We start from the raw sequence: 115,343 nt of genomic DNA on the forward strand, positions 1-115,343 counted from the left end.
ATCTTCACCACCGGGTCGCTGACCAACCGGTCGAGATTCCGCTGCATCTTCACCACCGGGTCGCTGACCAACCGGTCGAGATTCCGCTGCATCTTCACCACCGGGTCGCTGACCAACCGGTCGAGATTCCGCTGCATCTTCGCAGCGGCGCTGAGCAGGTGGGTGTGACTGGACGTGGACCCGCGCGGTCGTAGAACCGGCCGCGAAGTCGGCTGCAGGTCAGAGGACGAGAGCCGCGCAAGTGCGGCACTGTACGGGATGTTCTCCGCGCGCGAGAGAAGACGAGCCTTCCTCTTCAACGCATTGTTGCCGCGCTTAGCCATGATGTGCCCCATTCTCGGCAAGCCCTACGCACCCGCCGGATACTGGCAGACGCCATGGCGAGTTTGAGCGTGGGCCCCGAGGGCCTTGACCGTATGAGCCGTTGGCAGCGTAGGTGCCACAGCAGCGGATCGGCGTACACGACTAACCGTAACCCGAACGGTACCCGATTCAGACACATATCGGAAGGGTCTCGGCCGAAATTTTACTCCGGTAATTCCAGCACTTTCCTTCTCCCGTCCCGTCTGCCGTCGGCCCGCAATCCTGTGAAGCGGGTGTGGTTCAGGGCGTCAAGATGGAGCGCGCCACTTACTAACGACCTTGACGCCCTGGGCCGCGTCTGCTCGGCTTGCCCGGGTCGATGGCAGGTGGGATGTGAGCACCCACCCTGACTACTACGAAACGGGCGGACGCCGGCGGGTGAGGGCTCATCCCGGAGTCTGAGCGCCCCCGCCGGAGGCATCGCCCTGACTCTGGCTGTGGGGTGCCACCTCATGCCCTTGGCCCACCCATCGCGGGCGCGCGCGGCGCGGCCGGGCCGGAGCAGGCCGAAGGCAGGAGCGTGGGCGCACGCCGTAGCTGGAAAGCGCGCCCCGCAGAACGGTAGCGGAGCCGGGAGCCTTTATGAGGTCGGGAATCTTGTAACAAGCCGCATGGTCAATGGCCGAGAAAGCGGCCTTGTGCGCAGGCATCGCGGCTGTTCCGATGAGGGTTCGGACGTCGCTGCTGGGGGCGGAATATGGGCGAACTGCGGGTGTCGGCGTGGAAACGCCACGGCAAGGAGCGGCTCTACGTGAACCGGCCGGACGGCGCCGCCGTGGCATGGTTCGACCAGAAGACGGGACACCTCGAAGTTCTACCGAACGGCTCCCGTGACGAGATCCTGGAAGCCTTGACTCCCTATCTCACCCGCTGCGCTGTCTCCCCCACTCCACCCCTCTCCGCTCAGGGGCCGACAGTCGCGCAGACCTCCTCTCTTCCCTCCGCCTACGACTTGGCGCTCAACGAGCCGGGCGCCAGCCTGCGGGCCAAGTTGGCGGAGCTTTCTCCCGGCCTCTTCGGCCGTTCGCTGGCATGGCTGCTCAGACGACGTACCGAGGCTGACTCATGGCGATCCGGACTGGTCGGTGAGCGTGTCGTCGGTCGCGAACTCGCCCGGCTGGACCGGCACGGTTGGCGCACACTGCACTCCATACCGCTCTCGCCGAAGAACGACATCGACCACCTGCTCATCGGACCCGGCGGAGTCTTCACGATCAACACGAAGAATTACCCGGGCATGGATGTCTGGGTCGGAGACGACTCGGTGACGATCAACCGTGGCCCCGGACGGCCGCACGTCCGCAAGAGTCGCGCCGAGGCGGTCCGCGCCAGAGACGTACTGCAACGTGGCTGCGGTTTCCCTGTCGCGGTGAAACCCCTGCTCGTCTTCGTCAAACCCGCCCGTCTCGACGTGGTCCCCACGCTGCACGACGTGCGCGCTCTAGGCGAACGGCAGCTCGCTTCCTACGCCCCGCTGGCTGGCGTACTGCTACCCAAACAAGTCGACGCTGTGTATGCGGTGGCCCGCGATCGACGCAACTGGGGCCGAAGCTGAACGCGACCGGGGCCACCAGGACAGGTACGTTGCCCGCACGACCCTCTCCGCTGTCGCCTCTCAGGATCGCTTCGCCGGCTCGCCTGGTCGTTCGGGGTCCACCCGAAGGTCGCGCAGCGCATTCTGCGGCACTCGCAGATGAACGTGACGATGGAGGTCTACGCCGAGGCCGGTGAGGGAGAGGTGCGCGACGCGGTACGGCAGCTCTCGGAGGCCATGGGCAAAGGCTGATCGAGGCGGTTGCTGTACTTCGCTGCTGTACGGCATGAAAAAGGCCCCTGGGGATTGATCCCTAGGGGCCTTTGACCTGGTGTGCACTCGGCAGGATTCGAACCTGCAACCTTCTGATCCGTAGTCAGATGCTCTATCCGTTGAGCTACGAGTGCGAGCGCTTCGCGGGGTTTTGGGCCGGTCGGCGTTGCGGGAACAACATTACATGAGGTGTGGCGGGAGGTGAAATCCATAACCGGGAGGCGGGGTGACCTGCGGGAATGGGGTGGGGCCGGGGGGTGGAACGGAAGGAGCCCCGCCGTCGGTGGAGGACGGGCGGGGCTCCGGGGTGGTGGCGGAGGCGGAGGGATTTGAACCCTCGATGGACGGTAAAGCCCAAACCGCATTAGCAGTGCGGCGCCATAGACCGGACTAGGCGACGCCTCCTGGTACGTGCCCGGGTGAGCGGGCGCGTGTGCAGATGATGACACAGCCGTGCGGGCCGCGACCAATCGCAGACTACGGTACAAGGCCGCCGGTGGGCAGGGCAAAGGGGTAGTGCGGGGACGCGCCCACGAAGGAGTGGGTTGCGGGGGCGGGCGGGCCCGCGCGGGTAGGGAGGGGCGCATGCGAAACCCCCGAGCCACCGCACCCCGTACGACGCGGAACCGCGCCCCGAAGGGCACCCGCGCGCCCCAGGGCACCCGTACCGTCCTCGCGTTCCTCACCCTGGCCGCGCCCCTCGCCGCGCCCCTCGTGGCCGCCGGCGGCGCCGCGGCCGTCGGCGTCCCGCGGCCCACCCCCGTCGAGCGGCTGATGGAGAGCCGCCTGACCGTGACGTACGCGGCGGCGCCAGACGCCCAGCCGCGGACGTACACCCTCGACTGCGGCCCCGCCGGGGCGAAGGAGGAGACCGACCCGGCGTGTGAGCATCTCGTGGAGATCGGGGGACCGGAGCGTGCGGTGCCCGCGGGGCAGATGTGCTCGATGATCTACGGGGGACCGCAGACGGCCCATGTGACGGGCGTGTGGCGGGGCCGGACGGTCGACGAGGAGTACAGCAGGACGAACGGCTGCGAGGTGTCGCGCTGGCAGCGGATGGTGCCCGCGCTCCCGGCCGCGAACGGCGCGAACGGCCTGAACGGCGCGAATACCGCGAGCGACGCGGTGAACAGCGCCGACGCGAGCGCCGGAGGTACGCGGACGGACACGACCGTACGTTCGTGACGTACGCCACACCCGCGCGCCCCCGGCCGAACGCGGCGCCCGAACACCCCGCTCCCAAGGGGCACATGGACATCCGGGGCCGCGCGAGGGGGCCCGACCCGTACACTCGGTCTAGTGACATGTCCCGGGGGTGGCGGCAAGATGGGCCGCCCGTGACAAGCCGCCCGCCCGTGAGAGCTGGCAGCACAAGAGCGGAAACGAAAGCGCAAGCAAGAGCGGACATCAGCGCGGGAAAACGGCGGCGCAGGACAGTGCGGCACGTGCGGTAACAGGGAGGACGCGTCTCGTGAGCAGCAGGCCATCCAGAGGCGCTGCTCGCCTCGCCTCGATACTCGATGCCCTGCCCGACGCGCTGCTGCTGGTCGACGTCAACGGCACGGTGGTCAACGCCAACGCGATAGCGATCGAGACGTTCGAGTCGCCGGGTACGGCGCTGGTGGGGCGGGGCCTGCTCGACCTGCTGCCCTCCTTCGACTCCAAGCGGATTCCCGGCTCGATGCGCAGCCCGCGCGAGGCCGCGGAGGACACCCGCACGAAGCCCACCCGGATGGTGGCGCGGCGCACCGACGGCACGGAGTTCCCGGTCGAGGTCACCAGCGCCAATCTGGAGGACCCGCGCACCCCGTACGCCGACTTCGGTGAGCCCCAGCCCCCCCACTACACCGGCGACGAACTGCTGATGCTGGTGGTCCGCGACCTCACCGGCACGCTCGACACCGAGGCCGAACTGGCCCGCCAGCAGCGCCAGACGGAGATGATCCTGCGCGCGGCGGCCGAGGGCGTGGTCGGTGTGGACACCGCGGGCAAGGTCGTCCTCGTCAACCCGTCGGCCGCGCAGATCCTCGGCCACCGGGCGACCGACCTGGGCGGCAAGGAGCTGCACCCGCTGGTGCACCACTCGCGCAGGGACGGTTCTCCGCTGCCGTACGAGGAGACCCCGCTGGCCGACACGCTGCGCTCCGGGCGCAAGCACCGCGTCCGCGGCCAGGTGCTGTGGCGCAAGGACGGCCGCGCGGTGCCGGTGGACCTGACGACGGCGCCGGTACGGGACGGCGACCAGCTCGTCGGCGCGGTGATGACGTTCACCGACCGTACGGCGTACGACGCGCTCGCCGCCCGCGCACTGCAACTCGGCGCGCTGCTCGACACCTCGCTGCGCGGGCCGCTGGCCGAACTGCGCGGCGAGCTGACGGGCCTGGCCGCCGACCCGGCCGGGCAGCTCTGGCCCGAGGCCAACCAGATCCTGCACCACCTGTCCGCCGGCTACTCCCGCATCACCACCCTCATCGACAACGTGCTGGCCTTCCAGCGGCTCGACCGCGGCGAGGACAAGCTGCGGCGCGAGACGGTCGGGCTCGACAAGGTGGTGGCCGCGGCCGTGGAGGGCGCGGTCGAGCTGATCGGGCCGGGACGCGCGCAGTACGCGGTGCACGCGCCGCCGATCGAGGCGTCCCTGGACGCCGAGCGGATGGCGCAGGCCCTCGCCCACCTCGTCGCCGACGTCGCGGGCGTCGACTCGGCGGGCAACGCCATCGCGTACGCCGGTGACTCGACGATCGTGGTCGCGGCGGCCCAGCGCGGCGACGTCATAAGGATCGACGTCCGCGGCCCGCACGCGGGCGGCGACCCCGTCCATCTCCCGCTCGCCCGCGGCATCGTGGAACGCCACGGCGGCGTGCTCCAGACCCACGAGGTGCCCGGCGGCAGCGCGTACGTCCTGGAGGTCCCGGTCGGCCGCGCCCGTCAGAAGAACGGCTCGGCCGCCGCTTCCGACGCCTCGGGTACGGGTACGGAATCGGCCACGGGTGGCCGTACGGACGGCGGTACGGAATCAGGTACGGGTACGGATACGGGCTCGGGTATGGGCTCGGGTACGTCGGGGTCGGGCGACGCGTCGGAGCAGCCGCGTGAGTCCGAGACCACCGTGATGCCCTTGCCGACCGAGCCGATGCGCGGGACCACCGGGCAGGGGTCGAACGCGGCGCCGGGCGCGGGCAATGGCACCGGGCCGGACTCCGGGAGCGGCGTACGGCGGGCACCGCACCAGCGGCAGTCGCCGCAGGACAGCGGGGCGGCGGTCGCGCCCTGGTCGATCCCGGCCGCGCCCGACCAGGACTCCGCCCCGACCGGGCGGCGCCGCGCGCTGCGTCGGCCCGGCGACGAGTCGGACGGCGGGAGCGCGGGCGGCAACGGCGGCGCGGGGCGTGAGATCGCGCCCGCCGACGGGGCGCAGCCCACCGGCCGCAGGGCGCGGCGGGCCAGGACCGACGACCAGGAGCAGGAACGAGGCGGGGGCGCGGCGGGTCAACCCGCCCTCCCGCAGGGGCAGTCCGCGCTTCCGCAGGCGCAGGCGGGGCTACCGCAGAGCCCGCTCCCCCAGACCCACCTTCCGCAGCCGCAGATTCCGCAGGCCCAGGTCCCGCACGCCCTGCCGCCCGTCCAGCCGCCCGTCCAGCCTCCTGTTCAGCCGAGCCCCGGCCAGGACCCGCGCGGGCTTCCCGCTCCCGAGGCGGGCACCGGCCGTCGCGCGCGCCGCGCCATCGAGACCGCCGCGCCGGACAGCGGCGCCGCCGTCGTACCGCAGCAGCAGGGCCACGTGCCCGAGCCGCCGCGGCAGCCGCAGCCGCAGACCTGGCCGAGCCCCGGCCAGAGCGCGGGTCAGGCGGCGGACGAGGAGCCGGAAGGACCCGTACCGCCACGGTCGTGGCCCGCGCCGTCGCAGCAGCCGCCGCAGCCGCAGCCGACCGCGTGGCCCGCGGCGCCGCAGAATCCGCAGCCGTCGACCTCGCTGCCGTCGCAGCAGCAGGCGCCGTCCTCGCAGCCGCCGTCGCCCGGCCAGGGTCAGCCGCCGCAGGCTCCGGCCGCGTCGGCGGCCGGACCGGGTACGGCGGGACCGTCCCCGCAGCGCGGCGGCCCGGCGCCGCAGCAGGACCCGTCCCAGAGCAGCCACGGCCGTGCCATAAGCGTGCGTACGCTCGGGCAGGGCATGCCGTTCGGGCAGCAGGCGGGCGATCCGCAGACCCAGACGCAGGCGGTGCAGGCCCAGTCGGGGCTGCCCGCGCAGGTGACGGCGAGCGGTTCCGGCCGCCGCCGCAGGCTGAACCCGCCGCAGCAGCCGCAGCCCGTACAACCGGGTCAGCCCGTACAACCGGGTCAGCCCGAGCAGAACGGCCAGCCCGTCCAGAACGGCCGGCCCGAGCAGCAGCAACAGCACGGTCCCGGCGGCGAGACGCAGGCCCGTCAGCACCCGCAGGCCGACCCGGACAGCGGTCAACTCCCCATCCGCCGCCCCGAACCCCAGCCGCAGCGCGGCGCGGGCCGGTCCGCGATCCCCGGCCAGGCCCCGGCGCCGGACGACGACGACCGCGAGACGGCGCTGCTGCGGCCGGTCCCGGCGGCCGATCCCGTTCCGAAGTCCCAGCCGCCGGTGCCGCGTGAGGCGGGCGGCCGGGCGTACGCCATAGGCGCGCCCGCGGAGGGCGCCGCCGAGGGTCCCGAACCGCTGGACGGCCCCAATGGCGCGGTCGACGTCACCGACATCGCCGACGACCGCATGGAGGAGTCCTTCGACGAGCCGCGCCGCCTGCTGGTGTGGCCCGAGCCGGACACCTCCACCCGCCAGGCCCTGACCGACCGCGGCTACCGGCCGGTGATCGTGCGCTCCCGCGAGGAGGTCGACGCGCAGATCGCCGAGCCGCCCGCCGCGCTCTTCGTGGACCCGCTCACCGGGCCCATCACGCGTACGGCCCTCCAGTCGCTACGGCAGGCCGCCGCGGCGGCCGACGTGCCCGTCCTGGTCACGGCCGGTCTCGGGCAGGCCACCCGCGAGGCCGCGTACGGCGCCGACCCGGCCGTACTCCTCAAGGCGCTCGCCCCGCGCGACAGCGAGCAGCACCCCCCGCGGGTTCTGCTCGTGGAGAGCCACGAGCCGATCGCCCAGGCGTTCGCGGCCACGCTCGAACGGCGCGGCATGCAGGTCTCGCACGCCGATTCCGAGACCGACGCCATGTCCAAGGCCGCCCAGATGCATCCCAACCTGGTCGTCATGGACCTCATGCTCATCCGGCGCCGCCGCCAGGGCATCGTCGACTGGCTGCGCGGTAACGCCCGCCTCAACAACACCCCCCTGGTCGTCTACACCTCCGCCGACATCGATCCCGCCGAGCTCCCCCGCCTCGCCTCCGGCGAGACCGTCCTCTTCCTCGCCGAGCGCTCCACCAGCCCGGACGTCCAGGCCCGCATCGTCGACTTGCTCGCCAAAATCGGAGCCTGACCCCTCCGGGGAGGTCCCCCGTCTTTGGGGGCGCGGCCCCAGCGCGGTTCCCTCGCCCGGGCGGCGAGCCGGTCCTTCAAGGGGTGCGGGATCGTGTCTAATCTGCGCCCGCCGCCGCCGCGCGCGGGCGGCGCGCTCAGCCACGGCGCTCCCGCCCCTCACCACCCGCCCCAGCGGGGCAGATCGGCTGTTCCCGGACCACCGGCCGGTGGTGGGTTGCCCGCGCAGTTCCCCGCGCCCCTGACGGGGCGCACCGTCTTTCGTCCGGGCGGTGGGCCGGTCTTTTCAGGGGCGCGGGACTGTGTTCAATCTGCGGCCGCCGCCGCGCGGGCGCGCTCAACCACGACGCTCCCGCCCCTAACGGCCCGCACCGCCTCTTGTCCGGGGGCCAGGCACGGGCTTTTAGGGGCGCGAGGAACTGCGCGCTCAGCCACGACGTGGGCGCACGTCACCACCGGCCCCAGCAGGGCAGCCCGGCGGCGGCTGGCCGCGCCCCCAACGGGCCGCACCGCCTCTCGGCCGGGGGCCAGGCACGGGCTTTTAGGGGCGCGGGGAACTGCGCGCTCAGCCACGACGTGGGCGCGCGTCACCACCGGCCCCAGCGGGGCAGCCCGGTGGCGGCTGGCCGCGCCCCCAACGGGCCGCACGGTCTCTCGTCCAGACGGCGAGCCGATCCTTCAAGGGGCGCGGGGAACTGCGCGCTCAACCACGACGTGCGCGCACGTCACCACCCGCCCCGGCAGGGCAGACGCGGCGTGGGTCAGGGAAGGTGTTCGGGAGGGCCGGGCCGGAGGCCAGGCTGGCGGATCATGGCGGTGATCTCGGCGGCGGCGACGGCGGCACGGCCGGGCCGCTTGAGGAGGCGTTCGGCGAAGGGCCAGCCGACCACGCCGAGAGAGATCTCCTCGGAACCGCCGAGGCCACGGTGACGGCCGGGGCCACCCGGGGCACCGGAACCCTCGTCCCAGCCACCCGGGGCACCGGAACCCTCGTCGAAGCCACCCGGGGCACCGGAACCCTCGGGGTCGGCCTCGACGCACGTGATGGTCAGGGCGCCGCCGCGACCGTAGCGGGCGTGGCCGACCGCGTCCCAGGGGATGTGGCGGGCGCGGGAGGACGGGAGGCCGCGGACGCGCAGGCCGACGCTGTCCGCGGTGATCTGCCAGGTCATGAGGCACCAGCCGCCGTAGAACCAGGTGAGGGCCACGAAGGAGAACCAGAGCACGCGCGACCAGGGCCAGTCGCCGACGGCGGCGGACGTCACCGCTCCGGCTCCGGTCACGAGCATGACCGCACCGACGCAGCGCGCGACAGGCCCCGCGTGCCAGCGCACCGGCCCGGCGGCGGCCACCACGGTGCCGAGGGCCCGCTGGACGTCGATCTCGGCGGCCTGACGGTGTCCGGCCTCGCGTCGCCCGGCCGTCGAGCCCGCGTCGCCGTGGTCGACGGCCGGCCCGCCGCGTATCGGGGACAGGGACACCTCGACGGACGGCTTCGCGGCAGGGCCGCTCTCGGCGGACGTCAGGACGAGGGCGCCGTCCTCGCTGAGCGCGCCGTAGAGGATGACGTCGTGTACGCCGGAACGGGCGTGCGGAAACGGCTCGTAGTGCAACACGGCCTCGAGCCCGAGGCCATCGGCGCCGTATATCTCGGTGAAACCGTCCGCCCTCGTCCGGGCGCGCGCCCGGAGGACCGGTACGGGGCCGCGCCGGAGGGCGACCACGCGGCGGCGGGCGAGCTGCCCCGAGAGCGCCGAGGCGATGCCGAGCCCTACGAGGGCCATGCCGCCGGCCTGGCGGAGGAAGTGGGACAGGTCGTCGGGGTACGGCTCGCCCGCCAGCCGTACCCAGTCGCCGTGGAGCAGTACGGTCACGGTGCCGACGTCCCGGTAGTCGCCGTCCACGTCGAAGCGGTGACGGGAGCCGTCCGGCATGCGCACCGTGAGCAGGTAATCGTCCGGGTTGTAGGCGACGACGGGAACGTCCCGGGCCACGGCCACCCGCGCGGTACGGTCATCGGACCGGTCCTGTACGACGACGGTCACGATCAGGGCGGCGCCCACCGCGCACATGAGCAGCCCGGCGACCCGCCGGAACAGGCCCCGCTGCCCCGGCTCGATGCCGTCCGGCATGGGAGCGGACGCGGTGACGCCCCCGGCGGCCTCCGCGATGAGGGCGCGCTGGCGGCTGCGGGCCCGCAGCCGTTGCGCCACGACCAGCCAGCCCCAGCACAGCGCGGCGACGACCACCGCGGCCGCGACCTTCTCGCCGGCCCCGCCCTCCCACTGGCCGGGCCGGGCCAGGTAGAGCAGGAGCAGCGGGGCGGTCAGGACGGCCAGTTCCGGCAGGAAGAACAGGCACACGAGGTGGGGCAGGAAGAGCATCGTGCCGGTCTTGTCCACCCATTCCTCGCCGCAGGGCGCCTGCGGAGTGCAGGTGGGGTCGGGACTCATCAGGACCGCGGCGAACACGGCGACCAGCAGGACCACGGCGGGCAGCGTCGGCCGCACCCACGCCGCCCTGGGCCCGGCCGCCCGCCACCCGCGGGCGTCGGCGGCGAGCCACGGGCGCGCGGCGCCCCCGGCGTACGACGTGCCATCGGACCCGCCATCGGACCCGCCGCCGGGCACACCGCCGGGCACACCGCCGCGCACACCGGCGGACCCGCCGTCAGGCGCACCCTCGGACCTGCCGTCGCTGATCATCGGTGCGTCATGGGAGTACCCGTGTCCGTCCTGGCCGAGGGCGCGTCGAAAGCGGCGTCCGCCGAGCCGACCAGGCTCTTCCCGCCGCACCAGCAGATCGTTTTACCTGATCATTGCGCAACCGGGAAAGTTTGCGAAGCGGCACGGCCCGCCGTGGCGACAGGCGTACGAAGGACGGTCACTTCGTAGGAGCCGCCCGTCGCCAAGCGGTCGCACTCCGGGGGCTCACCACCCCCCGGCCGGAACACCGTCAGAGCTGCGTGACGTCCAACTCGCCCTCGGCGAACGCCTTGCGGATGACCTTCTTGTCGAATTTGCCGACGCTCGTCTTCGGCACCGCCGGAACGATCGCCCAGCGCTCGGGGATCTGCCAGCGCGCGACGCGCCCGGCGAGGAAGTCGTGCAGGGCGGCGTAGTCGGCGGTGGCGCCCTCGCGCAGGACGACGGTGGCGAGCGGGCGCTCGCCCCAGCGCTCGTCGGGGACGGCGACGACGGCGGCCTCGGCGACGTCCGGGTGGGCCATGAGGTGGTTCTCCAGGTCGACGGAGGAGATCCACTCACCACCGGACTTGATGACGTCCTTGGACCGGTCGGTGAGGGTGAGGAAACCGTCGTCCGAGATGACGCCGACGTCACCGGTGCGCAGCCACCCGTCGGGGCTGAACTTGTCCTCGGGCCGCACCGGTTCCTCGCCGACGCCGCCGTAGTACGCGGCGGCGATCCAGGGCCCGCGCACCTCCAGCTCACCGGCGGACTCGCCGTCCCACGGCTGGACGGAGCCGTCCGGGCCGATGAGCCGGGCCTCGACGGAGGCGGGGAAGCGGCCCTGGGTGATCCGGTAGGCCCACTCCTCCTCGGGGGTGACCCCGGCGGGCGGCTGCGCGACCGTGCCGAGCGGCGACGTCTCCGTCATGCCCCACGCGTGGCACAGGCGTACGCCGAGCTGCTCGTCGAACGCCTTCATCAGGGCGGGCGGGCAGGCCGAGCCGCCGATGGTGACCTGCTTGAGCGAGGTGATGTCGCGCGGCTTGGCGGTCAGCTCGGCGAGCAGCCCCTGCCAGATGGTGGGGACGGCGGCGGCGTGCGTGGGGCGCTCGCTCTCGATCATCTCGGCCAGCGGGCCGGGCTGGAGGAAACGGTCCGGCATCAGCAGGTTGATGCCGGACATGAAGGCGGCGTGCGGCAGCCCCCACGCGTTGACGTGGAACATCGGCACCACGGGCAGCGACGTGTCGTGCGAGCTGAGCCCCATCGACTCGGTGGAGTTGACCTGCATCGAGTGCAGGTAGATCGACCGGTGCGAGAAGACGACGCCCTTGGGGTCGCCGGTGGTGCCGGAGGTGTAGCACATGGCCGCGGCGCTGCGTTCGTCCAGCTCGGGCCAGGCGTACGTGGTCGGCCGCCCGTCCAGCAGCTCCTCGTAGTCGTGCACGGAGGGACGTACGCCGTCCAGCACCGAGCGGTCGCCGGGGCCGACCACGACGACGTGCTCGACCGAGTCGAGCCGCGGCAGCAGGGGCGCGAGCAGCGGGAGCAGCGAGCCGTTGACGAGGATCACGCGGTCGGCGGCGTGGTTGATGATCCAGGTGAGCTGCTCGACGGGCAGCCGGAGGTTCAGGGTGTGCAGGATCGAGCCCATGGCGGGGATCGCGAAGTACGCCTCAAGGTGCTCGGCGTTGTTCCACATGAGGGTCCCGACCCGGTCGCCCTCGGCGACCCCGAGCCCGTCACGCAGCGCGTTGGCGAGCCGGACGGCGCGCAGACCGACCTCGCGGAAGGAGCGGCGCTGCGGCTCACCCTCCCCGGTCCAGGTCGTGACCTGCGATTTTCCGTGGACCAGCGTCCCATGGACCAGGATGCGGGTGACGGTCAGCGGTACGTCCTGCATCGTGCTCAGCACAGGGGGCCTCCGGCGGCTACGCGAGGGTAATGTCCTCGCGATTCTGCGTGCATACCGATCGGTACGTCACTACCCCGCGCGGTATTGCCGCCGGTTCGTTCCGGGCGGCGCGGCGGTCGGGGGGACCGGGGCGCGGCCCGCCGGACGGCGTGGCACGTGTCGTGGGGATGTGTGCGGCGCCCGCCCCAGGGCCCGGGCAGGCCCTAGGCGACGCACAGCTCCAGCTCCGGATCGTCGCGCAGCTTGCCGAGGGCGCGGGAGACCGCGCTCTTCACCGTGCCGACCGAGACGCCCAGCGCCTCCGCCGTCTGCACCTCGCTCATGTCCTCGTAGTACCGCAGGACGACCATCGCCCGCTGGCGCGGCGGCAGCCGTGCGACCGCGCGCAGCAGCGCGTCCCGCTGGGCCTGCTGCTCGGTGATGTCGGGGGCGCCGGTCGCGGCGGGCTCCGGCACCTCGTCGGTGCTGAACTCGTCGACCTTGCGCTTGCGCCACTGCGAGGTGCGCGTGTTGACGAGCGTACGGCGGACGTATCCGTCGACGGCCCGGTGGTCGTCGATCCGGTCCCAGGCGAGATAGGTCTTGGTCAGGGCGGTCTGGAGCAGGTCCTCGGCGTCGGAAGGGTTGGGGGTCAGGGAGCGCGCGGTGCGCAGCAGCGTCGGGCCCTTGGTCCGGACGTAGGCCGTGAACTGCGTCGTATTGGCGCTGGTGCACACAGGCGTGGTCATGGCTTCACGTTAGGAGCCGACATGCCCGTGGCGGATCGGCCGCAGGTGCCGAAGCGGGATCACTCTCAGGTCGTAGGACGGGGGTTGTCCCCACCCCCCGAGGGGGGAGCCGGGGGTCGGGGTCCCGCAGGGGTTCCTCCGGAGAAGGGCGCGGTCCAGGGGGCGGACACGGTCCCTGAGCGGGCCCGTGGCCGCCGTCCGGGCGCTGCCCTGGTGGTCGTACGGGCGGACCGCCGCTTTACGTGTGCGGGCTGCCGCCGTACGCGGGGGCCGTCGCCGTACGCGGGGGGGCATCGCCGCCACGGGCCGCGCCGGGGTCGGCCCTGACGTCCGCCCCGGGGCGGTCCCGGTGTCATCCCCAGGGTCAGCCCCGTACGACCTCGGCGTCAGCCCGTGGTCGTACATCAGCGCGGTCCGAGCGTCCGGGAAGCTCGGACCGGCCTCGGACCGGTGCTCAGGAGTGGGCGCTCAGCAGGGGGCGCTCACGACTGGGGCGCTCAGGAGGTGGGCGCTCAGGAGCGGGCGCTCAGAGCTTGGCGACCGGCGCGTCGATCAGGTCGCGGTCGATCGACAGCTTGTGACCGCCGTGCGTCTCGGTGACGGCGCCCGTGTACTGGTGGATGCGGCTGTGCGAGGCCCAGGCGGAGGGGCGCAGGACCGGTTCGGCGGTGAGGGTGGGGGCGACGCCCCAGCGGGCGTACCAAATGGCGCCCGGGAGGTCGGACGTACCCGCCCTGCGGGCCTTCTCCATGTGCGCGATGCCGGAGTCGGCGCTGCTGTAGAAGCCGGGCACATAACCGCGCGCCCGCACCTGGCGGTCCCAGGCGCGTACGAAGGACAGCGTCGCGTTCGCGCAGCTCGCCTTCCTGAGGTCGTACGCCTCCATGTCGAGGTAGAGCGCGCTGCCGCGCTTCATGCCGAGCGCGCCCGCGGCCTTCGCCGCGTCCGCGCCCTCGCTCGTGCCCTGGGCCGTCGCCCGCTGGGGGTCGATGCGGAACGGGTTCTTGTTAGACCCTCTCACGCAGGGGCTCTGCGAACCGACGTAGATCGGCAGCAGGCTCCAGCCCGCCGCGGTGGTCTGCTGTACCCAGTTGTTCGTCAGATTGCGCTGCGTCTTGCAGGCGCGGGCCCGGCCGCCGAAGTAGATGCCGACGGCGCGGTACGGGGAGGAGGCGCGCCAGGCGCGCATCGTGGCGAGGTCGGGGGCCTGGCAGGTGTCGAAGCCGCGGCCCTTGAAGACGCGCGGGGCGACGGCGGCGTCCTCGGGGAAGGTGGCGGCGTCGTCGGACGCGTCGTCGGTGCCGGGGAATCCGGTCTCGTCGGGGGCCTGGGCGTCGTCGGGAGCCTGGGCGCCGTCCGGAACCTGGCCGTCGTCCGAGGCTTGGCCGTCATCCGAGGCTTGGCCGTCGTCCGACGCCTGGGCTTCGGCGGCCGCGGCTTGGGCTTCGGCGTCCGCGATCCAGCCGGCGGGGTCCGTCCTGTTGTCGACGGGGTCGATGTGCCCGTCGGCCGCCGCTGCCCCCGCGCTCGCGGGGCCCGCGCTGGCCGCCGGGACATCGCTGTCGGCGACGGCCGACACGGCGGGAAACAGCAGACCGGTCAGCGTCAGCGCGGCGGCGAGGACGTAACGAGTGCGGCGCGTACGGCGCACGCGGTGCGCGTAACGGATAAACCTACTTGTTTCGGTCATTCGCCGAGTCAACGTGGCGGGCGGCCCGCACGGGCGGAGACACGCCGCCGGGTCGGGCCGTACGGGCCCCGAACCGCTCGGGCGGCGGGCACTGCCGCCGCGTCGGCTCCGCCGGGCCTGGCGCCGGACCCGAGGTCGGGGCCGTCCCTCCCCCCTCCCGGACCTGCTGACCCGCTACCGCGCTCGGCTGCGCGTGCGCGCTTCCCGGCACTCGGATACGCCGACGACACGCGGGCCTGATACGCAAATTACCGTAGTACGTGGGTTATTTGCATGATGGCGTCGGATTGCTACGGTCACCCCGTCGCTATTTGCACCCACGCGAGCGGGGCCGCTTCGGCGTCGACCGCGTGGCCCAGTAGGGAGGACCTTCTCGTGCTCCGTGCTCGTATCGCCGCCGCGGGCGCCGCCGTGGCGCTGGCCGCCGCAGGGCTTGTCGCAGGCACCGCCCCGTCCGCTCAGGCGTCGACCCCGCCCACCCCGTACATGTGCCCCTACTTCCTCAACGACGGCGCGCACGGTCTGTACGTGTGGACGTACGGGCAGGGCTGGCTGGTGTGCAGCTACAGCCCGCACGCCGAGCTGTCCTGTCGGTACAACGCGTTCAGCGGCGACGCCTGGTTCAACGCGCCGAATCCCGACTACTGCCCGACGCGCGCGATTCCGACGGCCTGACACGATTCCGGCGGCTGCCGACGGCCTGGGCCGGTCGGCCGCCGCCCTTCCCTCCGGGGGTCCGGGACCCCGATCCCACCGGGCCCCCGGACCTTCGGACCGTCGGACCTTCGGGCCTTCGGAACCCCGCGCCCGCCTCAGGCCCCGTCCGCCGACAGGATCAGGCCCGAGGTGGGGACGCCGGTGCCGGCCGTGACGAGGGTGTGGCCGACGGAGGCGACCTGGTTGACGCTGCTGCCGCGCACCTGGCGGACGGCTTCCGCGATGCCGTTCATGCCGTGCAGATACGCTTCCCCGAGCTGGCCGCCGTGGGTGTTGACCGGGAGGCGGCCGTCGATCTCCAGGCCGCCGTCCGCGGCGAAGTCCGCCGCCTCGCCGGGCCCGCAGAAGCCGAACTCCTCCAACTGCATAAGCACGAACGGCGTGAAGTGGTCGTAGAGCACCGCCACGTCGACGGCGGCCGGACCGAGGCCGCTCGTGCGCCACAACTGCCGTGCCACCACGCCCATTTCGGGCAGCCGGGCGAGGTCGTCGGCGTCCCGGTAATAGCTGGTCATCTGCTCCTGCGCGCGCCCCGCGCCCTGCGCGGCGGCCGTGACGACGGCGGGTGCGTGCCGCAGGTCGCGGGCGCGTTCCGCGGAGGTGACGACGATCGCCTGGCCGCCGTCGGTCTCCTGGCAGCAGTCGAGCAGCCGCAGCGGCTCGACGATCCAGCGCGAGGCGGCGTGGTCGGCGAGGGTGATCGGGCGGCCGTGGAAGTACGCGGCCGGGTTGTTCGCCGCGTGCCTGCGGTCGGCGACCGCGACATGGCCGAAAACCGACGGTTCCAGTCCGTAGACGGACAAATATCGGTTTGCCGACATTGCCACCCACGAGGCGGGGGTGAGCAGACCGGGGGGCAGGTTGACGCCGAGCGCCGCCCCTTCCGCCGACGGCTCGCGCCCGAGGACGCCGGAGCCGAAGCGGCGGCCGGAGCGTTCGTTGAAGGCCCGGTAGCAGACCACCACCTCCGCGATCCCGGTCGCCACCGCCATCGCGGCCTGCTGCACCGTCGCGCACGCCGCGCCGCCGCCGTAGTGCACGCGCGAGAAGAAGGACAGCTCGCCGATTCCGGCCGCCTGCGCCACCGTGATCTCGGGGCTGGTGTCCATCGTGAACGTCACCATGCCGTCGACGTCCCCGGGCGTCAGCCCCGCGTCGTCCAGCGCCGCCCGCACCGCCTCGACGGCCAGCTTCAACTCGCTGCGCCCGGAGTCCTTCGAGAACTCCGTCGCCCCGATCCCGACGACGGCCGCCCGCCCGCCGAGCGCGTCCCGCCGCCGAACACTCATGACGCCTCCGGGAGTTGCGGGATCTGCACGGTGACCGTGCCGGTGACGTGCCGGCCGAGCGCGTTCACGCCCACCACCTCGACGGTCGCCGTCCGGTCCGCGAGCGCCGTGACCGTACCCGTCAACTCCATCGTGTCTCCGGGGTAGTTGGGCGCGCCGAGCCGGATGCGTACCGCCGTCGTCACCGCGTCAGGGCCGAAGTGCGCGGCCACGTAACCGCCGACCAGGCCGTTGGTGGTGAGGATGTTCATGAAGATGTCGGGTGAGCCTTTGGCGCGGGCGAGTTCGGGGTCGTGGTGCACGTCCTGGAAGTCGCGCGTGGCCAGCGCCCCGGCGACGACGAGGGTGCGGGTGACGTCGATACGGCGGGGCGGGAGGGTGTCGCCGACGGCGGTCATGCGGGGGCCTCCGCTTCAGGGGTGGTGACCGTACTGTCGGGTTCCGTGTCGGCAGGTCCCGCGTCGAGGGGTCCCGTACCGGCGGGTTCCGTGTCGGCGGGTCCCGTATCGGCGGGTTCCGTGTCGACGGGGCGGAAGGCCGGCACGGTGAGGTTGTCGTCCGCGTCCAGGAAGTCGAGCAGGACGGGCGCGCCGATCCGGACCTTGTCGTACGGGACGCCGATGACGTTCCCCAACAGCCTTACGCCCTCGGCCAGTTCGACGAGCGCGACCGCGTACGGCGGATCGAAGGCCGGGAACGGCGGGTGGTGCATCACCACGTACGAGAAGACGGTGCCGGTGCCGGAGGCGGGGACGGTGTCCCAGTCGGGGGAGCCGCAGGCGTTGCAGCCGGGGAGCCACGGCAGGCGCAGGGTGCCGCAGGCGGTACAGCGCTGGATGAGGAGTCGGCGGTCCTCGCGGATGGCCTGCCAGTAAGCGGCGTTGTCGCGGTTGACGACCGGGCGGGGGCGGGTCGCGGACTTCGTACGTGCGGGGGCGGGAGCCGGGTCCCGCGCCGAAGTTGCCTGCACGGGTGCGTACTTGAGGATGCGGAAGCGGTGGGTGCCCGCGAGGACGCCGTCGGCGCGGACCTCGGTGCGGGTGGTGACGAAGTAACCGGCCCCGAGCTTGGTGGACTTGCGCGGCGAGACGGATTCGACGACCGCGTCGAAGGTGACCCGCTGACCCGGCCGCAGCGGCGCCACGTACTCCTGCTCGCAGTCGGTCGCCACGACGGCCGCGTAACCGGCCTCGTCCAGGCGTCCGAGGAGGTCGTCGTAGCCGGGGGTGCGTCCTTCGTGGCCGGACAGGCCGCCCATCGTCCACACCTGGAGCATGGTGGCGGGCGCGGTGCCGTCGGGGGGTACGGGGTGGCCGAGGGCTTCGCACCAGTGGCGGATCATCGGGGCGTTGACGGGGTCCTTGCCGATGCCGCCCGTGGCGGCCGGGGTGCCTTCGTAGCGGCGCAACTCGGCATGGAGCGGGTCGCTTTCTGCCGTTCCGTCCGATCCGTCCATGGCGGCGCCGCCCTCCCTCAAAAATCTGACTGTCCGTCAGATTCGGACGGAAGGGCGGCTGTTGTCAATGGGCGTGCGGGGGTGGCGGGTTCAGGCCGGGGGCTCTTCCGTGCCGGGATCGGGGGCGGGCCCGGAGGCGGGCGCGGAATCGGGGTCGGATCCGGGTCCGGGGGCAGCGGCGGGGGCGGACTCTTGTGCGGGCTTTCCGCCCGGCGCGCGACCTCCCTCACTCTCGGCCAGAAGTTTTCCACAGGCTGTGGACGAAAGTTGGGCACCGGATTCGCCGACCGCCGCCGCCCCGACGCGTACCGCCCAGCCCGCCGCCTCGACCAGCCCGTCCCCCTCCGCCAGCCGCCAGGCCAGCGCCCCGGTGAAGGCGTCACCCGCACCGGTCGTGTCGACCACCTCGACCGGGACGGCGGGCAGCCGCGTCGTACGCCCCCGAGGCGGCTCCGCGTCCGCGCGTACGTTTTCGCGTACGCCCGCACGTACGTCCCTGCTCACGTCTTCGCGTACGCCCCCGCTTACGTCCTCGCGCCCGCCCCCGCTTACGCCCTCGCGCTCGACGACGGTCACGCCCGCGCCGCCCATGGTCACGACGGCGGACCGGACACCGAGCCGGAGCAGGTCACGCGGGTCGGCCTCCGCGGCGGAAGCAGCGCCGAGCAGGACGCGCATCTCGTGCTCGTTGACCACCAACGGGTCTGCGCAGGACAGGAGTTGACCCGATTCGGCATCGTCCCTGACGGCTTCGGGCGGCGAGGGGTTGAGCACCAGGCGGGCGCCGTGCCGCTCGGCCGCGCGGGCGGCGGCCCGTACCGCGTCCATCGGGACCTCGCACTGCGCGGACACCACGCGCACGGCCGGCCCGACCGCGGCGGTCACTTCGGCCGCCGTGAGCGCGGTGTTGGCACCCGGTACGACCACGATCGCGTTCTCGCCGTCGGCCGCGACCGTGATGAGCGCGATGCCGGTGGGCACCGTCTTCTCGGTGCCGAGCGCGGTCGTGTCCACGGCGGCGGACCGCAGTTCGGCGGTGAGCCGTTCCCCGTACGCGTCCGCCCCGACCCGCCCGCAGAAACCCACCCGCGCGCCCAACCGGCCCGCGGCGACGGCCTGGTTGGCCCCCTTGCCGCCCGCGTGCACGGCCACGCCCGACGTACCGAGCACCGTCTCGCCGGGCGCGGGATGGCGGTCGACCCTGACCACCAGGTCCGCGTTGGCCGACCCCACCACCAGCAGCGTCACGCCGTCCGCCGTACTCCTGCCCACCGTTCACCGTCCTCGCCGTTCCCCGCTTCGATCATCCTGCCGTGGAACGCGTGCGCGCGGCGGCACATGGCGTGCCGCCGCGCGTACGCGTCACCGGTCAGGAGTGGCGGGGCGCCCCCTCACGCCGCCGCCGAACCCGCGGCGCGGGTCACCAGAGCTGCGAGCAGTGGATGCTGACGTTGTCCTGGTGGATGGCGGTGAAGCCGGAACCGGCCACGCTCGCCGTGTTGTTCTGGTTCGACGCCCCGGCCCCGGTGGCCGCCTGCTGCGTCGTCGTCACATTGCCGAAGTTGCCACCCCCCACGTTGCCGCCGGAGTTGCTCACCACCGTCGCGTTCGAGTGGCCACCCGCGAACGCGCCGTCGTCTGCCGAGGCCGTGCCGGCGAACAGCACGGCCGCCAGCGGCAGTGCGGCAACGGCGGCCAGGGCACGGACGGTACGGATGCTTGCCATGGTGTTCCCTCCAAGGGGACATGTTGCGGGACTAGTTGAACTGCCCGGACTTGTGGAAGCCCGGTCCGATCCGGAGCACCGCGGTTGGCCGACCGCGGTGCCGTCTTGCTTCTTCGAGCGGCGTCGCCGAGACCAGAGTTGCCCACCCCACCCCTCCCGAACCCGCCCCTCCCCTTCTTTTCCCCCGCAAGCGTGACGATCTGTCGACAAACCCCCCATCCCCCATCTTTCCCCCACCCGCACCCCCCGCCCCCTCCACCCCCCAGTCCCCCCAAGCGCCAAAACGTTCCTGCCCCTTTTCAGCCATTTTCCGATCACCACCAGAAACCGACGGCACAGGGAGCGCGACGGGACACACAAAAGGTGGGGCCGACTCCCGATCGCATCGAGACCCGACCCCACCTGCATGTTCACTACCTACCGCGGAGGCTGTGGGATTTGAACCCACGGTGACGTCGCTGCCACGACGGCCTTCAAAACCGCTCGGCCATACAGACTCGCCCCGCTTCCTTCCTACGAAGAGCCTGGCCCTTCCTCTCAAGAAGACGACACCCCGACCACAGGTCGCCCACACGCATGACCGCGACACGGGCGCAGAACCAACGCCCTCCCACTCCGAGCAACAACCCCGCAGGCGCGGGGAGCACGTGAACGTGGGCGCAGGAGCGTCGGCGGCACGGGGAACAGCCCCGCGGGCGCGGGGAGCACCGCAACCCGAACCTCCCGCCGGGCTGGCCCCAGGGAACAGCCCCGCGGGCGCGGGGAGCACATGAAGCTGACGATGGAGTCCTGGAGCAGCTCGGGAACAGCCCCGCGGGCGCGGGGAGCAGCTGGCCGCCGAACTCGACCTGTCCAGCTCCACGGGAACAGCCCCGCGGGCGCGGGGAGCAGATTCGTACGGAGCTGGGCCCTGGGCTGTCGCAGGGAACAGCCCCGCGGGCGCGGGGAGCAGTCCAGCCAGCTCGGACATCGCCTGTTCGACAAGGGAACAGCCCCGCGGGCGCGGGGAGCAGGCCCGCAACGCGGACGCCTACGGGCACGTCTCGGGAACAGCCCCGCGGGCGCGGGGAGCAGCTGGTGGACGGTCACGCGTCGTCGGCTGCCGGGGGAACAGCCCCGCGGGCGCGGGGAGCAGCGCTTCGTGAGCGCGGCCAGTTCACGGCCGATGGGAACAGCCCCGCGGGCGCGGGGAGCAGGGTACGGAGGCACCGCAGGGGCGCCGCCTGGAGGGAACAGCCCCGCGGGCGCGGGGAGCAGCCCCATCTGTCTTACTCCTTCGTGATCGTGTCGGGAACAGCCCCGCGGGCGCGGGGAGCAGGTGCTCAGCGAGGACGCGTCGTCGTAGTTCATGGGAACAGCCCCGCGGGCGCGGGGAGCAGCGGCGCGCGTGGGCGGTCGACATGCGCGACCTGGGAACAGCCCCGCGGGCGCGGGGAGCAGGCCGAACTCAGCCGGTATGCGCGTATTCACCAGGGAACAGCCCCGCGGGCGCGGGGAGCAGAGTAAATGACCTGAGGCTTTACTGGGTCCGGCGGCCGATTTTACTCACTTGATGAGATTCGGACATACCTTCCTTATGGCAATAGTCTGCCGATGTGCAGGCTGGAGATACGGCTTCACAACATCCTGAGCATCCATCGCCGCCCCTGGGGCCACGAACGGCCAAGGGGATGCAAGGACGGAAGGCCGCGCACCACGCCCAGGTGCTGACGTTGTTGTCACGGCGGGCTGGCGGAAGCAGGAGGTGGACCAGTACGCGGCCGGTTGCTCAACCCGCAGGGAGGCGGTGCCCCCGCCAACAGCCGTGACGGCACCACCCACCTCCACCAGCGTCATCAGGTCCGACATCGGACTCAGACCCCCACCTGGGGGTTGAACGTGCTCTCCCACGGCCGGGCCACCAGTCCCGGCAGCGCGACCGGCGCCCCGAGGGGAGGCCCCTCGCCCACGCCGCTCTGCGGGATGGTCACCTTGAGCAGCGAGGACTCCCCGTCCTCTATGTGAACCACGCCGACCGTCATCAGCGGCTCACCGCTGTTCGCGTCGGTGGCGATCTCCCCGGTCTGCCGGTCCTTGATCTTCGTCTCCGGAGCTTCGGTCAGCAGGATCGTTGCCGCCGAGGTCTCCACACGGATGGAACGCGACGCTTTCCCCTTCACTCATAACAGCTAGTCGTCTAGACAAGTGTCGTCTAGTGCACCCGAAGAACCGGGCACGAGAACCACTGTGCCGCACAACCTGGCTACTCGTCTATATGAGTTTGCCGAGAAGGCGTACGAGTCACGGGAATTGGGCCGCCCCCGCCCGTGTCGCGACACCGTCCGCCCAGGTCACGTGGCCGGAAGCTGGTACGCCAGCACGTACGCGTCCGCCGCCATCACCGTGTCGCAGACCTCCACGGCACGCCCCTCGGTGTCGAACGCCGTGCGGACCAGATGGATCACCGGCACGCCGGACGCGAGCTGGAGCGTCTTGACCTCAGTCGGCGCGGGCATCCGGGCGCGGATCTCCTCCTCGAAGTGGTCGAGGCGGTGGCCCAGTTCTTCGAGTCGGGCGTAGATGCCACCGGGACCGGGGTTCGGCTCGGCGATGGGGGTGCCGCGGGCCAGGTCCAACGGGAGGTACGACGTCGCGAACTCGACCGGGCGGCCGTCGAGGAGATAGCGGCGGCGCCGGGCCAGTACGCGACGGGGGCCACCGAGCCGGGTGGCGATGTCCTGGCTCGGCCGTTCTTCCTTGATCTCCAGGCTGTCCACGGTGGGGTGACTGCCCGCACCGTCAGCCTCCACGATGAACGCCGACTTGCCCTGCTCGCGGTGCCGGCGGGCGAAGCGGTCCGAGGCGAGCCGCCGCACGGGCGGGCGGGGCCGTACGAAGACGCCCTTGCCGTGCTCGGACACCACCAGGCCCTCGCCCTGAAGGACGGACAGCGAGTTCCGTACGGTCATCCGCGAGACGCCGTAGTGCTCGACCAACTCCGTCTCGGAGGGCAGCTTGTCGCCCTCGGCGAACTTGCCCCTGTCGATCGCTTCGCGCAACTGGTCGGCGATCTGGCGGAACACCGCGCGGTCGCTCGTCGGGTCCAGCGCCCCCAGGACGCCGGAGGGAAGAACGGGCATGCGTACTCCTTTGGATATCTAGACGAGTGGCCGACCTTTGTTGCTACGGTGGGCAGCCTAGCCACCCGAGAGGATGAGGCACGTGGCGATCGAGCGCCCGCACTCCGTGAGCGTCGCCGGGGTCATCGTCGATGACGCCGGTCGCGCCTTGCTGATCAGGCGGCGCGACAACGGTCACTGGGAACCGCCCGGCGGAGTCCTTGAGGCGGGGGAGACCATCCCCGACGCGCTCCAGCGCGAAGTCCTGGAGGAGACCGGCGTCAAGATCGCCGTACCCGCCACCCTGACGGGTGTCTACAAGAACATGACCGGCCTGATCGTCTCGCTCGTCTTCCGCTGCGAGGCGATCGACGGCGAGCCCTCCACCGGAAGTGAGACCAGCGCTCTGCGCTGGGTCAGCCGATCTGAAGTCTCCGAACTCGCGGACGAGGCGTACGCGATCCGCGTGCTCGACGCCCTGGACGCGATGTCTCCGCCGGCCGTGCGCGCGCACGACGGCGTCAAACTCGTCTAGCTCAAACCGTTCGCACCTGGCCGCCCACCAGCAACTTGTATGCACGAGTATATGAGTAGGCCGCGAGTCTGGGGACGGACGTGCCCAGGTTCACCCGAAGAAGTTGGCCGCGTACGCCGCTGGACCCGCGATGTCCTGCGCGATTCCCCCTATGCGAACGACGCGGCGCTCATCGTCACTGAGCTGAGCGCGAACGCCGTGCTCCACACCGCCAGCGGGAGCACGGGAGCGTTCCACGTCAGCCTCGCCGTCTCCCCTGCGGTGGTTTCCATCTCGGTGACCGACTCCGGAGGGACGAAAAGCGCACCGACCGTCGAACCCCCCGACGCCGAGGACACCCACGGCCGCGGCCTGGCCATGGTCACCGCCCTCGCCCACCACGTCGAAACCCGCGGCGACCAGCACGGCCACACCGTGACCGCCCACCTCACCCACACCAAGGACGGCTCATGACCCCCGGCCGGCCGTCGACAGCGGCACCCGCTGCCCACAGCCTGTGGACGATCGCCCGCATCCAGAACACCTTGAGCAACGAAGTCCTGATCCGCCGCTTCCTCCTGGACCTCACCCACGCCCCCGAGCACGAAGTGATGAACGTCTTCACGGCCTGGCAGAAGGTCGCCGCGGCGATCGAGCAGCACTCACTCGAAGCGCCGGCCTTAGCCGCATCCGGCCGACCGGCCGGGGAAGGACGGTGACCCATGAGCGGAGCAACGACGAAACGCACGAGCGCGGGGTCGGTCGCAACGAGCCGGGGCGACGGACAGCCGACGTGGACCATCACCACGACCATCGGCTACACCGCGACCGGCTACCTGCCCGCGTCGGCGAGAGACGACCCGAGCGCGAGCGACGTACCGCCCCAGCGGTTCACCATCGAACTGGCCGACATCACCCATCACCAGGCGTTCTCTGGCCAACTCATGACGGTTTCCCCCACCGACGCCCCCGGCACAGAGACCGGCGCGGGGAGCACGGACCAGTCACCGGCCCCCGCGCGGTCGCGTCGGGAACAGCCCCGCGGGCGCGGGGAGCACCTCCGCCAGCGACACCGCCAGCTCGTCGAGGAGGGAACAGCCCCGCGGGCGCGGGGAGCACCACCGGACGACCTCGGCGGTATAGCGCTCTTCGGGAACAGCCCCGCGGGCGCGGGGAGCACTCGCCGCGGGATACGTACATGCCGCGGCGCAAGGGAACAGCCCCGCGGGCGCGGGGAGCACAACGCCCGTCACGTCGCCCTGGCCTTGGCCTCGGGAACAGCCCCGCGGGCGCGGGGAGCACCTCGCCCTCGTACTCCGGGCCCCGCCACATCAGGGAACAGCCCCGCGGGCGCGGGGAGCACCCGAAGGCTCCGCCCGAGCGGGCTTTGCCGTGGGGAACAGCCCCGCGGGCGCGGGGAGCACTTGAGCCGGAACTTGCCGGGGGTGTCCTGCGGGGGAACAGCCCCGCGGGCGCGGGGAGCACAGGCCGGCTTCCATCGACGCCTTCACCCGGTGGGGAACAGCCCCGCGGGCGCGGGGAGCACCTGGTGCCCGAAACCGGACCGCCGGTCTCGTCGGGAACAGCCCCGCGGGCGCGGGGAGCACTCCGGGTCTGACGACAGGCTGTCTTCATCGCTGGGAACAGCCCCGCGGGCGCGGGGAGCACTCCGCGGCGTGCACGAGGTTCGCGCGGGCGATGGGAACAGCCCCGCGGGCGCGGGGAGCACCAGAACCAGCCCTGACTCTTCGCGTTCCGGATGGGAACAGCCCCGCGGGCGCGGGGAGCACGCGACCGAGGGATTCGAGTTCAACGACGGGCCGGGAACAGCCCCGCGGGCGCGGGGAGCACTCGGTCGGCCACACCACCGAGGATTCGCTGAAGGGAACAGCCCCGCGGGCGCGGGGAGCACGACTTCACCGCGGAGCTGATCTGGGGCCCGAAGGGAACAGCCCCGCGGGCGCGGGGAGCACAAGGTAGACCTTGCTGTCGTGTGACTCACACTGGGAACAGCCCCGCGGGCGCGGGGAGCACCAGCAGCTCGGTGTCGGCCCATGCGCGGAGGAGGGAACAGCCCCGCGGGCGCGGGGAGCACGATCGTGCGCGGCACCATGGAGGTCGGTGAGCGGGAACAGCCCCGCGGGCGCGGGGAGCACATGCGCTCGACGTCGTTCATGGACGGCGGCAGGGGAACAGCCCCGCGGGCGCGGGGAGCACAGTGTTTGGCCTGGTGTTTTGGAACGGCCAGCACCGGATTTTACTTAAGTTGAGAGATTCGGACATATCGCCTCGATGTCCCCGTCGCTCGCGCGCACGGCGCGCCGCGCACGGCGCGGCGCGCACGGCGCGGCGCGGGTTCCGCGCCACCGCATCGCGCACCCCTCAGCTTCCGCCGCCGAAGCGGCGGCGCTTCGCTGCCTTGCTCCAACCGGTGGTGGGTGGGGAGGCGGAGGAGCGGGAGGAGTCGGAGCGGCGGCCGGGGTGGGGGCGGTGGATGAGAGTGAGGCCCTCGTGGTCGATCGGGTGCCAGGCGTGGTCGTGGGTCTTGAAGGTGTAGCCCTGCTCGGTGTCGGTTTGGTAGGCGAGGAGGGCACGGCCCTGGTTGGCGTATTGGCGGACCTCGGCCCAGAGGACGTCGCGAAGACGGGCGGACGGGGTGCCGAGGAAGACGCCCGGGGAGATCTCCAGGAGCCAGCGGGTCAGGAAGCCACGGAGACCGGCCGGGCAGTTGGTGAGGATGATGACGGTCACGGGGATGCCCTCACCAAACGATCTCGGAGTCGTAGTTGCGGCCGCTCTCGACTTCGACGCCGTGGTCGGACTGGAGACTTACGCGGTCGCCTGCCGCGGTGTCCGAATCCTCCCGCACGGCGTCGTAGCCCAGCAGGTCTTTGATGTCCTGTACGCAACGCTCCAGCAGCCGCGTTCTGTTGACCCGGTCCCGGACGGCCCGCCGCGTTCGGGACGCCACGTCTTCCGGTCCTTCCGCCGCCGCGTCGAAGGCCGCGGGAATGCCCACCGAGGTCTTGTAGAGGTCGGCGATATCGAGGACGAAGGAGCGTTCGTGACCCGAGTGCACGAACCCGAGGCCCGGCGAGCAGCCGAGGGCGGCGACGACGGCGTGCGCGATGCCGTACATGCACTGAGCGGCAGCGGTGACACCCTGGTTGGGCGGGTCACCAGCCGCGAAGTCGTCCCGGTTGTGCTCACGGCGGCGCCACGGAACGCCGGTGCGTTCGGATTCGGCGCGGTAGCACTGGCGCAGGCGGCGCCCCTCCATGCCGAGGAGTTCCTGGCGCGTCTTGCCCGCCGGGTCTTCGTCGGGGAACCGCAGACGGTACATCGCACGGGCGACGTCCAGCCGTCGCCGCGGATTCGCCCACGCGAGAGCCTGGGCCTCGACCAGTCCGGAGGAGCGGGTCAGAGCGCGCCCGCCCGCGTAAAAGCGGACGCCGTGCTCCCCGACCCAGACGACGCCCGCCCCGCAGTCGCCGAGGACGCTCATCGCCTGGTGGGTGATACGCGTGCCGGGACCGAGCAGCAGCGTGCCGATCGTGGCGGACGGTATGTGTGTCACGCCGTCGGCGCTCTCGGCCGTGATGGCGTTGTCGTCACGGTGGACGACGCACCGTTCCAGGTAGATGAAGGACAACCGGTCCCCGATACGGGTGAGTTCGCGCGGCGTGGCGGCGCCGCGCCTGCCGACCGTGCTCATCGGTCAGCCCACCGGAGCAAGGGTCATCAACCCGCACCCGTACGCCTTCGCCTTGCCCAGACCCTGGGTGAGGGTGCGGCGCAGCGCGTCCGGGTCGGTCACCGTGAGCCGGCCGTCGTACGTGATCGAGGTGAGGGAGACGGTGCGGCGCTCGGCTGCTTTTGCGAACCGCAGGTCCCGCTTGTCCCGGAGGACGAGCTGGAGTTCGTCGCCGTACTCCAACAGCCTTGTCTCGGGCGGCTTTTCGACGACGGCGAAGCCCGATGAGGCCTGCCGCTCCAGCAGCCACGCCTTCTGATGGCGGGCGGTGAGGTGCGCGGTGCGCTTGCGTTGCTCGTCGTCCGTGCGACGGATGGAGTGCACGGGGTTGGCGGTGAGCCGGAAGGTCCACGTACTCCCGACGGACAGCCGGGCGAGGAAGGCCCCGTAGTCGTACGTCTGCCAGCCCGGTGTGTCCGACGCGGCGGGCCAGCCGGCCTGTTCCACCAGATGTGTCAGGTCAGGACGGGTGGGGCTGACGACGAACAGCACCACTTCGGCGGCCGAGTTGCGGTCGACGCGCCAGAGCACACGCGGCCCTGAGCCGTCTCGCACGGGCAGTTCGGGGAACGCCATCGCGACGGCGGCGTGCATCCGGTGCGGCGAACCGAGCAATGCGCGGCCGTCACGGCGGGCGGTGTTGAGGCGAAACCGGGTCATAAACATCACACGGCTCCCAGGGTCGACGTCGGATCGTGAACAGAGGCACGCTCGACAGACGGGTTCGGAACCCAGTCCGCCACCACACCGCGCAGCCCGTAACGCCGGTGCCGCGGGTCGAAGCTGACCGGCGCGTCACGGAAGCTCTGGTCGGGGGACGTGCCGGGCGGGCAGTCGAGCAGCAGCGCAAGCTCGCGCGGCGTGCCGTGACGATGCCGGTACCAGCCCGATGCCTGCCAGGGCACCTCTCCCAGCGCCGTCACAATGTCCGCGTCGTCGCACACACCCAGGTCGAGCGGCTGGGACGGTGGGCACGAGCGGCGTCCCAGATACGGCAGCCACACCGGTGCCCGTACGGCCGTGTTCAAGCGCCCGATCAGCGCGGGTTCCCCCTCGACCGCCGCCACGAATACGGCGTCGGCCAGGTAGAAGCGCTCCGACAACGGCATCGCCTTGTCCGTGTCGAAGTGGTGGGCGGTCTGGAAGTCCCTGATACGCGTGCCGGGTTGATCGATGCGGACGCCGTAGCGCAGCTCCGTCAGATCGCTGAGGTCGGCATCGCGTTCCCTGCCCTCGGCAGCGGCCAGCAAGCCGAGTACGCCGCTCTTGGTGGGGGCGTTCTCGGTGGTGCGGCGGGCGAATCGCGCGGCTGAGCCCCATGCCTGCAATGGACCGGCCAGGCGCAGCAGGAGCACGCTCACGCGCCGGACTCCCGCCCTGCGGAATCCGCCGTGCCATGGATCAACCGCTCAGCCACCGACTCGCCGATCGACGAGACCAGTTCGGGAATGCTGATGCTCTCGCCAAGGGCGGCGAGCGGCCCGGTTCCCTCGCCCACCCGCACAAGCCAGGTTCCTTCGTCGCCCGCGATGCCGTACGCCGCTTCCAACTCCGGTACGTGAGCGGCCAGTCGGCGGCACGCCTCCTCGACGAAGCCGTCCTCGCGGCGCTTCGGGGCGACGGCTCGCTCGAAGGCCGCCACAAAGCTGACGGGCCGCTTCGAACGGAGTTTGACGAGGACGACGCTCGGCAGCGTGTGATTGCCGAAGGTGTTGACCTTGCCGCTGGGCAGAGACGTGATGAAGCCCTCCAGAAACGCCTCGACGGCGCGACGGGTCGGAGCCGCCGCGTGCTCTTCCTCGCGCAGTCCCGCGCCGAGGTTGGCATGCAGGCGGTCGACATCCAGAGCCGCATAACGGTAGAGCGTCGCGGAGTTGAAGTCGATGACGCCGATCATGCCCGCGCCGGGTTCCGCGCCGGTGTTCCGGTCGTCCACGGCCGTGTAGTAGTCCGATTCGTTGTCGACGGCATGCACGCTCAGGGCGTGGGCGACCTGGGTGGCCGCCTCGACGTTGAGTCCGGCATCGTCGGCGACCATTCGGCCGAAGAGTGCGATGTCGACCGAGTGGCGGGTGTCCACCAGGTGCTTGGCGAGAGCCTTGTTGTCCTTGTTCTTGAAGAAGCCCTTGAGGACAGCGACATCGCCCTTGCCTTCGCTGCCCTTGAGGGCGAGTTCCGCGAGCGCGTCGAGCTGGCGGGCGCTGAGGAACATCAAGTACGACGCTTCCGGCGCTGGTTCGGGCTCGCCCTCCTTGGCCTTGCGCTTGGGCGGATCGATCTTCGAACCGGTGGCGGTACGCAGCGTCTCGGCGGCCAGCGCGAGCGCGGCCGTACGGTCGAGGGCCGGCTCGTGCGCGAGGATCCGCTCCGCCACCGCTTCAGCGACCTTCTTGGTTCGCACGCCCAATTCTGCAGGGTCAACGAGGTCGTCGAACGCCTTTCGTGTGGCCCGCTTCCAGGCCTGGCTGGAGACCCGGGCCCGACGGACACCTCCGTAGACCGCGGTCTTGGGCGATCCGGTGTCGTCGCGGTTGATGTTGCTCGGCGGAACGGTCTGAAGAACAGCGGTAGAGCTGATCGGCCAGGAGCGCGTAGTCGAGCGGAATGGAGTTCTTCCGAAGCAGCAGGACGATCTCCCGCAGGCGCTGGGCGAGGACATCGAGGGTGGTGGCGGTGCCGACCCGCACGAACCGTCGGCGGATCACCTCGTCGATCTCCGGTTCGGAAGGCACAGGGACCGGTGATGCCGGGGCCGGACCGCCCACTGTCCTGACGGCCGCAGGCACCATCAGCAGGCGCACGGACCGGCCGAGCCCGTAACCGGGGACGTGTGTGTCGGTGTCGCGGTGGGACTGCTGGTGCAGGGCCCACAAGGTGACCGCCATGTTCAGCGCCTCGTCCGCTCGCTCCTCGTCCGGCCGTTGTACGGTGCCGGTCGCGGATTCGGCGATGACGAGAGCGAGTTCCTCCGTGCCGGTCAGTCCCCAGAGGTCCTGTACGTCGTAGGCGGGACGGCCGACGCCGCGCCGCAGCCTGGCCACGGTCGCGACCGCGGCCGGCCGGTCGTTTCGGTAGCCGCCTTGGAGCCTGCGGATGCAGCGGTCGGTCGCTGTGCCAATGAGGTCGTATCCGCGGGCGCCGGACGGGTTGAGGACGGTTGTGGTCATCACGCGGGCTCCGTTGCTGCGTCTGCTGCGTCTTGTGTGCCGGCCGCGTAGTGAGCGACGAGCACTGTTTCCTCACCGGACTCCGCACCGCCCGAGCCGATCGCGGCGCCGGTGGGCGCGACAGACGGACTCGGCGCCAACGGCAGGACTTTCCTCAGCTTCACCAGGAACCACAGTTCGGCCTGTGCGTCATTCAGCCAGCGTCGGCCATTGCCGTCCGGCAGGTCCACGTACCGTCCCTCGGCCGCCGCCGGCCCCGCGTCGTTGAGGAGTTCTCGCCCCAGGGCGCGGATCGTCGTACCGACCGTCCGCTGCCACTGACCGCGGTACTCCTCAGGGTCGGAGATGTTCCGCAGGCCGCTGAGCCACGCCCGGTACGGGCTGTCCAGCGCGGCGAAGCCGAGGTCACGGGCTGTGGCCGTGGCCGGTCCCAGGTCGGAACCGGCTGCCTGGGCGAGGTTGCCCGCGAGGTGGCCCAGCGCCCTCACCGCGTCATCGGCGTCGGCGACGGCAGCGACTGCGACTTTCCCGTAGAGGGGTCGCTCCGCGTGAAGCGCGACGACCGGGAGCAGGATCTCGTCGTCCGTGATCTCGTCGATGACCGACTGCTGTGTGCCGTACTTGGCCCCGACGATCCGGGTGCGCAGCAGGCCGAGTCGCGGCAGATACTCCTCGTACGTGAGCCGGGCAAGCCACTGGACGACTCCGGGCGGCAGAGTGCGCTCTGCTCTCTGCCGCTGCTCGGCGCCTTCCCTCCCCCGGCCCTTGTCACCGAGAAGAGCGGCGAGACCGCGCCACGCCGCGCGGCTCGGGTCGTGCTGGCTCGGCATGAAGACTTGAGGCTCGCCCCACTTCTTCGCCTGAGTCGGACTGTCGCGCCAGGCGGTCATGGGTTCGCGCCGATGCCGGTTGCGCACGGCGACGGGGTCGCCGTAGCAGAGGACGACACCCGTCACCTCGCCGTCGCCGTGGTGCAGACGGATGCGTCGGCTCTGCCAGGTGTAGAGGTCACGAGGGCCGGACGGGCGGGGGTCGTCGGGGTCCGCCGCGATCGGCTGCGGGCCGAGGGGAGGTCGGCGCCATACGGGCCTGTCGTCCGTGTGGACCTGGAGGAAGTCGTTGTCCGCAGAGATCAGATTGAGCAGCAGGGTTTCCTTGAGGGTGTCGCCTTCGGCGAAGACGCCGCCGAGGTTCCCGGCCCAACCGACGCCCAGCGCACCTGACGGGTAGCCCTTGCCGCCTTTCGCCCTCGGATCGTCAACGGCTCCCGACTTGATCCCAGACGTGTCGAAAGCGTGAGTGTGCACGAGCCAGCGCGCCGCCTCGGCGAATCCGAGCCGATCGGGACCGGGTTGACGCATGCTGAAGAAGGGATCGCCGTTGGGAACGTCGGCGACGATTCTGCTCAGTGGACCGATGTCGTTCTTCTCCGTGTGCAGACCGGCGACTTGGAGGAACGGCTGCTGAGGATGGAGCAGATCGAATCGGTCGCGATACCGGTCGAGATACTCCGGTACCGCCGTGAAGGGCTCGGCGGACTCCCACAGTTCACCCCAGTCCTCGATCTCTCGCGGGCCGTCCACGGCGTCGTGCAGGACGGCGAGCAGTAGTCGAATCAGGGCGAACTCCTGCGTCGGTACGTCGCCGACGATCCGCCGCAGCCCGGCAGCCTCTGCGAAGACGTCGCGCAGGGACATCTCGTCCGTCGTCCCGTCCAGTCGCTGCACGGGAATCCAGGGCCGGGACACCAGGTCGAATGAGGGCACTCCGTCTACCACCCTTACGTCGTGGGCACCTTCCGGCACCACGAGAAGCCCGTCGGACGGGCTGTAGCGGACCTCGGCACCGACCAGCCGGGCTCGGCGGTCCTCGTCGAGGACCAGGAACAACTCCCCTGCCAACCAAGGGCTTTCCTTCACCTGCCAGGCCGCAGGACAGAATTTCTCCAACTCGCGGATCGTCCGGTCGATCACCCAGGATTTGGAGAAGTGCCAGGGGAGGTTCAGCGCACTCGCGGCGGCGGCGCGGGCCGCTCTCCCCTGCGGTACGGCGTGCTCGGGCAGGTCGAGTCCGCCCCTTGCCTTGTCCAGCCACGGCAATGTGGTCAGCGTTCCGTCGCTTCGCCTCTGGATCACGAGGACTTCGAGCGTGTCGTCGGTGTCGCGTACCTGGGCGCGTCCTGCCGCGGTGTCGTCGGCGTCGCCGACTCCGGCGTCGATCCAGCCGATGATCGGTCGACCCGCGCGGCGTACGGGACCGAGCCGGAATGCCTCGGCCCGGTCGGACTTCTCGGCCAGGAGCGCGCGGTAGGCGACTCTGGCCTGCGCCATCTTTGCGGCCCAACTGTCCGGGCCGAGCGGATCATCGCCATACGCCGCCTGTACGAGTGGGCTGATGTCCTCGGGCAGACGTAAGGGGCGCCCTTCCACGTGCGGCCGGAGGACGGCAAGCGAGCGCAGCAGCAGGTGCTCTCCGTCGTAGACCTTGACCGAGCCGCGGGCGATCTCCGGCGGATCCTGTGCCCAGTCGGCTATGCCGGTGATCAGGCAGCGCGCGTCCCGGAGGCGAGGGGGGCGCGGTCGGTCGTGCCGGTGGAGCCGACCCATCCGCTGCAATATCAGGTCGACCGGGGCAAGGTCGGTGACCAAGAGATCGAAGTCGAGGTCGAGGGACTGCTCGACAACCTGGGTCGCCACGACGATGTGCGCGCCTTCGGGGCGTCTGCTCCTGGGGCCGAAGCGGTCGAGCAGCTCAACATCTTTGCGGGCCCGGTCGGCGGCGACGAAGCGCGAGTGGGCGACCGTGACCCGCTCCTCACCGAAGCGCTCCCGCAGCCGCCCCGCCGCTTCCTGCGCGCGGTCGACGGTGTTACGTACCACCAGTGCGCAACCGCCTTGGCTGAGTTCGTCCTCCAAGCGGTCGACCAGGATGGTCACGTCGTCGTCGAGCGGCTGAACATGGACGTCGGTGCGGCGGCCGGACGCGGCGGGAGGCTGCCGGACCACGGTGGGGCCGCCGGGCGAGACGGCGGTCAGCAGTGGATACGTCCCGGCGGACGCTGCGGCGGACGTGTCGCCGGACCGGTCGGCCTCGGACACAGGGTGACCTGCGTACGCTTCGGCGAGCGCCCGGCGGCGGCCGGCGGGCAGGGTCGCCGACAGCAGCACGACCGGAACCCGGTATGCGGCCAGCCATTCCAGCACACGTTCCAGGTACGTGCTCATGTAGGCGTCATAGGCGTGGACTTCGTCGATCACGACGACCTTGCCCGCCAATGCGAGGTGGCGCAGGGCCAAGTGGCGACTCTTCAACGAGCCGAACAACACCTGGTCGATCGTCCCCACCGCGAAGGACGCGAGCAGCCCCTTCTTCCGTCCACGTAGCCACTGGTGGGCCTGGAGTCCGGAAGGACGACGTCGTTGCCGGGCGTTGGGGCCGTCGAACTCGTCCCCGCCGTCGAGATCGACCGCCGCGACCGTGCGGGCACTGCGGCTGGCGAGGCCCGCCCAGGTGTCGTTGAGCGCGGACTTGGCATGGGCGAGAAAGACGGACTGCGGCCCGTCGGACGGCAGTCGGCCGATCCAGTCGATCAGCCGGGCGAACATCGCGTCGCCGGTCGCCCGCGTGGGCAATGCGATCATGCAACCGCCCGCCCCGGTGCGCGCGGCCAAAATTTCTGCCGCCGCGAGAGCCGCCTCCGTCTTGCCCTCACCCATGGGTGCTTCGATGATCAACAGGCCGTGCGGTTCCATTTCCCGCGCGATGCCGACCGCCTGTTCCTGCACGGGGCGGACGGACGCGCCCTGCGGTAGGTCGAAGCGCGCGGCGAACAAGTCGGCTGCTGTACCCGCCGGTTCGTCCGGCTCCCAGGGGCCGGGAAGGTCGAGGCCCAGCCAGGCCGCCTCCAACCGTTCCGACTGCGACCGCCGCGTCCCCTCCGCCGTGATGTACGGAAACAGGTCTGCCGAACTGGCGATCCAGTCCGCGAGAATCACGATCGCGGTCATCGTGACCTGGACCGGCTGGGAGAGCTTCACCGACTTCCACGCGCTGAAGTCGTCCTCACGGATGCCCGCCACCTCCGCGCAGGCGGCCATCAGCTCGAACTGCACGGCCTTCCAGCGCGATTCGTTCTTCCCCCGCGTACGTATCAGCTCAGGATGCAGCGCGAGATCGTGAATGCGCTGGTGCCCTGGCGGCACACCATGGTGGCCGCCGATCACCACGGCGAACTGTCCGCTGACCCGGTTGGACCACCCGTGCCTCTCATTGAGCCACTCACTCAACAAGAGCTGACCGGCCAGCCCGTGGGGGCCCAACTTGCGGTCCTCCCTGAGCCGTTCGAACGACGGCATGTCGAGACCGTGGTCCCGCATGACCTGCGCGAGCGGATCGACCTGGCACGCGAAGGCCGGCGTGGCCTTCCCGATGTCATGCACCCCGGCCAGCCACCCCACCAACCGCCGCCCGTCCTCCACCCCTCCGGGCAGCGCCTCCCCCACCAGCGCCTTCACATTCCCCGGCAGCCACGCATCCCACAACCGGCAGGCCACAGCCCCGCTGTCCGCCATGTGCCGCCACAACGGCAGCCACCCATCGGTGTCCCGATCATGCTTCCCCCACGCGCTCCGCGCCGCGACAGAGAGGGAGAAGGCAGACCTCAGGAGTGCTATTCGAGGCTGAGCCATTGGCATATTCGACACCGTCGATCCACGTCCGACAACACCATTGCGTAAGTTGACCAATAGTGATCACCGGTGCCAACGATTCTTCACCCACGGCTGTCCGATGGTAGATGTTTGATCGAACCCGTTACTTGCCGTGTGTGCGGTGAGTCGAAGCTACTCACCGCACACACAAGGTGTCCTTAGAACCGCACCGGCGACCAGGATGATCGGTATGCTCGCGGCATTACCAGGATGACCTGGATCACGAACACGAGCACGAACACGAGCACCGCGACGCGAAGCCACGCCCCGACGGGCAGGGAGGCACCGACTCCCGTAACCACCAGTGTTGCAAGACCACTTGGCACATCCATCGGCTGGACAGTGCGGGGCGGCCTGCTTTGTCGACGGTTTGCTAACATGCGGTTCTTCCTTTCTGCAGGTGCTACTTCAGGGGGAAGGACATGACCGGGCTCGTGCCTCCGCTGGAACGGATCGCACACATGGGCCCGGTCATTTTTTGACGAAGAGCATGCTCTCCTGGAGCACGCCTCTCGCTCTCGCCTCGCCAACGGTGTTGTGCTGACGGGTCGTTGGACGCGTAGCAGCAATGACGAGCCGCACGCGCACACCGCACGCATTTGAAGGTGGCACTCACTGCCTTTTACGCCTTTTACACAGGGAGGTCCGCCTTGTTCTACCTGTACCTGGTTAATTGACCTCAGCGAACCCTGATTGCTCGGCATAGATCTACTGAAACCGCGTGCCGCCTGCACGCCTCCCAGGGCACGGATCCCGGCACGGACCCAGGTAGGGGCCAACGCCGAGGGTCTAACCAACAGGGACGCGAGTCTTGACCCGACCTCCTGTCGCACGCTGCCGGTGCGCGAGATGCAGACCTACGGAGCAACCCTCATAAGACCGACGCCGAGTAGAGCGTCGACAGGCTGAGGCGCCGCCCAGTTGCCGCCATCAAGTCCGACAAGCCAAGTTTGCGCCACACAGCGGAAGTTCTCGATGCAGACCGACCCGGCTGAATAACCCCACGTGTGTTGGGAGCACTACAAGAGCTTCGCCGTGATCGGCCTGCACCTGGGTTCAGCCCCGCGCGCGGGGAGCACACGTCCAACGTAAGCGGGAACAGCCCCGCGCGCGGGGAGCACACGTCCAACGTAAGCGGGAACAGCCCCGCGCGGGCGGGGAGCAGTATCTCCGGCAACTCCCCAATGCGGGGTATCGGGGAACAGCCCTGCGCGGGCGGGGAGCAGAGCACCTCGGCCACCGGCGTACCGGCCGGGGCGGGAACAGCCCCGCGCGGGCGGGGAGCAGCGCGCACCGCTGGGTCCGGGAGCCGTACGCCGAGGGAACAGCCCCGCGCGGGCGGGGAGCAGAAGGTGTCTGGAATTGCGAAGACACCCGTCAAGGGAACAGCCCCGCGCGGGCGGGGAGCAGGTCGACGTCATCTGGCAGTGCACCGCCTGCCCGGGAACAGCCCCGCGCGGGCGGGGAGCAGCCGGCCGGGCTCGATGTAGGGCGCGGGCACGAGGGAACAGCCCCGCGCGGGCGGGGAGCAGGGGCGTAGCCGAGGCTCCGGCGCACCCCCGGCGGGAACAGCCCCGCGCGGGCGGGGAGCAGCGGCGGGTTGCTCTGACGGTTGTACCAGGCGGGGGGAACAGCCCCGCGCGGGCGGGGAGCAGGCGAAGGGCTACGCCCCGCAGGCCGCAGGTCTGGGAACAGCCCCGCGCGGGCGGGGAGCAGCGGGGGTACGACTGGTACGCCGTGCCGGGCGGGGGAACAGCCCCGCGCGGGCGGGGAGCAGCTCGGCACCGGCGCCTACGCGCTCGACCAGTCGGGAACAGCCCCGCGCGGGCGGGGAGCAGTCCGCGACCAAGCCGAGGCCCGGCACGAAGGCGGGAACAGCCCCGCGCGGGCGGGGAGCAGGTGCGCTCCATCGTGCTCCACACCATCGGCGCGGGAACAGCCCCGCGCGGGCGGGGAACAGCTGGACAGGCTCGTGGCCCAGCAGACCTTGGTGGGAACAGCCCCGCGCGGGCGGGGAGCAGCAGCTCGGGGCAAAGGGGCCAGTATGGTCCGGGGGAACAGCCCCGCGCGGGCGGGGAGCAGTCGGGGCTGGCAACCACAGTGCCGTTGATGCCGGGAACAGCCCCGCGCGGGCGGGGAGCAGTCGGGGCTGGCAACCACAGTGCCGTTGATGCCGGGAACAGCCCCGCGCGGGCGGGGAGCAGCTGTCCGACGCGCGGGAGCGGCTGCACGAGGTGGGAACAGCCCCGCGCGGGCGGGGAGCAGCTGGGGCGCGCCCTGGATGGGGCGAACCGCGGGGGAACAGCCCCGCGCGGGCGGGGAGCAGAAGGCCACCCTCGGCGGCGACCTGCCGGTGGAGGGAACAGCCCCGCGCGGGCGGGGAGCAGAGTCGCGCGCTGCTCGCGAAGACGGCAACGGCGGGAACAGCCCCGCGCGGGCGGGGAGCAGTTGTCCCCGGCGAACGTCACGATGCCGGTGTGGGGAACAGCCCCGCGCGGGCGGGGAGCAGCGTACAGGAGCTGGAAATCATCCCGACGTGCCGGGAACAGCCCCGCGCGGGCGGGGAGCAGCGATCGCCCCGTTCCGGTCCTGGGAGGCCATGGGGAACAGCCCCGCGCGGGCGGGGAGCAGGTACGCGCCCTTCCCATGCCGACGAACCACCTGGGAACAGCCCCGCGCGGGCGGGGAGCAGTCGCCGGGGTTGTAGTTCCAGACCTCGGCCTCGGGAACAGCCCCGCGCGGGCGGGGAGCAGTTCATCAATGACGAGAAGCCGGGGGCGCACGAGGGAACAGCCCCGCGCGGGCGGGGAGCAGTTGTGGCGGCCGTGGCGTCATGGCGGGAACAGCCCCGCGCGGGCGGGGAGCAGGACTACCGGCCCGCCCTGATCCGGCTGGCGCAGGGAACAGCCCCGCGCGGGCGGGGAGCAGGGCGAGGCGGCGGCACAGTGGCGGGACCGGTGGGGAACAGCCCCGCGCGGGCGGGGAGCAGGCCCGGAAGGTGGGGGCGGTCATGCCCGCCTCGGGAACAGCCCCGCGCGGGCGGGGAGCAGAATCGGCGCTGAAATTGAATAGGGACGTCGCGGGGAACAGCCCCGCGCGGGCGGGGAGCAGCGTCTTCGGCGAGGTCTTGTACCGCCGGGCGAGGGAACAGCCCCGCGCGGGCGGGGAGCAGCACGTCGACGGCCAGGGCGGCCAGGGCGGCCAGGGAACAGCCCCGCGCGGGCGGGGAGCAGAGTAAATGACCTGGGGCTTTATTCGGTTCGACGGCCAATTTTACTCACCTGCCGAGATTCGGACATATATTCCTTATTGCAATAATCCGCCAACACTCAGGCACTTCGCCACTAGGGCAAGACTTGCCCACTCTTCGACACAGCAACGTGCAGGCGGGGAGCGAGCCCCACGACATCCTTAGCATGCATTGGCCACCCAGGGACCATGGACGGCCGAGAGGACGCAAGGAAGGAGAGCCCCGCATCGCCCTCAGGTGCCGGCGTTGTTGTCGCGGCGGGCCGGGGGGAGGAGGAGATCACGGGCGGGGTGGGCTTCGCCGGTGACATTGCCCGAGAATCCGAGGTCCACGCGGGCGGCCTCGTGGAACGCGTTGATGGCGCGGAAGGTGGCGCGGTTGCGGTCGCGCCAGGCTTCCAGGGTGTCCGGGGTCTTGCCGGTGGCCTGCCAGTCGACGGCGAGGGCAGCGGCGTTGAGGTCGTGGGCTGCCTCGACCACGTCGTCACCGCCCAGAAGCATGATGCGCTCGAAGGCGCGGCCCCGGGAACGGGAAGCGGCGGCCACGTCGGCGAGCATCTCGAAGCGTTCTTCGGCTGCCTCCACTACGCCTCGACACGACCCTCCGAAGCCGCAGCACTCGGCGAAACAGGGTGCCTCCTCCCCGACGAGGAGGACGAGGATGCCTGGGGTGAACTCGTCCTCTCCGAGTCACGGCCCGAAGTCGGATCGGACTGGACCGACGACGGGCAGCCGTACGAGAAGCGCGGACTCAAGCGCCGTGCACGCAAGGCGACCAGATCGGTGCCGATTCCGCCGGCCCTCGTCCGCATGTTCCGCGAGCACATCAGGACGTACGGCACCGCTCCGGACGGCCGGTTCTTCCGCGCTGTCGGCGGCGGGCGCGTACGTTCCACCGAGTACACCGAGATGTGGCAGGCGGCGCGGGGAAAGGTGCTCTCCGCCGAGGAGTTGGAGACGCCGCTCGCCGAGGTGCCGTACTGCCTGCGGCAGGCCGGCATCTCCTTGTGGATCAACGCGGGCGTCGACCCGCTGGAGGCCGCACGGCGGGCCGGGCACAGCGTCGCCGTGCTCTTTCGCTTCTCCGCGAAGATCCTTCGCGGCGTGCAGGACCGGGCCAGCGAGCTGATCAGCCAAGCACTCGCTGACCAGGCGGGATAGCGGAGCGTAGTCCGCAGAAGGGGTCGCGAAACCTGACCACAGATTGACCACACGCACTGGTCATCGGTGGGATTCGGTGGCACACGAGCGGGACGCACGACAGGTGGGGCGGGATCTCGATGTGATCGAGATCCCGCCCCACCTGCGTGATTGCTAGCTGCGCGGAGGCTGTGGGATTTGAACCCACGGTGACATCGCTGCCACGACGGTTTTCAAGACCGTTCCCTTAGGCCGCTCGGGCAAGCCTCCTGGCGCGGGGCGCGGGGACAGCTTAGTGGGTGGGGGCTAGTTGCTGTCGCCGGTGCGCTGGCCGAGGGTGACGGTGGTGGTGTGGGAGGTGCCGTTGCGGGTGTAGGTGATGGTGGCCTTGTCGCCGGGGGAGTGCTGCCAGATCTCGCCGATGAGGGTCTGGCCGCTGTCGATGAGGGTGTCGTCGAAGCGGGTGATGACGTCACCGGGCTTGAGGCCGGCGTTGGCGCCGGGGCCGCCGGAGGTGATGGCGGTGTTGGAGTCGGTGGAGATCTTGGCGCCGTCGCCCTGGTACTGGGTGTCGAGGCTGACGCCGATCACCGGGTAGACGGGCTGGCCGGTCTTGATGAGCTGGTCGGCGACGCGCTTGGCCTGGTTGATGGGGATGGCGAAGCCGAGGCCGACGCTGCCGCCCTGGGTGCCGGGGTCGCTGTTGCCCGCGGGCTGGATGGCGGAGTTGATGCCGATGACGGCGCCGTTGGCGTTGAGGAGGGGGCCGCCGGAGTTGCCGGGGTTGATCGAGGCGTCGGTCTGGATCGCGCTCATGTAGGAGGCGCTGCTGCCCTGGCCGTCGCTGGAGGCGACGGGGCGGTGGACGGCGCTGACGATGCCGGTGGTGACCGTGCCGGAGAGGCCGAAGGGAGCGCCGATGGCGATGGTGGCGTCGCCGACCTGCGCCTGGTCGGAGTTGCCGAGCGGCAGCGGGGTGAGCTTGACGCCGCTGGCGTTCTTCAGCTTGATGACGGCCACGTCGTACCCCTGGGCGCGGCCGATGACGGCCGCGTCGTACGTCTTGCCGTTGGAGAAGGTGACGGTGAGCTTGCCGCCGCTGGCCGCCGGGGCGACCACGTGGTTGTTGGTGAGGATGTGGCCCTCGGTGTCGTAGACGAAACCGGTGCCGGTGCCGCTCTCCTGGCTGCCGCTGGCCTTGATGGTGACGACGCTCGGCAGCGCCTTGTTGGCGATGCCCGCCACCGAGGTGGGGGCGCGGTTGAACGCCTTCTGGCTGCCGGAGTCGGAGACGGTGGTCGAGGAGGTGGAGCTCGACTTGTCGTTGTGGTCGGCGATCGCGTAGCCGACGCCTCCGCCGACGCCGCCCGCGACCAGCGCGGCCACCAGGACGGCGGCGACCATGCCGCCGATGCCGCCGCGGCGCTTGCGGCCGTCGTTCGGCGGCGGGGGAACGTGCGTGCCCCAGGCCGGCGGCAGACCGCCGGGGCCGCCGGGCTGGCCGGTACCGGGCGCGTTCGCCGCGCCGTAGGGGGACGACGGCGCGGCGAACGGGTCGTGCGGCCCGCCACCGTGGCCGGACCCGCCATGACCCGACCCGCCGTGGCCCGACCCCGCGCCCTGCTCCGTACCCGACGCACCCGACGCACCCGACGCACCCGACGCACCGAACGCGCCCGGCCCCGCGGGCGGCTGCTCCGCCGCGAACACCGCGGCAGGCGGCGTCCCGTACGGCGAAGGCGGCCCACTCGGCGGACCGTAGGGCGACGGCGAAGGCGCGGGCGCGGGCGAAGAGGAAGAAGAGGAGGAGGACGGCGACGAGTACGGGTCGGCCGGGGCCCGGTACGGATCCGCGGGCGGCACCGGAGCCGCGTCCCGTACCTCCGGCAGGATCTCCGTACGCGACTCGCCGTCCGCGGACGCCGGGGGAGCGGCGGGCGCGGGCGGGGCGGCCGGAGGGGCCGTCGGAGGAGCGGGCGGCGGGGCGAGCGGCGGAGCGGCAGGAGGTACGGGGGCCTGGGCCGCCGAGGCACCGTCGGGCGCGGGCGCTGCCGACTCCGCAGCCGAGCCGGAGCCGGCTTCGTTCTCGGTGCTCACAGCGATTCTCCTCAGGGTCGGGACAGGTTCTGAACAGGATTCCGAACCGGGTGCGGAACAAGGTGGTGGGCCGAACACAGCATTTCCCACGGCGTGTCGGACCGCCGTAAGCGGTAGCTGTGCATCTTCGCGTACCCGTCGTACGGCCGTGTTACCGGGCCGCCGGGGAGACGGTGGCACCATGACACGGTGACTTACGCGCGCGCGGTCCCGGAGGCGTTTCCGGACGGGCGACCTGTCCAGGTCGTCGCCCATAGAGGCGCCTCCGCGGACGTACCAGAACATACGCTCGCCGCGTACCGGAAAGCCATCGAGGACGGGGCCGACGCCCTGGACTGCGACGTCCGGCTGACCTCGGACGGCGAGCTGGTGTGTGTCCACGACCGGCGGGTGGACCGTACGTCGAACGGCCGGGGCGCCGTCTCCTCCCTCGCCCTGGCCGACCTCGCCGCGCTGGACTTCGGCTCGTGGAAGGACGGCCGCGGCGGACCCGGCGGCGCCGGAAGCCGGGACCGTCACCCAGGAGACGCCCGTGCGAAAGACGCGCATATAAGAGGTGCTCGCGCGGGACGCGTAAAAGAAGAGGACGAAAACGCCGTGCGCGAACGCAGCGGCGTCCTCACGCTGCGCCGCCTGCTGGAACTGGTCGCGGACACCGACCGCCGCCTGGAGGTGGCGATCGAGACGAAGCACCCGACGCGGTGGTCGGGCCAGGTCGAGCGGCGGCTGCTCGACCTGTTGCGGCACTTCGGTATGGACCGCCCGGCACGCGGGGAGCCCGCCCAGGTGCGGGTGATGAGCTTCTCGCCGGGGGCGCTGCGCCGGGTACGGCTGGCCGCGCCGGCGGTCCCCACCGTCTTCCTGGTGCGCCACGCGCTCCCCCGGCGCTGGAGCGGGTGGCTGCCGGCGGGCGTCGGCATCGCGGGGCCGAGCATGCGGATCGTGCGCGCCGATCCGGGATACGTGGCGCGTTTGCGCCAGGCGGGGCACCGCGTCCACGTCTGGACGGTGGACGAACCCGCCGATGTCGAGTTGTGCGTACGGCTCGGGGTGGATTCCATCATCACCAACCGCCCGAGTGCGGTTCTGTCCCAACTGGGTCGTTGAAGTTCACAGATGTCCGCAGGCCACAGCAGGAGTCAACACAGAGCAGCCGACATCACCAGGCGACAGCCGTCACAGGGCGTACCCCGGCGCGTTCGTATCGTGTTCGGGCTGCAATTGTGCGTCGGGAATGTGTACGGAGTACGTCAATAGATCGCGGTTGGCTTGTTTCCGGCCGAGTCGCAGAGGGCATCCATCCCGTGGCGCAAGGGCGTGAAGGAGGTCTCGGGGGTGTCGTTGATGGTGGCGCAGGAGGTGCCTACGTCCTCGACCATGGCCCTGCCCCATGGTCCGACCGGCGTCGCGGTGGCGCGCCGGAAACTGCGGAACGAATTGTGCGCGCAGGACGTGCCGGAGCCGGTGATCGACGACGCCGTCCTCATCCTGTCGGAGCTGCTGAGCAACTCCTTCCGGCACGCGCGTCCTTTGGAGACGCACGAGGCCGGGGGCGGCGGTGACGCCGGTGGCGCACGGTCCGCCCGGGACACTCCCCGTACGGTGAACGACGACTGGACGGCCGGCGGCCGTCACGACAGCCCACGGACGGACAGCGGACGTACGGGCAGCGGCCGTACCGACAGCGACCGCGCCGACTGCGGCGAGTGCGGGATACGCGCCGCGTGGGCGATAGGCACGGACGGACTCCTCGCGGTCGAGGTGACCGACGGCGGCGGCCCCACCAGGCCACGCCCCTCCACCCCCTCCCTGAGCGCGCACGGCGGCCGGGGCCTCGGCATCGTCGGGAGCCTGTCGCTGCGCTGGGGCGTGCGCGACGACGCGCCCGGCGAGGTAACGGTCTGGGCGGTCCTTCCGGTACGCGCCCGGCACGCGCGCCGCGACGACCCGGTGATCGCGGGCGGTACGGGCGGCACGCGCGGCCAGCGGGCCGGACTCGGCGGAATCGGCGGTACGGGCATCAGTCCGATCGTCGGTGCGGGCGGCGGCCTGCCGATGGGCATGTCGATGGACCTGGCCGAATCGATCGAAGCATTCGACGCGCTCGGGTCGCTGAACACGGCTTTCGACGCGGTCGACGAACGCGGCTGAGGTCGCGGGTCCAGGCGTAGGGCCGCGCGCCGGGCCGCACAGAGCCGCACCGGGCCGCGCGGGGCACAGCACTACAGCACGCAGGACACCCCGGTAGCCCCCTCCGCACGCCTCGCCGTGGTCCGGCGGCGACCGCGCCGGGCGCTAGGCTCACGGCCGGAACACCGCCGTTACGGGAGAGACCGAGCCATGGCCAAGAAGCGCGCGACCGCGACGAAGACGAAGGTCCCGACGAGCGGAGAGGTCCCGGTGGTCGGCGCGCGCGAGCCCTGCCCCTGCGGCTCGGGCCGCCGGTACAAGGCGTGTCACGGCCGCGAGGCGTCGCACGCGGTGACCGAGCTGGTGCGCCGCCCGTTCGAGGGGCTGCCCGGCGAGTGCGACTGGGTCGCGCTGCGCGAGCTGGTTCCGGCGGCGACCGCCCCGCTCACCCTCAAGGACGCGCTGCCCGACGGCGTTCCTTCGGTGACGCTCGGCACCGTGCTGCCGATGGCGTGGCCCGGACTGCGCCGCGACACCGGGGCCGTCCTGCTCGGCCTCCAGAACGAGGCGGCGTCCGGTGACGTCAGCCGCGACCTCGCCGACACGCTGCTGCGCGCGCTCACCGCGGCGCCCGGCAATCCGGTGGACGGCCGCCGCCCGCCGCAGGACGGGCCGCGCCTCCAGGACGTGCTGGACCTCGACGCGCCCTTCACGCCCGAGGTGCACAGCGGCTTCGAGTTCTGGCTGGAGGACGCCGACGCGGCGACCGGCGAGGTGGCCGCTTCGCTGGAGCGGGCCAACCAGGCGGCGATCCCGACCGTACGGCTGACCGGCGTGGACGCCGCGTACTGGTGCGAGACGCCGGAGAAGAACCACCTGCGGTGGGTCATGCCGCACCCCGAGGAGGAGTTGCTCGACGCGTTGGCCCGGCTGCACGCCGCCGGGGTGTCGTCGCTGGGTGACGGTACGCGGCTGGTCGGCTCCTTCCGCGCGCACGGGCTCGTGGTGCCGGTGTGGGACCTGCCGGTCGGCATGGGCGCCGACGAGGTGGAGAAGCCAGCCGCCGCCTTCAACGAGCGTCTGGCCGAGACGCTTGCCAAGTCCGGCCCCCTCACCGCCGACGAGCGGCGTGCCCGCAGCGGCTTCACCAACCGCCAGATCACCCTGAGCTGACGCCGACCGCCTTCCGCCTCGCGGCGAGCCATTCCACGGCCTCCAGCCGTACGGGGGGCCGTCACCCCGGCCGAAGCGCTCCCGCACCTCACCACCCGCCCCGGCGGGGCAGTCCGGTCGCCCCCGGACCACCCGCCGGTGGTGGGTTACCCGCGCAGTTCCTCCCCCAACCTTCGGCCGGGAGGTGCCCCCAGCGCCCCTGACGGGGCACACCCACTTTCGCCCAGGCGGTGTGCCGATCCTTTAAGGGGCGCGGGGAACTGCGCCACCAGCCACGACACTCCCGCACCTCACCACCCGCCCCAACGGGGCAGTCCGCTCGCCCCCGGACCACCCGCCGGTAGGGGCTGGCCGCGCAGTTCCCCGCGCCCCTCACGGGGCGCACCGTCTTTCGTCCGGGCGGGGGGCCGGTCTTTTCAGGGGCGCGGGGAACTGCGCCACCAACCACCACGCTCCCGCACGTCACCGCCCGCCCCGGCGGGGCAGATCGGGAGGTCTGCGGACCACCGGCCGGTGGGGGCGGGGGCTGCACGGAGGGGGAGGCCGTGATTCCGGTCACAACTCCCGTTGAATCGCGGCTAATCGGCGCCCCGTCGGCATCGGGGAATTTGCTAACGGACGAAGTCTTGTTACCGTTTGGTCAGCCCGGTCGCTGGTGCATCCCCCGTCGCCAGCGACCGGGCGTTTCCATGCCCGCGGGGCGCCGGACGGCGCTTTTCGCCATGCGAGGGAGACGACGGCGACGCTTTTCGTCGTACCGGTCGGTAGCGGTTCAGGTGCCTTCGGCGGGCGGCGGAAGCATTCCGTAACCGTCCACGGACGTGGTCCTGCCGTGCGGAGCGCCGAGGCCCGCGTGGCCGGAGTGGCCGCCGTGGCCCGGGTGTTCCGAGGGGCCGTCCGTGGCGGCGGCCAGCGGCAGGACGACGGCCAGGGCGGCGACGCTCGCGAGGGCGACCATGCGCAGCCCCGACACATGGTCCTGCGCGACCTGCTGAACGGCCTGCGAATGCGGCTGCGGCTGCGGCTGCGGCTGTGACTTCGGCTCCACGGGCACGACCCCACCTGCGCTCGACGGTTGCGGTCCGCCGAACGTAGCGGGCGGACCGGGGACTTCGGAACGATCAGGCGCCGTTCAGCGCAGGGCCGGGGCCCTCGGCTACCCGAACGAGTGACAGAGCGCGCGGCGAACGACACCGCGCCCGCCCTGAACAGCGTTCAGAACAGGCGCGGTGTCAACGCGGCGCATCAATACGCGGATCAATAGGTGAGCCGGTCGCCGTCCGGCGCGGTCCGGCCCGCGCGGACGAGGGCGTCCACGAGGTCGCCGATCCGCGGCAGCCACGGCGCGGCGCCGCCGAGCCCGACCGGCGCGTCGGGCCCCGTCGCCTCGGGCACCGGGGGCCGCACCCAGCGGAGCTGCCCCGCGCTGCTGCTCGACGGCGGCAGCGCCACGTATCCGCCGTCGCCGTGGTAGCGCAGCGATGTCGGCACCCAGTCCTGGCTGTCGAGGAGTTCGCCCAGCTCGGCGAGCGAGTAGGGCGCGACGAGGATCACGTACCGGGTGGGGGTGGCGACCACCGGGCCGAGCCGTACGCCGAGGCGTTCGATCGCGTCGAGCGCCCGCGTGCCGGCCACCGCGGGCAGGCTCGCCGCGGACACCCGGTCGCCGGTCGCGAGGACCACCGGCGCGTCCGGCCTGCGCGTCCACCACCAGCGCACCATGCGCGGGTCACGGGTGGCGGCCAGGAGTCCCGGCTCGTGCGGATGGGCGCCGGGCACCGGGCAGTTGGGGCGGGCGCAGGCGCACGGCTGCGCACCGGTCGCCCGCCATGTGCCGCGTTTGTCGTATCCGACACCGGGCACCACACGCCATTGCCACTGCTCGGCATAGGTGAGCGCCGCGTCACGCAACGCGGTCCGCCCCTTTCGCGGCAGTGAGAGCTTGCGTCGCCTTCCGAGGATCTCGCGCATCAGCGCTCGTTCCTTTCCGTTAACGCCCAGGGATCTGCCCTTGCACACGTATCTGTCGAGCACGCCGTTCACGAGGCAGCGCATCACGCCGCCGGCCGAGCGTGGAACGTGGCGGTGGGTGGCGTGCGCATGGCGCTTGCTCACTTGCCCCGATCGCGAGCCACTAGTCGTGGATCCCGTTGGGCGCAGCTCCCGCTCGCCACTCGGGGTGGGGTCGGCTGTCAATTGCTTACGTACTACGACGCTTGAGCCGGACTCCGGGTTCCTACCCATCACCCGCAAATATGACGCGCTGTTGGCCGGGATCAGTCGACAGCGCGCATGAGACGGGGGTAGCTCTTTCTGGCCAACCTGCGGCGGTCCGACGGCTACTCCAGGCCACCGGCGCACCACGGCACGTGACGCCGGTCACGTCCCGACACCACTCCGTCTACCAGGACAATCCTGGACATGCCCGCGATTGTGCGTGTACAAGTGGGTTCCTTGGTAGCGACGCGCCACGACATGGGGGTTTGCGATGCTATTGATGCAGATGCGCCGCGCTTTGCGGACGAAAAGCGCGGAATGCCCCATCCATTGGCGACTGGCCGGAAGCCCCCGGCCATGAGCGCCGCTCACATGAAAAAAGTGGCCGGAACAGAGCCACCTCCTTCCGCGGCGGCGCAGAATGCGTCCCCCGCGGGAGGCCCTGCGCAGGTCACGGCCGCCTCCGCGGTCCCCGCCGTCTCCCCCGCCGCTCCGCCCGCACCCGCGACGGAACCGGCGGGACCGAGGACGGAACCGGTGACGGGACCGGTGACGGAACCGGCGGCCGGTTCCACGATCGGTTCCACGATCGGTTCCACGATCGGTTCCGCACCCGATTCCACGACCGGTTCCGCGACCGCGCCCGTGACCGACCAGGCCGCCGAACCCGCGGCCAAGCCCGTGACCGTACCCGGTGCGGGCCGTCCCCGGGCGCCGGAGGAAGCGGCCGGTGACCGGTACGGCTCCCCCGCCGTGCAGGACCGGCTGGCCTCCTGGGTGTGCGACCTGTCCCTGGTGCACGAGCTGACCGAGCGGCTGGCCCGGACGACCGCGCTGGACGACACGCTGCACGAGGTGCTGCGCGCCGGGGCCACCCTGGTCGGCGCCCGCCGCGGCATGGTCGCGCTGGAGCCGGCCGACGGCCTCGGCCCCGAACGCACCGTCGGCCTCGGCCTCGGCCACGCCGACCTCGGCACGATCGAGACCGTGCCCGTACCCCGTACGCCCGCCTCCGACACCGGCGTGCCGAGTGACGCGAGCGGATCAGGAGCGCGGGACGGGTCAGGGGCGCGGGACGGATCGGGAGCGCAGGACGGATCAGCGGCGGAGGACGGATCGGCGGCGCGGGACGCGGACGGCGAACGCGTCCACGCCGACCTGCTGCACGAACCCGGCCTCGACCGGCGGCACCGCGAGGTCGCCGTCCAGCTCGGCCTCGGCGCGAGCTACGCGCTGCGGCTGACGGCGCAGTCGGCCGGCAGGCTGGGCACGGCCGTGTGGTTCTACGACGAACCCGCGGAACCCGACGACCGGCAGCGCCGCCTGATGGGCCTGTATCTGCGCTTCGCCGCCGAGCACACCGCACGCGTGCTCGACCTGCGGCGCGCACGGGACACCACGGCGGCGCTGGCCGCGGAACTGCTGCCGGAACGGCTGCCGCGCGTCCCCGGCGTACGGCTGGCGGTCAGGCACCGGACGAATCCGCGCGGCGGCGGCGACTGGTACGACGCGCTGCCGCTGCCCGAGGGCGCGCTCGGCCTGGCCGTCGGCGGGGTGACGGGGCGCGGCCCCGGCGCGGTGGCCGCGATGGGTCGGCTGCGCGCGAGCCTGCGCGCGTACGCGGTGATGGAGGGCGAGGACCCGGTCGCGGTCCTGTCCGACCTGGAACTGCTGATGCGGCTCACCGAGCCCGCCAGGTCCGCGACGGCGCTGTTCGCGTACGTGGAGGCGGAGGCGGCGAACGGCGGCCCGCGCCCGGCGGGCGGCCCCGGCGGCCGCAAGCTGATCCTGGCGGGCGCGGGACACTGCCCGCCGCTGGTGATCGGCGACCGCCGCTGCGAGTACGTCGAGACGTCGCTGTCCGCGCCGCTGAACATGCTCAGCTGCTGGGAGGCGCCCAGCGTCGAGCTGTACGCGCGGCCCGGCGAGACCCTGGTGCTGTTCACGGACGGGCTGCTGCACCGTACGGGGGAGTCCGCCGACCGGGCGCTCGCCCGGCTGCACGCCGCCGCGCAGAGCGCCCCGCGCCCGGCCCGCGACGACCCCGACCGTCTCGTCGACCACATCCTGCACGCCGTCCTGCCCGACGGCCTCGACCGGTCAGAGGGCGTGGAGGACGTCGTCCTGCTCGCCGTCCGTTTCGACTGAGGCGGACAGAGACGGGGCACTGAGAGACGGGCGGCTGCGGGAGACGGGCCCTTGAGAGAGACGGGCCGCGGTCACCCGCGTCCGCTTCGGTCCGCCCGGTCCTGATTCGTGAGCGATTCAGGACCTATGCCCCCCGCACGCCCTCTTCCGCGCGCACATACGATGCGTAGAGGTCCATAGCGGGTCCCGGCGGGACCTCCAGGCAGCTATGGCGACGACAGCGAGGAGGACAGGACGTGGCCGAGGCCCAGGCACAGCCGGACGAGCAGGTCGAGCGGGTCGGACAGGAGACGCCCGAGACTCCTGAGACGACGGGGACGGCCGTGACGGCGGCCGAGGCGGCCACGGACGCGGCAGTCGAAGCGGCCCCCGACGCGGCGGCCACGGCGGACGGCGACGCGGCGGACGGCGACGACAAGCCGATCAAGCAGCGCAAGAACCGCCTCTACCCGGCTGTCTCCGACGAGCTGGCGGCCGTGATGAAGGCCGACTGGGCCGACACGGAGCTGCACGGCCTGGCCCCGCTGCCGCAGGCCGCGTACGCCGCCGCGCGCCGCGCCGCGCTGTCCGAGCGCTTCCCCGGCGAGCGGATCGTCGTACCGGCGGGCAATCTCCGTACCCGTTCCAACGACACCGAGTACCCCTTCCGGGCGGCCACCGAGTACGCCTATCTGACCGGTGACCAGACGCAGGACGCCGTCCTCGTGCTGGAGCCGCGCAAGGGCGGCGGGCACGCGGCGACCGCGTATCTGCTGCCGCGCTCCAACCGGGAGAACGGCGAATTCTGGCTGGACGGCCAGGGCGAGCTGTGGGTCGGGCGGCGGCACAGCCTCACCGAGGCGGAGCAGTTGCTCGGGATGCCGTGCCGGGACGTCCGCAAGGCCGCGGAGACGCTGCGCGAGGCGGCCGGTCCGGTCCGCGTGGTGCGCGGGCACGACGCGGGCATCGAGGCGGCGCTCACCGACAAGGTGACGGCCGAGCGCGACGCCGAGCTGACCGAATTCCTGTCCGCGCTGCGTGCGGTGAAGGACGAGTTCGAGATCGCCGAGTTGCAGCGGGCGTGCGACTCGACGGCGCGCGGCTTCGAGGACGTCGTCAAGGTCCTGGACAAGGCGGAGGCCACCTCGGAGCGGTACATCGAGGGAACGTTCTTCCTGCGCGCCCGTGTCGAGGGCAACGACGTCGGCTACGGCTCGATCTGCGCCGCGGGCCCGCACGCCACCACCCTGCACTGGGTGCGCAACGACGGCCCGGTCCGCTCCGGCGACCTGCTGCTGCTCGACGCGGGCGTGGAGACCCACCACCTGTACACCGCGGACGTCACCCGCACCCTCCCGATCAGCGGCAGCTTCTCGCCGGTCCAGCGCAGGGTCTACGACGCGGTCTACGAGTCCCAGCAGGCCGGTATCGACGCGGTGAAGCCGGGCGCGGCCTTCCGTGACTTCCACGAGGCGTCGCAGCGCGTGCTGGCCGAGAAGCTGGTCGAGTGGGGGCTGCTCGAAGGCCCGGTCGACCGGGTGCTCGAACTGGCCCTCCAGCGCCGCTGGACGCTGCACGGCACCGGCCACATGCTCGGCATGGACGTCCACGACTGCGCGCACGCGCGGACCGAGGCGTACGTGGACTCCACCCTGGAGCCCGGCATGGTGCTGACGGTCGAGCCCGGCCTGTACTTCCAGGCGGACGACCTGTCGGTGCCCGAGGAGTACCGGGGCATCGGCGTCCGGATCGAGGACGACATCCTGGTGACGGACGACGGCAACCGCAATCTGTCGGAGGCGCTGCCGCGGCGCTCGGACGAGGTCGAGGCGTGGATGGCGGGGCTGCGCGGCTGAACACCGGTCCCGGCCGGTCTCCCCGGCCGGTCCCACCGGAACCGGAGTCGAGTGGCGCTACGACGCCTTCAGCAGGGCGTCGTCACGCCACTTGAGCACCTTGTCGAAGGAGACGACCGTGCCGTGACCCGGCCGGTTCTGGAAGTGGACGTGGTCCACCAGCGCCTCGATGAGGAAGAGTCCGCGTCCGTGCTCGGCATGCTGGCCCCTGGGGCTCAGCGGCCGGGCCGGGTGGCGGAACCGGTCGCGGGGGAATCCGGGACCGGAGTCGGCGACCTCGATACGGCACTGGTCGCCGTCGATCCGCGCGGTGACGCTGTACTCCGTGCCCGATCCGGCGTGTTCGACGGCGTTGGCACACGCTTCCGAGAGGGCCACCGCCAGGTCGAAGGAGATGTCCGGATCGACTCCGGCCGTCTCCATGGTCCCGATCAGCAGCCTTCTGGCCAGCGGAACGCTCGCAGCCTCGCGCCGCAAATGGAGTGACCACCAGATGCTCATGCTCCAGCCTCCTGGCTGCGGCTCGACATAAGGTTACGTATTGCCGCGAAGAGCGTCCCGTAAGCGCGATGTTGACGTGATATCGCTCATTCGGCGGATGCCCATGCCCGGCGTACGGGTGTAAGGGGACTTCACGCGCACACCCCCGCGAGCCGGACACCCGCCGTATCCGCCCGGAGCGCGCGGTGAGAAGATGACCGCCGTCATGACTGCCACGCGGGGCTCCGTCCCCTCCGTGCGCGCCGGCGCCGGAATGCGACTGCTGCGGGCCGCGGTGTTCACCGCGGTCTGCGTCGTGCTGGCCGCGGTCGGGCACGCGATGGCGTCCGGACGTACGGTGCCGGTGTGGGCGCTGGTCGTCGGCTGGCTCTCGGTCTTCGCGGTCGTGGCGCCGCTCGCGGGGCGCGAACGCACCCTGCCCGGCATCGCCGCCGCCCTCGCCGTCGGACAGCTCGCGCTGCACAGCGTCTTCAACGCCGGGCAGATGTGCGCGAGTACGACGGCCGCCGGGCACGGCGGCGGCGCGGGGTCCGGCTCCGGCGGTCTGCTGGCCGTCGCGGCCCGGCTGGTCTGCGGGAGCACGGCCGCGGCGCCGCTCACCCCGCGGAAGGCGCAGTGGGTCGTCCAGCAGGCGGGGCTCGACCCGTCCGCGATGGGCGCGCCCGTGCACACCCCGGGCATGGACATGAGCGGCGGTACGGCCGCGGGCGGTACGGGAAGCGTCGCGCACGCCGTGATGTCGCTGCCCTTCTGCTCCCTGCCGATGTTCCTCGGCCACCTGCTCGCCGCCGTGGTGGCGGGCTGGGTGCTGCGGCGCGGCGAGGCGGCGCTCTGGCGGCTGATACGGCTGTCGGTGCGCGGCGCCGCCGAGTTGGCCGCGCTCTCGCCCGCCGTACTGCGCCGCGCCCACGCGCTGCTGTCCGCGCTCGCGGCGCAGGCGGCCGGGACCGCGGGCGTACGGCCCCGGCGGCGCTGCACCGCGGACGCGACGGCGGCCAGGCACCGCACGGTGTGGCTGCTGCGGCACTCGCTGGCCAGGCGCGGGCCGCCGTTCGGCCTCGCGGCGGTCTGACGCGACGCACCCCCGCCGACTCCCCCTTGGCGTAGGCCCCGGGGACTCGCAGGTCCTTGCGGACCTGAGAGGCCCTCACTGGGCTGATGAGTCCATCGGTCCTACGTAGGCCCATAGGACTTATACGGCATAGGTCCATAGGACTTACGCCGCCTTCCGGGGAGCACGGCGACGGTGGCGCGCGGGTCCGCCCACGCCTCCGCCGACCGCGGGCGCCTGACGCGCCGTGGTCCGCGGTTCCATGCCACCGTCAGCCCACTTCCCACAGACCTGTGGAGAACTGGAGCACCCTCGTAATGAGCAGCTCACGTATGCGCGGCCGTGCCGCGACCATCGCCGCCCTCGCCGGTGCCACCGTCCTGCTGGCCGCCGTGCCCGCCTTCGCGCATGTCACGGTGACGCCGAACAGCGCGGCCCAGGGCAGTTACAGCACGGTCGCCTTCAAAGTGCCGAACGAGGAGGACAGCGCGTCCACGACGAAGGTCGAGGTCAATCTGCCCACCGACCACCCGGTCGCCTCGGTCTCGATCCAGCCGGTGCCCGGCTGGACGGCGCAGGTGACGAAGTCGAAGCTGGCGACCCCGCTGAAGTCGGACGACGGCACCATCGACGAGGCGGTCACGAAGATCACCTGGAGCGGCGGGAAGATCGCGCCGGGCCAGTTCCAGCAGTTCCCGGTGTCGTTCGGGCCGCTGCCCGCCACCACCGACGCGCTGGTCTTCAAGACGCTCCAGACGTACGACAACGGTGACATCGTGCGCTGGATCGACGTGCCGAAGGAGGGCGAGGCCGAGCCGCAGCACCCGGCGCCGACCCTGAAACTGACGGCGGCGGCGGCCTCCGACGGCGCCTCGGCCACGCCGAGCGTGACGGCGACCCCGGCCGCCGACGCCAAGTCCGGCGGCTCGTCCGCCGGTACGCAGGCGGCCTCGTCCGACACGAGCGACGGGACCGCCCGTGCGCTGGGCGTCGCCGGAATCGTGGTCGGCGCGATCGGGATCGGCTACGGCGTCTTCGCCGGTCGCCGCCGCAACCCGTCGGCCTGACGCCGGACGCCTGACGGCCGGTCCGGCCGACGGCTCCGGCCGACGGCTGGTCCGACCTACTGCTGGTCCGGCCGACGGCTCCGGCCGACGGCTGGTCCGACCTACTGCTGGTCCGGCTGACGGCCGGCGCCGGTTCTCGCTCGACCGGTGTCGGCCGGATCGCCGGATTCACCTGTAGCACCTGAAGCACCTGAAGCACCTGCTCCACCGGATCCACCGGACCGCTCGCGGTCCCGTTCGACCCGAACAGCCCGCTGGGCGGCCACGCGAACCGTGGCCGCCCGGCACCACCCGTCCACTGAAGGGGCATCACCTTCATGCGCACCACCCGCTCCACCCGCACGACCGCTTCCCCGCGCACGACCGGCACGTCCGGCACGTCCGGCACGTCCGGCACGACCCGTACGCGCACCCGCACCCGTGCCCGTACCAGCGCCGTGACCGGGGCCGCCGCGCTCGCCGTCGCGGGGGCGCTGCTGCTGTCCGGCTGCGGCGGCTCCGGCGACTCGTCGGCGAACGCCAATGTGGCGGCGGTGTCCGCCGAAGCGCCGCAGAAGGCGGGCACGCTGCTCGACACGCCGTTCACGAAGCCCGCGCTCGTGCTGACCGACAACCAGGGCAAGCCGTACGACCTGGTGAAGGAGACCGCGGGCCACCCGATGCTGCTCTTCTTCGGCTACACGCACTGCCCCGACGTCTGCCCGACGACCATGAGCGACCTCGCGCTGGCCAAGGCGAAGCTGCCGAAGGCCGACCAGGACGCGCTGCGGGTCGTCTTCGTCAGCACCGACCCGGAGCGCGACACCCCTGCGCGGCTGACGGCGTGGCTCGGCGCGATGGACAAGTCCTTCATCGGACTGACCGGTAAGTTCGACGCCATCCAGGCCGCGGCCCGCTCGGTCGGCGTCGGCATCGACCCGCCGGTCAAGGAGAAGGACGGCAGCGTCACCGTCACGCACGGCGCCGAGGTGCTGGCCTTCTGGCCCAAGGACGACAAGGCGCACGTCCTCTACATGTCGGGGACGACGGCCGGGCAGTTCGCGGCCGACCTGCCGAAGATCGTCAGGAGCGAGGCGCCGTGAGGCGGCGCGCGCTGCTGGGCGCCGTCTCCGGTGTCGCGGCGGTGGCGCTGGCGACCGGCGCGGGCGTCGCGCTGAGCGACGGATCGTCCGGGTCCGGCGCCGGGTCCGGCGCGGGGTCAGACAAGGCGTCCGGCAGCGCGTCCGGCAAAGGGTCGGGCAGCGGGTCCGGCAAAGTGTCGGTGAGCGGCGGGTACATACCGCAGCCGCTGCTGACCGACGAGGCCGCCGCGTACGTCACCGTCGCCAACGCCGGGGGCGGGGACGCCGAACTCACCTCGGTCAGCACACCGCTGGCCGCGCACGTCACCCTGCACAGCACGACCGGCACCACCATGCGCCAGGTGACGGCCCTGACCGTACCGGCGGGCGGCACCCTCACCCTCGGCACCGGGGGCGACCACATGATGCTGGAGAACCTCACCCACAAGCCGCGGGTCGGTGAAACAGTCACCCTGCGACTCCACTTCGCCCACGCCACGCCCGCCACGGTCACGGTCACCGTGCCCGTCGAGGCGACGACGTACCGCCCGGACCCGAAGGGCTGACCGCAGTGAACCCAGCGACGCCAGCGCGCACAGCGCCCGCAGCGAAGAAGAACGCCCGGTTGCCACGTTTGAGGCCACCGCGTCGCCAGACCGGCGGGCGGCGGCTGGCGGCGCTCGCGGCCTGCCTCGGCGGGCTGCTCGCGCTGCTGCTCGGCGTCGCTGCGCCCGCGTCCGCGCACGCGGCGCTGCTCCGTACCGACCCGGCCGACGGCTCGGTCGTGCAGAGCGCGCCGCAGCGCGTGGTGCTCACCTTCTCGGAGGGCGTGCTGCTGTCGGCGGACTCGCTGCGCGTGCTCGACCCGCAGGGCAAGGACGTGGCGGTCGGCAGGCCGCAGCACGACAGCGGCAAGGACTCCGGGTCCACGGCCACCGTCGGGCTGCGGCCGGGCATCGGCAACGGCACGTACACCGTGGCGTGGAAGGCGGTGTCGCAGGACAGCCACCCGGTGGCCGGGGCGTTCACCTTCTCGGTCGGCGCGGCCTCCAAGACCAGCGTCGACCTGTCGGGCGCGGCGGCGGCGGGCGGCGGCGCGGCGTCCACGCTCTACGGGATCGCCCGCTACTTCGCCTACGCCGGTTTCGCGCTGCTGGTCGGCAGCGCGGTGTTCCTGTCCGTGTGCTGGCCGCGCGGCGCCCTGCTGCGTCCCATGCGGCGGATCGCGGCGGGCGGCTGGGCGACGCTGGTCGCGGCCACCATCGCGCTGCTGATGCTGCGCGGCCCGTACGCCAACGGCACCGGGCTCGGCGACGCGGTCGACCCCGATGTGATGCGCGCGGTGCTGGAGACCCGGCCGGGCGCGGCGCTCGTCTCCCGGCTGCTGCTGCTCGCGGCGGCGGCCGTCTTCCTCGCCGTGCTCTTCGGCAGCTACGCCAAGCGCGAGGACCCGGAGGAACGCGCCGACCTGGCCTGGGGTCTGGGCATCGGCGGCACGGTCGTCGCGATCGGCATCGCCGCCACCTGGGCGATGGCCGAGCACGCCTCCGTCGGCATCCAGCGGCAGGTCGCGATGCCGGTCGACATCGTCCACCTGCTGTCCATGGCGGTCTGGCTGGGCGGGCTCATCACCCTGCTGACCGCGCTGTTCGCCCGCTCCACCGCCGGTACGGTCGAGCCGTACGCCGTGCGCCGCTTCTCCCTCATCGCGCTCACCGCCGTGACGACCCTGATCGGCACCGGCACGTACCAGGCGTGGCGGCAGATGGGCAGTTGGGCGGCCTTCTTCGACACCCACTACGGGCAGCTGCTCTTCATCAAGATCTGGCTGGTGTGCGCGCTGGTCGGCGTGGCCTGGTTCTCGCGGCGCTGGACGCGGGAGCTGGGGGTGACGCCGGTGGCGCGGACGGAGGCGGTGGCGTCCGCGGTGGGGGCTCCGGCCGCCGCGTCCGCCGGTACGGCGTCGGGTACGGGGTCCGGTACCGGGTCCGGTACGGGTTCCGCCAGGGGCAAGGGCTCCGGTACGGGTTCGGGTTCGGGTTCGGGTTCGGATTCCGCCGGGGCGGGCACGGGGTCCGGCTCCGAGGACCCGGCGCGGGCCGCGCAGTTGCGGCGGCAGCAGGACGCGCGGGACTCGGCGAAGGCGAAGAAGGTGCGCGACGCGGATCCCGCGCGCAACCGGCTCCGGCGTTCGGTCCTGATAGAGGTCGGCATCGCCGTCGTCCTGCTGACCGTCACCACGATGCTGACCGGCTCGCAGCCGGGCCGGGCCGCGGAGGAGCAGAAGGACCTCAAGGCGCCGCCCGCGGCGACCGGCGGCGGGAACGCGACGGCCCCGACCGAGGTCGTCCTGTCCATCCCGTACGACACCGGCGGTCCCCACGGCAAGGGCACGGCGGGCCTGACGGTCTCCCCCGCCCGGTCGGGCGCCAACGAGGTCCACCTCTTCCTCAGCACGCCCGCCGGAAGCTCGGTGGACGTGCCGGAGGTGCGCCTCCAGTTCACGCTGCCGGCCAAGAAGATCGGCCCCATCGACGTCCCCTTGCAGCACCTGACGGTGGGCCACTGGACCGCGGCGGGCGTCCAACTGCCGCTGCCGGGCGCCTGGCAGGTGGCCGTCACCGTCCGCACCTCGGACATCGACGAAGTGACGGAGACGAGGAACATGCAGGTCAACCCGTGAAGTCATCCGATTCGGCGGAAGACGTGAAGCCCGCGGAGTCCGTGCGGACCGAGGACGCGGCCCCCGCCGGGCTCAGCAGGCGGCGGCTGCTCGGTACGGCCGGGGCCGCGGGCGCGGCCGGACTGGTCGTCGGCGGCGGTGCCGGTGCGGGCGTCGCGCGGGCCGCGCGGGACGAGCCGGTCGCGCTGAGCACGGTCGGTTCCGCGTACGTCCCCTTCGAGGGCGCGCGGCAGGCCGGAATAGTCGGGCCCGCGCAGGCCGTCGGCCACCTCGTCGCCTTCGACCTGGTACCGGGCGCGGACCGCAAGGCCGCCGCCGCGCTGCTGCGCCGCTGGTCGGACGCAGTACGGACGATGACGCGACCGGGAACACAGCCGGGGACGCGGAGCGGGACCTCGCCGGGGCGCCGGGACGCGCTGCCCTCGTCGTACGACGATCAGATCGCGTACGACGCCGGGCCGTCCTCGCTGACGGTCACCTTCGGTTTCGGCCGGACCTTCTTCGGCCGTACGGGGCTGACCGGGCGGTTGCCCGGGGCGCTGGCGCCGCTGCCGGACTTCGCGGGCGACGCCCTCGACCCGAAGCGGAGCAACGGCGATCTGTGGGTGCAGATCGGCGCGGACGACGCGTTGGTCGCCTTCCACGCGCTGCGCGTGCTCCAGAAGGCGGCGCGGGACACCGCCGGGGTGCGCTGGCAGATGAACGGGTTCAACCGGACGCCGGGCGCGACCGCGCACCCGATGACCGGGCGCAATCTGATGGGCCAGATCGACGGGACCAACAATCCGAAGCCGACCGACGCCGATTTCGATCAGCGGATCTTCGTACCGGCGGGCGGCTCCGCCGACTCCGGCTCCCCGGCCTGGATGGCGGGCGGTTCGTACGCCGTCGTCCGCCGCATCCGGATGCTGCTGGACTCCTGGGACCATCTGTCGGTGGCCCGGCAGGAGAAGGTGATCGGGCGCCGCAAGTCGGACGGGGCGCCGCTGTCGGGCGGCACCGAGACCACGCCGGTCGACCTGGCGAAGGTCGGCGCGGACGGCGCCCTGGCCATCGCGGGCGACGCGCACGTCCGGGTCGCGGCCCCGGCCTCCAACGGCGGCGCCGCCATGCTGCGGCGGGCGTTCTCGTACCACGACGGCATCGGGACGGACGGGACTCCGGACGCCGGGCTGCTCTTCGTGGCCTGGCAGGCCGATCCGCTCAAGGGTTTCGTGCCGGTGCAGCGCAAGCTGGACGGCGGCGACGGCCTCTCGCGCTTCCTGCGGCACGAGGCGAGCGGACTCTTCGCGGTGCCGGGCGGCTGCGGACCCGGAGAATACGTGGGTCAGCGGCTGCTCGAAGGGTGATCGCACGATCTGGTGGCGGTGTTCCGGGCTGATGAACAGACCGGCATTCCGGGTCGGTGCGGGCCATTAGGCTGAACGCATGTCGCCAGCGAGCCGTTATACCTATCTGGGTCCCGAAGGCACGTTCACCGAGGCCGCGCTGCGGCTGCTGCCCGAGGCCGCCACGCGCGAGCTGGTACCGATGGTGTCGGTGCCCGCGGCGCTCGACGCGGTGCGCAACGGCGAGGCGGGCGGTGCGCTGGTCCCGATCGAGAACTCCGTCGAGGGCGGCATCACCGCCACGCTCGACGAGCTGGCGTTCGGCGACCCGCTGATGATCTACCGCGAGGTGCTGCTGCCGATCGCCTTCGCGCTGCTGGTCAGGCCGGGCACCGCGCTGTCCGACGTGAAGACGGTGACCGGGCACCCGGCCGCGCAGTCTCAGGTGCGCAACTGGCTGTCGGGCAATCTGCCCGACGCGGTGTGGGAGTCGGCCGCGTCGAACGCGGACGGCGCGCGGCTGGTGCAGGAGGGCCGCTTCGACGGCGCCTTCGCGGGCGAGTTCGCGGCGCCGACGTACGGTCTCGAACCGCTGGCCACCGACATCCGCGACGCGCAGAACGCGACGACGCGCTTCGTGCTCGTCGGGCGTCCGGCGCGGCTGGCGGCGCCGACCGGCGCGGACAAGACGTCGGCGGTGTTCTGGCTGCGCGACGACCACCCCGGCGCGCTGCTCGAACTCCTCCAGGAGTTCGCGATCCGCGGGGTGAACCTGATGCGGATCGAGTCCCGGCCGACCGGTCGCGGCCTCGGTCAGTACTGCTTCTCGGTGGACGCCGAGGGTCACCTCACGGACCGCCGGGTCGGCGAGACGCTGATGGGGCTGCGCCGCCGCTGCCTGAACGTCCGCTTCCTCGGTTCGTACCCCCGGGCCGACGAGGTCGAGGTGCGGGTGGCGCGGGGAACGACGGACTCGGAGTTCACGGACGCGGCGGACTGGCTGAACCGGGCGCTGGACGGGCGGGCCTGAGGCGGGTGCTGGACGGGCGGCCCTGAGGCGGGCGGGCCTGAACCGGGCGGCCCTGAACCGGGCAGGTCTGAACCGGGCAGGGCGTGTTCTTCCACCGTGGGGAAAAGTTATCCACAGGCTTCGAGCGCAGCCTGTGGGTAACTGGGGACATGTCGACACAGCAACCCGACCTAGTCGACAAATCTGTACACAGACACCACCGCTGTCCACAGCGGGGCAGGTCACCCCTCGTCACCCCAATTCCCCCGACCAACTCTCCCGAGGGAACACTTCTCACTCGAAAGTGAGTGTGGAACGGGTTTGAAGGGGGAATCCATAGCCGAGCATCGAGCCCGGTCGAAAGATCTCCCTCCTTCTCCACAGATCTTCCCCACACCCTGTGGACAAAGAATGGAAATCCCCAGCAGCCTGTGGATAACTTTCGGCCGGACGGCCCCCGAGAGGCCCGCGAAGGCCCCGCCGGAGCCCCGGCGGCGATGATCAACTCCGGTTCTCCACAGGCGCGATGACCCGGGGGAGGGACGCGGCGAATTTGGTTGACCGTCCCCCCTTTCTCCCCTTTACGGAATTTCCTCGCTTTACCCCCGAAGCGGACAAAGCACACTATAAAGTTCGTAAGTTGTCGCGGCCGATGCCCGCTCCCCGGTAACCTGGTCGCGTGATTGACCTTCGTCTGCTTCGTGAGGACCCCGACCGTGTGCGCGCCTCGCAGCGCGCCCGTGGAGAGGACGTCGCGCTCGTCGACTCCCTCCTCTCCGCCGACGAGCGGCGCAGGTCGTCCAGTACCCGCTTCGACGAGCTGCGCGCCGAGCAGAAGCAGCTCGGCAAGCTGATCCCGAAGGCGCAGGGCGAGGAGAAGGCCGAGCTGCTCAAGCGGACCGGCGAGCTGTCGGCCGCCGTCAAGGCCGCGGACGCCGAGCAGCACGAGGCGGCGGAAGAGGCCCAGCGGCTCCTGCTCCAGCTCGGCAACCTCGTCCACCCGGACGCGCCGATCGGCGGCGAGGAGGACTTCGTCGTCCTCGAACAGCACGGCGCGCCGCGCGACTTCGCAGCCGAGGGCTTCACCCCCAAGGACCACCTGGAGCTGGGCGAACTGCTCGGCGCCATCGACGTCGACCGCGGTGCCAAGGTGTCCGGCTCGCGCTTCTACTACCTGACCGGTGTCGGCGCCCTGCTCGAACTGGCCCTGGTCAACGCGGCCGTCGCGCAGGCCACCGCCGCCGGTTTCACGCCCGTCCTGACCCCGACCCTGGTCAAGCCGTCCGCGATGGCGGGCACCGGCTACCTCGGCCAGGTCGAGGACGACGTCTACTACCTGGAGAAGGACGACCTGTACCTGGTCGGCACCTCCGAGGTCCCGCTCGCCGCGTACCACATGGACGAGATCATCGACGCGGGCAAGCTGCCGCTGCGCTACGCCGGTTTCTCGCCCTGCTACCGGCGCGAGGCGGGCTCGTACGGCAAGGACACCCGCGGCATCATCCGCGTCCACCAGTTCGACAAGGTGGAGATGTTCGTCTACACCACGCCGGAGGACGCGGAGGCCGAGCACCAGCGGCTGCTGGCCTGGGAGAAGCAGTGGCTGTCCGCGCTCGAGCTGCCGTTCCAGGTGATCGAGCTGGCCTCGGGCGACCTGGGCTCCTCGGCGTCGCGGAAGTTCGACTGCGAGGCGTGGATCCCGACGCAGGGCAAGTACCGCGAGCTGACCTCGACGTCGAACACGACCGAGTACCAGTCCCGCCGCCTGTCGATCCGGCTGCGTGACGAGAAGGGCACCCGGCCGCTGGCCACGCTGAACGGCACGCTGTGCGCGGTGCCGCGGACGATCGTGGCGATCTTGGAGAACCACCAGCTCGCGGACGGTTCCGTACGGGTGCCGGAAGTGCTGCGGCCGTACCTGGGCGGCCGGGAGCTGCTGGAGCCCGTCACGTCCAGCGCCAAGTGAGCGAGTCGGAGGCCGGGGCCCTCGCCGGTACGGGACCGGGTGCGGGGGCCGCGGACGGAGCCGAAGCCGTGACCGGAGCCGAAGCCGTGACCGGCGCCGAAGCCGGTACCGGAGCCGGAACCGTCACCGGAGCCGCGGACAGAGCCATGGACAGGGCCGCGCACAGGGCCCCGGCCGCCGACGCGACCGACGCGGCGCGGATTCCGTACCGGATGGTCGCCACCGACCTGGACGGGACGCTGCTGCGCGGCGACAACACCGTCTCGCGGGTGACGAGGGACGCGCTCGCCGCGACGGTGGCGGCGGGCGCGGTGCACATCATCGTCACCGGCCGCTCGGTGCCGTGGACCCGGCACGTACTGGACGACCTCGGGTACGAGGGCCTGGCGGTCTGCGGCCAGGGCGCGCAGCTCTACGACGCGGGCGCGCACCGGCTGCTGACCTCGGTCACCCTCGACCGGCAGCTCGCCGGGCTCGCGCTGGCCAAGATCGAGGCCGAGGTGGGCCCGCTGTTCCTCGCGGCCAGCCGCGACGGCCTGGCCGGCGACGTCCTGATCGGCGAGGGGTACCGGTACAACCCCGAGCTGCCGGTCATCCTCATGTCCGACCCGGCCGAGCTGTGGTCCGCGCCCATCAACAAGCTGTACATACAGCACCCGGAGCTGGGGGACGACGGTCTGGCGCGGGCCGCCCGCGAGGTGGCCGGTGACCTGGTGGGCGTGACGATGGCGGGCGAGGGCATCGTGGAGCTGCTGCCGCTCGGCCTCACCAAGGCGACCGGGCTCTCGCTGGCCGCGCGGCGGCTCGGCGTGACGGCCGCCGAGACGATCGCCTTCGGTGACATGCCCAACGACCTGCCGATGTTCGCCTGGGCGGGGTACGGCGTGGCGATGGCCAACGCCCATCCGGAGCTGCGGCGGGTCGCCGACGAGGTGACGCTGTCGAACGACGAGGACGGCATCGCGGTGGTCCTGGAACGGCTCTTCGGGCCGTTCTGAACGGCCCGGCCGGGTGTGCCGGGGGTGCGCAGGAGGCCGGGGCGGGGCTGAACGTGTCGGGGCGGGGTCGGGGCTAGGTCGCAGCGGGGTCGCGGCGGGGGCGCGGCGCTCAGGCGGTCTTCTCGCGGGCGCGCCCCGGCGGCGTGATCGCGTAACAGCTCAGGCCGATCAGCGCGGCCGTGAAGTGGCCGAGGTCGGTGTAGGTCGCGTCGCCGAGCAGCGGATAGCCGAAGAAGCCCAGCACGCCGAGGAGATATCCCCAGCGCCAGGGGCGCGGCACCAGATACGTGAGGACGCCGACGATGCCCGCGAGGCCGTAGCTGACCCCGATGTCCACGGTGTGCGCGAGGGAGCGCGGCAGCCGCTGGTCCCTGATGCCGAACATGACGGCCTTCTCGCTGACGAGCGTCGCGCCGATGTGCGCGGTCGCGACGACGACCAGCCAGCGCCAGGTGCCGAGCCAACGTTCGGCCGGGGCGTGGATCAGCTCGAAGAGGAAGAAGTAGAGGACGAGGCCCGAGGGCGTCTCTATCCACAGGGCGCTGGCGAACAGCACCCGCAGCGGGTGCTGCCGCAGCTGGACCAGGTTGGTGCTGACGTGGTGCAGCAGATACGAGCGGACGTGCGGCGACACGACGGCGACGATGCCGCTGGTGATGATCAGGATCAGCAGCCAGATGTGGGTGCCGGGCGAGGCACGTATCCACTGCGCGGCGAAGCGCCGCGCGTCACTCGGGGTGACGCGGCGGCGCTCGCGGGCGGCGGTGGAGGACTCGTGAGCCGGGGCCATCGCGACCAGTCTTCACCGATCACAGCCGGGCTGCGACTCGCTCCCTTCCATTGACACCGCATTCACAGCTTGCGCCGCCGTCACACCGTGTTCCCGTTCCCGCGGGTGGTCTTTTCCCTGCCGGTGCCTCGGCCCCGGTCCCTTCCATGCCGGTGCCTCGGCCCCGGTCCCTTCCCTGCCGGTGCCTCGGTCCCGGTCCCTGCGGGTGACGTACCCGGGTCCCTACTCCTCACCCGCGAGCTTGAGGGTGCGCAGCTTGTGTCCGGCGAACCAGGTGGTGCCGACGGTGACCACCACGAGCAGCACGATCGCGGTCGGCAGACCGACGTCGGAGCTGACGATGCCGCCGTGGCCCAGCTTCTGCGCGACCGCGAGCGACCACTGCTGGACGCTGAGGGTCCTGGCGCCCGGCACCACATTGCCGATGACGGACTCCCAGACCAGGGCGTAGACCAGGCCGACGATCACCGCGTGCCGGGTGAGGACGCCCAGCATCAGGAAGATCGCCGCGTAGGCGACGGACGCGACGGCGGCGGCGACCCCGAAGGCGACCGCGACGTTCTGCCCGTTGCCGTTGAGGATGAATCCGGCGAGCAGGGTGGGGATGGCGGAGAAGGCGGCGACCACGCCTATCGCCACGATGAGCTTGGTGGACACGATCGTGGACCGTCTGATCGGCTTGGCCAGCAGGTAGACGATCGCGCCGTCGTCGATCTCCGGGCCGATGGCGCCGGTGCCGGCGATGACGCCGACCAGCGGGACCATCGCGCTGAGCGCGAAGCCCTGGAGGATGTCGTTGGCGGTGGAGTCGTCCGCGCCGGTCAGCGCGCGGACCGCGACGGAGATGATCAGCAGCAGCATCGGCAGCGCGAAGAGCAGCAGGGCGCGGCGGCGGCCGAGCAGCGCGCGGTAGGTGAGCCGGGCCACGGTGGGGTGGAACACGGCGGGCCCTGAGCGGACGGGGGCCGCGGCCCTGCCGCTCGGCGGCGCGGGGGTCTGAGTGGCGGACATCTGTGTCGGCTCCTTATGCCGTGACCAGGTAGGAGAAGACGCTCTCCAGGGACTCGTCGGACGGCGAGACGGTGAAGAGCCGGATGCCGTGGTCGCGGGCGATCCGGGGCAGGAATTCGGTGAATCCGGCGAAGTCGATGGCCTGGACGCGCAGCGCCTTCTCCGACCAGTCCAGCTCGATCGCGGCGGTGGACGCGTGCGCGATCAGCACGGACGCGAGCAGCCGGTCGTCGCTCGACCGTACGAGATAGCGGTGCGGGCGGTCGGTCATCAGGCGGCGGATCTTGCGGAAGTCGCCGGAGGCCGCGTGGCGCCCCGCCACCACGACCTCGATGTGGTGGGCGAGCTGCTCGACCTCCTCCAGGATGTGCGAGGAGAACAGGACGGTCCTGCCCTCGGCGCCCATCCGCCGCAGCAGCTCCATCAGGTGCAGCCGCTGCCGGGGGTCCATGCCGTTGAACGGCTCGTCGAGCAGCAGCACCGACGGGTCGTGGACCAGCGCGGACGCCATCTTGGCGCGCTGCCGCATGCCCTTGCTGTACGTGTCGATCTGCCGGTCCTGGGCGTACTCCATCTCGACCGTGGCCAGCGCCCGCCGGGCGGCGGCGTCCGGGTCGGGCAGGCCGTGCAGCTCCGCGTTGGCGACCACGAACTCGCGGGCGGTGAGGAAGTCGTACATCGCCTCGCGCTCGGGCACGATGCCGATCTCGCGGTACGACTGCTCATTGCGCCAGATGGGCGTCCCGTCGAGGGTGACGGCGCCGGTGGAAGGGGCCAGGAAGCCCGCCATCATGTTGATGAGGGTGGATTTTCCGGCGCCGTTGGGGCCGAGCAGGCCGGTGACACCGGGGCCGATCGTCATGGTGATGTCGTTGACCGCCACCACGTTGCCGAACCAGCGCGAGACGTTGTCGATGCTGATCGTCGTCACGAGAGACCGACCTTCTGGTAGCGGCGCATCAGGAGGCCGAAGCTGCCGGTGATGATGGTGAGGACGGCCAGGAGGTAGACGATGCCGGCCAGCGCGTCCGGCGGTCCCGAGGCGTGCGGGAAGGCCGAGCTCGCGCCGAGGAACCAGGTCTGGAAGCCGTCGATCAGCGTGATCGGCGAGAAGAGGCCGAGCCACCCGATCACCTCGTAGTTCTCCTGCACGGAGGCGACGCCCTGGACGCTGGAGACCGCGCCGTAGGTGATGACGAACACCGCGATGATCGCGGCGACGCCGAAGCCGCGGCGCGGGGTGATCGCGGCGATGACGAGCGCGATGCCCGCGAAGAGCAGCGACAGCAGGAGTACGGACACCAGACCCTTCGCGAACCCGGCGGTCTGGGTGCCGAAGCTGAGCTTCGCCAGCAGCGCGCCGATGTAGAGGATGAGCAGGGGCAGCGCGGTCAGCAGGAACAGCGCCGTGGCGAGCGCCGCGTATTTGGCGGCCACGTAGTCGACGCGCTCGATGGGCCGCGAGAAGTACAGCGGCGTGGTCTTGAACCGCAGGTCGCGGGAGACCGACTGCGGGGCCTGCGAGGCGACGAAGAGGGTGATGACCGCCTGGAGGATCACCGCGTAACGGGTGTAGTCGACCGGCAGCTTCGTCATGTTGGTGAAGATCGCGACCGCCACCATGATCAGCGCGGGCGCGCACATCGCGGCGAGCAGGATCATCGGCAGCACCTTGGACTTCGCGCTGCGGCCGAGGCCGTACGCGCCGCGCAGGCTCTGGCTGAAGAGGGAGCGCCGGGCGTAGGCGCGGCCGAGGCGCGGGCCGGTGTACTTGCGGTAACCGATGTTGTGGATGACGTCGGGGGCGGTGCCGGTGCCCGGGGGGCCGGGGTTCGGCGTGCCGGGCGTCACCGTGTCAGGCTGCGTCACGGCCTTCTCCTTCCTTGGTCAGGGTCGCGGTGTCCGGGGTGCTCGGGGTGCTCTTGCCGGGCGGGGTGCTCGTGTCGTGCGAAGTGCTCTTGTCGGGCGGGGTGCTCTTGCCGGGCGGGGCGCTCGTGTCGGGCCGGGTGCCGGGGTCGTGCGGGGGGTCGGGGTCCGGGCGGTCGGGGTCGTCCGGGTCGTCGTACGTCAGGTCCTCGTCGTCCGTGAACAGCTCGGCGATGCGGTGGCGGCGCTGCTCCATGCGCACCAGGCCGACCCCGAGAGCGGCGACGGCGTCGCGGACGGTGTCGTACGTCGCGTCGTCCGCTATGTCGACGTGCAGCAGGTGGCCCTTGGTCTGGGCGGTGAGCCCGGCGCCGGTCAGCGCGGCCAGCAGCTCCTTCTCACGGTCGGTGACCTCGACCGCGAGCGACGCCGTGGCCTGCGTGAAGTCGCTGGTGGAGGAGGCGCGCAGCAGTGTGCCGCCGTCGATGACGACGATGTGGTCGCTGGTGCGCTCCAGCTCGCCGAGCAGGTGCGAGGTGACCAGCACCGAGATGCCGAAGTCGGTGTGCACGCGGCGGATCAGACCCAGCATCTCGTCGCGGCCCGCCGGGTCGAGGCCGTTGGTCGGCTCGTCGAGCAGGACGAGCTGCGGGTCGTGGACCAGCGCCTGCGCGAGCTTGACGCGCTGCTTCATGCCCGTCGAGTAGCCGCCCATCGGGCGGTACCGCTCCTCGTAGAGGCCGACGTGGCGCAGCGTGTCGGCGGTCCGCTCGCGCGCGGCGGTCGGCGGCAGCCCCGACATCCGGGCCATGTGGACGACGAATTCGGTCGCCGAGACGTCGGGCGGCAGGCAGTCGTGCTCGGGCATGTAGCCGACGAGGCCGCGGATCTCGGCGCCGTTGGTGGCCACGTCGAGTCCGAGCACGGCGGCACGACCCTCGGTCGCCGGGGACAGTCCCAGCAGGATCTTGATCAGGGTCGATTTCCCGGCGCCGTTGGCACCCACCAGCCCGGTCACACCGGGGGTGATGTCGACGGTCAGCCGGTCAAGAGCGGTCACCCTCGGGTACCGCTTGCTCAGGCTTTCGGTAGCGATCACAGTCACGTGTCCGACCGTAGTGGCGGGCGAGACAGTCCCGCGTCCGTCCCGAGGATCGGATCCGCCGCGATCGGGGTACTCCTGCGGGCTGACCACCCGTAGGGGTCGGGGGGTTTCGGGGAGTTATCCACAGGGGGTCGCGGGGCTCTTGACCTTGCCACGAGCCGATGTCACATTGATTGCTGTCAGCTTTCGGATGTCGGCGCGGGGTCTGGGGTGAGCGGCCATGGGCGAGGGGTGGGACGGCGGGCGCGACGGGTTCCGTGAGGTCGACGGGCTCGACGGGTTCCGTGAGGTGCAGCGGCTGGCGTACGCATGCGCGGAGGCGGTCGCGGCGGAGCTGCGGCCGGGGATGACCGAGCGGGACGCGGCGCACGCGATGCGGGTGTGGGCGCGGGAGCGCGGGGTCCGCGACTGGTTCCATCTGCCCTTCGCCTGGTTCGGCGACCGTACGGCCTTCACCGGCTTCAAGGTGCCGCTCCAGTTCTTCCCGACCGGGCGGCGGCTCGACCCCGGCATGCCGTTCATCCTCGACCTGGCCCCTGTATACGCGGGCTGCACCGCCGACATCGGCTACTCCGGTTCGCTCGGCCCCAATCCGGTGCAGGAACGGCTGATGGCGGATCTGCGCGAGCACCGCGAGCTGATCCTGCGCGGGGTGCGCGAGCGGCGCCCGCTGCGCACCGTCTACCAGGACGTCGACCGGCTGATGGTCAGGCAGGGGTACGCCAACCGGCATCGCGCGTATCCCTTCGGCGTGATCGCCCACAAGGTCGACCGGGTGCGCGAGCGCCGCTGGTCGCCGCGGATCGCCGGATTCGGCACGCGGAGCCTGAAGGGGCTGGCCTCCGACGCGTTGCACGGACACCGCGAGGGCTGGTCACCGCTGTGGAGTCCGCACCGCATGTCCGACCACCCCCCATACCCCGGTCTGTGGGCGGTGGAGCCACATGTGGGATTCCGCGGCACCGGCGCGAAGTTCGAGGAGATCCTCGTGGTCACGGAGACCGACGCCTACTGGCTGGACGACGACCTGCCGCACGTCAGGCGCTGGCGGGAGACGGACGCGGACACGAGGACGGGATCGATGTCGAGGTCACGGATGGGGACGGGCACGGAATCGGGTTCGGGGACGGGGACGGGGACTGGGACGGGGGTGGCGGCATGACGCGGGACCAGTGGGAAGAGCGGGACGACCGGGACGAGGGCGCGGGTCCGGGCGAGGGCGGCGGCGAGAGCCCGGGCGAAGCGGTACGGGACGGGGAGGCGCGGGACGGGGCGGCCGACGCGGCGGCGCGGGAGAGGTTCGTGACCGGGGGCGGCGGCGTACGGCTGTGCGTCGCCGAGTACGGGGACGCGGTACTGCCGACGGTGGTGCTGGTGCACGGCTACCCGGACAGCAAAGAGGTGTGGTCGGAAGTGGCCGGGCTGCTCGCCGACCGCTTCCACGTGGTGCTCTACGACGTGCGCGGGCACGGCAGGTCGAGCGCCCCGGCGCGGCTCAAGGGCGGCTTCACGCTGGAGAAGCTCACCGAGGACTTCCTGGCGGTGGCGGACGCGGTCAGCCCGGACCGCCCGGTGCACCTGGTCGGGCACGACTGGGGTTCGGTGCAGGGCTGGGAATTCGTCACGGTCGGCGGGACCGAGGGCCGGATCTCCTCCTTCACCTCGATCTCGGGCCCGTCGCTCGACCACTTCGGCCACTGGATCAAGCGCCGGGTGCGCCGCCCCACCCCGCGCCGGGTCGCCCAAGTGGTCGGCCAGGGGGCCAAGTCCTGGTACGTGTACGCGCTGCACACCCCGGTGCTGCCGGAGCTGGCCTGGCGCGGAGCGCTCGGCAAGCAGTGGCCCAAGCTGCTCTCCCGCGCCGAGAAGCTGCCGTCCGACGGCTACCCGACCGCCTCGCTCCCCGAGGACGCGGCGCACGGCGCCTGGCTGTACCGGGACAACGTCCGCCGCAGGCTGGGCAGTCCGCGCACCGACGCGTACGCCCATGTCCCCGTGCAGCTCATCACGCCGACCGGCGACGCCTTCCTGTCGCAGCGGCTCTACGACGACCTGGAGCAGTGGGTGCCCCGGCTGACCCGGCGCACCGTCGCCGCCAAGCACTGGGTGCCGCGCTCCCGGCCCGAGCAACTGTCGCGCTGGATCGGCGAGTTCGTCACAGCGCACGAGTACGGCGGCCCCGCCGTCCCGGCCGCGACCTCGACCGTCACCGGGGCGGGCGGGACGGTACTCGGGAAGGCGGAGACCGGCGCCAAGGAGCGGTTCGGCGGCCAACTGGTGCTGGTCACCGGCGCGGCCAGCGGCATCGGCCGGGCCACCGCCTTCGCCTTCGCGGAGGCGGGCGCCCGGATCGTCGCGGTGGACCGGGACGCGGAAGGCGCCGCCAGAACCGCCGAGTTGGCCCGGCTGATCGGCGCGCCCGACGCGTGGCCCGAGACCGTCGACGTGTCGGACGCCGAGGCGATGGAGGAACTGGCCGAGCGCACGGCCGGCCTCCACGGCGTCCCCGACGTGGTGGTGAACAACGCGGGGATCGGTCTGGCGGGGGCCTTCCTCGACACCACACCCGAGGACTGGAAGCAGGTGCTCGACGTCAATCTGTGGGGCGTCATCCACGGCTGCCGCCTGTTCGGCCGGCAGATGGTGGAGCGCGGCCAGGGCGGGCACATCGTCAACACCGCGTCGGCCGCCGCCTTCCAGCCGTCCCGCTCCCTGCCCGCGTACAGCACGTCGAAGGCGGCGGTGCTGATGCTCAGCGAGTGCCTGCGGGCGGAGTTGGCGCCGCACGGCATCGGGGTGAGCGCGATCTGCCCGGGGCTGGTCAACACGCCCATCACCCGCAGCGCGCGGTTCGCGGGGGTCGGCGAGGAGGAGCAGGAGCGGCGCAGGGCGCGGTCCGCCCGGCTCTACGGGCTGCGCAACTACCCGCCGGAGAAGGTCGCCCGCGCGATCGTCCGGGCGGTGGAGCGCGACTCCGCGGTCGTCCCGGTCACGCCGGAGGCCCGCGGGGCGCGGCTGCTGTCCCGGCTCTCCCCCAAGACGCTGCGGGCGCTGGCCCGCGTGGACCCGCCGCTGTAGGCCCGCCGCCGGCTCACCACCGGCACCGTGCTGGCAGCACCGATCCCCACGCCGACACCGCCGATCTTCTCCGAAGGAGGACGCACCGCCATGAGTTACGCGATCAAGCCGCGCCGGGTCACGTTCGACTGGAAGCAGACCCCTCTGCACTGGATTCCGGGCGAGCCGACCGCGACGCACGTCATCAATGTGCTGCATCTGCTGCTGCCCGCGGGGGAGCGGTGGTTCGTGAAGGTGTTCAAGGAGGCGCTCCCCTACGTCAGCGACGAGCAACTGCTCAAGGACGTCAAGGGGTTCATGGGCCAGGAGGCCACCCACAGCGTGCAGCACGCGTATGTACTGGAGCACCTGGCCGAGCAGAATCTCGACACCAGCGGCTACACCAAGCACGTGGAGTGGATGTTCGACGTGCTGCTCGGCGAGAAGCCGCCGTGGGGCGCGCCGGTCACCCGGCGCGAGTGGCTGCGGTTCCGGCTGTCGCTGATCGCGGCGATCGAGCACTTCACCGCCGTCCTCGGCGACTGGATCCTGGACGCCGACGCGCTGGACGAGGTGGACACCGACGAGGTGATGCTGGACCTGCTGCGCTGGCACGGCGCGGAGGAGGTCGAGCACCGGGCGGTCGCGTTCGACATGTACCAGCACGTCGGCGGGGGCGGCGCGGGGCGGTATCTGCGGCGCGCGGAGGGCATGGCGTTCGCGTGGCCGACGCTGTTCTATCTGTGGGTGGTCGGGGCGCGCTACCTGATGCGGCACGACCCGGGGCTGGTCAAGGGCAAGTACCTGTTCAGGAACCACCGCGCCGCCGCCCGCCGCGGCCTGCTGCCGTCCTGGGCCGCGCTCAACGGGGCGATGCCCAGGTACCTGCGCCGGTCGTACCATCCGTCACAGGAGGGGTCGCTGAGCAAGGCCGTCGAGTATCTGGCCATGTCCCCCGCGGCCAGGGCCAGCGAAAGACCGGCGGGCCGCACCGCGGCCTCCTGACCACCGAGGAGTACGGAGGAGTGTGGGCGTGACCACCGCCGCCGAGCAGCGCGCGTACCGGATCGAGGACCTGTCCCATCTGAGCGGGACGACGGTCCGTACGATCCGCGCCTACACCGACCGCGGGCTGCTCCCGAAGCCGGAGCGCCGCGGCCGGGCCAATGTGTACGACGACACGCATCTGGCCCGGCTGCGGCAGATCGCCGATCTCCTGGAGCGCGGCTACACGCTGGCCAGCATCAAGGAGCTGCTGGCGGCGTGGGACGCGGGCACCGGCCTCGGCGGAGTGCTCGGCCTGGTCGGGGAGGTGGACCGGCCGTGGTCGGACGAGACGCCCGCGCGCATCAGCCTGGCCGAGCTGATCGAGGCGTTCGGCGGGACGGCGGATCTGACGGCCGTCGAGGAGGGCCTGCAACTGGGCATCCTGGAGCCGGTGCCGGGCAGCGACGAGGAATTCCTCGTACCGAGCCCCCAGGAGCTGGCGGTCGCCACGGAGCTGCACGCCGCCGGTGTGCCGCTGCCCGCGATCACCGGCCATCTGCGGGAGCTGCGGGTCCAGGTCGAGCACATCTCGGAGCGGTTCCTGGAGTTCACCACGGAGTACGTCTTCGAGCGGTTCCTGCGCCACCCGCCGACCGACGAGGAAGCCGAGGAGGCGGCGGCCCTGGTCCGGCGGCTGCGCCCGCTGGCCCAGCAGACCGTGGACGCCGAGCTGGCACGCGCCATGCGGATGCTCGCCACCGAGCACGTACGCCGTCACCTCGGCGACGCCGTGCTCCCCGCGCCGCCGCCGCGCCCGGCCGCCGAGCCGCCCTCGCACGTCCCGGTGCCCCTCCCGGCGGCCACGGTCGCCGCGGTCCGGGAGCTGGTCGGGCCCGACCACGTACCGGAGTTCGTGACGGCCGCCGCCGACCGGGAGATCGCGGCCCGCCGCATGGACGCCCTGACCGACCGGCGCCCCGACGACCCGACGCACTGACCACCCGGCGCGCGGATCAGGCCAGTTGGGCGGGGGCCTCCAGGGCGATCCGCTCGAAGGCGGCGGGGTCGGTGTCGAAGTCGCTGTCGGGGATGGGCCAGTGGATGACCATCTCGTCGATTCCGGCCTCCGCGTGGCGGCCGGCGAAGTCCACGAAGGCGTCCACCGACTCCAGCGGGCGCCCCTGGTCGGGGGTGAAGCCGGTCAGCATCACCTTCGGCACCTTCAGCACGTCCCGCCCGGCCTGCGCGCACGCCGCGCCCAGCCGTTCCACCTGCCCGCGTACCGCCGCCAGCGACTCCTCCGGCGTCCCCGTCTCGTACAGCGCCGGGTCCCCCGTCGTCACCCACGCCTGCCCGTACCGCGCGGCCAGCCGCATCCCCCGCGGTCCCGTCGCCGCCACCGCGAACGGAATCCTCGGCCGCTGCACACACCCCGGAATCGTCCGCGCCTCGTGCGCCGAGTAGAACTCCCCCTCGTACGACACCTGGCCGTTCGTCAACAGCCGGTCCAGCAGCCGCACGAACTCCCCGAACCGGTCCGCCCGCTCCCGCGGCGACCACGGCTCCTGCCCCAGCGCCGTCGCGTCGAACCCGCTCCCCCCGGCACCGATCCCCAGCGTCACCCGCCCCTCGCTCACGTCGTCGAGCGTCATCAAGTCCTTGGCGAGCGTGACCGGGTGCCGGAAATTCGGCGACGTCACCAGGGTGCCCAGGCGCATCCGGCCGGTGACCGCGGCGGCGGCGGTCAGCGTCGGCACCGCGCCGTACCACGGCTTGTCCCGGAAGCTCCGCCAGGACAGATGGTCATACGTATAGGCGGTCCCGAACCCCAGGTCCTCGGCCCGCCGCCACACCTCCCGCCCCTCGGCGGCCCAGCGGTAGATCGGCAGAATCACAGTGCCCAGACGCATGGGACCGAGCCTACGCAGGCTGTGCCCACAGGTCACGCATCGGGCGCGGAGGCGGGCACTAAGATGGTGACCCCATGATTAACACCGCCGACCCTCGCATCCTGCACTTCACCCATGTGGAGAACCTCGCAGGGATCGCAACCTCCGGCTCACCTATGGCTCTTACCTGTCCGCCCTGGGCATAGTCCCGATTCGTACCATCACAACGAATATCACCGCGACCTGCAGGGACGGAACGGTACCCCGTTCATCAGCTTGCCACCACATTGACCGAGTTCGCCGCTGCCCGGTCCTGGGCCTGTCGCCCTGCACCACCGCCGGTGGGAGCACGAGTCCACGTATTGCGCGCTGCAGCACACCCTCTGGCGGGCCCGAATGCTGCGCTCAAGGGACCTTATCGCGGTGGACCATGTGGGCCGTACTCACGCTCTACCCTGTTTCGCGGACGATTATGGTGGAGTCGCCGAGTCCGCCCCGAAATCGACCCAGACCGCTGCGGCTTCACCATCGCTCTTCACACTGCCTGGAACCTGGTGTCCAGGCGGCAGGGCATCACCAGCGGCGCAACCAACGTTATGGGCCGGCGGAGCTTTTTACCTCGTCTCGACTCCACCTGAGGTATTAACTTCGCCTGGCGAACGGAGCGGACGTCACGGTCGGCATAGAAACCTCGCTCGGGTTCCATACGAAGGATCGCGGTTTCCTGTTCTCGACCCATGCGTTAAAAGCAAGAATATACGTGGCAATCTGCCCCTTGGCGATATCACGAGTTGCGTGGATCTTCACCCGGCCAGCCTCACTGGCAGCCTTGGCAGCAATACTTTCGACCGCCCTTTTCTTCATGGCCTCACGCAAGTTCAATCGGGGGTCATTTCCGGGAAGCATTGCACCCGTGACAACACCTTCCTCCCAACTATCCCAGTGTCCATTTGTGAGATCACTACGCTCTCGTCGAGTGATATAGGTGGCAGCGGCAGCGGCGGAAGGCGTAATTTGAATCGCCTTCCAGAGTCGGAGGCCGAAGTTTGTGGCTTCCCCTACACCGGGCATCTCCTCGACCAACGCGAGATGCTCCTCGTTGGTCATTCTGCTACTAGAAGACGATAGATTGTTCGTGTCATACGCCACGATGAGCTTGATAGTGGCGGCAAGGGTAGCAGTATTTTTGTGGCCAGCGATGCTGAGAGAGTTTGCCGCGCTGCGATGGTAATTGACGTCCAGGACAGCAAAGCATTCTGCCGGGACACCGTAGAAGACAGGAATCCAGACCGGGACATTGCCGCTTCCAATGGCCATAAGGCGGTGTTGTCCGTCGATCAAGTTGCCATCGGGGTCGAATGCAATTCCTTGATGCGTCAGTCTCCAGCGTCCCGCATCAATTGCTGTCCGCCACTGCTTGACTTTCGCCGTGGAGATAGGTCGATTGTGCTTGATGTTGCGCTTTAACCATTCCCTTGCCAACTCAGGCGTGACGAGAGTAAGAACCATTTGGATCTCTGCTGGCGGCGTCAGGCCGCTACCCAGGGACAGTTGTCGGTCGTCCATGTGGGGATCATACACGGCCAGATGGGTGATCAATTCCAATACTGACATCTCCCGATGCAACCCCTAAAATAGAACAAATTAGTGAGTGCTTCGGTTAAATCGATCCTACTATCGATTAATGAGCCGCCGCCACGGCCATTTCTATGCGCATGATCATGGCTTGGGCTCGACGCGACTGCGACCTGGACGAGCTGCCTCGGCTTTGCCAATCACGCATCGCGATCCAGCCGATCTGAGCCCTTCACGCCTAGTGACGGCGGATAAGGCGATTCCCGCAGGTCAGACCGCGATAGGTGAACGCGGCTTGACCGGCCTCACCAGGGTGCCCAGGCGCATCCGGGCGGTGACCGCGGCGGCGGCGGTCAGGGTCGGCACCGCGCCGTACCACGGCTTGTCCCGGAAGCTCCGCCAGGACAGATGGTCATACGTATAGGCGGTCCCGAACCCCAGGTCCTCGGCCCGCCGCCACACCTCCCGCCCCTCGGCGGCCCAGCGGTAGATCGGCAGAATCACAACACTCAGACGCATGAGGACGACCTTACGAGCAACAAGCCCCGCACCGGCAATGGATCGCTATCGGGGAAGCGGGCGATGGAACACTCACCGTCTCGCTACCGTGGCTGGGATGAGCAATGAGCGCTGCCCAAGTCGACGCGCACCGGAGCGCGACACGAGCCACGTCCCAGACCTCGCCCAGGCCCTGCGTCGCAGCGCCGAACTGAAGGACGACCTCGTAGCGTTCGGGGAGAGCCGCTCCTTCGAACGATTCCTCGACCCGCTCCTGACGGAAACCGTCAGCCCCGAAGGCGCGTTGGACGAGGCGACCGCGATCAACGTCATCGACCGCTTCCTTCTTCAGCACCGCCTTCCGGACGGCACCACGGTCGCCGACCGTTTCGTCACCCGGCGGACGGCCCTGACCGATGCCGATCGGCAGATGGTCATGGCCTGGCGTGACCCGGTGGAGGGGATCTTCGAGGTGCGGGGCAAGGACGGCGACTGCCTGCTCCTGCTCAACCTGGTGGACGACCTCGAATACCGGGCCTACACCAACGCCGGGCGGTCGGCTTTCCGCGGGGTCGCGAAAGAAGGCTTCCTCGGTGCCCGCCTGGTCGCCCTGACACCTGTGCCCGGCGCGTGGCTCGTCTCCGGCGTCATGTCCTCCTACCCCCGGGCCGCCGCGCCGGAGATCGCCGCTGCCGCCCTCGACCTGGCCACCAGCCGACCCGACCTCGTCTTCCGCAACCCGGAGAAGGTCGAGGAAGGATGGCGCTCGATGCGGGAGGACCGGGCCGCTTTCACCGACTTCTTCGGCAGCGACGAGCTGGTCCTCACCGTCGGAGAAGCCGAGGAGCGCATCAACGCCTATTACCGCCACCGGCAGCAGACTGCCACCGCGGCCCGACGCCCCGGCCGTGCCTGGGGCAATCGACACGCCACCCCAGAAGTGCCTCTCTTCACGCTGCCCGCCGAACTCGCGGACGCGGAGACCATCGGCGTCATCTATGACCAGGTCGACGGACTCAACTTCTACGCGGACTACGGATCGCTGCGGGACCTGTTCGCGGACCCCGACCTCCCCGGCCGCAGACACCACCAAGACCTGCTCCGTACCTATCTGCGCGAGGAGTCGATCACACCACTGCCGATCCGCCGCCTGGCCGCCGCACACCCGGTGACCGTCGACACGGTGTTCCAGAAGCTCCTGCGGCAACCAGGCTTCACCTGGAGCGAGCACGGCGACGCACTCCTGCGCCGACGCAAGCCCTGGTACGACGAGACCGAGCCGCGCCCCGGAGTCTCCGTGATCGGTGACCGGCTCAGTGAACTGCTCCGCGTTCGGTCGCGCTGAGCGCGTGCCCGCCGCACAGCCGGCAACCGAGAAGGACGGCCACTGCCGTGCATACTGCGGCATGCTCACCGTATGGCTGACACGACCCGGATCACGGTCACGCTGCCGACCGAGCAGGTGGCAGAGCTGAAAAAACTCACGGACAACGTCTCCGGCTACGTGGCCGAAGCGGTCGCCCGTCGGATCAGGCACCAACTGCTCGGGGCGGATCTGCGGAGCTACGAAGACGAGCACGGCTCCTTCAGCGAAGAGGAACTGGCCGAGGCCCGAGCCCGTATCGCGGGGGCGACGGAGACCACGGGCGGCGCGAGCGCCGCGTGAGTCAGCACATCGAATCCGGGGTGTTGGACAGCGAGGGCCTGTCCGCCTGGGTCGCCCAGGACCGGAAGGCCCTCGGCCTGCTGAAGGTGTTCCACGAGATGGGCGCGGATCTGATCATCAGCGCGAACACCATCGTGGAGGTCAGCCACTCCCGCGTGAACATGCCGCGGCTCCAGTGGACCTTGTCCCGGGTCAAGGTGGAGCCGGTCACCGAGCAGACCGCCAAGGAAGCGGCGCGGCCGCTCAAGGTGGCCGGCCTGCACGGTCACAAGTACGCCATCGACGCGACTGTCGCGGAGGCGGCACTCCGGCAGCCCGGATCCGTAGTCCTGCTGACGTCGGACATCGACGACATGGCCCGACTGTGCGGCAAGCAGATCGGGCTCATCAGTCTCTGAGCCACAAAATGGCAGGTCAGCCCGTGATGCATGAACCAGGCTTGACCGACGTCACCAGGGTGCCCAGGCGCATCCGGCCGGTGACCGCGGCGGCGGCGGTCAGCGTCGGCACCGCGCCGTACCACGGCTTGTCCCGGAAGCTCCGCCAGGACAGATGGTCATACGTATAGGCGGTCCCGAACCCCAGGTCCTCGGCCCGCCGCCACACCTCCCGCCCCTCGGCGGCCCAACGGTAGATCGGCAGAATCACAACACTCAGACGCAAGCTCATGCTCGGGAGCTTACGGCCGGCCGGAGCCCCCCCGGCCCTCCCGCGTGCCTCGTAGCGGAGCACTTGGCAGGGCGGGTCTGCTACTCGTCGCTGCCCGACGGCCTCTGGGCATGTCGTCGTATCCAGTGGCCTCGGCGGCCGCGAGCCTCTTCCCTCGGGAGCGCCGACCCGCCGCTACCGGCGGGGTATCAGGAGCAGCAAGCGAAGGGTCTTGCGTGCGTCGCGGCGGCGGTGCGGGGTGCGGGCGCCCAGCGAGGTGAGTGCAGCGATCGCGATGGTCGTGGCGTGGGCGGCGCCGGTGAGGACGGTGATCAGAGGGATCAGGGGGATCAGGGACGAGTGCACGGCTGCCTCCAGGTGGTCGTTGGGCGGAGGCATCTTTCTCCGGTCCACGGCGGGTTTCCGGCAACGCGCGAGGGTGGGCGGGAAGCGCTAATAGTCTGGTCAACTGCGGTGAGCCGAGTTTTCCGGAGGCGTGTGTGGGCGGAACCCGATTACCGGGGACGGAGGACCTGGCGGGGCGGCTTCTGGCCGAAGTGGCGCGCCTCTACGCAGTGGCGGGCAGCCCTCCTCGGGAGGCGCTGGTGAGGCGGTGCACCGAGGCGCTCGGCGATCGTGTCAGTTTGTCCACGGTGAATCCCTGGCTGCTCGGGCAGAGCCTGCCCAAGTCCGGCTCGCCGGTCTTCCTCACGCTCGTGGGCGTGCTGCAGCAGATGGCCGCTGAGCGGGGCGCGCAGGTCACCAAGCGCAGCGAGGGCGCGTGGAGCCAACTGCTGAGGAATGCCAACGATCAGCGGGCGGCCGAGAAGCGCGGCGGTCGGCCCCGGAAGAAACCACCCGGCGCGCCCAGGAAGGCGGTGAGCCCCCGGACGCTGCCCGCAGACATCGCGGACTTCACCGGGCGCGATGCCCAGGTGAGCGAACTCCTCGGTTTACTCGAGCCGGGTGCTCCGGCGGAGGTTGTGCTCGTCGCCGCCGGCATGGCGGGTGTCGGCAAGACCACGCTGGCAGTTCACGTCGCCGACCGGGCCCGCCGGGCGGGCTGGTTTTCCGGCGGGGTGCTGTTCGTCGACCTGCTCGGCTTCAGCCCGGATGCCTCCCTCGACGCCGCTGGGGCCGCTGCGGTCTTGCTGCGCGATCTGGGTCGACGTGCGGCGCCGCCGCCGGCGAGGGAGCGGGCCGGGGCCTTGCGCTCCCTGCTCGCCGGACGGCCGCCGGTGCTGATGGTGCTGGACAACGCCGTGTCCGCGAAGCAGCTGACAGGACTGGTACCTCATCCTCCGCACCGGCTGCTCGTCACGTCCCGCGACACGCTTTCGGCGCTCCCGTCGGCCCGTGTCGTCCGGCTCGACTCGCTGTCCGAGCAGGAGTCGGTCCTGATGCTGGATCGTGCACTGCGCCAGGCGTGCCCCGCCGACAACCGGGTGACGGCCGAGCCCGGCGCCGCCCGCCGGATCGCCGAGCTGTGCGGTTTCCTGCCTCTGGCGCTGCGCATCACCGCCGCACAACTGCGCGACGACCCCTACCATTCACTCGCCGCCCAGGCCGAGGCCCTCTCCCAGGCGCACGCCCGGCTCGGCCTGCTCAGCTATGACGACGTGGATGCCGACGGCCGTCCGCTGGCCGTGCGCGCCGCGTTCGACCTGTCCTTCGACCGGCTCGCCGACGCATCCCAACGCGCTTTCCGACTGATCGGCGCCCTGCCCGGCCCGGACATCGGCCAGGAAACGGCCGCCATCGGTCTCGACCGCAGCGCCCAGGACACCTACCGCCTGCTGGCAGACCTGGTCCGGCGCCACCTGCTGCGCAGACGGCCGGACAGCCGCTGGGATACGCACGACCTCCTGCGCCTGTACGCGGCCGAACAGGTGGCGCCCGGGGAGTACGAGGCCGCTCTGGACCGGATGCTGCACCACTACAGGCGGCGCGTCCCGGCGACCTGCCGCAGCGTCTCCCGGGACACGGGCCGCGCGAAGGACCGGCGTCAGGCGGTCGAGTGGCTGGACACCGAACACCGCGCTGTCGCCGCGGTTGTGGTGGCAGCCTGCGAACACGGCCGGCGTCGCGAAGCGGTGCACCTGGCCAACGACATGTCGACGTACTGGGAGTTCCGCAGACTAGGCCGGGAGTGGACCGCCGCCGCCGAAGCGACCCTGGAGGCGGCACACAACCTGAGCGCGTACGAGTTCGCCATGGCGTCCTCGAACCTCGGCAACGCCTACCGGGCGGATCATCGGTCCGCCGAGGCGCTGCCCCACCTGGAACGCGCGGCGCTGCTCGCACCGAATGAGCTCGTCCGGGGCAGGGCGCTGCACAACCTGGGCCTCGTCCAGTTCCAGCTGGGCCGGTACCACGACGCCGCGTCCAACCACCGGGCCGACCTGGACATCTGCCGCTCCCAAGGAGACGAGCTGGGAGCGGTTCAGGCGCTCGTCGCCCTAGGCGACGCACAGCGCAAGCTCGGTCGGCACTCCGAGGCCGCCGACACATTGGTGACGGCGCTCTCCGTGCTGAGCACCAGTCGCCACGGTGCCCGCGGCAGCTACACCAACACACGGCAGGGCGCGCACGTGAACCTCGCGCTCACCCTCATGGACTGGAACGCGGTGACCTATGGAAACTGCGGTATCTGGCACTTGTGCCATGCACTGCGGATCGCCCTCGAACGCGGGGACCGGGTCAGCCAGCTCATCATCCTGACCGATCTCGCCGCTCTCTATCTCGCCGTCTGTCCCAAGTGCTACGCCGAACCGGCCCTGGACTGCGCGATCCGCGCGCTCGCGCTGTCCGAAGACGGCGGCGACCCCGTCGTCGCGGCTGGCGCTCTCCTCACTCTGGGCCGTGCCCACCTCGTCCAGGGAGACACGGCAGCAGGTACCGCGGCGCTTCGGCAGGCGCAGGAGGCGTACGCGGCCCAGGGCCGACCCGAGGCAACCAAGATCCCGTCGCTGCTCCAGGAGACCGCAACCGAGCACATCACAGGCTGCCGGGGCGCGGACGTCACCCTATGGGAACGCGCCCTGCACGAATCGGTCCTGGACGGCCAATACGACGAACTGGAGCGCATGACCTTCTACGGGTTCCGGTATGTGGTGCGGCATTAGGTTGCTCTGTGCGGATCATCCGATCGTCGGTCCGGGTGTGCCCAGATGACGAATAGTCCCAGGTCAGCCCGTAATGCATGAACGCGGCTTGGCCGACGTCACCAGGGTGCCCAGGCGCATCCGGGCGGTGACTGCGGCGGCGGCGGTCAGGGTCGGCACCGCGCCGTACCACGGCTTGTCCCGGAAGCTCCGCCAGGACAGATGGTCATACGTATAGGCGGTCCCGAACCCGAGGCCGGGCGCGTCAGGAGGGGCGGGGGCGGAGGGGTTTGTACCAGAGGGTGGACGGAGTCTTGGTGCGGGGACGGGTCTGCTGTACAAATATGACCCATGAATCACGATCTTTTGGTGCGACGCCTGGTCATCGACCTGTGCCGACGCCCGGTTTCGTGTTGTCGCTGATCACGCGTCTCTGACGCCGCCCGCCGTTCGGTCCTCGACCCGGCGCGGCCCCTTTCCCGAACTTCGTTGAGCCCACCCCGTCGTGGGGCGTTCGGCTCTGCCCTTTTCCCCTTCTGCTCTCGCTCGGGGACAGTCGCCGCTGTCGCTTGACGTCGACCGCGCCTGCCCTGGCACCCCCATGGAGGCAGTCCGTTGTCCGCCACCTCACGCCTGCCAGAAGCCGGTCCCGCCGCGATATCCGCCGATCCGGCCGATCCGGCCGAGCCGCCGGGGCGCGGCCGTCCTCGCGCGAAGGGCGTCTGGGCGCGCGTACGCCGTCTCGCGCTGCCGCTCGGCTCGCTCCTGCTCTTCCTCGTGCTGTGGCAACTGCTGGCGGCGAGCGGGAAGTGGAGCGAGACGCTGGTGCCGCCCCCGGCCAAGGTGTGGGACGCGTTCATCGACGTGTCCACGACGCACGACGGGGTGCGGGGCTACAACGGCACCACTCTCGTCGACCACTTGGCCATCAGCCTGCGCCGCATCGCGATCGGCGGCGGTATCGGCATCGCCCTCGGAGTGCTGTTCGGCCTGCTCATGGGCACGGTCGGCTGGGTGCGCTCGTTGTTCGAGCCCTGGATCACCTTCCTGCGGACGCTGCCGCCGCTGGCGTACTTCTCCCTGCTGATCATCTGGCTGGGCATCAACGAGGAACCGAAGATCACCCTGCTGGCCATCGCCGCCTTCCCGCCCGTGGCGGTGTCGACCACCGCGGCCGTCGCCGCCGCGCCGCGCGGCCTTGTCGAAGCGGCCCACGCGCTCGGCGGGTCGCGGTGGGACGTCATGCGGGACGTCATCGCCCCGTCGGCGCTGCCGGAGATCCTCACCGGCGTCCGGCTGGCGGTCGGGGTCACGTACTCCTCCCTCGTCGCCGCCGAGCTGGTCAACGGGCTGCCCGGCATCGGCGGCATGGTCAAGGACGCCGCCAACTACAACAACACGCCGGTGGTGCTCGTCGGCATCTTCACCATCGGCGTCTCGGGACTCGTCATCGACGGTCTGCTGCTGTGGCTGGAGCGCAGCGTCGTGCCGTGGCGCGGCCGTTCCTAGTTCCCGGCCGGCCGCCCGCCCGCCCCGTCCGTGGCCCGGTCCCTCGCGGCCCGCAGCGAGCAGCCCGCGGCTCCGGACCCCCGTAACCCGCGACCCGCAACCCGCAACCCGCAACCCGCAACCGGTACCCCGTACGCCCTTCGCCCCGCCCGTCCCCTCCTCGCACAGAAACGGCTCCCCATGTCTGCCTGGAAGCACCGAGTTCCCGTCGGCACCGCCGCCCAAGGACCCTCGCGCCGCCTGCTGCTCGGCGGTGCGCTGGCCGCCGCGGCCTCCGTCGCCCTCACCGCCTGCGGCTCGGACGGCGGCAGCTCGTCCGGCGGTTCCAAGCGGCTGCGCATCGGCTACTTCGCCTTCCCCAGCGGCGACTTGCTCGTGAAGAACCACAAGCTGCTGGAGAAGGCGCTGCCGGACTACAAGATCACCTGGATCAAGTTCGACTCGGGCGCCAGCGTCAACCAGGCGTTCCTGGGCAAGTCCCTCGACATCGGCGCCCTCGGCTCCAGCCCCTTCGCGCGCGGGATCTCCGGCTCCTCGCCGATCCCGTACAAGGCCGCGTTCATCCTCGATGTCGCGGGCGAGAACGAGGCGTTGGTGGCCCGCAAGAGCACCGGCATATCCGATGTGGCCGGTCTCAAGGGGAAGACGGTCGCGACACCGTTCGCCTCCACCTCGCACTACAGCCTGCTGGCGGCGCTGGACGCGGCGGGCCTCAAGGCGTCGGACGTCAAGCTCGTCGACCTCCAGCCGCAGGCGATCCTCGCCGCGTGGCAGCGGGGGGACATCGACGCCGCGTATGTGTGGCTGCCGACCCTGGACGAACTGCGCAAGACCGGAACGCAGTTGATCAGCAGCAAGGAGATCAGCGCGGGCGGCAAGCCGACGCTGGACCTGGCCGTGGTCTCGGACGCGCTGATCGCCAAGGACCCGCACGCGATCGACGTGTGGCGCAAGGCGCAGGCGCAGGCGCTCGGGCTGCTCAAGTCCGACCCCGAGGGCACGGTCAAGGCCGTCTCCGCCGAGCTGAACATCAGCGCGGACGACGCCAGGAAGCAGCTCGCGCAGGGCGTGTTCCTCACCCCCGACGAGGTCGCCTCCGCCGCGTGGCTGGGTACGGAGGGGCAGCCGGGCAAGCTCGCGACGTATCTCACCGGCACCGCCCGGTTCCTGGCCGACCAGAAGCAGATCGACGCCGCGCCGTCCGAGGACGTCGTCGGCAAGGCGCTGTATCTGAAGGGGCTGCCCGATGTCCTCAAGTGAGACGGCGAGCGGGACCGTTGGCCGGACGGCCGACAAGACCGCCGGGCCCGAGGCTGCCGCGGCTGCCGACGCCACTCGTGCCGACACCAACCGTGCCGACACCACCCACTCCGACGCCCCCCGTTCCGACACCGACCGTGGCGGCGCCACACCCGCCGCCGGGGTCATCGCGCTCGACCGCGTCACCCACCGGTACGGCAAGGGCGAGGAGGCGGTCACCGCCGTGGGACCGGTCGATCTGACCGTGCCCGCGGGCGAGTTCCTGGTGCTCGTCGGCGCGTCCGGCTGCGGCAAGAGCACGCTGCTGCGGCTGATCGCCGGATTCGAGCGGCCCGCCCACGGCTCGGTACGGGTGTCGGGCGTCGAGCCGCTGCCCGGCAAGGCGGCCGGCGTGGTGTTCCAGCAGCCCCGACTCTTCCCGTGGCGCACGGTGAAGGGCAACATCGACCTGGCCCTGCGCTACGCCGGGGTCGACCGGGACCAGTGGCCCCGGCGCCGTGCGGAACTGCTCGCGCGCGTCGGCCTGGAGGGCACCGAGAAGCGGCGGATCTGGGAGATCTCCGGCGGCCAGCAGCAGCGCGTCGCCATCGCCCGCGCCCTGGCCGCCGACCACCCGCTGTTCCTGCTGGACGAGCCGTTCGCGGCGCTCGACGCGCTGACCCGCGAACGGCTCCAGGAGGACGTACGCCTGGTGACCGCGCAGACCGGGCGGACCACCGTCTTCGTCACGCACTCGGCGGACGAGGCGGTCTTCCTCGGCACCCGCATCGTGGTGCTGACCAAGGGGCCGGGCACCGTGGCCCTCGACCTGCCGATCCCGCTGCCGCGCGGCGACATCGACGCCGACGCGCTGCGCGACAGCGAGGAATTCGCCGAGCTGCGCGCCCGGGTCGCGCACACCGTGAAGGCCGCGGCGGCCTGATCCCTGGTCCCCGGTCCTCACGACCTCTCCATCCACGACACCCGCGCTCCGTATCGACGACACCCGCGACATCCGCGATACCCGCGATACCCGCGGCACCCGCGGCACCCGCGACACCCACACCATCCGCGACAGAGGAGGAACCACAGGTGAGCATCACCAGCGAGCAGCCCGCCGTAACCGACGCCGACCGTCCGACGACGTCGTCAACGCCGTCCCCGTCGTCAAGGCCGTCCCCGTCCTCAACGCCGTCCCCGTCGTCCCCGTCGTCACGGGCGACCCCGTCCTCAACGGCGTCCCGTCTGCCGATCACCCCGCTCGGCCCGCGCTTCGGCGCGGAGATCCACGGCATCGACCTCGGCCGGCTGGACGACGACCAGGTCACCGCGATCAGGGCGGCCCTCGTGGAGCACAAGGTGCTCTTCGTCCGGGGCCAGGACATCGACGACGCGGCGCAGATCGAGTTCGGCCGCCGCCTGGGCGAGGTCACCACCGGGCACCCGATCCACGACTCCGGCGACGTGGCCCCCGAGGTGTACGCCGTCGACAGCCAGGACAACGGCTTCGCGGACGTCTGGCACACGGACGTGACGTTCGTACGGCGCCCGCCGGCGATCTCCGTACTGCGCGCGGTGCTGCTGCCGCCCAACGGCGGCGACACGACATGGGCCGACAGCCAGCTCGCCTACGAGTCGCTGTCGCCGGGGCTGCGGGCGTGGGCCGACTCGCTGACGGCGGTGCACGACGGCACCCGCGAGTTCGGGTACTACCTGGCCCAGCGCAGGAAGGGCCGCGGGAACGTGTGGGAGGGAGAGGAGTACACCGAGCTGAAGCCGGTGGAACACCCCGTGGTGCGGGTGCACCCCGAGAGCGGGCGCAAGGGGCTCTTCGTCAACCCGGGCTTCACCTCGCACGTCCTCGGGGTGTCGGACCACGAGAGCCGGGGGCTGCTCGACATCCTCTACGCCCACCTCACCAAGCCCGAGCACCTCGTACGCCACCGGTGGAGCGCCGGTGACGTGGCGCTGTGGGACAACCGCAGCACCGCGCACTACGCCAACCGCGACTACGGCGACCAGCACCGCGTCATGCACCGCATCACGTTGAGCGGGGACACGCCGGTCGGCCCCGGAGCAGGAACCGGAGCAGGAGCAGGAACCGGAACCGGAGCCGTGGGCTGACGGGCGGCACCAGGAAGTCCGCTCCGGCCCGCGCCGCCCGCGCCAAACCCGCCCCACCCCCCGCCCCCGGGCCTCGGACCCCGGGGGCGGGGCTGATCGCGCCGATCACATCTGCTTATCATCGGGTGTAGACATCACATGTAGACATCGGCTGTAGGCATCGGTCCGCCCCTGTCGGGCGCACGCAACACACGGTGCCTCAGGGCCCGGGCGCGAGGAGCACGATGGAGTCGGCACGGTCGCGGGCACTGGTGCCCTGTCTGGCGTTCATATGCCTGGTCACCGCCGTGATCGGCAGCCTCGGGGCACCGCTCATCCCGTCCATCGCCTCGATGGACCACGTGTCCGTGACCGACGCGCAGTGGTCGCTGACGATCACCCAACTGGTGGCGGCGGTGGCCACGCCCGTGATGGGGCGGCTCGGTGACGGGCCGCACCGCAGGACCGTCGTCGTCGGCACCCTCGCGCTGGTCGTCGTCGGCTGCGTGCTGGCGGCGCTCCCCCTGGGCTTCGCCGCGCTGCTCGTCGGCCGCGCCCTCCAGGGCATCGGTCTCGGGCTCACGCCGCTGACCATCGCCGTGGCCAGGGACGTACTGCCCGCCGCCCGCGCCGTTCCGGTGATCGCCCTGCTGTCGATCACCGCCGTGACGGGGGTGGGCCTGGGCTATCCGCTCACCGGTCTGATCGCGCAGGGCGGCGGCGTCCGCGCGGCGTACTGGTTCGGCGTGGCCGTCAGCGTGCTCGGCCTGGCCGCCGCCGCGTGGGTCGTCCCGGCCGCGCGGCATCGCGCCCGTGTCCGGCTGGACGGGGTCGGCGCGGTGCTGCTGGCCGTGGCCACCGCGTCGCTGCTGGTCGCGATCAGCGAGGGCGAGAGCTGGGGCTGGGCCTCGGCGCGCGTGGACGGCATGGTCGCCGCGTCCGTCCTGCTCTTCGCGGGCTGGGTGTGGTGGGAGCTGCGTACGGATCATCCGCTGGTCACACTGCGGCTGGTACGTGACCGGGCGGTGCTGACCGCGAGCGTCGCGGCGGTGCTCGCGGGCGTCGGCATGTACCTGCTGCTGTCCACCGTCACCAGGCTGGTGCAGACGCCCGCCACCACGGGGTACGGGCTGGGCCGGACGGTGGTCGTGGCCGGTCTCGCCCTGACGCCGTTCTCCCTGGGCAGCTTCCTGGCCAACCGGCTCACCCCGGTGCTGGTCCGCCGGATCTCGCCCCAGCGGGTCCTGCCGATGAGCTGCCTGGTGCTGCTCGCCGCGATGGCCCTGTTCACCGCATGGCGCGGGAACATGGCGCAGATCATGGCGGTCATGTTCGTCGCGGGCCTCGGCGTCGGGGTCATCTTCGCGGTCGTGCCGGGCTTCCTCGTCCGCGCGGTGCCCGCGCACGAGACGGGCAGCGCCATGAGCTTCAACCAGGTGCTGCGCTACATCGGTTACGCGGTCGGCAGCGCGCTGAGCGCGGCCGTGCTCGAAGCGCACACCGCGGAAGGCGCAGCGTTCCCCACGTCCGGTGGGTACAGTGCGGTGGGGCTGCTGAGCTGCGGCGTCTGGCTCGCCGCCGCCGTGGTGGCGGTGGCCGTGCCGTGGCGCCGACGCGGTTCGTCGGCACGGCCCGGCCCGTCGGCACGGCCCGCGGTGGCGGCCCAGGCGCGCCCCCGGGTGCGGGCGCGGCCCGGCGAACACGACGACCTCCACGAACTGGACGGAACGGCCGCGGAATGAGTGGAACGACACCGGCCGACGAACGGCCCGCCGGGGCGGCCCAGCACCGGCGCGACGCGGCGGGCAGCCGCGATCGCCTGCTGAAGGCCGCGGGCGAGCTGTTCGCCGAGCACGGGTACGACCGCACCACCGCGCGGGCCATCGGCAGCCGCGCCGGGGTCGATCCGGCGATGATCGCCCGCTACTTCGGCGGCAAGGCCCAGCTCTACATCGCCACGCTGCGCACCAACGACGGCCCGGACGACATCGTCGACCTCCTCGACCCCGACCGTCTGGCGACCATCCTCGACCGCACCCGGCGCCACGGCCCCAACCCCGTCTACCAGGTCGCCGTCCGCCCCCACGAGGACCCGGCCGGTCAGCAGGCCACCCGCGCGGAGCTGCACCGCCGTGTCGTGGACCCCCTCCACCGGCGCCTGCTCGCCGAGGGCACCCCCGACCCCGCCCTGCGCGCCGAACTCATCGCCGCCGCCTTCATCGGCGTCGTCCTGGCCCGCGGCTCCGGCGCCTTCACCCGCCTCCCCGCCCTCCCCGACGCCGAGCTCCGCACCCTCCTCCTCCAGATGCTGACCCCCCAAGACCCGAGCCCGGACCCCGACTCCGCCCCGGACGCGAGCCCGAACCCCGACTCCGGCCCGGACCCGGCCCCTGACCCCGACTCCGCCCGCTAGGGGAGGGCCGGGAGGGCGAAGAGGCGGGCGGCGTTGTCGTGGCAGACGGCGCGGAGCCAGGCGGCGCCGAGGCCGGTGGATTCCAGGGCGTGGAGGGCGTGGGCGTAGGGATAGGGGATGTTGGGGAAGTCCGTGCCGAGCAGGACGCGGTCGGCGAGGGCGGACAGGCGGGGCAGGGCCGCGGGCGGGAAGGGGGCGGCGGACTCGCTGAAGTCGGTGAAGGCCATGGTGGTGTCGAGCAGGACCCGCTCGTGCCGCTCGGCGAGGCCGAGGAAGTCCTCGTACTCCGGCATTCCCAGGTGGGCGACGACGAGCCGCAGCCGCGGGTGCCTGGCGAGCAGGGCGGCGACGGGGGCGGGGCCGGTGAAGGGGCCGGGGACCGGGCCGGAGCCGCAGTGGGTGACGACGGGAACGCCGGTGTCGGCGAGCAGGCCCCAGACGTCGTCGAGCAGCGGGTCGTTGGGGTCGTAGCCGCCGACCTGGAGGTGGCACTTGAAGACGCGCGCGCCCTGGGCGAGGGCGCGGCGTACGTCGTCGGGGGCGCCGGGCTCGGCGAAGAACGTCGCGGTGTGCAGGCAGTCCGGGGTGCGGGCGGCGAAGTCGGCGGCCCAGTCGTTCAGCCAGCGCGCCATGCCGGGCTTGTGCGGATAGAGCATCGAGGTGAAGGCCCGGACGCCGAAGCCGCGCAGGGTCTCGACACGCCGCCGCTCCTCCTCGCGGTACGCGATCGGCCAGGCGCGGCCGACGAGCGGACCGGCCGCGTCGAAGTACGCCCACACCTTGGCCATGACGCGCTCGGGCATGAAGTGGGTGTGCACGTCGATGAGGGCGTCGAGGCCCAGGGCCTGGCGGAACGCGGCGACCTCGGCCTGTTCGCCGCGCCGGGGCGGCTCCTCGGGAGGGGACACGCCGCCACCTTATCCAGCGCCTCAGGACCGGCCGCGGCCCCGTCGGCGCGGGGCGGCACAGGAACCCCCTTGGTCCGAATGAGTGGCGTTTATGTGTATATCCGCGAATCCGGGGTGCGGCTCCCACGATTCCGTGCGGTCTTCCTCATGATCGGAGAAGTCAGATTTCCGCACCAAGGAATCGAGAGGTCATGAACGTCTTCAAGAACGTCACCGCCTTCTGGAGCGCCTTCGTCGGCGTGCTCCTCAAGCTCGTCGCCGGGCTCGGCTTCGCCACTCCGGCCCGCACCGCCCGCGTCCACACCGCCGCCGACCACACCGCCGCCGTCCCGGCCGCGGCCGTCGCCGCGGCGAACGGTACGGGCGCCACGCCGACCCCCACCAGGACACCGTCCTGCGCCGCACTGCTGCCGGCCCCGCGCCCCAGCAGCCGCTCGCTGCCGCCCACGATGAAGCAGCGCATCAGGGCCGAGGCGCACGGCTCCTCCCCCTCCGCCCGCAGCATCGCCCCGGACACCGGCGAGGCCCTGCCGTACCCCGCCAGTCCGGCCCTCGCGGACCACGCCCTGACCAGCACCGCGGACGAAGCGGTGCTCGTCCGCTGAGCCGGACCGCGTACCTAGATCCCGTACGTGGTCCCCGCACGGAGATCCCGTGGGAACTTCCCGGGACGCAGTCCCCGCACGAACTCCCCTTCTGTACAAGCTTCTTGTACGACCAGCACCGCACCAACCCCACAGATTTCTGCGCCCCACAAGCGCAGCGCTCACCCTCGTCGCACCAGCAGCCGCACCAGCAGCCGCGCCGGCGGCCGCACCAGCCAGTCGTACCGTCAGCCGTATCCGCTGCCAGTCCGTCAGCCCGTACCCCTGCCGTGATCGCGTGACCCGCGCCCCTGTGACGCCCCCGGGAGCGATGGGATCAAGCCGGAATCGCGGCCGAAACGGGCTCGGCTGAGCGGGTATCCGCACCTTTGTGCGGGCGGGGCAAGGATGCGCAAGGATGGGCCCGTGACCTCAGCCAATGAGCCCAGCGGGCAGCATCGATCAGCGGACGTGTCGTCCGCCGCCTCCTACACCGCCCCTCCGCCGCGGCTGATCGCCACCGACCTGGACGGCACGCTGCTGCGCGACGACAAGACGGTGTCCCCGCGTACGGTCGCGGCGCTCGCCGACGCCGAGGCCGCGGGCATCGAGGTCTTCTTCGTCACCGGGCGCCCCGCACGCTGGATGGACACCGTCGCGGCCCACCTCGCGGGGCACGGCATGGCCATCCTGGCCAACGGCGCCTCCGTCTGGGACCTGCACAAAGGCGAGTTGATCGAGGCGTTCCCGCTGCCGGAGGACGACGCCCTCGCCGTCGCGCACGCGCTGCGCGCCGCCGTGCCCGGCACGACCTTCGCCGTCGAACGCGCCGACACCTTCTACCGCGAGCCGGACTACCCCCGCGTCATCGAGCCGGACTTCGGCCCCACGGCCCCGATCGAGGAACTGCTCGCCGTGCGCGACCCGCGCCAGCCGCTGCTGAAGCTGCTCGCCAAGCACCCGTCCATCGACCCGGACGAATTCCTCGCCATCGGGCTGAGCGTGGCGGGGCAGCACGGCGAGATCACCCGGTCCAGCGACAGCGCGCTGCTGGAGATCAGCGGCGCGGGCGTCAGCAAGGCCACGACGCTGGCGCGATGTTGCGCCGAGCGCGGGGTGTCCGCCGCCGAGGTCGTCGCCTTCGGCGACATGCCGAACGACCTCGCGATGCTCGGATGGGCCGGTACGTCGTACGCCGTCGCGAACGCCCATCCCCGCGTCCTGGCCACGACCACGCACCGCACCGAGTCCAACAACGACGACGGGGTCGCCCGCGTCATCGAGCGGATCATCGCCGCCCGGCACGGCGACGGAACCGCCTAGCCCGTACGGGGACGGCCAGTCGCACCGCACCGCCCGGTCAGTCCGTACGCAGCGGCGCCTCCCACCGCACCGTCGTGCCCGCACCCTCGGGGCCCGGCCCGAACTGGCTCGATCCGCCCAGCGATTGGGCGCGGCGGGAGAGATTGCGCAGGCCGCTGCGGCGGCCGGCCGGGGGGATGCCGACGCCGTCGTCGGTGGCGGTCAGGCGGACCGCGTCGCCGCCGCCGGGAAGGGTGGCGGTGGCGTCGAGGGTGATGTCGATGCGCGAGGCGCGGGCGTGCCGGAAGGCGTTGGAGAGGACTTCGCGCAGCGCCGCGACGAGGTTCTTGGCGGTGGGCTCGCCCACCAGCGCGTCGACCGGTCCGATGAAACGTACGGACGGCTGGAAGCCGAGCGGGACGGCGGCGGTGCCGACCTCGCGCAGGACGCGGGCGCGCAGTCCTGAGGGGGCGTCGTCGGGCGCCTGCTGGAGGGCGTAGACGGCGGTGCGCACCTCCTGGATGGTGGCGTCGAGTTCGTCGACGGCGTGGCCGATGCCCTCGCGCACCTCGGGCGTGCGGGCCCTGCGCCCCGCGCCCTCCAGCATCATGCCGGTGGCGAAGAGCCGCTGGATGACGAGGTCGTGCAGGTCGCGGGCGATACGGTCGCGGTCCTTGTAGACGGCGAGGCGTTCGCGGTCGCGCTGCACGTCGGCCAGGACGAGGGCGAGCGCGGCCTGGGCGGCGAATTGGGTGGCCAGTACGCGCTCGGCCTCGGTGAACGGACGGCCGCCGGGCTCGCGGGGCAGCGCGAGGATGCCGATGACACGGTCGTTGCTCCGCAACGGGAGCATCATGGTCGGCCCGAAGCGTTCCGCCAGCCGCGTGGTGGTGCGCGGGTCGGAGGCGGCGTCCGCCACGAAGACGGCCTCGCCGTTGAGGAGTTGGGCCGCGATCGGATTCTGCGGCGGGATGACGGTGCCGACCATGCCGGCCGGCTCGGCGGCGGAGGCCGCGACGACCTCGAGGCCGCCGTCCCCGGCCCCGTTCTCGTCGAGGCTCGGCAGCATGACCAGCGCGGCGGCGGACTCGGCGAGCTTGCGGGCCCACACCGCGACGACGTCGAGCGCGTCGCTGGTGCCGTCCCCGGTGAGCAGGGCCGTGGTGACGGCGGCGGCGCCGCTGATCCAGTGCTCGCGCTGCCGGGTGGCCTCGTACTGCCGGGCGTTGCCGATCGCGATCCCGGCCTCCATGGCGAGGATGCGCAGCATGGCGGTGTCCTCGTCGGTGAACGGACGGCCGCCGCGCTTCTCGGTGAGGTAGAGATTGCCGAAGATCTCGGTGTGGACGCGGATCGGGACGCCCAGGAAGCTGCTCATCGGCGGATGGCCGGGCGGCAGGCCCACCGCGCGGGCGTCGTCCGACAGGTGGGCCAGCCGCAGCGGCACCGGGTGCCGGATCAGCTCGCCGAGCAGCCCGGTGTGGCCGTCGGGCAGCGCGCCCATCCGCTCGGCGTCGGCCTCGTTGATCCCGTACGTGATGAAGTCCGCGAGTCCCGAGCCGTCCGCGTCGAGGACGCCGAGCGCGGCGTAACGCGCCCCGGCCAGCTCGGCCGCCGTCTCCACGATGCGGCGCAGCGTGGTGTGCAGCTCGATACCGGTGCCGACCGAGACGACCGCTTCCAGCAGTTCCGGCAGCCGGACGGTGATCTGGGAGGCGATGCCCTGGAAGCTGAGGGTGGTCGGCTCGGGGGTCTCCCCGTCGCCCGGAGCGTCTCCGGAAGAGGTCGGTCCCGCGGGGGGTGCCGCGCCGTAGGCCGGGACGTATGCCGGGGCGTCCTCGTCGTTCGGGGCCGCCCCGGCCGTCTCCTGGCGCGCTTCCGCGGGCGTCCCGCCGGGCGTCTCGCTGTCTGAGGCCATGAGCCGAGGTTATTTGGTGGCGTATGTCCGGGAAAGTCAGGCGGTGCCCGTGCCCACGAGCGAACGCGGTCCCGAGGCGGCGGCCGTGGCCCCCGCCAGAGCCGTGTCCGCGAGCCGTTCCCGCTCCAAGGTGCGGCGGAACGGCCCCTCGGCCGCCGCCAGTTCCTCGTAGCCGCCGCGCTGCACGACCCGTCCCCGCTCCAGCACCACGATCTCGTCGACCGCGCCGCCCGCGAGACCGGCCAGCCGGTGGGTGATCAGCAGCGTCGTACGGCCGCGCGTGGCGGCCAGCAGATCGGCGGTCAGGGCGTCGGCGGTGGCCAGGTCGAGGTGTTCCGCGGGCTCGTCCAGGACGAGGACGGGGAAACGGGCGAGCAGCGCGCGGGCCAGGGCCAGGCGCTGGCGCATGCCGCCGGACAGCCGGGCGCCGTGTTCGCCGACGAGGGTGTCCAGGTCGATGTCCAGCCGGGCGGCGGCCAGCGCCTCCCGGAGTTCGCCGTCGTCCGCGCCGGGGCGGGCGAGCCGCAGATTCTCCCGGACGGTGCTGTCGAAGACGTGCGCGTCCTGGGCGCACAGGCCGACGAGGCGGCGTACGTCGTCGCCGTCCAGGCCCGCCGCGTCCTGCCCCGCCAGCGCGTACGTGCCCGACTCGGTGTCCAGGAACCGCAGCAGTACGTGGGCGAGGGTCGTCTTGCCCGCGCCCGAGGCGCCGACGACCGCGATCCTGCGGCCCTCGGTGAGGGTGAGGCCGACGCCGTCCAGCGCCAGTGCGTCCTGGCCCGGGTGGCGGGCCGTCACCTCCCGTACGACCAGCGGGAACGGTGACGCGGGCGGGGGCGCGGGCCGCTCCGGCTCGCGTACGGGCAGCGGCGCGTCCAGCACCTCGCTCACCCGCGCCGCCGAGCGCCGGCTCCGCTGCCGCTGCTGGGCCGCGAGCGGCATCCCGGCGACGGCCTCGAAGGCGGCCAGCGGCGTCAGCACGAGCACGGCCAGCGCGACGCCCTGGAGGTGGTGGCCGCTGACGGCCCGGACGCCGACGTACGCGCACGCCGTCACCGTCACCCCGCTGACCAGCGCGGTCAGCCCGGCGCCGAGCGCGGTCGCGGCGGCCGAACGGGCCGCGATCCGGGTGAGCGTACGGTCGGCGCGCGCGGCGTCGGCGCGGCGGCGCGGGAGGGCGCCCGCCACGGTCAGTTCGGCGGTGCCGGTGAACAGGCCGAGGACGCGGGCGGACAGTTCGCCCCTGGCGGGCGCGAGGCGCGCCTCGGTACGGCGGGCGACGGCGGCCGACAGCGCGGGGACGGCCACGCCCGCGACGAGCAGCCCGCAGGCCAGGATCAGCCCGGCGGCGGGCAGCAGCCAGCCGGTGAAGGCCGCGGTCGCCACGGACACGAGGCCGCCGGTCAGCGCGGGCAGCAGCCACCGCAGGTAGTGGTCCTGGACGGCGTCCACGTCCGCGACCAGGCGCGAGAGCAGGTCACCGCGGCGCGTCCCGCCGAGTCCTGCGGGCGCCAGCCGCTCCAGCCGCCGGAACACCGCCACCCGCACCCCGGCCAGCGCCCGGAACACCGCGTCGTGCGCCACCAGCCGCTCGCCGTAACGGAACACGGCCCGCCCGATCCCGAACGCCCGCGTCGCCGTCACGGCCACCATCAGATACAGCACCGGCGGCTGCTGCGACGCCCGGCTGATCAGCCACCCCGACGTCGCCATGAGCCCCACGGCCGACAGCAACGCCGCCGCCCCCAGCCCGACGGCCCCCACGAACCGCCCCCGCGCCCCGCCACCACGAACGCGAAGCGCCTCCGGCCCGGACCGCCCCACCACCCCCACAGCCGCCCGCCGCACCCGCAGCCCCACCCGCCAGAGAACCCCGCCATCCCCCACCACAGGCGTCGCCGTCGCCGCCGCGCGAGCCGCCGCCACGACAGGCGTGGGCTCGGACGGGGTGACGTCCCCCGCGGAGACCACCGTGCCGCCAGGCACCCGGCCCGTCACCGCAGACGCCCCGTCCCCCGCCGCGGTCGGATCGCCGTCGACGGCGGAGATGCGGGGCGGCCGGAGGGAGAGGACTTTCGTGGCGAGGGGGAGGAGCGCGGGGCGGTGGGCGATGAGGAGGACGGTGCGGGTGGCGGTGAGGCGGTGGAGGGTCGTGACGATCTCGGCCTCGGTGGCGCCGTCGAGGTTGGCGGTGGGCTCGTCGAGGAGAAGCAGGGGGCGGTCGGCGAGGAAGGCGCGGGCCAGGGCGATGCGCTGGCGCTGACCCGCGGAGAGGTTCGTGCCGTCCTCGGTGAGGACGGTGGCGGGGGAGACGAAGGAGAGCGCGTCGGCGTCGGCGAGCGCGGTACGTACGGCGGCGTCGTCGGCGTCGGGCCGGGCGAGCCGTACGTTGTCGGCGACGGTCCCGGCGAACAGGTGCGGGTGCTGGGGGACCCAGGCGATCCAGCGGTGCCAGTCGGCCGGGTCGATCGCGGCGAGGTCGGTGTCGCCGACCAGAATCCGCCCCTCGGCGGCGGGAACGAAGCCGAGCAGCGCGTTGAGCAGGGTCGTCTTCCCGGCCCCGCTGGGCCCGGTGACGGCCACCGTCTCACCCGGCGCGAGGGTGAACGTCGTCGCGGCCAGCGACCCGCCCTCCCGTACGACCAGCCCCTCGACCGTGATCGCAGCATCCCGCGGATCCGGCGCGGCGGCCAGCTCCCGTACCGCACCCGCCCCGGTCCGCGGCGAGGTCTCCAGCACCTCGAAGACCTGCTCCGCCGCCGCCAGCCCCTCGGCCGCCGCGTGGTACTGCGCGCCCACCTGCCGCAGCGGCAGATACGCCTCGGGCGCGAGGATCAGCACCAGCAGGCCCGTCCGCAGGGACAGCTCGCCGTGGACGAGCCGCATGCCGATCCCGACCGCGACCAGCGCGACGGAGATGGTGGCGAGCAGTTCGAGGACGAAGGAGGACAGGAACGCGATCCGCAGCGTCTTGAGCGTGGCCCGCCGGTACTCGCCGGTGATGGCGCGGATGTTGTCGGCCTGCGCCTTGGCCCGGCCGAAGACCTTGAGCGTGGGCAGCCCCGCGACGACGTCGAGGAAGTGCCCGGACAGCCGGGCCAGCAGCTTCCACTGCCGGTCCATCCGCTCGCGGGTCGCCCAGCCGACCAGCACCATGAACAGCGGGATCAGCGGCAGCGTCACCGCGATGGTGGCGGCCGAGATCCAGTCGGCGGTGACGATCCGGGCCAGCACGACCGCGGGCACGACCACCGCGAGACCGAGCTGCGGCAGATACCGCGAGAAGTAGTCGTCCAGCGCGTCGATCCCGCGGGTGGCGAGCGTGGTCAGCTCACCGCTGCGCCGCCCGGTCAGCCAGCCGGGGCCCAGCGCGGTGGCCCGCTCCAGCAGCTGCCCGCGCAGCTGCGACTTCACCGCCGCCCCCGCCCGGTGCGCGCACAGCTCGGTGAGCCAGCCGACCAGCGCCCGCCCGACGGCGACCGCCACCAGCCACGCGAGCGTCCCGCGCAGCTCCCCGACACCCTCCCCGTCCCGGAACCCGCCGACCACCACATCGGCGATCAGCACCGCCTGGGCGATGATCAGCCCCGCCCCGGCCAGCCCGAGCAGCACCGCCCCGGCGAGGAAGACCCGGGTCGTACGCGCGTACCGCAGCAGTCGCGGATCGACAGGTTTCACGTGGAACATCTCCCTTCGGTCAGTGACCGGCTGTCAGCGATCGGCTGTCAGTGATCGGCCCTCAGTGATCGGTCGCGTCAGTGACCGGTCGCCGCGCCCGCGATGTGCTGGGTGCCGATGCGCTTGCGGAAGACCCAGTACGTCCAGCCCTGGTAGAGCAGGACGAGGGGCGTGGCGATGCCCGCGCACCACGTCATGATCCGCAGCGTGTACGGCGTGGAGGAGGCGTTGGTGACGGTCAGGCTCCAGGCGTCGTTCAGCGAGGACGGCATGACGTCGGGGAAGAGCGTCAGGAAGAACATGGCGATGGTCGCCGCGACCGTGACGCCGGACAGCGCGAACGACCAGCCCTCGCGTCCCGCGAGATTGGCGCCGAGGGCCCCGACCAGAGCGACGACGGCGACGATCAGCGCGGGCAGGCTGCGGCCGTCGCCGTGCGCGGCCTGGGTCCAGATCAGGAAGGCCAGCGCGAGGAGCGCGGTGAGCACGCCGACGCGGGTGGCCAGCGCGCGGGCCCGGTCGCGGATGTCGCCGAGGGTCTTGAGCGAGGCGAAGACGGCGCCGTGGAAGGTGAACAGGCTCAGGGTGACGAGTCCGCCGAGGATCGAGTACCCGTTGAGCAGGTCCCAGAAGTTGCCGACGTACTCCTTGTTCGCGTCGATCTTCACGCCCCGCACGATGTTCGCGAAGGCGACGCCCCAGAGCAGCGCCGGGACCAGGGAGGTCCAGAAGATCGCGTTCTCCCAGTTGCGCTGCCAGCGCTCGTCGTCGCGCTTGGCGCGGTACTCGAAGGCGACGCCGCGCACGATCAGGCAGACCAGGATGATCAGCAGCGGCAGGTAGAAGCCGGAGAAGAGGGTGGCGTACCAGTCGGGGAAGGCCGCGAAGGTCGCGCCGCCCGCCGTGAGCAGCCACACCTCGTTGCCGTCCCAGACCGGGCCGATGGTGTTGATCAGGACCCGCTTCTCGGTACGGTCGCGGGCCAGCAGCTTGGTCAGGACGCCGATCCCGAAGTCGAAGCCCTCAAGGAAGAAGTAGCCGGTCCACAGGACCGCGATGAGGACGAACCAGACGTCGTGCAGATGCATGTCGCACTCCTCTCAGTCAGTACGGAACAGTCGGTACGGAACAGTCGGTACGGAACAGTCGGTACGGACGCTCAGTACGAGAAGGCCATCGGGCGGTCGGCGTCCGCGCCGTCGTCGTCGCCGCCGATCCGGGTGGGGGAGCGGCGGTCGTCGTCGGTGAGCTCCGGCGGCCCCGCCTTGGCGTACTTCAGAAGCAGCCGCACCTCGACGACGGCGAGAGCCGCGTAGAGGAGGGTGAAGACGATCAGGGAGGTGAAGACCTCGCCGGTGGAGACCGTGGGGGAGACCGCGTCGCGGGTGCGCAGCACGCCGTAGACCACCCAGGGCTGGCGGCCGGTCTCGGTGAAGATCCAGCCCCAGGAGTTGGCGATCAGCGGGAAGGCCATGGTCCACAGGGCGATCCACCAGTACCAGCGCGTGAGCCGGGGGCCGATCTGCCCGTTCCTGGTGAGCATCAGGTGCGGGACCTCGTCGTCGCCCGTGCGGTGCGCGGGCGCGAGCCAGAACTTGCGGCGGGTGAGCCACAGGCCGGCCGCGCCGACGCCGATCGAGACGACGCCGAAGCCGATCATCCAGCGGAAGCCCCAGTAGGCGACGGGGATGTTCGGCCGGTAGTCGCCGGGGCCGTACTTCGCCTGCTCTTCCTTGTTGACGTCGTTGATGCCGCCCACGTAGGCGTTGAAGTTGTCGGTGGCCAGGAAGGACAGCAGGTTCGGAATGTCTATGGCCACCTTGTTGTGGCCCTTGTTGACGTCGCCGACCGCGAAGATCGAGAAGGGCGCGCCCTTCTGGCCGTCCCACAGCGCCTCGGCGGCGGCCATCTTCATCGGCTGCTGCTTGAACATGACCTTGCCGAGGGTGTCGCCGCTGATCGCGGTGAGCGCGCCCGCGACGACGGCGACGACCAGGGCGAGGCGCAGCGAGGAGCGCATCACGGAGATGTGCTGCTTACGGGCCAGGTGGTAGGCGGCGATCCCGATCATGAACGCGGCGCCGGTGAGGAAGGCGGCGGACATGGTGTGGAAGAACTGCGCCAGCGCGGTGTCCTGGGTGAGCACCGCCCAGAAGTCGGTGAGTTCCGCGCGCTTGGTCGTCGGGTTGTAGCGGTAGCCGACCGGGTGCTGCATCCAGGAGTTGGCGGCCAGGATGAAGTACGCGGACAGGATCGTCCCGATCGAGACCATCCAGATGCAGGCGAGGTGGATCTTCTTCGGCAGCTTGTCCCAGCCGAAGATCCACAGGCCGATGAAGGTGGACTCGAAGAAGAAGGCGATCAGTGCCTCGAAGGCGAGCGGGGCGCCGAAGATGTCGCCGACGAAGCGCGAGTAGTCCGACCAGTTCATGCCGAACTGGAACTCCTGGACGATGCCCGTCACCACGCCCATGGCGATGTTGATCAGGAAGAGCTTGCCCCAGAACTTGGTGGCCCTCAGGTACTTCTCGTTGCCGCTGCGCACCCACGCGGTCTGGAGTCCGGCCGTGAGCGCGGACAGCGAGATCGTCAGCGGCACGAAGAGGAAGTGGTAGACGGTCGTGATGCCGAACTGCCATCGGGCGACGTCCAGTGGACCCATTGCGAGTTGCACGATCCGTCTCCTTTTCTCCTACAACCCGATCAGCTTGTGAACGTGAATACATTCACAAGCTCAGTATTACGCACAGCAGTTCGCCCCCTGCAACCGGGGGGTCGCAAGGGGCGAAAGCGCAGGTGGGAGTGGGTTTCGGGGGATCGTGCCGACGGGCGCGCCGCCGCGTCACAGCTCCTTGCGGAAGCTTTCGGCGGTCCGCAGCAGCAGATCGTTGGCCTCGGTCTCGCCGATGGTGATCCGTACGCCCTCGCCCGCGAAGGGGCGGACGGTGGTGCCGGCCCGCTCGGCCGCCGCCGCGAAGTCCGTGGTGCGCTCCCCCAGCCGCAGCCAGACGAAGTTGGCCTGCGTCTCGGGCACCGTCCAGCCCTGCGCGGTCAGCGCCTCGACCACCCGGGTCCGCTCGGTGACCAGGCCCGCGACCCGCTCCAGCAGCGCCGGCTCCGCGCGCAGGCTGGCGACCGCCGCGTCCTGCGCGAGCTGGCTCACGCCGAAGGGCACCGCCGTCTTGCGCAGCGCAGCCGCCACCGGCTCGTGCGCCACCGCGAAGCCGATCCGCAGGCCCGCCAGGCCGTACGCCTTGGAGAAGGTCCGCAGCACCGCCACATTCGGACGGTCCCGGTACAGATCGATTCCATCGGGAACATCGGGGTCGGTGATGAATTCGCGGTACGCCTCGTCCAGCACCACCAGGATGTCGGACGGCACCCGGTCGAGGAATCGTTCCAGCTCGGCCCGGCGCACCACCGTGCCGGTCGGATTGTTGGGATTGCAGACGAAGATCAGCCGCGTGCGGTCGGTGACCGCCGCCGCCATCGCGTCCAGGTCGTGCACCTCGTCCGCGTCCAGCGGCACCTGCACCGGCAGCGCGCCGCTGATCCGGGTGATGATCGGATACGCCTCGAAGGACCGCCAGGCGTAGATCACCTCGTCGCCGGGGCCCGAGGTCGACTGGAGCAACTGCTGGGCCACGCCGACCGAGCCGGTGCCGGTCGCCACGTGTGCCTCGGGCACGCCGAAACGTCCCGCCAGCTCGGCGGTCAGCGCCGAGCAGGCCAGGTCGGGATAGCGGTTGAACGTGGCCGCGGCGGCGGTGGCCGCCTCCAGCACACCGGGCAGCGGAGGGTACGGGTTCTCGTTGGAGGACAGCTTGAAGGCGGGCCCGGCCTGGGCACCGCTCTCGTCCACGGCCGGGGGTCGCCCGGGCTTGTACGTGGGGATGCCGTCCAGTTCCGCGCGCAGCTTGGGGGTCATGGCCACACCCTACGAGCGCCCGCGCCCCCTGTGGAGGTGCGGTACCCGCGATCGACTGTCGATACCGGGTCTGAGCCGCCCATGGGGGCACCCCCGGACGGAGTCCGGGGGAGAGAAGGCGGCCAAAAAAAGGCACCCCGCGTCCCTCGTAGGAGTGAGTTGACGTCACTCCTGTCGGTGGACCAATGGACGGGCATCGGCCGCACCCGCGCCGGTATCACCCACAAGGCACGCCCTGCCGCCTGCATATTCCACCTTGCATACGGGGTTCGATCTTGCAGAAACCTATCTTCTGGGGGGTAGAAACGGCAGGCGCCGACCGGACCAGCGCCGTCCTAATATCGGCAGGCCATGACAGCAGCAGGGAACCACCAGGCGAGCCGGCCCATCGGACGCCGGCTTGAGCGGGCGGGCATCAGGGACGTCGCCGCCGCCGCCGGAGTCTCGATCACGACTGTCTCCGACGCACTCAACGGCAAGGGCCGACTGCCCGACGCCACCCGCCGCCATGTGCGCGAGGTCGCCGACCGGCTGGGCTACCGCCCGTCCGCCGCCGCCCGCACACTGCGCACCGGCAGATCGGGCCTGATCGGCCTGACCGTGACGACCTACGGCGAAGAACCGTTCACCTTCACCGAATTCGCGTACTTCGCGGAGATGGCCAGGGCCGCCACCTCCGCCGCCCTGGCCCGCGGCTACGCCCTGGTCATCCTGCCCGCCTCCTCCCGGCACGACGTGTGGGGGAACGTGGCGCTGGACGGCACCGTCGTCATCGACCCCTCCGACCACGACCCGCTGGTCGCCGAACTGGTCCGGCAGGGCGTCCCGGTGGTCAGCGACGGCCGCCCGGCGGGCAGCGTGCCCGTGCACGCCTGGGTCGACAACGACCACGAGGCCGCCGTCCTCGGCATCCTCGACCACCTCGCCGCCGCGGGCGCCCGCCGGATCGGCCTGCTCACCGGCACCACCACCGACACGTACACCCGGCTGTCCACCACCGCGTATCTGGAGTGGTGCGAGCGGGTCGGCCAGGAGCCGGTCTACGAGTCGTATCCCGCGCACGACCCGCGGGCGGGCGCGGTCGCCGCCGACCGCTTACTGGCGCGACCCGACCGCCCGGACGCCGTCTACGGGCTCTTCGACCCCAACGGCACCGATCTGCTGGCCGCCGCCCGCCGTTACGGCCTGCGCGTGCCCGACGACCTGCTGCTGGTCTGCTGTAGCGAGAGCACCGTCTACGCCAGCACCGAACCGCCGATCACCACGCTGTCGCTGAAACCGCGCCGGATCGGTACGGCGGTCGTGCAGTTGCTCATCGACGCCATCGAGGGCGTCGGCGGCGCGCATCCCGTACAGCAGGTGATGCCGACCGAGTTGATCGTCCGCACCTCTTCGCAGCGGCGCGCGCACCGCACGACGGTCAGTCATCCGCGGGGGCCCGCGGGCGGCTGAGGAAGAGCGGCCGTCCGGCCGGAGGGCTCCGCCGGGCACCCCCGCGAGTGATCGGCCGAACGGGTGACCGAGCCCCCGCCGACGGCCGGAAGACGAATCGTGCGGGCGTACGAGGGAGCTAAGGGATGGTTTGTCTGCGCCCTGCGAAAACCAGGTGCCTGGGTATGTCACAACGCGACAGCGTCATTCCTATGATGGGCGGATGGCGGCGCGATCGTGGAGGGGTCGATGACTCAGGGGGCAGGTCAGGGACCCGAGCCCGGGACTTCGGAAGGCTGGCGTCCCGAGGCGTCCGCGTACGTGTCCGGGCACGAGCCGACGGCCGGTTTCGGCACGGCTCCGGCGTTTGAGCCGACGGTCGGATTCGAGCCGCGCGGCGGCTACGGGGAGACGTCCGGCGGGTACGGCGGGGCCGCGGCTCCGGCTCCGACGGAACCGGCTCCCATGCTGATCGATTCGGCTCCGGCTCCGGCTCCGACCGGCACGGCATCGGCGGTCCCGGCGGCCGCGCCCGTACCGCCCGTGCCGTCGGCGACCACCGGCGGGGCGGGTGTGGCACCGGCGTACGAACCGGCCCGCGCCGCCGTACCACCGGTGCCGCCCGCGTACGACAGCGCGCCGCCCGCACAGCGGCCCGCCGCGTACGAGCCGACGCGACCCGACGCGCCCCTGGTCCCCGCGGAGTACACGCCGACCGCCCACGACCTGCCGGTGATCACCGCGGACGGCGCGTCGGGCGACCGGCCGGGACCGCTGTACGTGGTCGGCGATGTGCACGGCTATCTGGACGAGTTGCTGGCGGCGCTCGGCGAGTGCGGCCTGGTCGACGAGGAGGGCCACTGGGCGGCGGGCAGCGCCCGGCTGTGGTTCCTCGGCGACTTCACCGACCGCGGCCCCGACGGCATCGGCGTCATCGAACTGGTCATGCAGCTCTCGGCGGAGGCCGCGGCGGCGGGCGGCTACTGCCGTGCCCTGATGGGCAATCACGAACTGCTGCTGCTCGGCGCGCACCGGTTCGGCGACACCCCCGTCAACTCCACGGGCGGCACCGCCTCCTTCCTCGCCGCCTGGCGGCTCAACGGCGGCCAGCCGACCGACATGGACCGTCTCGAGGACCGCCATCTGACCTGGATGTCCCGGCTGGACGCGGCCCACGTCACCGACGGCCACCTGCTGGTGCACTCCGACACCACCGCGTATCTGGACTACGGCAGCAGCGTCGAGGAGATGAACGACACGGTCACCGGCGTGCTCCAGCGCGGCGACGCCGACGAGTGCTGGGACCTGTTCCGCAAGCTCACCAAGCGGTTCGCCTTCCGCGGCGACGGCGGCCCGCGGGCCGCCCGCGAACTGCTCGGCACCTACGGGGGCAACCGCGTCGTGCACGGGCACAGCCCGATCCCGTACCTGCTCGGCGAGGTCGGCGGCGAATATCCGGCCGACGGCGAGGAGCGGGTGCACACCGTCAACGGACCGATGGTCTACGCGGAGAATCTGGCGGTGGCGATGGACGGCGGCGTCACGATGGACGGACGGCTGCTGGTCGCCCAACTGCCGCTGGTGGGTTAGCGGGTCCGTCGCGCTCCGCGCGGCGGGCCGGGCGTCTCGCGCGGCGTCTTTGGGGTGGCGTGTCGGTGTCCGGCACATTTCGCGCCGTCAGATTTCCTGGTTGCACCCTGTCACGGTCTCGCCTCCCCGCTCTACCATCGCTGTATCCGTAGGCACGCCGCTCTCCGCGTACTCGGCCGACCGGGCCGGTTCCCCTCGGGGAACACCGGCCGCGCTCGGGGAGTCGGAGCATCGGGGGATGCACATGACCAGCGCTCCACACCTGCTCACCGAAGACCGCCCGGACTTTGAACGCGCGCTGGACGAGGCGCTGCGCACGGTCCTGCGGGATCACGGACCCGACCGTGAGCGGGCCCTCGGGCCGGACGGCGGGGACGTGGAGGAGAGCCGCCCCGCCTCGCGGCGGACGAACCACTCCAACGGTCACTCCGCCCTGAACAGCGAGCAGTTGCGCACCCTGGCGCTCGGCGCGGCCGAACTCATCGCCGACGCGGCGACCGCCGAGTACGAGACGTACCGCGGCGTCCGGGAGGCGTCGCGGGAGGCCGCCCGCGAGTCGGCGCGCGCCCGCGACAACCGGTCCTTCGGCTACGCGGCGATGGGCGTCGCGGAGGGCGCGGGCTCCGGCGCGGGCCTGATCGCCGTCCTCGCCGTCCTGACGCCGCTGCTCGCGGGCGCCGCCGCCGTGATCTTCCTGCTGATCGGTTACGCGCTGCGCGCGATGGCCCCCGAGCCCGCCATCGCGTCGCCGCTGCGCACCGCGGGCTGGCTGTTCGCCGCCGTCACCGCCGCGTCGATACTGCTCGGCGCGGTCGGACTGCTGCTCACGGCGCTGCGCGACGGCTCCTCCGCCATACACGACTCGCCCGACGCGCTGCCGCCCGAGGTCGCCGACGCGCGCGACGCCTGGTACCGGGCGCTGCTGGAGCGCGGGATGCTGCCCTTCCTGGAGGACGCGGCAGCCGGCGCGGCGCTCGCCCCGACCAGCGCCCACGAGCCGCCGCACGGCCCGGCGGTGAGCCCGGTGCCCGGCCCCGCCACCGGGCAGGACCTCAGCCGGATGCCGCGACTGGGCTACTCCCGCCCGGACTTCAGCAGTCCGGCGCCCGACCCGGCCGCGCCGCTGCCGCCCGCCGCGCCGCGCTTCTCCGGTCCGCGCTACAGCAGTCCCGACTTCACCAGCCCGGACTTCGGCGGCCCCGACAACACGCCCGAGTAGGGGCCGGTCCTGCGCAGCGTCGGGACGGCGGGGCCCGCCGTGCCGGGCGCCGTCGTCGCGGACGCCGTCGTACCGGGTGCTGTCCCGGCGGGCCCCGCCAGGCCGGGCGCCGTCACGGCGGGCATGAACATCAGCACTCGGCGCCGGGGATCGTGCGCCGGGGACGACACGAGCATGCGCACCCGCTGGACGTAACCGCCGGCCGGTGGCCGCAGCAGCCGTACCTGGCCGTCGTGGTGCAGCGCGACCCGGGTGGACTCGCTCTCCGCCTGCCACAGCCGGGCCAGTTCGGGGTCCTCGCGCAGTTCGGCGATGACGCGGAGCAGTTCCTGGTCGGGCCCGGTCTGCGGCTGGTGGTGCGCGGTCTGCGCCTGGAGCCGGAGCTGGCGCAGGAACGCCGTCGCCCAGCCGGTCCGCCACTCGGCGCACAACTGCCGCGCGTACGGCGCGAAGAGCACGAAGCGCAGCAGATTCGCGGGCGGCGGCTGGCCCGCGGGCTCGAAGAGCTGGCGCCACGCCTGGTTGGTCTCCAGAATCCGCCAGGCGCCGTCCACGGTGAGGGCGGGGACCTGGAGCGCGTGGAGGTACGACGTCCAGCCGGTGACGGCCTCGGGGTCGGGTTCCGCCGGGCCGCGCGGCGGGTAGCCGCCGGTGACGATGAACCACAGCTCGTCGCGCTTGCGCGAGTCCAGCCGCAGCGCGTTGGCGAGGCTGTCGAGGCGGTGGGCGGGGATGGGGCGTCCGCAGCCCTCCCAGTCCTGGTAGAGGCGCGGTGATATGCCCAGGCGCTGGGCGACCGCGTGCTGGCTCAGGCCCGGCGGGCGGTAACCGTTGTGGCCCGTGATGGGCTCGGGTTCGCCCACGAAATTTCTGCGGGCCTCGCGCAGGAACTCCTGGATCAGCGGTGGGTCCTCGTCGGAACGACGGTCCATGGCTTGTCCCCCGGATCTTCTCGGCTGCCGCGTCCTTGGGGGTGAGGGGTCACCCGGCGTCCGCGGCCTGCGATTTCGCGCCCCCGCTCATGCTAAGCGGGGATGCTCGCGAGCCGCCGGAATCGCCTTGTCCACATCGGGCACTGTCCCAAGTGCGACACACTTCGGTGGTGGGGTGGTGGGGTGGTTCACCAGTACGGTGGGGTGGTCGCGCAGGGTGGTCGCGCGGATGCGGTGGTCACGCGGGTGCGGTGGGTGTCCCGGGTGCGGTGGGCGTCCCGGATGCGGTGGATGGACGGTGGCGGCGCACGGCCGTACGGTGCGGCCGGGTCAGAGGTCGTCCGGGTCGAGCAGCCGGGCCAGCTTCAGGCCGACCTCGAAGCGGCTGGAGACCTGGAGCCGTTCCATCAGCTTGGTCATCACGCGCTGCACGGTGCGCCGGGCGACGCCCAGCGTCCTGGCGATGCGGTCGTCACTGTAGCCGTTGGCCATCAGCCGGATGATGGTCCGCTCCTGGTCGGTGAAGTCCGTGGCGGCGGCGGGGTCGTCGTCGCTGTCGGGGGCGGGGGTGGCTTGGCCGCCGCGCGCCATGTGCGGCATCGGCTTCGCCCGCAGCCAGTAGTCCTCGTAGACCGAGACGTACGAGCGGGCCAGCACCGCGCCGCGCACCAGCGTCATCGACGACCGTACGTGCGGGACGCCCGGCAGGACGACGGTGTGCCGGTCCACCACGAGCAGGTCGTGCGGGCCGTGGTCGATCAGCCGGACGCCGACGCCCACGTCGGTCAGGTCGTTCAGATACTTGCTGTACTTCGGGATCTGGAGCAGCGAGCGCGGGTACAGGGCGCGGACCCGCACCCCGCGCCGTACCATCGCCGCGTCCCCGGCCAGGGAGTGCTCCAGCACCGCCATGTCCTGCGGCATCGGGCCCGGGTGCAGCGAGTCCACGGACTCCCGCGCGGTGGCGTCGATGTCGGCCAGCGCGCTCAGCCGGGTCTCCAGGTCCTCGAAGTTCTGGACGACCACCTGCTCCTGGAGCCGCGCCGCCGCCGGCCGGAACACCGTCAGCAGCGCCTGCGTCGTCTCGCTGAGCTCCGCCGCGTTCCGCAACTGCGCTGCGGCCGTGCCCAGATACGTGTCCATCGCCACCGCCAGCGCGGCGTCCGGGTCGACGGTCTCGACCCGCCCCTCCACCAGCCGGACCAGCCCCATGCCCTTCAAGGTCCGCAGCCCCGACTCCAGCCGCCCCTCGTCCAGCCCCACCAGCCCCGCCAGCCCCGCGTACGGAGCCCCACCGCCGTTCGCCACCGCCGTATAGATCACGACGGCGGACTCGATATCCCGCCCCTCACCCCTCGCCTGCCCCATCCCCTGCCCTCTTCCCCACCCACCACCCGACCCGCCCGATTCTCCCCCACCCCCCTTTTCCCCCAACAGCCCGTCCACCAGGTCTTCACCGGCCGCAGGTGCCGGCGATCAGCGAGCACCGCGTTCTTGGCGCTGCTGAGTGCGCAATCCGAGCAGCCTGCGATGGTCGTCGTCCTCGCTCAAGCCCTCGCCGATGGCCAAGAGGGACAGCAGTTGCAGAGGCCGCCCGGTCGATGCCGCGGCCTCCATTTTGTGGTGGCCGTCGAGCAGGAAATGCGTAAGCCCCCAGTGCTCGTAGTAGTCGGTCGCCCCGGTGTTCATCGCGGGCATGCAGCGGTCCAGAGTCGAAACCGCCACCGCCGTCGGTACCGCTCCGCCTCCCAACCGCTCGGCGTAGTCCGCCACCCGCTCGCGTTCGTTCCAGGACGGCGGCACCATCGGCACGACGAACTCGTAGAGATGCGCCTCGTTGTCGACTGGTGTCTCGAACGTACGGAAATACGGCGTGCACGGGTGGTCCGGGAGGCCCCAGAACCCGTCGATGCCCCATGTGGCGACCTTCTCGCCGCTGAAGTAGTCACCTTCCTTGCCGGGAAAGACCAGCCTCGGCTCGATGCGAAGCAGCAAGGGGCGGTAGTCGCCTTCCGGCAGCAAGGAGCCGAACGCCTGGAGGACGCCGTCGTCCACATCCGTGAGGTGGCCGGCGAGACGGTCCCGTACGCCCTCCGGCGACAGCGTCCCCTGGGCACCCTCAAGCCGCCGGAAGAGCAGCCCGCACGTACCGCACCAGAAGCTGCGCTCGAACGCCGGCTCACCGTCGAGCGCCAGAAGTCTGAGACCGGCCCCCGCCCCCGCCCGCCTGGGACCCTCTTCGAACCTGAGCCGCGCCTCGGACGAGGGAACTCCGAGTCTGCGCGGTTCGCCTGCGATCAGCATCACGCGCACAACCGTACGAGACCCCCTCCGCTGCCCCGCCCCCTCCCGGCCAGGTGTCCCGCCTCGGGACGGTCCCGCACCAGCCGAACCGTGGCGCGCAGGGCCGTCTGGCACCTGCGGCGGCACGGCGACGGCAGCCTGTTCGACACCTACGCCGACAGCTTCGACGCCGTATGGGCCACGGCGCAGCCCGCGCCTCGGGAACACTGACGCCATGGCACGCACCGAGTTCTACGACGATCCGGACGCCCCCGCACCGAACAGTCTCGTCGTCGCCGCGTCTGCCGTCGTCACCGACGAGCAGGGTCGCATCCTGCTCCAGCGGCGCCGCGACAACGGCTTGTGGGCGCTGCCCGGGGGCGGCATGGAGATGACCGATTCCCTGCCCGGCACGGCGGTGCGCGAGGTCAAGGAGGAGACGGGCCTGGACGTGGAGATCACCGGGCTCGTCGGCACGTACACCGATCCGCGCCACGTGATCGCGTACACGGACGGGGAGGTACGCCGACAGTTCAACGTCTGCTTCACCGCCCGGGTCACCGGCGGGGAGCTGGCCGTCTCGGACGAGTCCACGGAAGTGCGCTTCGTCGCTGCCCGGGAGGTGGACGAGCTGCCGATGCATCACACCCAACGCCTCCGGATCGCCCACTACTTGGAGGGCCGGGAGCGGCCGTATCTGGGGTGAGGGCCCCGGCACCGGGGTGCCGGGGCCCGGGTGTCAGTCCGCCAGCGGCAGGTACACGCGGTTGCCGGCGGCGGCGAACTCGCGGGACTTCTGGGCCATGCCCAGCTCGGCCTCGGAGGCGGGGACGGGGGCGACGGGGCCGCCGTGGTCGCGGCGAATGTCGTGGGAGATCTTCATCGAGCAGAATTTCGGGCCGCACATGGAGCAGAAGTGGGCGGTCTTGGCGGGCTCGGCGGGGAGCGTCTCGTCGTGGAAGGCGCGGGCGGTGGCGGGGTCGAGGGCGAGGTTGAACTGGTCTTCCCAGCGGAATTCGAAGCGCGCGTCGGACAGGGCGTCGTCCCACGCCTGGGCGCCCTCGTGCCCCTTGGCGAGGTCGGCGGCGTGGGCGGCGATCTTGTAGGTGATCACACCGGTCTTGACGTCGTCGCGGTCGGGCAGCCCGAGGTGTTCCTTGGGGGTGACGTAGCAGAGCATCGCGGTGCCCCACCAGGCGATCATCGCGGCGCCGATGCCGGAGGTGATGTGGTCGTAGGCGGGGGCGATGTCGGTGGTGAGCGGGCCGAGCGTGTAGAACGGGGCCTCTTCGCAGATCTCCTGCTGGAGGTCGATGTTCTCCTTGATCTTGTGCATGGGCACGTGCCCGGGGCCCTCGATCATCGTCTGCACCTGGTGCCGCTTGGCGATGGTGTTCAGCTCGCCGAGGGTGCGCAGTTCGGCGAACTGCGCCTCGTCGTTGGCGTCCGCGATGGAGCCGGGGCGCAGGCCGTCGCCGAGCGAGTACGTGACGTCGTACGCGGCCAGGATCTCGCACAGCTCCTCGAAGTGCGTGTAGAGGAAGCTCTCCTGGTGGTGCGCCAGGCACCACGCGGCCATGATCGAGCCGCCGCGCGAGACGATGCCGGTCTTGCGGCGGGCGGTCAGCGGGACGTAGCGGAGCAGCACGCCCGCGTGCACCGTCATGTAGTCGACGCCTTGCTCGGCCTGTTCGATGACGGTGTCGCGGTAGACGTCCCAACTCAGCTCCTCCGCGCGGCCGTCGACCTTCTCCAGCGCCTGGTAGAGCGGGACGGTGCCGATGGGGACGGGGGAGTTGCGCAGCACCCACTCGCGGGTGGTGTGGATGTTGCGGCCGGTGGACAGGTCCATGACCGTGTCGGCGCCCCAGCGGGTGGCCCAGGTCATCTTGTCGACCTCCTCCTCGATGGAGGAAGTGACCGCCGAATTGCCGATGTTGGCGTTGACCTTCACCAGGAACCGCTTGCCGATGACCATCGGCTCGATCTCCGGGTGGTTGATATTGGCGGGCAGTACGGCCCTCCCCGCGGCGATCTCGTCCCGGACGATCTCGGACGGGACGTTCTCGCGCAGCGCGACGTACTCCATCTCCGGCGTGATCTCGCCCCGCCTGGCGTAAGCGAGTTGGGTGACCGGCGTCCCGGTACGGCTCCGGCGGGGGAGCCGGGGGCGGCCGGGGAAGACCGCGTCGAGATTGCGGAGCCCGCCGCGCGGCGAGGTGTGCTTGAGGCCGTCGTCCTCGGGGCGGACCGGCCGTCCCGGGTACTCCTCGGTGTCGCCGCGCGCGATGATCCAGTGCTCCCGGAGCGGGGCGAGCCCGCGCCGGACGTCCGTCTCCACGGACGGATCGGTGTACGGGCCCGACGTGTCGTACAGCGTCACGGCGTCCCCATTGGTGAGGTGCACCTGCCGGACCGGCACCCGCAGGTCCGGCCGCGATCCGACGACGTACGACTTGTGCCAGCCGATGTCCCGTACGGGACCGTCCACTTCGGTACGGTTCGAGCCGTCCGCTTCCGTACGGTTCGAGGCGACCGACTCCGTACGGTTCGAGCCGACCGACTCCGTACGGGCGGATTCGTCCCCGTCGGATTCAGGCGTGTGCGCGTCCTGCATGGTCATGAGACCCACTCCCTACGCCGGCATTACCCGGTAACAGGTTCAGCGGTCGGCGCAGCGTTCGTCCCGGCGGTCATGCCGTGCCGGCAACAGGTTCAGCGCCCTCTCAGCCCGGTGCTCCGAGCTCCCGCGTTTGCAAAGGTGCCCCCACGGTAGCGGTTCGGCGAGGACAGGCACCAGGGATCTTGCGATGATCAGCCCGTGGAAGAGCCCCCGCAGAGCCCAAGTCCCGGCCCCGGCCCCGGACCCGGCCACGGCCACGGCCCCGGCCACAGCCCCGGCCCCGGCCCCGGCGCGAGCCACGGGCACAGTCACGGACACAGCCACAGTCATGGCCACGGCCACGGCCCCGTGCCGCCGGTCTCCCAGCACCTGCGCAAGGTCATCGCCGCGATCCTGGTCCCCTTCGCCGCCGCCGTCGTCGTCGGCCTGATCGTGCTGTGGCCGGGCGGCGCGCCCCAACACGCCCGCAGCGGCGTCGGCTTCGACCAGCAGACCCGGCAGGGCAAGGTGGTGCGACTGGTCGACGTGTCCTGCAAGGCGGAGAACCCGGGCCAGTCGTCGTCGGCCGCGAGCGACACCTGCCAGAAGGCCACCATCGAGGTCGAGTCGGGGCCCGACAAGGGGACGACCTTCACCGAGATCGTGCACCCCGACCAGTCCCGCCGCTACACCAAGGGCGAGGGCGTGGTCCTCGCGTACGCGCCCAACGCCCCCGCCGGGCTGCGCTATTCGGTCACCGACGTGGACCGCGGCTTCCCGCTCGCGCTGCTCGCCGGGATCTTCGCGGTCGCGGTGATCGTCGTCGGACGGCTGCGCGGTCTGATGGCCCTGATCGCACTGATCGTCTCGTTCGGGATCTTGACCCTCTTCATCCTTCCGGCCATCCTCCGCGGCGACAATCCGCTGCTGGTGGCGGTGGTCGGCGGCAGCGCCATCATGCTCATCGCGCTGTACATGTGCCACGGCGTCAACGCCCGCACCTCGGTGGCCGTCCTCGGCACGCTCTGCTCACTGCTGCTGATCGGCGTCCTGGGCTCGGTCTTCATCGACTGGGCGCGGCTGACCGGCAACACCTCGGACGAGACGGGCGTGATCCACAGCCTCTATCCCGGCATCGAGATCAAGGGCGTCCTGCTCGCGGGCGTCATCATCGGCTCGCTCGGCGTGCTCGACGACGTCACCGTCACCCAGACCTCGGCGGTGTGGGAGCTGAAGGACGCCGATCCCGGCGCGAATTGGCGCAAACTCTACGGCGCCGGTATGCGGATCGGCCGCGACCACATCGCCTCGGTGGTCAACACCTTGGTGATGGCGTACGCGGGCGCCGCGCTGCCGCTGCTGCTGCTCTTCTCGATCGCGCGCAGCGGCGTCCTGCGGGTGGCCAGCAGCGAACTGGTGGCGGAGGAGATCGTCCGCACCCTGGTGGGCAGCATCGGCCTGGTCGCCTCGGTGCCGCTGACCACGGCCCTGGCGGCGCTGGTGGTCAGCGCCGACCGGCACGAGAGGAGCGGCGGCAAGAACGGTGACGACAACGGCGGCAAGGGCGCGACCGGCCCCGCCGGACCTACCAGTCCCGCCCCGACCCGGAGGAGCCACCGCCGCCGGTGACCCGCTTGACGACCAGCACCAGCGCCCCGACCAGGACCACGAACACGATCACCTTGAAGAGCAGTCCGAAGACGATGCTCACCAGGCTGGCGATCAGCGAGCCGAAGACGATCAGCGCGATGACCGGGATGGCCACCCACTTCACCCACCACGGCAGGCCCTTCAGCAGCTTCTCCATGATGTCCTCGGTCTCCTTCTCCTTCTCGGGTCCTGGCGGTGTTCCGCCGATACTTCGACTGTAGGGCCACCGATGCCTGCGGCGGAGGGCCAGGAGGCCGGATACGACCCTGAACGCACCCTTAGGGCTCCGGGGGTGAGAAGACCACCATGACCCTGAGGTCCTCGGTGATGTGGTGGAAGCGGTGCGGGGTCCCGGCCGGTACGTAGACGACGCTGCCGCGACCCACGGTGGTCGTCTCCTCCCCCACGGTGATCGCCGCCCGGCCGCTGACCACCAGGTAGATCTCGTCCTGGGCGTGCGGCTGCTGGGGGTCGTTCTCACCGGCCTTGAGCGCGTAGAGCCCGGCCGACATGGTGCGTTCGCGCAGGAAACGGAGATACGCCCCCTCGTTGGCGGCCCGCTCCGCGTCCAGGTCGTCCAGCCGGAACACCTTCATCGCGTACTCCCCTTGTCCGGACTCCGTCCGGTACTTGTCCGGTCTCTTGCTTGCGTGATCAGGTCTGCGACGATCACACCATGAAGAATTTCATCGTCAAGACCTTGGCGAACGCCGGTGCCCTCGCGGTCGCCGTCTGGCTGCTCAAGGACATCACGCTCACCGGGGACAGCACCTGGCACAAGGTCCTCACCCTCATCCTCGTCGCCCTGGTCTTCGGCGTCGTCAACTGGCTCGTGAAGCCGGTCGTGAAGGTTCTGTCCTTCCCACTGTTCATCCTCACCCTCGGGCTGATCACCCTGGTGGTGAACGCCCTGATGCTGCTCCTGACCTCCTGGCTGGCCGACAAACTCAGCCTCGACTTCCACGTCCACGGCTTCTGGACCGCGGTGCTCGGCGGTCTGATCATCAGCATCGTCTCCTGGGCGCTGGCCGTCGTCCTTCCGGACGACGAGTGACCAGTCACCACCCTGAGAAGGGGACCGAGCAGGGGGCGGCACAAGGGGCCGGGCGGGAGACCGAGCTGGGGACCGACCAGGAGACCGGGCGGGGGACCGACCAGGGGGCCGCGGGACACGAAGCGGCACAGCGGGCGGCCGAACGGCATCAGGCCGCCCGGCCGGAGGCCGCTGGCGACAGCACCCGCAGCGTGCACGCGGGACGGCCCCCGGCGACCGCGTACGAACCCTCGCTCCCCGGCCCGGTCTTCGTCTCGCACTACCACCTGCCGGGCGAGGCCAGCGGCCCGTACACGTACGGCCGGGACGAGAATCCGACCTGGGAGCGGCTGGAGGCGGCCGTCTCGGAGCTGGAGTGCCCCGGCGACCCGGCCGCCGCGACGCTCGCCTTCGCCTCCGGCATGGGCGCGGTCGCCGCCGTGCTGTTCTCCCAGGTGCGGGCGGGCGACACCGTGGTGCTGCCGTCCGACAGCTACCAGGCGACGCGCTCGCTGCGGGAGCGCCTGGAGTCGTACGGCGTAGCGGTACGGCTCGCGCCGACCGTCGGCGACGGGCAGCTCGCGGCGCTGGAGGGCGCGCGGCTGCTGTGGCTGGAGACGCCGTCGAATCCGGGCCTGGACGTGTGCGACATCCGCCGGCTGTCGGACGCCGCGCACGCGGCGGGCGCGCTGGTCGCCGTCGACAACACCCTCGCGGGGCCGCTCGGGCAGCGCCCGCTCGCCCTGGGCGCGGACTTCTCCGTGGCCAGCGGCACCAAGGCGCTCAACGGGCACGGTGACCTGCTGATGGGCTACGTCACCACGCGCGACGCCGGGCTGAACGCGAGCGTGAGGCAGTGGCGCAAGACGGTCGGCGCCATTCCGGGGCCGATGGAGGCGTGGCTCGCCCACCGTTCGCTGGCGACGCTCGCCCTGCGCGTGGACCGGCAGTCCGCGAACGCGCTCACCCTCGCGAGTGAGCTGCTGAACCGCGCCGAGGTGACGGACGTACGTCACCCGGGCCTGCCGTCCGACCCCGCGCACGCCGTGGCCGCCACCCAGATGCGGCGCTTCGGCGGCGTCGTCTCCTTCACCCTCCCCGACCGCGCCCACGCCGAACGCTTCCTGACCGCGCTGCGCCTCACCTCAGAGGCCACCAGCTTCGGCAGCGTCCAGAGCACCGCGGAGCGCCGCGGACGGTGGGGCGGCGACGCCGTACCGCCCGGCTTCGTCCGCTTCTCGGTGGGCGTCGAGGACCCCGAGGACATCGTGGCCGATGTGCTGCGCGCACTGGACGAAGCGGCGTCTTCGTCAGGGTGAGCGCGCGGGCGCCGGGGGGGCGAGGCGCGTCTTCGTCAGGGTGAAGGCGTGGGCGTCGGGGGCCGAAGCGCGTCTTCGTACGGGTGAGCGCGTGGTCGTCCGCGCGCTCAGGCGCGTCTTCGTACGGGTGAGGGCGCGCGGGCGCACGGCGGCACGGCGGTGGCACGACGGCGGAGGGGTGCGCTCCGATTCGCCGGGGCGGCGCCGGGAATTGTGCGGTGCGGCAAGTTTGCCGCCGCGCGCACTGCGGCAGATGTCCACCATGCCCCCGGACACGCATGACGGCCCCACCACCCGGCCGGTGGTGAAGCGCACGGCCCGCGCCATCGTTCTCGACGGCGACCGGCTCGTACTGATCAAGCGCACCAAGCCCGGCCTCGCCCCGTACTGGCTCACGCCGGGCGGCGGGGTCGAGGACGACGACGCGAGCGTGGTCGCGGCCATGCACCGCGAGGTCGACGAGGAGCTGGGCGCCAAGGTCACCGATGTGGTGCCCGCCTTCGTCGACACCGTCGAGCACATCGCGGACGACGGCTCGCACGGCGTGAAGGTGCAGTACTTCTTCGCCTGCCGCCTGGAGTCGATGGACCTCGACCAGCGGCACGGCCCGGAGATCGACGAGCCCTGCGGGGAGTACGAGATCGTGCGCGTGCCCTTCAGCCGCATGGGCCTGGCCTCGGTCGACATCGTGCCGCTGACCCTGCGGCACTACCTGGACGCGAACATCGAAGGGGTGCTGGGCCTGCTCGGCCCCGACCTCGGCTGACAGCCGT

General features: G+C 71.6%; 88 protein-coding genes, 3 tRNA genes, 6 pseudogenes, 3 CRISPR repeat arrays and 1 riboswitch. Of the genes and pseudogenes, 48 read left to right on the forward strand and 49 right to left on the reverse strand.

Annotation, left to right across the window (positions count from 1 at the left end):
* The first annotated feature begins 1,060 nt into the window (after positions 1-1,060).
* Positions 1,061-1,918, forward strand: a complete 858-nt coding sequence (locus ACIOC1_RS01990) for a nuclease-related domain-containing protein (RefSeq protein WP_401851178.1) — start codon at positions 1,061-1,063, stop codon at positions 1,916-1,918.
* A 96-nt stretch (positions 1,919-2,014) separates the two neighbouring features.
* Positions 2,015-2,149: pseudogene (locus ACIOC1_RS01995) on the forward strand (site-specific integrase); the annotation flags it as partial.
* A gap of 82 nt (positions 2,150-2,231) precedes the next feature.
* Here the strand turns inward: ACIOC1_RS01995 and ACIOC1_RS02000 are convergent.
* Both ACIOC1_RS02000 and ACIOC1_RS02005 read right to left on the reverse strand, forming a co-directional pair.
* Positions 2,232-2,304 (reverse strand) — tRNA-Arg (locus ACIOC1_RS02000).
* A 177-nt stretch (positions 2,305-2,481) separates the two neighbouring features.
* Positions 2,482-2,575: transfer RNA gene (locus ACIOC1_RS02005), tRNA-Ser, on the reverse strand.
* Positions 2,576-2,755: 180 nt separating this feature from the next.
* Between ACIOC1_RS02005 and ACIOC1_RS02010 the strand changes: the two genes are divergently transcribed.
* Complete coding sequence (locus ACIOC1_RS02010) at positions 2,756-3,355, forward strand: SSI family serine proteinase inhibitor (RefSeq protein WP_391042205.1); 600 nt, start codon at positions 2,756-2,758, stop codon at positions 3,353-3,355.
* A gap of 286 nt (positions 3,356-3,641) precedes the next feature.
* A complete protein-coding gene (locus tag ACIOC1_RS02015) occupies positions 3,642-7,628 on the forward strand; it encodes a PAS domain-containing protein (protein ID WP_401851180.1) in 3,987 nt (1,328 codons plus the stop codon).
* A 760-nt stretch (positions 7,629-8,388) separates the two neighbouring features.
* On the opposite strand, the gene ACIOC1_RS02020 is transcribed toward ACIOC1_RS02015, so the two are convergent.
* The 4 genes from ACIOC1_RS02020 to ACIOC1_RS02035 all read right to left on the reverse strand — a co-directional run bounded on the left by ACIOC1_RS02020 (position 8,389) and on the right by ACIOC1_RS02035 (position 14,650).
* Entirely contained in the window at positions 8,389-10,332 is a 1,944-nt protein-coding gene (locus ACIOC1_RS02020) for a hypothetical protein (RefSeq protein ID WP_401851183.1), read from the reverse strand.
* 250 nt (positions 10,333-10,582) lie between these two features.
* On the reverse strand, positions 10,583-12,232 hold the full coding sequence (locus tag ACIOC1_RS02025) for a long-chain fatty acid--CoA ligase (RefSeq protein WP_355336553.1): 1,650 nt from the start codon (positions 12,230-12,232) through the stop codon (positions 10,583-10,585).
* A gap of 203 nt (positions 12,233-12,435) precedes the next feature.
* Positions 12,436-12,960, reverse strand: coding sequence for a SigE family RNA polymerase sigma factor (locus tag ACIOC1_RS02030; protein WP_355336554.1), 525 nt, complete (start codon positions 12,958-12,960; stop codon positions 12,436-12,438).
* A 526-nt stretch (positions 12,961-13,486) separates the two neighbouring features.
* Positions 13,487-14,650, reverse strand: a complete 1,164-nt coding sequence (locus ACIOC1_RS02035) for a glycoside hydrolase domain-containing protein (RefSeq protein WP_391158976.1) — start codon at positions 14,648-14,650, stop codon at positions 13,487-13,489.
* 375 nt (positions 14,651-15,025) lie between these two features.
* On the opposite strand from ACIOC1_RS02035, the gene ACIOC1_RS02040 reads away from it, so the two are divergent.
* The gene (locus ACIOC1_RS02040; RefSeq protein ID WP_355336556.1) at positions 15,026-15,325 is read left to right on the forward strand and encodes a hypothetical protein; all 300 of its coding nucleotides are present in this window, start codon (positions 15,026-15,028) and stop codon (positions 15,323-15,325) included.
* Positions 15,326-15,462: 137 nt separating this feature from the next.
* Here the strand turns inward: ACIOC1_RS02040 and ACIOC1_RS02045 are convergent, their stop codons facing one another.
* The 7 genes and pseudogenes from ACIOC1_RS02045 to ACIOC1_RS02075 all read right to left on the reverse strand — a co-directional run bounded on the left by ACIOC1_RS02045 (position 15,463) and on the right by ACIOC1_RS02075 (position 22,957).
* A complete protein-coding gene (locus ACIOC1_RS02045) occupies positions 15,463-16,656 on the reverse strand; it encodes a lipid-transfer protein (protein ID WP_391126956.1) in 1,194 nt (397 codons plus the stop codon).
* Entirely contained in the window at positions 16,653-17,054 is a 402-nt protein-coding gene (locus ACIOC1_RS02050) for a MaoC/PaaZ C-terminal domain-containing protein (RefSeq protein ID WP_401851186.1), read from the reverse strand. The genes ACIOC1_RS02045 and ACIOC1_RS02050 overlap by 4 nt, the downstream gene beginning before the upstream one ends.
* Positions 17,051-18,112 (reverse strand): bifunctional MaoC family dehydratase N-terminal/OB-fold nucleic acid binding domain-containing protein, encoded by a 1,062-nt coding sequence (locus tag ACIOC1_RS02055; RefSeq protein ID WP_401851189.1) that lies wholly within the window; start codon positions 18,110-18,112, stop codon positions 17,051-17,053. Before ACIOC1_RS02055 ends, ACIOC1_RS02050 begins: the two co-directional genes overlap by 4 nt.
* A 90-nt stretch (positions 18,113-18,202) precedes the next feature.
* Positions 18,203-19,384 carry a PfkB family carbohydrate kinase gene (locus ACIOC1_RS02060; protein WP_401851191.1) on the reverse strand — a complete coding sequence of 394 codons (1,182 nt, stop codon included), beginning with the start codon at positions 19,382-19,384 and terminating at the stop codon, positions 18,203-18,205.
* A 148-nt stretch (positions 19,385-19,532) separates the two neighbouring features.
* Complete coding sequence (locus ACIOC1_RS02065; protein WP_401851194.1) at positions 19,533-19,838, reverse strand: hypothetical protein; 306 nt, start codon at positions 19,836-19,838, stop codon at positions 19,533-19,535.
* A 618-nt stretch (positions 19,839-20,456) separates the two neighbouring features.
* A CRISPR array of direct repeats spans positions 20,457-21,339; the repeat unit is 28 nt; unit sequence GGGAACAGCCCCGCGGGCGCGGGGAGCA.
* Between the two features lie 364 nt (positions 21,340-21,703).
* A pseudogene (locus ACIOC1_RS02070) lies at positions 21,704-21,997 on the reverse strand (hypothetical protein); the annotation flags it as partial.
* A gap of 171 nt (positions 21,998-22,168) precedes the next feature.
* On the reverse strand, positions 22,169-22,957 hold the full coding sequence (locus ACIOC1_RS02075) for a GntR family transcriptional regulator (RefSeq protein ID WP_401851195.1): 789 nt from the start codon (positions 22,955-22,957) through the stop codon (positions 22,169-22,171).
* A 106-nt stretch (positions 22,958-23,063) separates the two neighbouring features.
* Here ACIOC1_RS02075 and ACIOC1_RS02080 point away from each other — a divergent pair, with 106 nt between their 5' ends.
* Genes ACIOC1_RS02080 through ACIOC1_RS02090 form a run of 3 tightly spaced genes read left to right on the forward strand, consistent with a single transcriptional unit; the run spans position 23,064 to position 24,169 of the window.
* On the forward strand, positions 23,064-23,471 hold the full coding sequence (locus ACIOC1_RS02080) for an NUDIX hydrolase (protein WP_401851969.1): 408 nt from the start codon (positions 23,064-23,066) through the stop codon (positions 23,469-23,471).
* Positions 23,472-23,510: 39 nt separating this feature from the next.
* On the forward strand, positions 23,511-23,924 hold the full coding sequence (locus ACIOC1_RS02085) for an ATP-binding protein (RefSeq protein ID WP_401851197.1): 414 nt from the start codon (positions 23,511-23,513) through the stop codon (positions 23,922-23,924).
* Complete coding sequence (locus ACIOC1_RS02090) at positions 23,921-24,169, forward strand: hypothetical protein (RefSeq protein ID WP_401851199.1); 249 nt, start codon at positions 23,921-23,923, stop codon at positions 24,167-24,169. The genes ACIOC1_RS02085 and ACIOC1_RS02090 overlap by 4 nt, the downstream gene beginning before the upstream one ends.
* A gap of 249 nt (positions 24,170-24,418) precedes the next feature.
* A CRISPR array of direct repeats spans positions 24,419-25,667; the repeat unit is 29 nt; unit sequence GGGAACAGCCCCGCGGGCGCGGGGAGCAC.
* 165 nt (positions 25,668-25,832) lie between these two features.
* Here the strand turns inward: ACIOC1_RS02090 and cas2e are convergent.
* The 8 genes from cas2e to ACIOC1_RS02130 form a co-directional block, all read right to left on the reverse strand.
* Positions 25,833-26,201 carry a type I-E CRISPR-associated endoribonuclease Cas2e gene (cas2e, locus tag ACIOC1_RS02095; RefSeq protein ID WP_355336561.1) on the reverse strand — a complete coding sequence of 123 codons (369 nt, stop codon included), beginning with the start codon at positions 26,199-26,201 and terminating at the stop codon, positions 25,833-25,835.
* A gap of 10 nt (positions 26,202-26,211) precedes the next feature.
* Complete coding sequence (cas1e, locus tag ACIOC1_RS02100) at positions 26,212-27,165, reverse strand: type I-E CRISPR-associated endonuclease Cas1e (protein WP_401851202.1); 954 nt, start codon at positions 27,163-27,165, stop codon at positions 26,212-26,214.
* Positions 27,166-27,168: 3 nt separating this feature from the next.
* Positions 27,169-27,870, reverse strand: a complete 702-nt coding sequence (cas6e, locus tag ACIOC1_RS02105; protein WP_401718132.1) for a type I-E CRISPR-associated protein Cas6/Cse3/CasE — start codon at positions 27,868-27,870, stop codon at positions 27,169-27,171.
* Complete coding sequence (gene cas5e, locus ACIOC1_RS02110; protein WP_401851204.1) at positions 27,870-28,565, reverse strand: type I-E CRISPR-associated protein Cas5/CasD; 696 nt, start codon at positions 28,563-28,565, stop codon at positions 27,870-27,872. The genes cas6e and cas5e overlap by 1 nt, the downstream gene beginning before the upstream one ends.
* Positions 28,562-29,740, reverse strand: coding sequence for a type I-E CRISPR-associated protein Cas7/Cse4/CasC (gene cas7e, locus ACIOC1_RS02115; RefSeq protein WP_401305989.1), 1,179 nt, complete (start codon positions 29,738-29,740; stop codon positions 28,562-28,564). The genes cas5e and cas7e overlap by 4 nt, the downstream gene beginning before the upstream one ends.
* On the reverse strand, positions 29,622-30,371 hold the full coding sequence (gene casB, locus ACIOC1_RS02120) for a type I-E CRISPR-associated protein Cse2/CasB (protein WP_401851206.1): 750 nt from the start codon (positions 30,369-30,371) through the stop codon (positions 29,622-29,624). Before casB ends, cas7e begins: the two co-directional genes overlap by 119 nt.
* Complete coding sequence (gene casA / locus ACIOC1_RS02125; protein ID WP_401851209.1) at positions 30,371-35,059, reverse strand: type I-E CRISPR-associated protein Cse1/CasA; 4,689 nt, start codon at positions 35,057-35,059, stop codon at positions 30,371-30,373. The genes casB and casA overlap by 1 nt, the downstream gene beginning before the upstream one ends.
* A 1,073-nt stretch (positions 35,060-36,132) precedes the next feature.
* Positions 36,133-38,313: a CRISPR direct-repeat array (repeat unit 29 nt; unit sequence GGGAACAGCCCCGCGCGGGCGGGGAGCAG).
* 250 nt (positions 38,314-38,563) lie between these two features.
* Entirely contained in the window at positions 38,564-38,914 is a 351-nt protein-coding gene (locus ACIOC1_RS02130) for a hypothetical protein (RefSeq protein ID WP_401851212.1), read from the reverse strand.
* 198 nt (positions 38,915-39,112) lie between these two features.
* On the opposite strand from ACIOC1_RS02130, the gene ACIOC1_RS02135 reads away from it, so the two are divergent.
* Positions 39,113-39,490, forward strand: coding sequence for a hypothetical protein (locus ACIOC1_RS02135; RefSeq protein ID WP_401851215.1), 378 nt, complete (start codon positions 39,113-39,115; stop codon positions 39,488-39,490).
* 162 nt (positions 39,491-39,652) lie between these two features.
* On the opposite strand, the gene ACIOC1_RS02140 is transcribed toward ACIOC1_RS02135, so the two are convergent.
* Positions 39,653-39,739, reverse strand: a tRNA-Ser gene (locus ACIOC1_RS02140).
* A 36-nt stretch (positions 39,740-39,775) separates the two neighbouring features.
* Positions 39,776-41,566, reverse strand: coding sequence for a S1C family serine protease (locus tag ACIOC1_RS02145; protein ID WP_401851217.1), 1,791 nt, complete (start codon positions 41,564-41,566; stop codon positions 39,776-39,778).
* Between the two features lie 189 nt (positions 41,567-41,755).
* Between ACIOC1_RS02145 and ACIOC1_RS02150 the strand changes: the two genes are divergently transcribed.
* The 3 genes from ACIOC1_RS02150 to ACIOC1_RS02160 all read left to right on the forward strand — a co-directional run bounded on the left by ACIOC1_RS02150 (position 41,756) and on the right by ACIOC1_RS02160 (position 44,869).
* Complete coding sequence (locus ACIOC1_RS02150; protein ID WP_391158927.1) at positions 41,756-42,673, forward strand: glycerophosphodiester phosphodiesterase family protein; 918 nt, start codon at positions 41,756-41,758, stop codon at positions 42,671-42,673.
* A 228-nt stretch (positions 42,674-42,901) separates the two neighbouring features.
* Positions 42,902-43,717 (forward strand): ATP-binding protein, encoded by an 816-nt coding sequence (locus ACIOC1_RS02155; RefSeq protein WP_401851220.1) that lies wholly within the window; start codon positions 42,902-42,904, stop codon positions 43,715-43,717.
* Positions 43,718-43,906: 189 nt separating this feature from the next.
* Positions 43,907-44,869: a DUF5926 family protein gene (locus tag ACIOC1_RS02160; protein WP_188281531.1), complete on the forward strand. Its 963-nt coding sequence runs from the start codon at positions 43,907-43,909 to the stop codon at positions 44,867-44,869.
* 772 nt (positions 44,870-45,641) lie between these two features.
* Here the strand turns inward: ACIOC1_RS02160 and ACIOC1_RS02165 are convergent.
* Complete coding sequence (locus ACIOC1_RS02165; RefSeq protein ID WP_401851223.1) at positions 45,642-45,917, reverse strand: hypothetical protein; 276 nt, start codon at positions 45,915-45,917, stop codon at positions 45,642-45,644.
* Positions 45,918-46,126: 209 nt separating this feature from the next.
* Complete coding sequence (locus tag ACIOC1_RS02170) at positions 46,127-46,840, reverse strand: bifunctional DNA primase/polymerase (RefSeq protein ID WP_355336591.1); 714 nt, start codon at positions 46,838-46,840, stop codon at positions 46,127-46,129.
* Between the two features lie 603 nt (positions 46,841-47,443).
* Here ACIOC1_RS02170 and ACIOC1_RS02175 point away from each other — a divergent pair.
* Positions 47,444-49,234, forward strand: a complete 1,791-nt coding sequence (locus ACIOC1_RS02175; RefSeq protein ID WP_401851225.1) for a SpoIIE family protein phosphatase — start codon at positions 47,444-47,446, stop codon at positions 49,232-49,234.
* 422 nt (positions 49,235-49,656) lie between these two features.
* Complete coding sequence (locus ACIOC1_RS02180) at positions 49,657-51,069, forward strand: aminopeptidase P family protein (protein WP_401851972.1); 1,413 nt, start codon at positions 49,657-49,659, stop codon at positions 51,067-51,069.
* 57 nt (positions 51,070-51,126) lie between these two features.
* On the opposite strand, the gene ACIOC1_RS02185 is transcribed toward ACIOC1_RS02180, so the two are convergent.
* The gene (locus ACIOC1_RS02185; RefSeq protein ID WP_355336593.1) at positions 51,127-51,570 is read right to left on the reverse strand and encodes an ATP-binding protein; all 444 of its coding nucleotides are present in this window, start codon (positions 51,568-51,570) and stop codon (positions 51,127-51,129) included.
* Between the two features lie 205 nt (positions 51,571-51,775).
* Between ACIOC1_RS02185 and ACIOC1_RS02190 the strand changes: the two genes are divergently transcribed.
* From ACIOC1_RS02190 to ACIOC1_RS02230, 9 genes are all read left to right on the forward strand, one after another.
* Complete coding sequence (locus ACIOC1_RS02190; protein ID WP_355336594.1) at positions 51,776-52,642, forward strand: hypothetical protein; 867 nt, start codon at positions 51,776-51,778, stop codon at positions 52,640-52,642.
* A gap of 296 nt (positions 52,643-52,938) precedes the next feature.
* Positions 52,939-53,688 (forward strand): YcnI family protein, encoded by a 750-nt coding sequence (locus tag ACIOC1_RS02195; protein WP_401851227.1) that lies wholly within the window; start codon positions 52,939-52,941, stop codon positions 53,686-53,688.
* A 317-nt stretch (positions 53,689-54,005) separates the two neighbouring features.
* Complete coding sequence (locus ACIOC1_RS02200; RefSeq protein ID WP_401851230.1) at positions 54,006-54,770, forward strand: SCO family protein; 765 nt, start codon at positions 54,006-54,008, stop codon at positions 54,768-54,770.
* Positions 54,767-55,315: a copper chaperone PCu(A)C gene (locus ACIOC1_RS02205; protein WP_391158918.1), complete on the forward strand. Its 549-nt coding sequence runs from the start codon at positions 54,767-54,769 to the stop codon at positions 55,313-55,315. Before ACIOC1_RS02200 ends, ACIOC1_RS02205 begins: the two co-directional genes overlap by 4 nt.
* 68 nt (positions 55,316-55,383) lie before the next feature.
* Positions 55,384-57,432, forward strand: a complete 2,049-nt coding sequence (locus tag ACIOC1_RS02210) for a copper resistance CopC/CopD family protein (RefSeq protein WP_401851233.1) — start codon at positions 55,384-55,386, stop codon at positions 57,430-57,432.
* Between the two features lie 41 nt (positions 57,433-57,473).
* Positions 57,474-58,781: an iron uptake transporter deferrochelatase/peroxidase subunit gene (efeB, locus tag ACIOC1_RS02215; protein WP_401851975.1), complete on the forward strand. Its 1,308-nt coding sequence runs from the start codon at positions 57,474-57,476 to the stop codon at positions 58,779-58,781.
* A 79-nt stretch (positions 58,782-58,860) separates the two neighbouring features.
* Positions 58,861-59,790: a prephenate dehydratase gene (gene pheA / locus ACIOC1_RS02220; RefSeq protein WP_355336599.1), complete on the forward strand. Its 930-nt coding sequence runs from the start codon at positions 58,861-58,863 to the stop codon at positions 59,788-59,790.
* Positions 59,791-60,448: 658 nt separating this feature from the next.
* Positions 60,449-61,735: a serine--tRNA ligase gene (serS, locus tag ACIOC1_RS02225; RefSeq protein ID WP_355336600.1), complete on the forward strand. Its 1,287-nt coding sequence runs from the start codon at positions 60,449-60,451 to the stop codon at positions 61,733-61,735.
* Between the two features lie 146 nt (positions 61,736-61,881).
* On the forward strand, positions 61,882-62,733 hold the full coding sequence (locus ACIOC1_RS02230) for an HAD family hydrolase (protein ID WP_401851978.1): 852 nt from the start codon (positions 61,882-61,884) through the stop codon (positions 62,731-62,733).
* A 109-nt stretch (positions 62,734-62,842) separates the two neighbouring features.
* On the opposite strand, the gene ACIOC1_RS02235 is transcribed toward ACIOC1_RS02230, so the two are convergent.
* From ACIOC1_RS02235 to ACIOC1_RS02255, 5 genes are all read right to left on the reverse strand, one after another.
* Positions 62,843-63,523 (reverse strand): rhomboid-like protein, encoded by a 681-nt coding sequence (locus ACIOC1_RS02235; RefSeq protein ID WP_391158912.1) that lies wholly within the window; start codon positions 63,521-63,523, stop codon positions 62,843-62,845.
* A 222-nt stretch (positions 63,524-63,745) separates the two neighbouring features.
* A complete protein-coding gene (locus ACIOC1_RS02240; protein ID WP_401851981.1) occupies positions 63,746-64,465 on the reverse strand; it encodes an ABC transporter permease subunit in 720 nt (239 codons plus the stop codon).
* A gap of 82 nt (positions 64,466-64,547) precedes the next feature.
* Positions 64,548-65,465 (reverse strand): ABC transporter ATP-binding protein, encoded by a 918-nt coding sequence (locus ACIOC1_RS02245; protein ID WP_355336602.1) that lies wholly within the window; start codon positions 65,463-65,465, stop codon positions 64,548-64,550.
* Entirely contained in the window at positions 65,462-66,385 is a 924-nt protein-coding gene (locus tag ACIOC1_RS02250; protein ID WP_355336761.1) for an ABC-2 transporter permease, read from the reverse strand. Before ACIOC1_RS02250 ends, ACIOC1_RS02245 begins: the two co-directional genes overlap by 4 nt.
* 4 nt (positions 66,386-66,389) lie before the next feature.
* Positions 66,390-67,499: an ABC transporter ATP-binding protein gene (locus ACIOC1_RS02255; RefSeq protein ID WP_401851985.1), complete on the reverse strand. Its 1,110-nt coding sequence runs from the start codon at positions 67,497-67,499 to the stop codon at positions 66,390-66,392.
* Positions 67,500-67,725: 226 nt separating this feature from the next.
* Here ACIOC1_RS02255 and ACIOC1_RS02260 point away from each other — a divergent pair, with 226 nt between their 5' ends.
* From ACIOC1_RS02260 to ACIOC1_RS02275, 4 genes are all read left to right on the forward strand, one after another.
* A complete protein-coding gene (locus tag ACIOC1_RS02260; RefSeq protein ID WP_401851237.1) occupies positions 67,726-68,667 on the forward strand; it encodes a M24 family metallopeptidase in 942 nt (313 codons plus the stop codon).
* Positions 68,664-70,583: an SDR family oxidoreductase gene (locus ACIOC1_RS02265; protein ID WP_401851240.1), complete on the forward strand. Its 1,920-nt coding sequence runs from the start codon at positions 68,664-68,666 to the stop codon at positions 70,581-70,583. Before ACIOC1_RS02260 ends, ACIOC1_RS02265 begins: the two co-directional genes overlap by 4 nt.
* Positions 70,584-70,673: 90 nt before the next feature.
* Positions 70,674-71,567 (forward strand): metal-dependent hydrolase, encoded by an 894-nt coding sequence (locus tag ACIOC1_RS02270; RefSeq protein ID WP_391042111.1) that lies wholly within the window; start codon positions 70,674-70,676, stop codon positions 71,565-71,567.
* 28 nt (positions 71,568-71,595) lie between these two features.
* A complete protein-coding gene (locus ACIOC1_RS02275; RefSeq protein WP_401851243.1) occupies positions 71,596-72,546 on the forward strand; it encodes a MerR family transcriptional regulator in 951 nt (316 codons plus the stop codon).
* A 16-nt stretch (positions 72,547-72,562) separates the two neighbouring features.
* On the opposite strand, the gene ACIOC1_RS02280 is transcribed toward ACIOC1_RS02275, so the two are convergent.
* The 3 genes and pseudogenes from ACIOC1_RS02280 to ACIOC1_RS02290 form a co-directional block, all read right to left on the reverse strand.
* Positions 72,563-73,459 carry an LLM class flavin-dependent oxidoreductase gene (locus ACIOC1_RS02280; RefSeq protein ID WP_401851245.1) on the reverse strand — a complete coding sequence of 299 codons (897 nt, stop codon included), beginning with the start codon at positions 73,457-73,459 and terminating at the stop codon, positions 72,563-72,565.
* Between the two features lie 621 nt (positions 73,460-74,080).
* Entirely contained in the window at positions 74,081-75,004 is a 924-nt protein-coding gene (locus ACIOC1_RS02285; protein ID WP_401851247.1) for a hypothetical protein, read from the reverse strand.
* A gap of 282 nt (positions 75,005-75,286) precedes the next feature.
* Positions 75,287-75,532 (reverse strand): annotated as a pseudogene (locus tag ACIOC1_RS02290) (LLM class flavin-dependent oxidoreductase); the annotation flags it as partial.
* Between the two features lie 97 nt (positions 75,533-75,629).
* On the opposite strand from ACIOC1_RS02290, the gene ACIOC1_RS02295 reads away from it, so the two are divergent.
* The 3 genes from ACIOC1_RS02295 (at position 75,630) to ACIOC1_RS02305 (ending at position 77,575) form a co-directional block, all read left to right on the forward strand.
* Complete coding sequence (locus tag ACIOC1_RS02295) at positions 75,630-76,856, forward strand: hypothetical protein (protein ID WP_401851249.1); 1,227 nt, start codon at positions 75,630-75,632, stop codon at positions 76,854-76,856.
* Positions 76,857-76,928: 72 nt separating this feature from the next.
* Positions 76,929-77,177, forward strand: a complete 249-nt coding sequence (locus ACIOC1_RS02300; protein ID WP_401851251.1) for a hypothetical protein — start codon at positions 76,929-76,931, stop codon at positions 77,175-77,177.
* Positions 77,174-77,575, forward strand: a complete 402-nt coding sequence (locus ACIOC1_RS02305; RefSeq protein ID WP_401851253.1) for a DNA-binding protein — start codon at positions 77,174-77,176, stop codon at positions 77,573-77,575. The genes ACIOC1_RS02300 and ACIOC1_RS02305 overlap by 4 nt, the downstream gene beginning before the upstream one ends.
* Positions 77,576-77,621: 46 nt before the next feature.
* Here ACIOC1_RS02305 and ACIOC1_RS02310 read toward each other — a convergent pair.
* Both ACIOC1_RS02310 and ACIOC1_RS02315 read right to left on the reverse strand, forming a co-directional pair.
* A pseudogene (locus ACIOC1_RS02310) lies at positions 77,622-77,846 on the reverse strand (LLM class flavin-dependent oxidoreductase); the annotation flags it as partial.
* A 174-nt stretch (positions 77,847-78,020) separates the two neighbouring features.
* The gene (locus ACIOC1_RS02315; protein ID WP_401851255.1) at positions 78,021-78,224 is read right to left on the reverse strand and encodes a hypothetical protein; all 204 of its coding nucleotides are present in this window, start codon (positions 78,222-78,224) and stop codon (positions 78,021-78,023) included.
* Between the two features lie 254 nt (positions 78,225-78,478).
* On the opposite strand from ACIOC1_RS02315, the gene ACIOC1_RS02320 reads away from it, so the two are divergent.
* The gene (locus tag ACIOC1_RS02320; protein ID WP_401851256.1) at positions 78,479-80,950 is read left to right on the forward strand and encodes a tetratricopeptide repeat protein; all 2,472 of its coding nucleotides are present in this window, start codon (positions 78,479-78,481) and stop codon (positions 80,948-80,950) included.
* A 69-nt stretch (positions 80,951-81,019) separates the two neighbouring features.
* Here ACIOC1_RS02320 and ACIOC1_RS02325 read toward each other — a convergent pair.
* Positions 81,020-81,193 (reverse strand): annotated as a pseudogene (locus ACIOC1_RS02325) (LLM class flavin-dependent oxidoreductase); the annotation flags it as partial.
* 351 nt (positions 81,194-81,544) lie between these two features.
* Between ACIOC1_RS02325 and ACIOC1_RS02330 the strand changes: the two are divergent.
* The 6 genes from ACIOC1_RS02330 (at position 81,545) to ACIOC1_RS02355 (ending at position 88,193) form a co-directional block, all read left to right on the forward strand.
* Positions 81,545-82,438, forward strand: a complete 894-nt coding sequence (locus ACIOC1_RS02330; protein WP_401851257.1) for an ABC transporter permease — start codon at positions 81,545-81,547, stop codon at positions 82,436-82,438.
* 180 nt (positions 82,439-82,618) lie between these two features.
* On the forward strand, positions 82,619-83,698 hold the full coding sequence (locus tag ACIOC1_RS02335; RefSeq protein ID WP_355336612.1) for an ABC transporter substrate-binding protein: 1,080 nt from the start codon (positions 82,619-82,621) through the stop codon (positions 83,696-83,698).
* A gap of 166 nt (positions 83,699-83,864) precedes the next feature.
* The gene (locus ACIOC1_RS02340; protein ID WP_391043497.1) at positions 83,865-84,620 is read left to right on the forward strand and encodes an ATP-binding cassette domain-containing protein; all 756 of its coding nucleotides are present in this window, start codon (positions 83,865-83,867) and stop codon (positions 84,618-84,620) included.
* 302 nt (positions 84,621-84,922) lie between these two features.
* The gene (locus ACIOC1_RS02345; RefSeq protein WP_401851988.1) at positions 84,923-85,801 is read left to right on the forward strand and encodes a TauD/TfdA dioxygenase family protein; all 879 of its coding nucleotides are present in this window, start codon (positions 84,923-84,925) and stop codon (positions 85,799-85,801) included.
* A 224-nt stretch (positions 85,802-86,025) separates the two neighbouring features.
* Positions 86,026-87,522, forward strand: coding sequence for an MFS transporter (locus ACIOC1_RS02350; protein WP_401851260.1), 1,497 nt, complete (start codon positions 86,026-86,028; stop codon positions 87,520-87,522).
* Positions 87,519-88,193 carry a TetR family transcriptional regulator gene (locus tag ACIOC1_RS02355; protein ID WP_401851263.1) on the forward strand — a complete coding sequence of 225 codons (675 nt, stop codon included), beginning with the start codon at positions 87,519-87,521 and terminating at the stop codon, positions 88,191-88,193. The genes ACIOC1_RS02350 and ACIOC1_RS02355 overlap by 4 nt, the downstream gene beginning before the upstream one ends.
* On the opposite strand, the gene ACIOC1_RS02360 is transcribed toward ACIOC1_RS02355, so the two are convergent.
* Positions 88,190-89,101, reverse strand: coding sequence for an amidohydrolase family protein (locus ACIOC1_RS02360; RefSeq protein WP_355336616.1), 912 nt, complete (start codon positions 89,099-89,101; stop codon positions 88,190-88,192). The two genes, ACIOC1_RS02355 and ACIOC1_RS02360, sit on opposite strands and share 4 nt — an antisense overlap.
* A gap of 191 nt (positions 89,102-89,292) precedes the next feature.
* On the opposite strand from ACIOC1_RS02360, the gene ACIOC1_RS02365 reads away from it, so the two are divergent.
* Together ACIOC1_RS02365 and ACIOC1_RS02370 are read left to right on the forward strand one after the other, a co-directional pair.
* Positions 89,293-89,706: a DUF6344 domain-containing protein gene (locus ACIOC1_RS02365; protein WP_401851265.1), complete on the forward strand. Its 414-nt coding sequence runs from the start codon at positions 89,293-89,295 to the stop codon at positions 89,704-89,706.
* 387 nt (positions 89,707-90,093) lie between these two features.
* Positions 90,094-91,008 carry an HAD family hydrolase gene (locus tag ACIOC1_RS02370; protein ID WP_401305403.1) on the forward strand — a complete coding sequence of 305 codons (915 nt, stop codon included), beginning with the start codon at positions 90,094-90,096 and terminating at the stop codon, positions 91,006-91,008.
* Between the two features lie 37 nt (positions 91,009-91,045).
* On the opposite strand, the gene ACIOC1_RS02375 is transcribed toward ACIOC1_RS02370, so the two are convergent.
* The 5 genes from ACIOC1_RS02375 to hisC all read right to left on the reverse strand — a co-directional run bounded on the left by ACIOC1_RS02375 (position 91,046) and on the right by hisC (position 100,511).
* Positions 91,046-92,905 (reverse strand): GAF domain-containing protein, encoded by a 1,860-nt coding sequence (locus ACIOC1_RS02375; RefSeq protein ID WP_401851268.1) that lies wholly within the window; start codon positions 92,903-92,905, stop codon positions 91,046-91,048.
* A gap of 36 nt (positions 92,906-92,941) precedes the next feature.
* Positions 92,942-96,583, reverse strand: a complete 3,642-nt coding sequence (gene cydD / locus ACIOC1_RS02380; protein WP_401851271.1) for a thiol reductant ABC exporter subunit CydD — start codon at positions 96,581-96,583, stop codon at positions 92,942-92,944.
* Positions 96,584-96,660: 77 nt separating this feature from the next.
* Entirely contained in the window at positions 96,661-97,671 is a 1,011-nt protein-coding gene (gene cydB, locus ACIOC1_RS02385) for a cytochrome d ubiquinol oxidase subunit II (protein WP_401851274.1), read from the reverse strand.
* A 71-nt stretch (positions 97,672-97,742) separates the two neighbouring features.
* Positions 97,743-99,245, reverse strand: a complete 1,503-nt coding sequence (locus ACIOC1_RS02390; RefSeq protein WP_391043491.1) for a cytochrome ubiquinol oxidase subunit I — start codon at positions 99,243-99,245, stop codon at positions 97,743-97,745.
* Between the two features lie 180 nt (positions 99,246-99,425).
* On the reverse strand, positions 99,426-100,511 hold the full coding sequence (gene hisC, locus ACIOC1_RS02395) for a histidinol-phosphate transaminase (protein WP_355336623.1): 1,086 nt from the start codon (positions 100,509-100,511) through the stop codon (positions 99,426-99,428).
* A 351-nt stretch (positions 100,512-100,862) separates the two neighbouring features.
* Between hisC and ACIOC1_RS02400 the strand changes: the two genes are divergently transcribed.
* The 3 genes from ACIOC1_RS02400 to ACIOC1_RS02410 all read left to right on the forward strand — a co-directional run bounded on the left by ACIOC1_RS02400 (position 100,863) and on the right by ACIOC1_RS02410 (position 104,751).
* Positions 100,863-101,963: a LacI family DNA-binding transcriptional regulator gene (locus ACIOC1_RS02400; RefSeq protein ID WP_355336624.1), complete on the forward strand. Its 1,101-nt coding sequence runs from the start codon at positions 100,863-100,865 to the stop codon at positions 101,961-101,963.
* 228 nt (positions 101,964-102,191) lie between these two features.
* Positions 102,192-103,532 (forward strand): metallophosphoesterase, encoded by a 1,341-nt coding sequence (locus tag ACIOC1_RS02405; protein ID WP_401851277.1) that lies wholly within the window; start codon positions 102,192-102,194, stop codon positions 103,530-103,532.
* 238 nt (positions 103,533-103,770) lie between these two features.
* Positions 103,771-104,751: a hypothetical protein gene (locus ACIOC1_RS02410; RefSeq protein ID WP_401851279.1), complete on the forward strand. Its 981-nt coding sequence runs from the start codon at positions 103,771-103,773 to the stop codon at positions 104,749-104,751.
* Here ACIOC1_RS02410 and ACIOC1_RS02415 read toward each other — a convergent pair.
* The 3 genes from ACIOC1_RS02415 to ACIOC1_RS02425 all read right to left on the reverse strand — a co-directional run bounded on the left by ACIOC1_RS02415 (position 104,691) and on the right by ACIOC1_RS02425 (position 107,987).
* The gene (locus ACIOC1_RS02415) at positions 104,691-105,683 is read right to left on the reverse strand and encodes a helix-turn-helix domain-containing protein (RefSeq protein ID WP_391158881.1); all 993 of its coding nucleotides are present in this window, start codon (positions 105,681-105,683) and stop codon (positions 104,691-104,693) included. The two genes, ACIOC1_RS02410 and ACIOC1_RS02415, sit on opposite strands and share 61 nt — an antisense overlap.
* A 330-nt stretch (positions 105,684-106,013) precedes the next feature.
* Positions 106,014-107,051 (reverse strand): LuxR C-terminal-related transcriptional regulator, encoded by a 1,038-nt coding sequence (locus ACIOC1_RS02420; protein ID WP_401851282.1) that lies wholly within the window; start codon positions 107,049-107,051, stop codon positions 106,014-106,016.
* Between the two features lie 108 nt (positions 107,052-107,159).
* A complete protein-coding gene (locus ACIOC1_RS02425; protein ID WP_401851992.1) occupies positions 107,160-107,987 on the reverse strand; it encodes a hypothetical protein in 828 nt (275 codons plus the stop codon).
* A 105-nt stretch (positions 107,988-108,092) separates the two neighbouring features.
* On the opposite strand from ACIOC1_RS02425, the pseudogene ACIOC1_RS02430 reads away from it, so the two are divergent.
* Together ACIOC1_RS02430 and ACIOC1_RS02435 are read left to right on the forward strand one after the other, a co-directional pair.
* Positions 108,093-108,197, forward strand: a pseudogene (locus tag ACIOC1_RS02430) (XRE family transcriptional regulator); the annotation flags it as partial.
* A 4-nt stretch (positions 108,198-108,201) separates the two neighbouring features.
* Complete coding sequence (locus ACIOC1_RS02435) at positions 108,202-108,672, forward strand: NUDIX domain-containing protein (RefSeq protein ID WP_401851285.1); 471 nt, start codon at positions 108,202-108,204, stop codon at positions 108,670-108,672.
* 33 nt (positions 108,673-108,705) lie between these two features.
* On the opposite strand, the gene thiC is transcribed toward ACIOC1_RS02435, so the two are convergent.
* On the reverse strand, positions 108,706-110,589 hold the full coding sequence (gene thiC / locus ACIOC1_RS02440; RefSeq protein WP_401851288.1) for a phosphomethylpyrimidine synthase ThiC: 1,884 nt from the start codon (positions 110,587-110,589) through the stop codon (positions 108,706-108,708).
* Positions 110,582-110,727, reverse strand: a riboswitch (TPP riboswitch). It overlaps the preceding gene by 8 nt.
* 60 nt (positions 110,728-110,787) lie before the next feature.
* Between thiC and ACIOC1_RS02445 the strand changes: the two genes are divergently transcribed.
* Entirely contained in the window at positions 110,788-112,197 is a 1,410-nt protein-coding gene (locus tag ACIOC1_RS02445; protein ID WP_401851290.1) for a YibE/F family protein, read from the forward strand.
* Here the strand turns inward: ACIOC1_RS02445 and ACIOC1_RS02450 are convergent.
* Entirely contained in the window at positions 112,154-112,375 is a 222-nt protein-coding gene (locus ACIOC1_RS02450) for a DUF5326 family protein (RefSeq protein ID WP_355336634.1), read from the reverse strand. The genes ACIOC1_RS02445 and ACIOC1_RS02450 overlap by 44 nt on opposite strands.
* A gap of 121 nt (positions 112,376-112,496) precedes the next feature.
* On the reverse strand, positions 112,497-112,814 hold the full coding sequence (locus ACIOC1_RS02455) for a cupin domain-containing protein (RefSeq protein ID WP_355336635.1): 318 nt from the start codon (positions 112,812-112,814) through the stop codon (positions 112,497-112,499).
* Positions 112,815-112,894: 80 nt separating this feature from the next.
* Here ACIOC1_RS02455 and ACIOC1_RS02460 point away from each other — a divergent pair, with 80 nt between their 5' ends.
* The 3 genes from ACIOC1_RS02460 to ACIOC1_RS02470 all read left to right on the forward strand — a co-directional run bounded on the left by ACIOC1_RS02460 (position 112,895) and on the right by ACIOC1_RS02470 (position 115,336).
* Entirely contained in the window at positions 112,895-113,272 is a 378-nt protein-coding gene (locus ACIOC1_RS02460) for a phage holin family protein (RefSeq protein WP_355336636.1), read from the forward strand.
* A 191-nt stretch (positions 113,273-113,463) separates the two neighbouring features.
* On the forward strand, positions 113,464-114,570 hold the full coding sequence (locus ACIOC1_RS02465) for a cystathionine gamma-lyase (protein ID WP_401851994.1): 1,107 nt from the start codon (positions 113,464-113,466) through the stop codon (positions 114,568-114,570).
* A gap of 262 nt (positions 114,571-114,832) precedes the next feature.
* Positions 114,833-115,336: an NUDIX hydrolase gene (locus ACIOC1_RS02470; RefSeq protein WP_355336765.1), complete on the forward strand. Its 504-nt coding sequence runs from the start codon at positions 114,833-114,835 to the stop codon at positions 115,334-115,336.
* Positions 115,337-115,343: the final 7 nt, after the last annotated feature.

This window comes from Streptomyces sp. NPDC088197, assembly GCF_044741185.1.
Classification (GTDB): Bacteria; Actinomycetota; Actinomycetes; order Streptomycetales; family Streptomycetaceae; genus Actinacidiphila.

Bases quoted from the DNA above. Each gene is read 5' to 3' on its own strand.
- ACIOC1_RS01990 (WP_401851178.1), top strand. From the start codon at position 1,061: ATGGGCGAACTGCGGGTGTCGGCGTGGAAACGCCACGGCAAGGAGCGG.
- ACIOC1_RS02010 (WP_391042205.1), top strand. From the start codon at position 2,756: ATGCGAAACCCCCGAGCCACCGCACCCCGTACGACGCGGAACCGCGCC.
- ACIOC1_RS02020 (WP_401851183.1), bottom strand. From the start codon at position 10,332: ATGATCAGCGACGGCAGGTCCGAGGGTGCGCCTGACGGCGGGTCCGCC.
- ACIOC1_RS02030 (WP_355336554.1), bottom strand. From the start codon at position 12,960: ATGACCACGCCTGTGTGCACCAGCGCCAATACGACGCAGTTCACGGCC.
- ACIOC1_RS02035 (WP_391158976.1), bottom strand. From the start codon at position 14,650: ATGACCGAAACAAGTAGGTTTATCCGTTACGCGCACCGCGTGCGCCGT.
- ACIOC1_RS02045 (WP_391126956.1), bottom strand. From the start codon at position 16,656: ATGAGTGTTCGGCGGCGGGACGCGCTCGGCGGGCGGGCGGCCGTCGTC.
- ACIOC1_RS02050 (WP_401851186.1), bottom strand. From the start codon at position 17,054: ATGACCGCCGTCGGCGACACCCTCCCGCCCCGCCGTATCGACGTCACC.
- ACIOC1_RS02055 (WP_401851189.1), bottom strand. From the start codon at position 18,112: ATGGACGGATCGGACGGAACGGCAGAAAGCGACCCGCTCCATGCCGAG.
- ACIOC1_RS02065 (WP_401851194.1), bottom strand. From the start codon at position 19,838: ATGGCAAGCATCCGTACCGTCCGTGCCCTGGCCGCCGTTGCCGCACTG.
- ACIOC1_RS02075 (WP_401851195.1), bottom strand. From the start codon at position 22,957: ATGCCCGTTCTTCCCTCCGGCGTCCTGGGGGCGCTGGACCCGACGAGC.
- ACIOC1_RS02085 (WP_401851197.1), top strand. From the start codon at position 23,511: ATGCACGAGTATATGAGTAGGCCGCGAGTCTGGGGACGGACGTGCCCA.
- ACIOC1_RS02090 (WP_401851199.1), top strand. From the start codon at position 23,921: ATGACCCCCGGCCGGCCGTCGACAGCGGCACCCGCTGCCCACAGCCTG.
- cas1e (WP_401851202.1), bottom strand. From the start codon at position 27,165: ATGAGCACGGTCGGCAGGCGCGGCGCCGCCACGCCGCGCGAACTCACC.
- cas6e (WP_401718132.1), bottom strand. From the start codon at position 27,870: ATGTTTATGACCCGGTTTCGCCTCAACACCGCCCGCCGTGACGGCCGC.
- casB (WP_401851206.1), bottom strand. From the start codon at position 30,371: ATGACCACAACCGTCCTCAACCCGTCCGGCGCCCGCGGATACGACCTC.
- casA (WP_401851209.1), bottom strand. From the start codon at position 35,059: ATGGCTCAGCCTCGAATAGCACTCCTGAGGTCTGCCTTCTCCCTCTCT.
- ACIOC1_RS02160 (WP_188281531.1), top strand. From the start codon at position 43,907: ATGGCCAAGAAGCGCGCGACCGCGACGAAGACGAAGGTCCCGACGAGC.
- ACIOC1_RS02170 (WP_355336591.1), bottom strand. From the start codon at position 46,840: ATGCGCGAGATCCTCGGAAGGCGACGCAAGCTCTCACTGCCGCGAAAG.
- ACIOC1_RS02175 (WP_401851225.1), top strand. From the start codon at position 47,444: ATGAGCGCCGCTCACATGAAAAAAGTGGCCGGAACAGAGCCACCTCCT.
- ACIOC1_RS02185 (WP_355336593.1), bottom strand. From the start codon at position 51,570: ATGAGCATCTGGTGGTCACTCCATTTGCGGCGCGAGGCTGCGAGCGTT.
- ACIOC1_RS02190 (WP_355336594.1), top strand. From the start codon at position 51,776: ATGACTGCCACGCGGGGCTCCGTCCCCTCCGTGCGCGCCGGCGCCGGA.
- ACIOC1_RS02195 (WP_401851227.1), top strand. From the start codon at position 52,939: ATGAGCAGCTCACGTATGCGCGGCCGTGCCGCGACCATCGCCGCCCTC.
- ACIOC1_RS02200 (WP_401851230.1), top strand. From the start codon at position 54,006: ATGCGCACCACCCGCTCCACCCGCACGACCGCTTCCCCGCGCACGACC.
- pheA (WP_355336599.1), top strand. From the start codon at position 58,861: ATGTCGCCAGCGAGCCGTTATACCTATCTGGGTCCCGAAGGCACGTTC.
- ACIOC1_RS02230 (WP_401851978.1), top strand. From the start codon at position 61,882: ATGGACAGGGCCGCGCACAGGGCCCCGGCCGCCGACGCGACCGACGCG.
- ACIOC1_RS02235 (WP_391158912.1), bottom strand. From the start codon at position 63,523: ATGGCCCCGGCTCACGAGTCCTCCACCGCCGCCCGCGAGCGCCGCCGC.
- ACIOC1_RS02260 (WP_401851237.1), top strand. From the start codon at position 67,726: ATGGGCGAGGGGTGGGACGGCGGGCGCGACGGGTTCCGTGAGGTCGAC.
- ACIOC1_RS02265 (WP_401851240.1), top strand. From the start codon at position 68,664: ATGACGCGGGACCAGTGGGAAGAGCGGGACGACCGGGACGAGGGCGCG.
- ACIOC1_RS02270 (WP_391042111.1), top strand. From the start codon at position 70,674: ATGAGTTACGCGATCAAGCCGCGCCGGGTCACGTTCGACTGGAAGCAG.
- ACIOC1_RS02280 (WP_401851245.1), bottom strand. From the start codon at position 73,459: ATGCGTCTGGGCACTGTGATTCTGCCGATCTACCGCTGGGCCGCCGAG.
- ACIOC1_RS02285 (WP_401851247.1), bottom strand. From the start codon at position 75,004: ATGGACGACCGACAACTGTCCCTGGGTAGCGGCCTGACGCCGCCAGCA.
- ACIOC1_RS02295 (WP_401851249.1), top strand. From the start codon at position 75,630: ATGAGCAATGAGCGCTGCCCAAGTCGACGCGCACCGGAGCGCGACACG.
- ACIOC1_RS02300 (WP_401851251.1), top strand. From the start codon at position 76,929: ATGGCTGACACGACCCGGATCACGGTCACGCTGCCGACCGAGCAGGTG.
- ACIOC1_RS02315 (WP_401851255.1), bottom strand. From the start codon at position 78,224: ATGCCTCCGCCCAACGACCACCTGGAGGCAGCCGTGCACTCGTCCCTG.
- ACIOC1_RS02335 (WP_355336612.1), top strand. From the start codon at position 82,619: ATGTCTGCCTGGAAGCACCGAGTTCCCGTCGGCACCGCCGCCCAAGGA.
- ACIOC1_RS02350 (WP_401851260.1), top strand. From the start codon at position 86,026: ATGGAGTCGGCACGGTCGCGGGCACTGGTGCCCTGTCTGGCGTTCATA.
- ACIOC1_RS02355 (WP_401851263.1), top strand. From the start codon at position 87,519: ATGAGTGGAACGACACCGGCCGACGAACGGCCCGCCGGGGCGGCCCAG.
- ACIOC1_RS02365 (WP_401851265.1), top strand. From the start codon at position 89,293: ATGAACGTCTTCAAGAACGTCACCGCCTTCTGGAGCGCCTTCGTCGGC.
- ACIOC1_RS02370 (WP_401305403.1), top strand. From the start codon at position 90,094: ATGCGCAAGGATGGGCCCGTGACCTCAGCCAATGAGCCCAGCGGGCAG.
- ACIOC1_RS02375 (WP_401851268.1), bottom strand. From the start codon at position 92,905: ATGGCCTCAGACAGCGAGACGCCCGGCGGGACGCCCGCGGAAGCGCGC.
- cydB (WP_401851274.1), bottom strand. From the start codon at position 97,671: ATGCATCTGCACGACGTCTGGTTCGTCCTCATCGCGGTCCTGTGGACC.
- ACIOC1_RS02390 (WP_391043491.1), bottom strand. From the start codon at position 99,245: ATGGGTCCACTGGACGTCGCCCGATGGCAGTTCGGCATCACGACCGTC.
- hisC (WP_355336623.1), bottom strand. From the start codon at position 100,511: ATGACCCCCAAGCTGCGCGCGGAACTGGACGGCATCCCCACGTACAAG.
- ACIOC1_RS02400 (WP_355336624.1), top strand. From the start codon at position 100,863: ATGACAGCAGCAGGGAACCACCAGGCGAGCCGGCCCATCGGACGCCGG.
- ACIOC1_RS02405 (WP_401851277.1), top strand. From the start codon at position 102,192: ATGACTCAGGGGGCAGGTCAGGGACCCGAGCCCGGGACTTCGGAAGGC.
- ACIOC1_RS02410 (WP_401851279.1), top strand. From the start codon at position 103,771: ATGCACATGACCAGCGCTCCACACCTGCTCACCGAAGACCGCCCGGAC.
- ACIOC1_RS02415 (WP_391158881.1), bottom strand. From the start codon at position 105,683: ATGGACCGTCGTTCCGACGAGGACCCACCGCTGATCCAGGAGTTCCTG.
- ACIOC1_RS02420 (WP_401851282.1), bottom strand. From the start codon at position 107,051: ATGGGGCAGGCGAGGGGTGAGGGGCGGGATATCGAGTCCGCCGTCGTG.
- ACIOC1_RS02425 (WP_401851992.1), bottom strand. From the start codon at position 107,987: ATGCTGATCGCAGGCGAACCGCGCAGACTCGGAGTTCCCTCGTCCGAG.
- ACIOC1_RS02435 (WP_401851285.1), top strand. From the start codon at position 108,202: ATGGCACGCACCGAGTTCTACGACGATCCGGACGCCCCCGCACCGAAC.
- thiC (WP_401851288.1), bottom strand. From the start codon at position 110,589: ATGACCATGCAGGACGCGCACACGCCTGAATCCGACGGGGACGAATCC.
- ACIOC1_RS02450 (WP_355336634.1), bottom strand. From the start codon at position 112,375: ATGGAGAAGCTGCTGAAGGGCCTGCCGTGGTGGGTGAAGTGGGTGGCC.
- ACIOC1_RS02455 (WP_355336635.1), bottom strand. From the start codon at position 112,814: ATGAAGGTGTTCCGGCTGGACGACCTGGACGCGGAGCGGGCCGCCAAC.
- ACIOC1_RS02460 (WP_355336636.1), top strand. From the start codon at position 112,895: ATGAAGAATTTCATCGTCAAGACCTTGGCGAACGCCGGTGCCCTCGCG.
- ACIOC1_RS02470 (WP_355336765.1), top strand. From the start codon at position 114,833: ATGCCCCCGGACACGCATGACGGCCCCACCACCCGGCCGGTGGTGAAG.